We start from the raw sequence: 113,374 nt of genomic DNA on the forward strand, positions 1-113,374 counted from the left end.
AAAGAAGGTCGCAGTCCGGATCAAGTTCAGTCACGCCCCTGGCGTTCACGGTCATCTCTTTCCCGTCTTCAAGAAGGCGGATTCCCTTTTCTTCAATCGCTTCCGCCTGTTCCTTTCTCCGCGCAATCACAGTCACTTCGTGGCCGAACGAAAAATAGTATGCAAAAAGGAGGCCGACCGAGCCTCCTCCGATGACTCCGATTCTCACATTCTCACACCCTGATTTTTTCATATACTGTATATCATAGCAGAAATTTTCGCCGTTGACTTGTAAGTTGTTTCAAATATTCAGAACCATTTCGCTTCATTATATTAGAAAATTTTTATCATTTGGATTTTTTGAAAAAAGCGTTTACAATAGAAGTAGACCACAAACAAGGGGGTAACATAATGGTCAAAGTCGAACGTTTGCTGATCAACTACAAAACGCTTGAAGAATTTAAAAAGTTCAGGGAGTACGGGATTCAAGAGCTTTCCATGCTGGAGGACCTTGAAAGCAACATGATTGAAAACGACAGCAATTCACCTTTTTACGGCATCTATTACGGGGATCGGCTCGTTGCAAGAATGAGCCTGTATAAAGCGGATGGAAAAACCAACCAATACTTTGAAGAAGGCCAAGATTACCTCGAGCTCTGGAAGCTTGAAGTTTTGCCGGGGTATCAGCGCAACGGCTACGGTACGATGCTGGTGGAGTTCGCCAAATCATTCGGACTCCCGATTCGCACAAGCCCGCGCGTCAAATCATCCGATTTTTGGAGCAAGATGGGCTTTACACCGGTTAAATATGATATGGCCCGGGATAAAGGGGAAAATCCGCTCGTTTGGTATCCTGCGAGCGAACCAAATCAAAGTTCTGAATCAGCCTAAATGAAAAAAGCCGGCCGAAAGCGGATGGCCGGTTTTCATTTTTCAAGCGTCTCGAGATTTTCATTCGACTCCGGCTGGAGCTTCACCTTTTTGTTTCGTTCGCCTTCTTGAAGAACGACCATTTTTCGGGCTCTCTCCATGATTTCAATCAAGGCTTTATAATCCTCTTCCGTCAATTCAAGCCGTTTTTTCAGCGATTGATTTTCGCTTCGCAGCTTTTCAACTTCTTGTTTCAGCTCATTGATTTCTTCAGCGAGCTTTTTCTTCTCATCTATAAAGTCTTTTTGAACCGGGGCTTCTTTCAGCTTTTCAAGGTATTGAATAACATCATCGAGCGTCAGATTTTCCGCATTGCTCCCGGAAACCGTTTTGACAGATCCAGGAAGATTCGCGGAATGGACGCCTATTTTTTTGCGCAGCTCTTTGCGCTGCTTTTTTGCCAGTTCAATGCCTGATTGGTATTGCTTTCTGACAAAGGAATTCCAGCGGAATCCGCAGGCAGCGGCCGTTCTGCTTAAAGCCTTGCCCACTTCTTCAAAGGCCGAAAGCTGTGTGCCGCCTTCCCGAATGTGCCTTAAAACAACCTCAGCCAGCAATATATCTTCATCCTGTGTCCATGCATCCTGCCTTGTAATCGTCAAATGTTATCCCCCTCCATGACTTTATGAATTTAACTCATACATATGCGGCTGATAGAGTAGATAGACTATTTTCTTTACAGGAAATAAAAGGATGAAGGGAAAACGGGTATAAAAAAACACAAGACATGAAGTCTTGTGTTTTCATTGTTGACGATTAGTTGCTTTTTACGTCTTTTCCTTTGTATGATCCACATGCTTTGCAGACGCGGTGTGAAAGTTTCATCTCACCGCAGTTTGGGCATTCTACCATACCAGGCACTTGCAATTTAAAGTGTGTACGACGAAGTCTTTTTTTCGTTTTAGAAGTTCTTCTAAAAGGTACAGCCATTATTCCCACCTCCTTAAAGAGCGTTAAGATTCATCATCTTGTTTTAAGAGCTTCTCGAGTCCGGCAAGTCTCGGATCGATCCGGTCTTTCCGGTCATCTTCTGTAATGACCTGCCAATCCTTGCCCTCCTGCGGAGCACCTTCTTCTTTTTGAACAGACTCACAAAAGATTTGCATAGGGATCTCAAGAAGGATTTCTTCTTTCACGACCGGAGTCAAGTCGATAAGGTCATCCTCAACAACATGGACGTCTTCATCTTCCAATTCCTCGGTCTTATGAAATATAAACAGTTCTTTTGTAGAAATACTGAATGGATAACGAACATCAACAAGCGTTCTTGAGCAAGGCAAGATCATCTCGCCTGAAATGGTAAAATCAAATGCAGCCTGCTTTGAGCGGATTTCCGCGCGCCCTTTCACCCGCACCGGTGAAATGCTGCGGATTTCCGAGCTTTGAGAGAGTTCGCTTAAATCAACTGTTTCATCAAATTCAAAGTCCTTCTTCGGCATTTGATTCAGCTGATGTATCGTCCATTTCATTGTATCACCTCTAAGTGAGCAACAAACATGATTATAGCTTTCATCATGTTTTTTGTCAATATTTTTTCTTTACAGATATGCGCCTGCGCCTTTCATTCGTTGACATCGTGAACAACAATTCATACACTTAGGAAAAACGCTGTTTTCGCGAGGCGTCTGGACATTCCATGTGTAAATGTATCATAACTATTTCAAGAGATGCAAGAGAGGTGAAAAAATGAAAGCGGTCGGCCTTGTTGTGGAATACAATCCTTTTCATAACGGACATTTATATCATATAAAGGAAGCAAAATCAGAAACGCGGAGCGAGGTGGCGGTTGCCGTTATGAGCGGCTCCTTTTTGCAGCGCGGCGAACCCGCCATCGTATCAAAGTGGGCGCGTACGAAGATGGCGCTCGCATCTTTTGCCGATGTCGTCGTTGAACTCCCTTACATATTCGCCGTCCAAAAAGCGGAAACGTTTGCTGAAGGCGCCGTCTCGATTTTAAATGAATTAGGGTGTTCTTCTTTGTTTTTCGGAAGCGAGCACGGCGATATTGAGGCATTTCTCAATACAGCCGCACACACGATAGAGCACGAAGACAGGCTCAACGAAGAAGCCAGAAAGCAGATAGCGTTTGGGCTGAGCTACCCGCAAGCGATGGCAAAAGCGTTCCGGTCTGTAACAAGAGAAGGCGGTAACATCGTTGACCTTTCAAAGCCGAACAACATTCTCGGATTCCATTATGTGAAAGCCATCATGCAAAAGCAATTAAGCATGAAGCCCGAAACCGTCAAGCGCCGGTCCTCAGGCTATCACGATTCAACATTCCCTGAAGCGGACCGAATCGCAAGCGCTACGAGCATACGCAAGTCGATTTTTGAAACGGGGAGCCTCGCGGACAGCCGCTTCTACCTTCCAAAGCCATCGATCGACGAGCTTAATGAATACGCCCGGACTTTCGGCATGTGGCACTCGCCCGAAGATTATTTCCCCTTTTTGAAATACAGCCTCCATACAATGGATACAGAAGAGCTGAAAGGGATTTATGAAGTGGAAGAGGGACTTGAGCACCGCGCCAAAAAAGCGATCCGAAAAGCAGGCTCATTTAAGGAATACATGGAGCTTTTGAAAACGAAGCGCTATACGTGGACAAGGCTGCAGCGCATGAACACCCACATCCTCACAAAAACGAAAAAAGCCGACGTCAAGCGCATGTTAAACGAACCGTATCCGGCATACATCAGACTTCTCGGCATGACAAAAAAAGGTCAGGCCTATTTAGCCGAAAAGAAAAAAAGCTTGAGCGTACCCCTTATTACAAAGACGGGATCTTTTTCCCACCCTTCCCTTCAGCTCGACATAAAAGCGGGCCAAGTATACAGCGCCCCGCTCAAAGAGCCGGTGCGGACGATGCTGACAGAGCAGGAATATTCCCTTTCGCCGATCAGGTATGACGAAGACAGCCGGATATTTTTGCGCAAATAAAAACACCTGATGGACATCAGGTGTTTTTCACTTTATCTTCCAAATAATGAATCGCATCATCCATCGTGTCGACAGGGACGATTTTCATATCGGTTTTAATATCTTTTGCCGTTTTTACAGCTTCTTCATAGTTTGATCCTTTTTTTCCGCCTTCGTTCGGGGCAAAAAAGATGTCGGCTCCCGCCTTGTCTGCCGCAACGACTTTCTGGCTGATGCCGCCGATCGGACCGACTTTGCCTTCGTCGTCGATCGTTCCGGTTCCAGCAATATGGTGTCCTTTCGTCTCGTCTTCTTTTGTCAGCTGGTTATAGATCTCCATTGACATCATCAGCCCTGCCGAAGGGCCGCCGATGTTTTCAATATCCATATCGACCTCCGGCTTCACCTTGACATTGCGGTCTGTGATGAGGGAGACGCCGAGCCCGGCTCTCTTTGGATCTTCTTTGAATGTTTTCAGCTTCATCTCATATGTTTTTTCTTCTTTATCCCGTTCAACTACGATTTTCACGCGGTCCCCGGCTTTTTTTGACTCGATGTAGCGGACGAAGCTCTCCGCTGACCGGAACGATTTTCCGTCCGCTTTTTTAATTTTGTCCCCGACTTGTATTTTCCCTTCTGCAGGCATGCCGCTGACGACCGACATGGCATATACGCCGTTAAACGTGTAGCTGACTTCTTTTCCGGCCCGCTTATAAGCGGCGATCATCGCATTTTCCTGGGAATCTCTCATCATTTGCAGCTGGCGCTTCATATATTCCTGATCAGATTCGCCTTCTTGTTTAAAATTTTCTTCCGGAAGAATTTCGTGGTAAGGGCGCATTTTTGCCCATATATATGTAAGCGGATTTGCAGGGCCGACTTTAACTGTCATTAAAGAAAAGCTCCCTTTTTCAGGATAGCCGTTATCGACTTTAATTAAAGGGTTCAGCTCGGTCGCTTCGCCAGGTTCGGTGATGTAATATGGCAGCTTCACAAATGACAGCGCGGCCACGATGATAACGAGCAATAGTGCGATGCGTATAATTCTTTTTTTCAGCATGAAAATGTAACCCTCCATCTTTATTTTCACCGGCTCACATCTTGATCCGGCTTCGAATTTTCAGCCTGCATGAATTCACAGATGTATGAAATGCCTTCTTTTGATGCTCATCAAGGAGAAGGGTTTCCGCGCGTTTAAAGAGCTTCCGGTTCATTTGTTTCATCGCCGATTTGCAATCTGGTGGTCTAAAATAAGGACCAGCCTTCGTATAATGATAAAGAAGTTTCACGGAGAAGGCTACCGCACAAATCGGGCAAGCTTTTCGTTTATTTTATCATGATCCTGTTTCCAATGTGTATTCACAGCCGCAAAGGGGGTTAGAAATGGACATGTCAAAGGTAAAGACACTCATGATTGCCGTTTTGCTGCTTTCATTTACAGCTGCCGTCATTACCCACCCGCAAGAATCATTTGACGCTTCTAAAAGTGGACTTGCCATGTGGTGGGAGGTCGTATTCCCTTCCCTTTTGCCTTTTTTTATTTTATCAGAGCTCTTGATCGGGTTTGGTGTCGTCAGGTTTGTCGGGCTGTTGCTCGAGCCTTTCATGAGACCGGTGTTCCGCGTACCCGGCGTCGGAGGGTTCGTGCTCGCAATGGGAATGGCATCGGGAAACCCGGCCGGCGCAAAACTGACTTCAAGGCTGAGACAGGAACGGCAGATTTCCCGGGTCGAAGCAGAGCGGCTCGCTTCATTCACCAACTCATCTAACCCGCTGTTTATTTTCGGAGCCGTTGCGGTCGGCTTTTTCCATAATCCTTCTCTTGGCGTTGTGCTTGCGGCGGCCCATTATTTGGGCAATTTCGCAGTTGGACTGACGATGCGCACTTACGGAAGAAAAGAAGAAAACCGCACCGCCGTGCGAAAGAAGCTTCCTGTGCCTTCAATTAAAGAAGCCTTAAAAGCGCTCCATCAGGCAAGACTTGAAGAAAAGCGGCCGCTCGGCAAACTTTTGAGCGATGCTGTCATCTCCTCCGTTCAAACGCTGCTAATGGTGGGCGGCTTCATCATTCTTTTTTCGGTTTTTAATAACATTCTTTCTGTGATGCACATCACCGACATTCTTTCGCACGCGACAAGAATGATTTTGACGGCTCTTCAATTGCCCGGTGATTTTGATAAGCCTTTATTATCGGGATTGTTTGAGATTACGCTCGGCAGCAAACTGGTCAGCGCAACGGATGCGGCGCTTCTCCAGCAAGCGGTGATCGTCAGCTTTATTTTGGGTTTCAGCGGCTTCTGCGTCCAAGCGCAGGTTGCAGGCATTCTTGCTGAAACGGATATCCGCTTTAAGCCGTTTTTTATCGCTCGCATCCTCCAGGGAATTTATGCAGCGATCTTTGTTCTTATTCTTTGGAAGCCTCTTTACACATCGTTCTATTCTCCGACGGAGCCGGTCTTCTCCTTTCTGACGGCCGGGAAGACGGAACCTTTCTTTCTGGAGATGTGGAACACTTTAGCAGAGATCGGTCCGCTCCTAACAATCGGCACCCTTCTCATCTATATCATTCTTTATGCCAAATCTTACGCCCCTGTTAAAAAATGAGCAGCCGGTTACGGCCGCTCATTTTTTGCAAACTTTTTTTCAAGTGCAGCCTCGACCGCTTCCGGCACGAGTTCTGCGACTGAACCTTTATATTTTGCCACTTCTTTGACAATGCTTGAACTGAGGAACGAGTATTGGTTATTCGTCATCATAAAAAACGTTTCAATATTTTCATCGAGCACTTTGTTCATCGAGGTTCCCTGCATCTCGTATTCAAAGTCAGATACCGCTCTAAGCCCCCGCAGGATGACGTTTGCCTGCTTGCTCTTTGCATAATCAATCAAAAGCCCCTGAAAAGATTCCACTTGCACATTCGGGATATCCTGCGTCACTTCGCGAAGCAGCCCACAGCGTTCTTCCACTGTAAACAGCGGCTTCTTCGAAGAATTGTTCAAAACGCATACATAAACTTTATCAAACACTTTCGCCCCGCGCCTGATGATATCCAAATGTCCAAAAGTCACCGGATCAAAACTTCCGGGACAAACGGCAATGCTAGCCATCCCCATTCCCTCTCTTTCTGTATATGGTCACGCCTGTTAAGCCGTATATTTCCTGCCGGGCAAGCTGAAGTCCGCCCGCCGCATCCGGCAGCATGACTTCCTTCGCATGCTCAGCCACAATAAACCCTCTTTCAGTCAGCATATCCGCTTCATCAATGATCGATAAAAGCGCTTCCAGCTTTTGCTCTCGATATGGCGGGTCCAAAAAGACGGCATCAAAGCTTGCGCCCCTTTTCACCAGTGCATGCAGAGCCCGTTCTGCGTCATTTCTGTACACTTCGGCGCACTTTTCTAAGCCCAGCGTTTTCAAATTTCCTTTCACGGTTTGAATCGCTTTAAAATCCCGGTCGACAAAAATGAAGCGGTCAAATCCCCGCGACAGCGCTTCAATGCCCAATCCGCCGCTTCCCGCGTACAGATCAAGGCCGGTGCCGCCTTCAAAATACGGGCCGACCATATTAAAGATGGATTCCTTTACTTTATCGGTCGTCGGCCTTGTCGACGTGCCGGGAACCGCCTTTAAGGCACGTCCCTTATACGTCCCAGAAATCACTCTCATACTTCCACCACTTTTTCTTAAAACTCGAAAAAAATCATTCCTATCTTATCATAAAGTGTTTTCTGGCACAAACACCCAAAGTGCAAATTCATATGTATAGCAAAAAGGCTCGGTGGTGATAATAATAGCAACAGCATCGATTGATGTTGTTGCCAACCGCGGAGAAGACTTACGTTTCCCCATAAGTTCTTCCTCCGGTTTCTCCTCTCCCTTTGCCTTCTCCTTAATTTTTTAAGGAATAGAAGGACCCCGCAGAGGTACTTCTGCGGGGATTTTTTTAACATAAACCAAGTTAGAGCCCGGCTTTATAGTCGTATTCTTTCGCTTTATCCTGCTTGGATTCAAACTCCATTTTCAAAAACGGTTTGTATGAAAGATCCACCTGTTTGACAAAAGAGTACGAACGTATTTTTGCGATGATTCTTTCGGCATCTTCCATATTGCAATACACCACTACATATTTCAGCCGCTTTGAAACGTAATGAACATTTCCGAATTTCCTGAGCATTTTCGCCTGCTTCAAGGAGTGCAGCCAAACGATTAAACCTTGACGCCTGATTTCCAAATTGTTCACCTGCCTGTCGCTCTGTGCATGAAGTTCTATAAAAAAACGAGACTCGGGGCGACCGAGCCTCATCAGGAAACTTTACAGCCGCAGCTTCCGCCTGACCCGCAGCCGCCGCCGCAAGATGAAAGATTATCAAAATAAGGGTTTCCAGTCGGTACTTTGATATGTTTTGACACAGCATGACCGATTTCCACGCTGACTTCATCAAGAATGGATTGCAGCTCGGTTTCCGCCTTTTTAAATTCGGCTACTGTATCGTGAAGGTCAAGCTCCCGTTTGATTTCCCTCATTTTCTTGGATATCTCTTTATAATCAGGATGATACTTGCCAAAGCGCTGCACATCCTCGTACTGTTCTTTTATTTTCGTAAACGAAGCGATAATACGTCCGGCCTCTTCATCTTCGCGGAGACGCTTGTAGCATTTTCTGTAATGTTCAGCCGCCTCTGATTGAAGAATCATGTTGGCCAAATCATATGCTTCATTTTGAAGCCGCAACGATTCCATTGTGGCAAACATAGACATGCACCTCCAGCTATAGTGTATCACAAAACAGCCGTTTTCAAAAATGTCTATGCCGCCTCCGAACTATAATTTTCCAAAAACTTCGCTTTCACAAGCGGAATCGCGCCAATCAGATAAGCCTTTGGGCTTTGGTTTATGGGTGGCGCAGCCGGCCAGCAAGAGGCACAGAAAGATTACAAGCCAGCACTTCTTCATCACAGATCAACTCCTTCACACCTAGCTTTACCAGAATGGCGCGATTTATCATCACAAAAAAAGACTCAGGCTTAAATTAATCCTGAGTGCGCATCGCATGAAACATTTGCAGCATCATCTGGGCCATCTGAATGCTGCCCGATAACTGGTTGACCCTGTGAGGAATCGTTTTTTCATAAAAATTCATCATATCGAGATGAAAGGCTGACAGATCATTCGGATTCCGCGAAAGCTTGCGGTACCAGACCGGCTGCTCACGGATGAACCGGCGGCGCTCTTCGTCGGCGAACACATACTCCTGCACTTCTTTACGCATGTCTTTCTCCTTCCCTAATCTTTTCGGAAAGAAAACGGATGCTCGCCGCCGCTTTGTTTCTGCTGTTTTTGGCTTCCGCCCGAAAACTGGCTGAGCAAGCTTTGCAGCGAAGAAATAGACTGGCTCATTTTATTGATCTGCTCATTCATTTGATTGGCATCCATCTTTCGAACGGCCGTCACCATTTTCGAAATGAAATCGTTTTTGCCGCCAGCGTCCGGCTCCTTTTCCGCTGAAGCTTCTTCCCTGTACGGATCCCATATCGAATCGTCTTCCCCGAGCAAAACCCAGTTTTCATAGACTTCCTGCCAGCTTTTTTCTTGTTTCCGGACTTCGGAAATCAACTTAGGATGCCGTTTTATAAATTGCTTAAATTCATTGATGGATGATTGCGCGTTTTGATTTGCCAACGTCTACACCCCCTCCGAAAACATATGCCTGCTATAGTGTAATCCGCCCCGGCAAAATGTGTTCGCCTAAAATTCCTCTTTTTATAGGAACCAGTGCGAAAGAGTGAGCAGCCGACCAAACATTAAAAGTTTCATGGTTTTCTCTAAAAACTAAAAACCCGGGTATGATCCCGGGCTCTAGTGCCATTCTTTAATAAAGTTCTGCGTATAATATTTCTCGTCCACCCCGACTCCGAGATGAGTATAGTCGGCATTTAACAGCGCTTTTCTGTGTCCTTCGCTGTTTAACCAGCCTTCAACCGCCGCAGGCCCGTCGACATAGTTGAGCGCGATATTTTCCCCCGCCTGCTCAAAATTGACTTTTCCTTTTTCAAGCCTGTCTTTGAGGGTGCCTTCCGTTTCTGACACATGGGAGAAGTAATGGTGCTCTTTCATGTCGCTGCTGTGGCCGTAAGCCACTTTTGATACGCCTTCATCCCAAGTGAGCTCAGACAGGCCGTGCCTTGCGCGGATAACGTTTGTTATATCAAAAATCTGCTTCTCATTTGCTTTCTCGATTTTCTTCCAATCCGATTCTGTCAATGCTTTAGGCTCGATCAGGGTGCCTCTGTAGACAACTTCATACGGCCTTTGCTTGATTAAAGTCGGCGCATCAAATGCCCTGATGCTTGAAAGCGTCCCCTCGAATTTATCCATGTACAGCTGAACATAGATGTCTCCGACTTTAACCGTCGGCCTTGTATTCATATCTTCCTCGGAAAACTCAAAACGGTATGAACTGCCTTTATATTGAACATTGACATACGGGGCGATCTGGGTCGTTTTGAAAACTTCCCTTGACGGCCGTCCGATTTTAAACGGAGCGGTGTTCACCCCGTCGCCTGTCGCAAACAATGTCACAGCCTTGCCGCCCAGCAAGCCGATTTGAACGTACTGTTTTTTCCCTTGGTTATAGACCCACCATTCATAATCATACGCTGAAGGATCGACTCTGTCCGGTTTCCCCAGTTTCTTTTCGATCGTCTCGGCCGATTCCCCGATAAAGGAAAGCAGGCCGGAATCGGGAATGTTCAAGGGCTTCTCTTTTTTTGCATCTTCGTTTGAGACTTGCGGCTTGTCTTCCTTCGCAATTTTCTCAGGCGTTGAGCCGTATTGAATAAACAGCGTGTATGAAGCCGCAACGATGAGAAGGATCACGACCGCTCTTAATATATTTTTCAAACTTTCACCTCCGACTGACGGATCAATCTATCCATTAAGCTGCGCACGCATCAAAAACTTGCCTTTAGTGTCATTTAAACAGAACTGACATGAATTTTCAATGTTAATACAGCCTATTAAGATGTGAGACAAAATATGTTTTAATGAAGAAAATCTCCAGGCCGCTCTTCGTTTTCAGATATAAATGTCAGCGCGTCGCCAGCCTGGCGGTTCGATTTATTGTGAGTTGAAACATCGCCGAGCGTAATGATGCCGGCAAGCGTTTTTCCCCGTGTAACCGGGACCCTTCTGATCTGATAATCTCCCATGAGATCGACCGCTTTTTCAATTGAATCGTCTTCACTTACCGTAATGAGATCAGTCGTCATGACATTTGTAATTTTTTGCGAATTCGGTTTTTTAGCTGCGATTCCCCGCAGCACTAAATCCCGGTCAGTGACGATCCCAACCAGTTCCAAGCCGTCATCAAGCACAACCGGAATCGCTCCCACATCCCCGTCTTTCATTTTCACGGCAGCCTCGTATACATTATCAAGAACCGTACAATATAATGTTTCCTTTGTCATGATATCTTTCACACGTGTCAATCAGAAGACCTCCTCTTGTCGTTCGTTTGTTCATATTGTCGTCAAGCCGCGCGCGATTCATACTGTCCACAAAAATATTTATATATCGGCTCAGGCAGGATTGAAAGTTTAACGCTTTCATACTATGATTGTCAGTAAAGGTAATTTTTTTAAGGGGGTTTTACGGGATGAAATTTGAAGAATCCGGAATTGAAGGATTGACTGCCGACCTTAACCGGTTAGACGACATCATGGAAAACGAAGGGTTCGTAAGAGCTGGACAATGGGATTATGAACGCGTCACATATGACCGCAAATTCGATATGGTCGAAGGAAGATTCTACCTTCGCGTGTTCGGATATGCCATCGAAGGTGACGTGGGCGCCCGGCGCGCGGTAATCAAACTGATGACGCCGCTTTTGGGCAAATATTATTATCCGCATGGAGTGGAATACGGCGAAGACGAACATTTTCCGCCGCAGCTCCTCAAAACAAGCAAGACGGTGCTGAATTCGATCAAAGAAAAGGTTTCAGCACTTGAAGTGTAGCAGGCGTACATAAAAAAGGGTGCAGCCCCTCGGTGAGGCTGTACCCTTTTTTGACCTTAATGAACCGTAGACGGAGAATATGATTCTTCTTCCAGGTCCTTTTCGTCTTTGGCTCTTTCCTTCCTCGCCCAGCCGAAAAAGATAATCGCCAAAAATGTCCCGTACACGATTTCCTGTAGGATTTTCATGACAATCGCGCCAAGCTGCTGATCTTCGAGAACAGGCATGCTGCTGAACATTTCCGGACCTGTAAGCGTCATTCCGCTCAGCGTATCGAGAGGAACGCACAGCTTCATTGCCTCCGCCCATGCTGACGGATCCGAATATGTCGAATACAGAGCCGTATCGCTGAACATGATTAACGCGCACGCCGGTGTCAGCAAAATGCCGTCAGCCATAATGTAGCCGAGTTTCAAAAGTCCGCTCATCTGCGGAAGCTCCTCGACCTTGTGAACGAGCGGCCACCACATGAAAAACGCTGCAATAAAGATCAGCACGGTAATGGCGGCATGATAAACGGCATCCGTCTTTATAAAATCAAACACCAATGGAATGTGATACATCGAAAATAGACCGTTAAACACGATTATCGCGATCAATGGTTTGGAAAAAAACCGGAACAGCGGCTTGACGATCGGCAGAAAAATGACCTTTTTCCAAAACCAAGGCGGTATGCCAAGGATGATCAGAGGCGGCACGATCAAATACAGAACCGCCATTTGCGCCATATGCGCGCTGAACATAATATGTCCCAGCAAATCAACCGGACTGCCCTTAGACGCGTATAAAAGAATCATCGCCGTCAGGAATAAACCGATTTCTTTCCTGGACGCCCGCTCTCCTTCTGATCCTAAGCGTTTCATCAGAAAAAAGTAAAGGGCGGTTATGAAAACGACAGCCCCTAGGAAATAGGGGCTCCAAAGGGCGCGAAAACCGAATATTTCAAGGCTGCCCAACATGAGCATCCTCCTTTCTGTATGTCGGTTCGATTACCACCAGATTAGCGTTACAAAAGCCAACACGGTAACAAAAGCGACCAAAACGCCCGAATAAAGGAACAAAGTCGGCGCTTCATGCCCCCGCTGACTCATATGCATAAAGTAATACAGCTGAAACGCAACCTGAATGACGGCGAGCAGCAGAATAAACGGCACCGTAAACCATACGCCGGCATCTGAGGCGACCGTTAAAAAAGCGACAATCGTCAGGCCGATCATCAAACCGAATGAAATAACCTGATATCTCATGTCCTCCGCGTTTTTCTTTTTGCGGTAGGCAAGATCTGTTTTGGGATTCCCTCTGTTTTCGTTATTCACCATTTTTATCCCACCATCCCCATCAAGTATACAACGGTAAAGATAAACACCCAGACAACGTCGATAAAATGCCAGTAGAGGCTTGCGACAAAAAACTTCGGCGCGTTGTAAAGGCTTAATCCGCGGCCCGCATTTCTGATCATCAAAGAAAGAATCCAGAGAAGCCCGAAGGTAACGTGTGCTCCGTGTGTGCCGACAAGCGTATAAAAAGCGGAGCCGAGAGCCGAGCTTTGAATGGTGAACCCATATTCGTGAATGTAATGCGTGAACTCATATATTTCAAGCGCCAGAAAGCCTGCACCGAGCAGAACGGTGATTCCGAGCCAAACCTGCATCTTTTTAAAAGCGAAGTTTTTCATATGATACATCGCATACACGCTCGTCAAACTGCTCGTCAAAAGGAGCATTGTCGCAAGAAAGACCAGCCCCATGTCGAACATCTCGGTCGTTTTCGGCCCCCCTGCATTCGAATTCTTCAGCGCAAGGTATGTTGCGAAGAGAGACGCGAAAAGAACCGTCTCTCCCCCGAGAAATAGCCAAAAGCCGATAAATTTATTTTTTCCTTCTAACGTAGCTTTTTCAGGAGAAGCCGGGAAGGTTTCAGCCGTCAATTTCTCTTCTGTATGCATTATGCCTTCACCCCTTTGTCGTCATCATCCATCAGATCTTCTTTATGAATATGGTACCCGTGGTCATCAATTACAGACCGGAGAAGCATCATAAATAATGTGATCCCTAACCCGATCAGAATGACAGGCAGCCCCCAGGCAAATTCCGTCCGGTACATAAAGCCGAAGGCGGATATAAACAGCCCGAGTGACATGATGAACGGAAGAATCGATCCGTTTGGCATATGGATGTCCTGAAGCGGCTCCGCGGCGGTCATTGACTGCTTGCCGGCTCTTTTTTCGATCCATAAAGCATCAAGGCCTCTGACCAAAGGCAGCTGTTTGAAGTTGTATTCAGGAGGCGGCGAAGAAACGGCCCACTCAAGCGTTCTTCCGTCATGCCAAGGATCGCTGCCGACTTTTTCCCCTTTGGCAGTCGTCACGATAATATTGATCACGAGTATGATGACCGCAGCCGCCATAAACACAGCTCCGATTGAACTGATCAGGTTCGCCATGTCAAATCCCTGATTCGGCAAGTATGTGAACACGCGTCTCGGCATTCCCCACAATCCGAGCCAATGCTGGATGAAGAACGTCAGGTGGAACCCGATGAAAAAGAGTACAAACGTTATTTTGCCCAACGCTTCGCTCAGCATTTTCCCGAACATTTTCGGCCACCAGTAATGAGCTCCGGCGAGGATGGCGAACACCACTCCGCCAATGATGACGTAATGGAAGTGGGCCACGACAAAGTACGTGTCATGGAACTGATAGTCAGCCGGTGCGGCAGCAAGCATGACGCCTGTCACCCCGCCCATAACAAACGTCGGGATAAAGGATATCGCGTAAAGCATCGGCGTTGTAAACTTGATGCTCCCGCCCCACGCCGTGAGCAGCCAGTTGAAGATTTTAATACCAGTCGGGACGGCAATGGCCATCGTCGCCACCGCAAAAATGGCGTTTGCCACAGGCCCGAGTCCCGTTGTAAACATATGGTGAGCCCAAACCATGAAGCCTAAAAAGCCGATCAATACGGTTGCAAATACCATTGAAGAATAGCCGAACAGCCTTTTTCTCGCAAAAACCGGAATGATTTCCGAAAAAATGCCGAACGCCGGGAGTACGAGAATATAAACTTCAGGGTGTCCGAAAATCCAGAACAGATGCTCCCAAATGATCGTATTTCCGCCTAATTCCGGATTGAAAAAGCTCGTTCCGAACAACCGGTCCAGCATCAAGAGCGCAATGCCTACGGTCAGCGGCGGAAACGCGAACAAAATCAAAGCCGAAGCGACGAATGTCGTCCATGTGAAAAGCGGCAGCCTCATGTATGTCATGCCCGGCGCCCTCATGTTGATAATCGTCGCGAGAAAGTTAATCCCGGCAATCAGCGTACCGATCCCGGCAATTTGCAGACCGAGAACATAGAAATCGATCCCGTGCCCTTCGGAATGAAGGGAAAGCGACGCATAAGACGTCCAGCCGGCATCGGGTGCCCCTCCCAAAAACCAGCTTAAATTCAGAAAGATGCCGCCGAAAAGAAACAGCCAGAAGCCGAGCGAGTTCAAGAATGGAAACGCGACATCCCGCGCGCCTATCTGCAGCGGAACGACGGCGTTCATCAATGCGAACAACAGCGGCATCGCCGCCAGGAAAATCATCGTTGTGCCGTGCATCGTCATGATTTCATTGTAGACCCCGCCGCTCATGATGTCATTGTTCGGTATCATCAGCTGAACCCTGATCAGCATCGCTTCGATTCCGCCGAGCACAAAGAAGAACCCGCCGCCCAGCAAATAAAGGATGGCAATCTTTTTATGATCGACAGTCGTTAAATAGTCCCATAATACAGCCCCAAAACCTTGCTTTTTCTTAAGCGTACTCACAATGTAACCTCCCTCATTCTCCCTTTGAAGCGTTAGTCTTCGGTTTTTAACCCCTTTAAATATTCAGTCAGTGCATCAAGTTCCTTGTCGCTCAAATCAGGGTATGTGCCGGTCATTTTGTTGCCCGGTTTTATGCTTTCAGGATCCTTGAGCCACGCTTTCAAGTTTTCATCGTTGAATTCCTTCACGCCGGCGATCGTCGACCTGTCTCCAAAAGTCGCGAGGTTCGGAGCCGTTCTGGCCGCTTCCGCCCTTTGGTCTTTTGAATCGGTCGCATGACAGCTCAGGCAGTTTTTCTCTTTGAACACTTTTTCTCCTTCAACAGCGAGATCGGTTTTCGCCCCCGCTTTATTGTTTTCCATATCGCTCATCCATTTCTTGAACTCATCCTTCGAAACCGCTTTAACTTTAAAGTCCATTAAAGCGTGGGAAGGTCCGCAGAGCTCGGCGCATTTCCCGTAGAAATAGTCTCCGGCTTTTTCCGCCCGTTTTGAATCAATCGTTAAGTAGAACTTGTTTTCATTGTCTGTGTTCGTATCAACCTTGCCCCCGACAGAAGGAATCCAGAATGAATGTTTGACATCGGAAGCTTTCAGCTTGAAGTAAATGCGTTCATCGGTCGGCACGACCAGCTCCTGGCTCGTAATCACGCCGTAGTCAGGATATTCGAATTCCCACCAGTAAAGGTTCGCCCGCACGTTGACGACGAGCGTCTTCTCCGGATCCCTGTTTTTCTTATCCATCGGTTTCGTATCAGCAAGATCAAAGGTCTGTGCGACAACAGGAACAACCAGGATAAGAAGGAGGATAATCGGAATAACAGTCCATAAAATTTCTAAATTGCGGTTTCCTTCAACCTGTTTCGGGATGTGGTCATCACCGAGCTTAGATCTTCTGTACTTGACGATGACAAATACGAAAATGAAACTTACCACTACTACAACAACAACCATGATCAGCGTGCTGAGAATCATTAGGAAATACTGCTGATCAGCCACCTCGCCCGCCGGCTGCAGCGTTGATATAAACGGTTCTCCGCACCCTGCTAAAACAAGCGCCAAAATAGTGAACAGCGACATCAGACGCCATTTCTTTAACATTTCTTCCCAACCCCTTTTCAATCAATCCTTTTGAAACTTTCACTGTTCAAACGTTTATAGGACACCTATTCATTCATCTGACTCCCCACTCCAATTAAAGCACTTACATTTCCTCATTTCGTAAATAATGAGGTTTTTTACTCAAAATACCATCTATGTATGAACGTAAAGCCGCCTTGTTAAACATAATCGAAAAAATCGATAAGGCGGCTTTTACATGATTGTTGTCTGCTTGAAGTGTTAATTGACAGCCTTCAATGTGATGAATTATAGAGTTCTATCCAATTTTAAAAAGTGTAAATACGACCATGGCAACGAAGAAAATGGTCAAGTAATTTAATGAATATACAAACATGAGCGTTGCCCACTTCATGATATTTTTGCTTCTGTAACCGACCAGACCGCAAACGAGCCAGCCGATATTAAGCACCGTCCCCAAAATGACGATCGGCAGTCCGAGTCCGCCCAGGAAAAACGGCAGCGGCATTAAGCAGGCAATCCAAATGATGATCTGCCTTTTCGTCACTTCAAAACCGTGTACAACAGGCAGCATCGGTATATTTGCGGCTCTGTATTCCTCCGTTTTCTTAATCGCAAGCGCCAGAAAGTGGGGAATCTGCCAAATAAACATAATTAAAAACAGCACCCACGCCTCGACTCCGATGGAACCTTGGACAGCGGTCCATCCGATCAAAGGAGGAACAGCCCCTGACACACTTCCGATGATCGTATTAACGGTATAGCGGCGCTTTGACCACATCGTGTATAGAAACACGTACGTAAAGACGCCGACAAATCCTACTCCGGCAGCTGTCAGATTGGTCATCAGCAGCATGATAAAACCGAGCGCAGTCAGCAGAATGCCGAACCACAATGCCTGTGAAGGCTGGATTTTTCCAGTCACCGTCGGCCTTGTTCTCGTCCGCTGCATGAGCTGGTCAATATCACGGTCATAAAAGTTGTTGATGACGCATGAGCCTGCAATAATAAGCGAGGACCCCGCTAAAGTGAACAGCACGATATCAAGGTTTCCTAGAAAGCTCAGATTTGAAAAGTAAAAAGCGAGCCACATGCCCGTAAAAGTTGTTATCAGGTTCGAGTAAACAATCCCGACTTTGATAAGGGCAAGGAAATCTTTCCATGCTGTCGTCTCTTCTATTTGTCCATTCATTGCTGTATCAGCTGTAATTCTTGTTTCAGCCATAATACTAACCCCCCTTACTCAAACCTTCATCACGTCAAGAGAAGCGGTATATTCATAAAAAACCTACAACTCTATCATACAAGATTACCGGATGGAAAAAAACAGCCTATTAAATATTAATCGACAAACCGGTTTATATTTGTGAACTTTTTATGACTTTCTTTACAGATGAAGGAAAAGTTGTGAACAAGAGCGGAAAACCACTGTCATTCTAATATAGTTCTATCAAACGAAGCCACAATTATCAAGTCTTCAAAACCAATAAAAATGTGAACGCCTTCTATTGCATTTTTGTGAACAATAATCATTATGAATTGCAGCAGAACATCAATTCGCTTACACTTGAAGGTGGTAAATATCTTTTTATTAGTCAGTTTGCATTAAAAAGGAGAATTGAATTTATGAATAAAGCATTAAAAGGCTTGGGAATTATCACAACTATCGCCATGCTTTTCGTGCTGATCGGCGGCGCCCTCGTCACAAAGACGGGTTCAGGAATGGGCTGCGGCAGATCTTGGCCGCTTTGCAACGGAAGCATATTCCCGGCTTTAACCCTTGAATCGATTATCGAATGGAGCCACAGGTTTGTCAGCGGCACATCCGGCGTCCTTGTGCTGGCTCTCGCCATTTGGACATGGAAAAAAATCGGCCATATCAGAGAAACGAAATTTCTCGCGGTGATGTCGGTCGTCTTTCTCATTCTTCAGGCGCTTTTGGGCGCTGCAGCGGTCGTCTTCGGGTCATCGGCCCTGATCATGGCTTTGCACTTCGGAATCTCGCTTATTTCCTTTGCTTCTGTGCTGCTTTTGACGCTCCTGGTGTTTGAAGCTGACAGCAAACAGAAATCCGAATCGTTTTATATAGGAAAAACCATGCAGTTTCATATGATAGGAATCATTATATACACATATGTCGTCGTTTATACAGGCGCATATGTCCGGCATACGAGTTCAAGCCTCGCGTGCCTTGACTTTCCGATGTGCAGCACGGAAAACGGCTGGCTTCCCGGGAAGTTTCACGAATGGGTGCAGATGGGACACAGAGCTGCGGCGCTTCTTCTGTTCGCCTGGATCATCGCGGCAGCGGTACATGCAGCAAGACAGTATAAAAATCAAAAACGCATTTATTGGGGCTGGATGATTTCCCTGATCCTGATCATCCTTCAGGCTGCCTCAGGAATTGCGGTTGTCTACAGCAGACTGGATTTGGGTTTTGCACTCGCCCACGCATTCTTTATTTCCTGCCTGTTCGGAATCCTTTGCTACTTCCTGCTGCTTGTTGCGCGCTATCGCAGGCAGGTGCAAAAATAAAAATAAACGGTTGATCCTCCGCCTTTTGCGGGGGATTTTTTCATAAAAAGAGGCCGCCGACAAAAGTCAGCGGCCGTGCTTTTATTTTTTCAGTTCAATGAGAAGGTCGCCGGTTTGAATGGCTTCTCCGTTTGTAACGTGAATGTTTTCAACAGTTCCTGAAAACGGAGCCTGAACGGTCGTTTCCATTTTCATCGCTTCATTGATCATCAAATGATCGCCCTTCTTCACTTGGTCCCCTTTGCTTACAAGAAGCTTGATTACCGTTCCCGGCATAGATGCCGCGATATGATTCGGGTTTGAACGGTCGGCTTTCACCTTTTGATGAACGGACGATTTAATGCTTTCGTCTTTAATGACCACTTCGCGAGGCTGGCCGTTCAGTTCAAAATAAACGACTCTCGTCGCATCCGGACGCGGTTCCCCGATAGAGACAAGTTTGACGATCAGCGTTTTCCCTCTTTCAATCTCGACCTCGATTTCTTCGCCGAGGGTCATGCCGTAGAGGAAGGTTGGTGTATCAAGCACAGAGATATCCCCGTACAGTTCCGCTGTCTTGACATACTCGGTAAACACTTTCGGATAAAGCGCATATGCAACAGCATCCTGGTCGGAAAGCTCCATACCATGCTTTTCCAAGAATTCCGCTTTTATAGCGTCAAATGAAACCGGTTCAAGCAGTTCTCCAGGGCGTACTGTAATCGGCTCCTGCCCTTTTAAAATCAGCTTTTGCAATTTCTCAGGGAATCCGCCGTGAGGCTGACCGATATACCCTTTAAAAAGCTCGACAACCGAGTCAGGAAAATCGAGAGATTCTCCCCTTTCGTAAATATCATCTTCCGTCAGGTTATTTTGCACCATGTAAAGCGCCATATCCCCTACGACTTTAGATGACGGCGTAACCTTTACGATGTCCCCGAACAGGTGGTTGACCCGGCTGTACATTTCTTTCACTTCATTCCAGCGGTCGCCGAGGCCGACTCCCTTAGCCTGCTGCTGAAGGTTGCTGTATTGGCCGCCAGGCATTTCATGCTTGTAAATTTCGGTATGAGGCGCAATCATGCCGCTCTCAAACTCGCTGTAATATTTTCTGACAGACTCCCAATATTGAGACAACGACTCTACCGCATCGACATTGAACTGCGGACGGCGTTTATCTCCTTCAAGCGCATGGTAAAGCGAGCTTGCGCTTGGCTGTGATGTCAGACCCGCCATCGAGCTGACCGCTACGTCGACGATGTCGACGCCTGCTTCTATCGCCTTCGCATACATAAAAATACCGTTGCCGCTCGTGTCGTGTGTATGCAAGTGGATCGGAATGTCGATCGTCTCTTTCAAAGCCGACACCAGTTCGTATGCCGCTTGAGGTCTCAGTAGGCCGGCCATATCTTTAATGCCGAGAATATGCGCCCCCGCAGCTTCAAGCTCTTTTGCCATTGACGTATAATATTCAAGATTATACTTGCTTCTGTTCGGATCGAGAATGTCCCCTGTATAGCAGATCGCCGCTTCGGCAAGCTTGCCTGACTCGCGCACTGCATCAATGGCGAGCGTCATCCCTTTAACCCAGTTCAAGCTGTCAAAAATGCGGAATACATCGATTCCGGCCGCAGCCGATTCGCTGACAAACTTTTTAATCAGGTTGTCAGGGTAGTTTGTATACCCGACGGCATTCGAAGATCTCAACAGCATTTGAAACATCGTATTCGGAATTTCCTTCCGCAGCTTCTCAAGCCTTTTCCAAGGGTCTTCTTTCAAGAAACGGTAAGCGACATCAAAAGTGGCGCCGCCCCACATTTCAAGGCTGAAAAGCTCAGGCCAGAGTGCAGCTGTCGGATTGGCGATTTTTTCCATATCATGCGTTCTGAATCTTGTCGCAAGCAGTGACTGATGGGCATCGCGGAACGTCGTATCAGTGAGGAGCACTTCCTCTTGATCTTTCACCCATTTGACGAGCCCTTCAGCTCCGCGTTCATCAAGAATCTGTTTTGTTCCGCTCGCGATCGGCTGATCGACATCGGTTTTGACGATCTGCGGCTTATCAAACTCAGGCTTCTTCTTTTTATCGATGCCCGGGAAGCCGTTGACCGTTACGTTCCCGATATACGTCAGCATTTTTGTTCCGCGGTCTTTCTGCTTAGGAAAGACAAAGAGTTCCGGCGTTGTATCGATAAAAGACGTGTCGTACTGCCCTGTGAGAAACTTTTCGTGTTTCGCCACGTTTTCAAGGAAAGGAATATTCGTTTTGATTCCCCTGATCCTGAATTCCTGAAGGTTGCGGACCATTTTGGCCGCCGCCTGTTCAAACGTCAGCGCCCAGGTTGAAAGCTTAACAAGCAGCGAGTCGTAATAAGGCGTAATGACAGCGCCCTGAAAACTGTTTCCTGTATCAAGCCTCACCCCGAAACCGCCGCCTGAGCGATATGCCATGATTTTGCCTGTGTCAGGCATGAAATTGTTTGACGGGTCTTCAGTCGTAACCCTTGACTGGATCGCATATCCGTGCAGCGTGATGGCATCCTGGTTCGGAATACTGATTTCGCTGCTGCCAAGACTGAGTCCGGCAGCAATCAGGATTTGCGTCTGAACGATATCGACACCCGTCACCATTTCCGTAATGGTGTGCTCCACCTGAACACGCGGGTTGACTTCAATAAAGAAAAACTCATCGTTCGCAACTAAAAATTCGACCGTACCGGCATTGACATAATCAACATTCTTCGCAAGCTTAACGGCAGCATCGCAAATGTTTTTCCGGAGGGACTCAGAAAGCGAAACGCTCGGCGCCACTTCGATAACCTTTTGATGACGCCTTTGCACAGAGCAGTCGCGGTCGTAAAGGTGAACCACGTTACCTTCTTTGTCCCCGATGACTTGAACTTCAATGTGCTTCGGCTTTTCGATGAGCTTTTCGACATACACTTCATCATTGCCAAAAGCGGCTTTCGCCTCTGATTTCGCCCTGTTATAGGATTCCTCCAGCTCCGATTCATCTCTGACGATCCGCATGCCGCGGCCGCCGCCGCCAAGCGACGCTTTGATGATAAACGGATATCCGAACTCCTCCGCAAATTGTTTGACCTCCGCGATATCAGCCACTGGGCCGTCGCTCCCCGGTATGACGGGAATTCCTGCTTTTTCAGCTTGTTCACGGGCTTTTACTTTGTCTCCAAACATATCGAGGTGCTTGGAGGTCGGTCCGATAAAGATGATGCCTTCCTCTTCACACCGCTTGGCAAACTGAATGTTTTCTGACAGGAAGCCGTAGCCCGGATGGATGGCATCCACATGGTTGCGTTTCGCAATCTCGATGATCCCTTCAATATCAAGATAAGCGTCAATCGGCTTTTTCCCTTCGCCGACCAGGTATGCTTCATCGGCTTTGTATCTGTGGTATGATCCGCTGTCTTCTTTAGAATAGATCGCTACCGTACGGATATTCAGTTCTGTGCAGGCGCGAAATACGCGGATAGCGATTTCCCCTCTGTTTGCAACAAGAACTTTTTGAATAGACTGTTGTGACATGTCGTTCCCCCTCATCCGCTGTTTTAAGTATGTATCTATTCTAAATGAATCGGATGGACATTGTACACGCTTAGTTTTTTAAAAATTTATACTTTTTTTATATTGATTTTCTTTCGTTTTTGTAGTATTGACAGGCTGTTTTCGTTTGAATCTGTCAAAGTATTCATTAAACATACTGATGTTCACCAATATCCCCGCGCTTGCCATCAGCAGAATGAGCGATGACCCTCCATAGCTGATAAACGGAAGCGTCACCCCTGTCAAAGGAATCAAGCCGGATATGCCGCCCAGGTTCACGAAGGACTGGATGGCGATCATGCTTGATATCCCGATCGCAAGCAGGCTTCCAAACGGGTCGTCGCATTTTCTCGCAATATAAAACCCTTTTAAAACGATGAAAGCGAGCAGCAGCACGACAAAAAGGACGCCGAAAATGCCGAGCTCCTCGGCGATGACCGCCATAATGAAATCGGTGTGCGTTTCAGGCAGATATCCATACTTCTGCACGCTCTCGCCGAGACCCAGGCCGAACAGCCCTCCCGAACCGATCGCCAAGTAGGAGTTGACGACTTGAAAGCCCGAATCTCCCGCATCTTTAAACGGGTTTTGGTAGCTTTCAAACCGCTTCATCCGTCCTTCTGTTAAAATGCTGTCCCAGTTGAAATAAATAAGCGGGCTGACGAGCACAAGGACAGCCCCGGCCAAAAGTACGAGCTTTAACAGCGTTTTGCCGCTGAATCCTGAGCACAAAATAATGCACAATGCGATTAAAGCGATGATAAAAGCTGTTCCCACATCCGGCTGAGCAGCGACCAGTGCGCAAATGAAAAGCGTGATGATCGCAGGAGGTGCGATTCCGGCTCCCAAGTTGTCAATATAGCTTTGCTTTTTGGCATAGACGGAAGAAAGATACAAGATGACGGTCAGCTTGACAAACTCCCCCGGCTGGATGCCGTAATTCGAAACCCTGAACCAGCTTTGGGCATTCCCGGCCACATGTCCGACAACAAACAGTGCGAACAAAGCGACGACAGAAATGAGCAGCAAAAACTTTTGGAATTTTTGATTGGCAAAAGCCTTATACGGAAAAAGCGCCGCGCCTAAAAATATGACGGTTCCGAGCGCCAAAAACATCAGCTGCCTGTCAAAAAAGTAGCTGCTGTCTTGTCCGTACCTTGTCACGGCTGTGATCATGCTTGAGCTGTACACCATTACGAGCCCGAACCCGCACAGCAGGAATACAGCGAAGATTAATGAATAATCATAGGATTTGAGCATTCTTTTTATCATATTATTATCCTCTTCCTTACTTGCCTTCAAAATGTGTTTGTGGTAACTCCTTCGTTATTTTACTACACTTTCTTAAAAAGCACGAAAGATACCCTTTTCATAAGACTTCGAATCTCGTCAGAAAGAAAAGTCCGTCTGTTCCAAGACTGCCATTCTATTTTTTTATCGGCATACCATGCGTCTTCGTTTATTCGGCACGAACAGCGGACATTCCTTCATCAACGGACGTTTTCTTACTCATTCCATAACAAAAAAAGCCTGCCGGCAGTTTGTTTCTATCGAAACGTCGTCGACAAGCTGACTCAGACAGAAAAATTGTTCTGAGGTGTTCATTTATTTTTTTGTAAATGCATCATGTAATGCAGACAATTCACGTTCCAGCCTGTAAAGCAGTTCTTTACCCTCTTCTTCATCCACTAATCCAAGGCGGACAGCAAAATCAATTTCCCTAGAGAGTCCGAACATTTGTGTATCTAAAACCTCTTCATAAAGAGGACATTGAGGCATCGTTAAGTTGTCCATTTGCACTTGAATCAGCTTTAAGATTTTATCAGCATCACGTTTTAACAGGGCAAGTGCTTTTTCACGATGGTCGACTACAATCTCAGACGCCAAAAGTATCCCTCCGTTCCCCAGGCGAGTACCTAATTCTTCTATTTATGATAAAGCCTCAGCCGAAAAAAAGCAAGCTATTTCTGTCCTTTCGCCGTATTTCAAAGACTCGCATTTTAAGCTTTTGCTAACGTTTTAAAAAATGCTTAAACTGTAGTTCGCCGATAACAGCTCTAAAAGCCGGATTCCGGCGATGCTGTTTCCCTTTTCATCGAGCGAGGGCCCGAAGATGCCGATGCCGAAACGGTATGGGGACAGCCCCATGATTCCACCAGAAACCCCGCTTTTGGCGGGTATGCCGATTTTGATTGCGAATTCGCCGCTGGCATTATACATCCCGCATGTCACCATAAATGTCTTGCAAATTCTCGCGATATCCTTCGGTATGATTTGCTCTCCCGTTTCGGGATGCTTGCCGTTCAAAGCAAAAACAGAGCCGATTTTCGCCAGGTCTAAGCTGTTCATTTCAATGGCGCACTGTTTTGTATACACATCCATGACATCCTCAACCTCAGCCTGAAAAATGCCGTGCTCTTTCATGTAATAGCACATCGCCCTGTTGACCATCGAGGTTTCAAATTCAGATTCGGCGACCTTCTCACAAACAGTAATGTTCCGGTTATTTGCAAGTTTTTTAATAAAATCAAGCAGCCTGCCGATCTTATCGGCGTTCGTCTCTCCTTTAATCATGCTTGTCACCACCAATGCTCCGGCATTTATCATCGGATTCAGCGGCTTCCCCGGGTTGACGGTTTCAAGTTTGATGATGGAGTTAAACGGATCACCAGTCGGCTCTTGCCCTACATAATGAAACACTGTTTCCGGGCCGTGATCGATCAGAACAAGAGCAAGCGACAATACTTTTGAGATGCTTTGCAGAGTGAAGGCTTTTTCCACGTCCCCCGCTGATACACACGTCCCGTCCGTAAAGTAGACTGCCGCCGATAAATCGTCCTCCGATAATTCAGCCAAAGCCGGTATGTAAGATGCAACCTTTCCTTTGTCCGTCACTTTTTTCGCTTCTGTGACAAAATATTCGAGCTCCTCATTATCCCGGCAATTCAAGTTTTTTCCCTCCATCCGAGCGTCATTGCTGTTTATCTTTCCCGAAGAGGGCTTTTGTTATGAGAAGTGACAATTTGAAAGAAAGCGCTTATAATTTTTGTGAGGGAGTGGTAGAGACATGAGCATTGTAACGATCACAGGAAATGTAAAGTATCCGATTACGCTCGATCCGAGCGTTTGGATTTTTGATGACCGAAAATTCGATCTCGATCAGTTCTTTTCACATTTCGGAGAGGTAAAAGATGAAGATGACGACCTTGTGATTGACCGGGAACGGCAAATCAGGGAAGGTGCTGTATCGCCGCCGACACTGAAATCAGAGAAAAAGTATGAAAAGGAGAAGTTGCTTGACGGCACTTTCGGAATCAAGCTTGAACCTTTTTTGAAAAATGCGGAGGTGTCAGGCTCCGCCGTCAAATGCCTCTTTAAAACGGAAGGTGAAGACGTTTCCGTTCCGATCGAAGAAGCGGGCGGCATGATTCTCTGCTTCAGCAACAATGGCAAGCCGCTTGGCGAAGACGGGCCTGTACACGTTTATTTTCCTGATGGTTCAAACAGGATGGCTCCTGTGAAACGAGTAAAAGAAATTCACATTGTTTAAAGCGTCAACACTGTAACGGGTGCGCCGGAGGCGATGAAAAACTCCGCCCCCTCTTTCCCGGCCGGGCTATCGGCTCTTGCCGGCAACCCGGCCCGCGGGCCATGCAAGTTGAAGCCTGGGCTAAAAGCCCGGGTTTTTTTATTACAGCAGATCTGCTGCAAGCCTGGCGAGCCGGGAACGCTCTCCTTTTAAAAGCTTCACGTTTCCGGAAATTTTTTGATCCTTAAAGCGCTCTACAACATAGGCCAGGCCGTTGTTCATCGCATCTAGATAAGGATGGTCGATCTGTTCGGTGTCTCCCATCAATACGATTTTGCTGCCTTCCCCGACGCGCGTCAGAAGCGTTTTGACTTCATGCTTGGTCAGATTTTGAGCCTCATCAATGATGATGAATTGGTCGGGAATGCTTCTGCCCCTTATATATGTGAGGGCTTCGACTTGAATGGAGCCCATCCCCGCTAAAATATCATCAAGCTCCCCCGGCTTTTTTGCATTGAACAAGTATTCCAGGTTATCAAAAATAGGCTGAACCCACGGACGAAGTTTTTCTTCTTTTTCACCCGGAAGATAGCCGAGATCTTTTCCGACAGGAACGATCGGCCTTGTGACAACAAGTTTTTTAAAATTCCCCAGGTCCTCTGTCTGCAGCAGCCCCGCTGCCAGCGCAAGCAGGGTTTTTCCTGTGCCGGCTTTTCCGATCAGGGTGACAAGCGGAATATCTTGTCTTAAAAGAAGTTCCAACGCCATCGTCTGCTGTACATTTCGCGAACGTATGCCCCAAACCTGTTCCTGATCGAAAACAAGCTTTTTCACGGCTTTGCCGCTTTGATCCACGATCCCTACGGCAGAGGATGATCCGCCGAGCGCGTCCTTCATGACGACAAACTGGTTCGGACGCAGCATCTCACCGCTGATTTCGTGAAGCGGCAAATCGTGATGTTCAAAAAAGGAATTCATCTGATCCGGGCGAATGTACACGTCCGTATAACCGCTGTATATATCATCATTGTCGACAACCCTGTCGTGCAAAAAATCCTCTGACATCAAGCCGATGGCATCGGCTTTGACACGGATCAGCATATCTTTGCTGACAAGGATAACCGGCCTGCCGCCTTCTTTCGTTTCCTCTTCCAGGCTGAGGTTTTTCGCTACGGCTAAAATACGGTTGTCGCCTGTTTTTTCGATAAAAATTTCTTGAAGCTGCTGAAAAGAGCGATGGTTCAGCTCGATTCTCAAGCTTCCTCCGTTTGGGAGGGGAACATTTTCATACAGCCTTCCTTTTAAACGCAAATCATCTATCAATTTAGATACGCGCCTTGCATTCCTCCCAATTTCATCCATGTAGCGTTTCTTTGAGTCGACTTCCTCCAATACGACAGCCGGGATGACAACCTCGTTATCTTCAAAAGAAAAGATTGAATTCGGATCCTGCAATAACACATTCGTATCTAGCACATAAATTTTACTCAATCTTCCGCCTCCTGATCAGGATTTTTAGCCTTTTCTTTTCAATTGGGTTAAAAGCTGATGGAGCGCCCGCTAAAATATATGTTTTTGTGAATAAAGATAGAAGGTTAATTCAACAATAAAAATTAATGAAAGCATTTTTAAGGAGGCAACCTCAAGTGCGAATCTTTTTTTTGATCCTAATTCAAACCGTTATGCTGCTTTCAGCCTGCGGCATTCAAAATAATGCCCGAAATGAAGCGAACGAGCTTCCCGGCAACAAACCGATTCAAGTAAAAAACAGCTCCCAAGAGCCGGTGAACCGTGAAGACGGGCAAGCCATCTCGCGGCGCCTTGTGAAGATCACCGAAAGCGTTCCGGGTGTCAATGATGCGACCGCCGTCGTGCTCGGCAGGCTAGCCGTCGTCGGAATTGATGTGAAAGACAATTTGGAACGCAGCAAAGTCGAATCCATTAAGTATTCCGTGGCTGAAGCGCTGCAGAATGACCCTTACGGAGCAAACGCCGCCGTTGTCGCAGATCCCGACACAGTCAACCGCCTGCGGGCAATGGGCAGAGAAATTCAAGCGGGACGTCCTGTCAAAGGGATTCTCGACGAGCTGGCAGCCATCGTCGGGCGCGTCCTTCCTGAAGTGCCGAACGACGCAACAGACAACCAGCAAACAAATCCTACAAAATCCAACAACGACCAGCTGAATGACAGAAACCAGAAACAGCTTGAAAAGGAGCAGAATAAGCAATCAAACAAGCATATGAAAAATCGGCAGCCATAACTTTTAAAAGCCTGTGCCACTGTTTTCTTGACGGCACAGGCTTTTTCCTTTTTTCTAAAGGAGAAAATTTATTTGTCCGATTGATTAAGGTATAATGAATCGTAAGCGAGGTGAATCAAGTGAGGGTAAAGTGTTCATTGTGTGACAAAATCGAAAAAATCGATGATGACACACTCATTGCCAAACGTCTCCGAAACCGGCCGATACATACTTATATGTGCCATGAATGCAGCGAACGAATTAAAATCAAAACAGAAAACCGGATGAAAACCGGCCGTTTTAAGCTATATCCGCACAGAAAAGATAAAGAGCAGATCAAGTCATAAAAGCATGGACAAGCTCCATGTTTTTTTATCGCCTTTTTTGTTACACAAGTAACAAAATTAAAGATTATAGTTGATAAACATTTTCATTTATAGTATCTTAAAATTGTTTCATGCGTAACAAAAAAGGAGTGATTCATCATGGATTTTGATGTACTGATCGCAGGCGGCGGCCCCGTCGGTCTGCTGACGGCTTCCGAGCTGGCTTTGGCCGGTGTCCGGACCTGTATTGTCGAACGGCTGAAAGAGCCTTCTCCATTCTCAAAAGCGCTCACACTGCATCCGCGCTCAATCGAAATACTTGAAATGAGGGGGCTTGGAGAACGGTTTAAGGAAATTGGCAAGCCGGTCCCTTCGGGGCATTTTGCCAGTCTGAAGACGGGATTGGACTTTTCTGCGCTTGACACGCAAGCCAATTTTACATTGTTTATCCCTCAGTATGAAACTGAGAAGGTGCTTGAGGAACATGCGCGAAATCTCGGTGTCTGCATCCTTCGCGGTCATGAAGTTCTCGCTGTCCGCGAGCATGAGGAAACAACCGAGCTTGTTGTCCAGGGTCCGGATGGCCTGTCCTTACTAACTGCTTCCTATATCGTCGGTGCTGACGGGGCCGGAAGTATCATTCGCAAGCAGGCGCGCATCGCTTTTTCCGGAACTGATGCAAATATCACTGCAATGCTTGGTGATGTGTCGCTTGAAAATCCGCCGGAATCTCATTTTTATACTTGCGAGAACCGTGAAGGCGGCGTTGTGATCGTACCTTTAGACGGCGGCATTTTCCGCGTCATTATAACGTCGCCGCACATGCCTCAAGCTTTGCTTCACGAGCCCGTCACACTGGAAGAATTAAAAAAAGAACTCAACCGCATCTGCGGCACGGACTTTGGAATGGACAGCCCGGTTTGGATGTCCCGCTTCGGAAATGCCAGCAAGTTGGCGGAGCATTACCGTTCCGGCAGAATTTTCTTGGCTGGAGATGCCGCGCATATTCATTTTCCCGCAGGAGGGCAAGGTTTAAATGTCGGGCTTCAGGACGCGATGAACCTTGGCTGGAAGCTGGCAGCAAAGATCAACGGACGGTGTCCCGACTGGCTGCTTGACAGTTACCATAATGAAAGACACCCTGTCGGGGAAGCGCTGCTCGTCAATACACAAATCCAAACAAAGCTGTTTGATTTTACACGTGAAGGCCTGTACCTCCGCGAATTATTATCCGGCATTCTCGGATTTGCAGACGTCAATCGCTATCTGGCCGAACAAATTGCGGCGCTCAGCGTGCAATACGAAGCAGATGAAAAGATGCCTGAACATGAGCTGAACGGAAAACGTCTGCCAGATATCGATCTGACCCTTTCAGATGGTACTGTCAAACGGCTTTACACTTTTCTCCGCGATGGACGCTTTTTATTAGCAGCGTTCGGGATAGAAGCGAAGGAATTTTCCGGCTTTCCTCACGTCCGGCGCATACAAGTGAAAGCAATTGACGGCAGGCCTGAATGGAATGGGGTAAAAGCAGCGCTGATCCGTCCCGACGGCCACGTGGCCTGGGCTGTCGACGAATCCATGGAAAACGTGGAGCAATTGATTGCCGATGGTATCCGCCGCTGGTGCGGGAACTCTCATCTTCAGCCTGTTTAATCATTTTGTTTCATGCGCAACAAAATGATATAATCAAAGCAGAAAAATCGATTAAAGGAGCCGGTTTTCTGCATGGAGCATTTAACACACGCAAAACAAGAAATATTCGATCTGTACATCAGGCTCATTCATCAGCAGGAACAGCAAGAAACCGTCATGAAAGAGCGCATCTCCGCAGAAATGAAAAAGATGGAGCGCGAATTCGGAGCTGAACTGAAACTCAACATGTCTGACGTCCATACGATCAGCTGCATTGGCGACCACGAACCGATCAACGTCACCTCGATTTCCGAGAAGATGGCATTTTCAAAAGCGACGGTCTCAAGGATCACCGCAAAGCTGACCGAAAAAGGCCTCGTCAGCAAAACACAGCTCAGCGACAATAAAAAAGAAATCTACTTCCGTTTAAGCCAGAAAGGGAGAAGCATCTATCACCTTCACCAGCGGGAACACGAAAAAATCGAACAAAGCTTTAAACGATTTTTAAGCAGGTATTCATCTGATGAGATCCTTTTTGCCAGGGCTTTGTTTCGGGACTTATTAACGGCGGATTTTCTGGCGCATACAGAAAAGACATAGCCTTCTTTGGCTATGTCTTTTCTACGTATTCGCCCCCGTCTGCTCTTTTTTCGAACGGTGCAGACGGATTTTGTAAATCGAAAGGATTAAAACGGCTACGATCAGCCCTTCTCCAACCGGCAGAAAAACGCCGAAAAAAGTTAAAAACGTACAGCCTAGCGCCAGAAAAAAGTAAATGATCGCCGTTTTCAACAGCGGCAGCCGTTTGGCGAAACCCAGTTTAAAGACGACCGCAGACAGGACGAAGATGGTGGCATAAAGCCACCACATTCCCGCCTCAGGATTCTGGTCCACTTTATAAAGAGCGGCAAAAAACGACAGCCGTTCACTTACATCAGTCAAAAAGATTCCCCTCCCCTTTGCTTAGTTGGGTTGCTCTTTTTTTAGGTTCTGCAAATGTTACGACAATCCTGCCAGCTTTTTCTTTTTCGCTGCTTTTTCGCGTTCGTTTTTGTCGAGAATTTTCTTTCTCAATCTGATGGATTCAGGCGTGACTTCGCAGTACTCATCCTCGTTCAAGTATTCAAGCGATTCTTCAAGCGACATGATACGCGGTTTTTTCATGCTGACCGTCTGATCTTTCGTCGCTGAGCGTACGTTTGTCTGCTGCTTCATTTTGTTGATGTTGACGACAAGGTCGTTTTCACGGTTGTGCTCGCCGACGATCATGCCTTCATATACTTCTGTGCCCGGCTCGACAAAAATCACGCCGCGTTCTTCAACGCCTTGAATGCCGTAGGCTGAAGCTTTCCCGGTATCCATTGAGACAAGCACACCTTGACGGCGCCCGCCGACTTGCCCTGGCTCAACAGGCTGATAGCTGTCAAACGTATGATTTAAAATCCCGAAACCGCGTGTAAGGGAAAGGAATTCGGTTGAGTAGCCGATTAATCCGCGTGAAGGGACGTTGAAAATCAGGCGGACTTGCCCGTTTCCGTTATTGATCATGTCGATCATTTCACCTTTGCGCGCGCCCATTGATTCCATTACAGATCCGGTATGCTCTTCAGGCACATCGATTTGCACGCGTTCAACAGGCTCACAGCGAACGCCGTCGATTTCTTTAATGATGACTTCCGGCTTCGATACTTGCAGTTCAAAGCCTTCACGGCGCATGTTTTCGATTAAAATCGACAAATGCAGCTCACCGCGTCCGGATACGATCCAGGCGTCAGGAGATGGCGTCGGATCGACTCGAAGGCTGACATCTGTCTGAAGCTGCTGTTCAAGGCGCTCTTCAATCTTCCTAGCCGTGACATATTTTCCTTCGCGACCGGCAAAAGGACTGTTGTTAACCGCGAACGTCATTTGAAGCGTCGGCTCGTCAATGCGCAGAACCGGAAGCGCCTCTTGATGCTCAATCGGGCAGACGGTCTCTCCGACATTGATGTCTTCCATTCCTGATACCGCGACAAGGTCGCCGGCTTTCGCTTCTTCAATCTCGACTCTTTTCAAGCCCTGGAAACCGAAGATTTTCGTTACGCGGAACGGCTTGATAGAACCGTCAAGCTTCATTAAAGCAACTTGCTGTCCGACCTTCATCGTTCCTCTGAACACGCGTCCGATTCCGATACGGCCGACATAATCATTGTAGTCAAGCAGAGCCACTTGGAACTGTAAAGGCTCCTCATGGTTATCGACAGGACAAGGAATATGGTTGACAATCGCTTCGAATAAAGCTTCCATATTTTCATCCTGCTGCTTCGGATCTGCTGAAGCGGTGCCGTTGATCGCAGAAGCGTAAACAACCGGGAATTCAAGCTGTTCTTCATTGGCATCAAGCTCGATAAACAAATCGAGCACTTCGTCAACGACCTCTTCAGGCCGGGCAAAATCGCGGTCGATCTTATTGACAACAACGATCGGCGTCAAGTTTTGCTCAAGTGCTTTTTTCAGCACAAAGCGGGTTTGCGGCATGCAACCTTCATAAGCGTCAACAACAAGCAGAACGCCGTCGACCATTTTCATGATCCGCTCAACTTCCCCGCCGAAATCTGCGTGTCCCGGAGTATCCAAAATATTAATGCGTGTATCTTTATAATTAATCGCTGTATTTTTCGCTAAAATCGTAATGCCGCGCTCTCTTTCCAAGTCATTGGAATCCATGGCGCGCTCTGCCACGTTTTCATTTGCACGGAATGTGCCAGCCTGATGGAGGAGCTGATCCACAAGCGTCGTTTTCCCATGGTCAACGTGGGCGATAATAGCGATATTGCGAAGATCTTCTCGAAGTTTCACATTTTCATCTCCTAAAAAATTTAGATAATCTTTCATATTATAACTGACGAACGAAGTTATTTCAATTTGTTTCAAATTTCCAGCTTCGGTTGACCCTTTCTATTCAGTGCGATTTTCTGTAAACTAACAGTAGACTTCATACTAAGGGGATGGGAAAACAGTGAAACAAATCAAATGGATATTCTTATTATTCGCACTTGCTGCAGTGATCAGCATCATGATGATCGGCGTTGCAGTCGCCGAAAAAAGCGCTGCCGGCGTCGCAATCGCCGTCGCGATTCTGATCGTCATCATGGGGAGCGGTTTTACACTCAAAAAAAGAATGCGCGAAAAAGGCCTGCTTTAATAAGAAAGGAGCCCCTTCCGGCTGAAGGGGCTTTTGATTGTCAAACACGCAACCCTGCGTTCGCTCTTTTTATAAAGTTCTTGCACCATGTTCATCCCTCTGCGGTCTGAAATGAACCTGAAAAAAATGAGACCTGTTGTCAAACAAGTCTCATTGAAGCATCAAACAAGGGGCAACACCATAATCAAATATCGTTTTCCCTCTTTATCTTTTTCGATTTTTAGCTGTTCAAATCCCGAGCGGGCAAGCATGTTCAGCCACTCGTCCTTTTCATAAGGCACCGCCGCAAACAACGCTTTATGCCCCTTTTCTCTCAAGCGTTTTCCGATCGTTTCAATCACTTCTTTTGCCCGGCCTTTTTTGCGGAAATCGGGATGGACAAGAAGCGTTCCGAGCCAAGGCTTGCCATTAGAAGGCGCCCATTCGAGATGAAAGCTGAGAGCCGCCGGCAGGCCCCTGTCTTCCCACACGAGCCATTCACCGTTATACATCGCATAAGCACTCATATAGCGTTCCAGGCTGTTTCCGTCAAGCTCTTCCTTCGCCCACCCGTGGCTCGCTTCGGCCAGCTCCTCAAAAAAGGCGAAATCAGAAGAAGAGAAAGCCCTGCTATTCATGCGGCAAATATTCGTTGAAAATCGCCCGGTGAGCTGCCGGATTGCCGGCTACGATGCTGTGGTTTTCAAGAAAATTGAGCGGTTTCCCGTCAATGGTCGTATATGTTCCGCCGACTTCATCAAGCAGGATGCAGCCGGCGGCGTAATCCCAAGGAGCAAGCCTCATCGTCACATACACATCCATTCTGCCGGCCGCTACATAAGCGAGTTCCAAAGCCGCTGAACCGTATGAACGGGTCCCTCTGACGCGCTTGACAAGCGGGGATAATACGCTTGGATCAATCCGTCTGTTCTCGGTTATCCATGTCGCATTGATGGCCAGAATCGATTCTTCAAGCGGCACTTCTTTCATCTTGCCGAGCTTTGTATCATTCATGTAAGCACCTTCGCCTTGAAAAGCATGATAAAGCTCGTCGTGAGTCACATCATAAATCAAACCGATTTTGCCTTTTCCGTTTTCAAAAATGCCGATTGAAATCGCAAAATTGCGTTTTTGATGAATAAAGTTCATCGTACCATCGATCGGATCGATGATCCAAACGATGCCGTCCAAAGATGTAAGCTTGTCCCCCTGGCCTTCTTCGCCAAGAATATGATGATCCGGAAAAACCGATTGGATTTTTTCAATGAAAAAACGCTCTGTTTCCTTGTCAATGTTTGTGACAAGGTCATTTGGATTCGATTTCGTTTCAATTGTCATCTTTTCTTTCATTGACTGCTGAATTCTCTGACCAGCTTCTTTCACCCAGCTTTTCGCCAGGCGGTCGATTTCCTTCCAGTTTGTCATCACACTACCTCTTTTCTATGTATACCTGTTGATTTATTCATAGCATACTGATATTAGCCGGGAAAAATCAAGAAAAATGACAAATGATCAGGCGGCCCAGATAAAAACGAACCTCTCAAACGGTTCGTTTTTATTATGGTTTCAACCATGTAATCTAATCCATTCTTTTCTGAGTCGTTCCAGTTTGCGCTTGCTCAACTCGATTTGGGTTTCATCCTTTTTTTCCATGGCTTCAAAAAGCGTTGCAAGTTCATAGTCGACCTCAAGCCTCCAAACAGCGGCCCGATTGTCTTTTTCCTCTTTCAATCCTTGTTTCACAATTGGTTTCATGTGCCCTACGCCCCCTCCAGAGAAAATTGATGTCAAAGAGAATCCTTCTGGTTTTAGTCCTAAGCGTGATTTATATTAATTTCTTATTCATATCGTATGAAGTGCTCAAACATTCGCAACGTTATTCTAAAAATTGTGTGTTTACCTAACGATTCCCCAAAATCCGCGAAGCGAAACGTAATTTTTTGTTTGAAAAGCCGACTGTGATACAATATCTTTACTGATTGGACAAGGAGGAACACAATGAGCAGTCTGCGTTTTACTGAAGAGGATTTTCGTACATTTACAATAGAAGGTTTAGATGCGCGGATGAACGTTCTGATAGAAACAGTGCGCCCGAAACTTGAAGGGCTCGGCGATCATTTTGCGCCTGTTCTGTCCGCATTGACAGGAGACGAAATGTTTGTCCACGTCGCAAAGCACGCGCGTCGCTCGGTCAATCCGCCGGACGACAGCTGGGTTGCTTTCGCAAACAATAAGCGCGGCTATAAAAAGCTGCCCCATTTCCAAATTGGTTTATGGGAAACCCACGTGTTCGTATGGTTTGCATTGATCTATGAGTCTCCTCTCAAGCAGGAATACGGCCAGCTGTTTAAAAAGCATCTGCCGGACATTGAAAGCAACATTCCAAACCGTTTTGTCTGGTCGGCCGATCATACGAAACCGGGCGTCATAAGACAGTCTGAGATGGGCGATAAAGAGCTGGAGAACCTGTTTGAACGGCTCGTCAACGTGAAGAAAGCAGAAGCGCTTTGCGGTATTCAGCTTGCAAAGGACGAAGTGCTGCAAATGAGCGAAGAGGCGTTTCTATCCGAAATCGAAGCGGCTTTTGAAAAGCTCGCCTTCCTTTACCGCCTGACGCAGAAAGTATCGGTTTGAACAAAAAGGGATGGCCTGTTGTGCCCATCCCTTTTTGTTTTGGATTTTCTCATTACATTTTAATTTTCGTATCTTCCGTTTGTTCCTTTGCTTTTTTGACTGCCTGATACGGAGAGAAATCGCTCGCTTCTTCAAACTGGCTGCAGAGCTTTTTTTCCTCCGCTTTTCCCGGAACGATTTCTTTAAAGCGGCGGTAAGCACTCATTAATACATCGCGCTCTACGCCTTTTTCATAAGCAAGCTCAATCGTCTGAAAAAACGATATGACGTCTATCGCTTCCTCTGTGCTCCAGTCTTCATTCATCGGATATTGGTATCCTTCTTCCATTTGGTTCATCTCCTTGTGCAGTTCGCCCTGACGGCTTGTTTGGCTTTAGTATTGGTTTTCTTTTTTGCGACTATCCAAAGGGACAGAGAAGCCTTAAAGATGATAAAATGTTCTTTACATTCTTTCAAGAACATAATATAATTCATTTGTTTTATGCCATCAAGCAAAAACGCAAAATAACTCAACGATTTTTGATAAAGAATAGTCTTTAAGGATATAGCAGGTTTATCATGAAGGTGGGAAAACAATTGTTGCAGCACGAAACACCCCTATATACCGGATTAAAAAAACACGCCGGCAAAAACCCGATCCAGTTCCATATACCCGGGCACAAAAAAGGCTCCGGGATGGACCCTGAATTCAGGGCGTTTATCGGAGAAAACGCATTAAGCATAGATTTAATCAATATCGAGCCTCTCGACGATCTGCACGCACCGAAAGGAATCATCAAACAGGCGCAGGATCTGGCGGCTGAAGCATTCGGAGCCGACTACACGTTTTTTTCCGTTCAAGGAACGAGCGGCGCCATCATGACGATGGTCATGGCCGTATGCGGCCCCGGAGACAAAATCATCGTGCCGAGAAATGTTCATAAATCGGTCATGTCAGCAATCGTCTTCTCAGGCGCAGTACCGATTTTCATCCATCCGGAAATTGACGATGAGCTGGGAATTTCACACGGAATCACCCCTGAATCAGCGAAAAAAGCGCTGCTTGAGCATCCTGACGCAAAGGGGCTTCTCGTTATCAATCCGACTTATTTCGGCATAGCTGCAGACTTAAGAAGCATCGTGGAGCTGGCTCATTCATTTCATGTCCCTGTGCTTGTTGACGAAGCACACGGCGTTCACATCCATTTCCACGAAGATCTGCCTCTTTCGGCCATGCAGGCCGGAGCGGATATGGCGGCGACGAGCGTTCATAAGCTCGGAGGATCCCTTACACAGAGCTCGATTCTCAATATGAAAGAAGGTCTTGTTTCAAAAGAAAGAGTTCAATCGATTTTAAGCATGCTGACGACGACATCGACCTCCTATTTATTGCTCGCTTCACTTGATGTCGCAAGAAAACGCTTAGCCACAGAGGGACACGAACTGATCGAACAAACGATTAAGCTCGCTGATGAAACAAGGGATCGCATCAATGATATCAACGGTATTTCATGCGTCGGAAGGGAAATCCTCGGCTCCAAAGCGGCTTTTAATTATGATCCGACCAAATTGATCATATCTGTGAAAGATCTCGGCCTGACCGGGCATGATGTGGAAAAATGGCTGCGCGAGTCATGTCAAATCGAAGTGGAGCTTTCTGACTTATACAACATCCTGTGCATTTTTACACCGGGAGACCGGAAAGAGGATGCGGATGCGCTGATCAAAGGTTTAACCGACATCGCTCAGCAGGCCGCCTCTGCTGCGGAAAACAGACGCAAGCCTGAAGTGCTTCTGCCAAACATTCCGGCGCTTGCAATGACACCGCGTGACGCTTTTTATGCAAATACGGAAATCATTCCGTTTAAAAAAGCCGCTGGCAGAATCATTGCCGAATTTGTGATGGTTTATCCGCCAGGGATACCGATCTTCATTCCAGGCGAGATCATTACCGAGGATAATATCAACTACATCGAAAAGAACCTGGAAGCAGGGCTGCCTGTTCAGGGACCTGAAGATGACACCCTCCATATGATCCGCGTCATTAAAGAACAGCAAGCAATCCTTTAAAAAATATAAAAGCATGCGGCACTGTAAATGGCCGCATGCTTTTTTCTATTCTTCCTCTCTAAGATGGCAGTTGCACTGTCCGCACGTTCCGTAAAGAATCGTCACTTTCTCATCTTCAAAATGCTGAATGGTTTCATTGCAGTCTTGACAAACGATCGTGCCCATCTTTCATTCCCCTTTTCTTTTCAAAATGGAAGCGTTTAAATTTGTTACCCTTATAATATTATGTCACATTAATATTGTCAACGGTTAATTGTATAACACATTTAAATCAATTTTGCTCTTTTTTCAAAAAAGGGCCATTCATGTTATATATGTATTCCTGCTTAAAGCTTATGCAGAACGCTTCCCTGCTGATCCCGACTATGTACCCATCAAATCCGTTCAATCTACAACGTCTCATAAATAAAACAGCAGTTATCAATTGTGTAACAAATGGGTAACAACGAAAGATTATTTCAATTATCATGATAAAATAGGAATTGTTTACTAATCGAACAGAAAAATCGGCTTCATTATATAGAGAGGTGAGGAGACGTCATGTGGTTTCGAGCGATATTCACCGCCGCAATTTGTTTCCTTTTTTTTACGAGTGGATGTTCTTTATCTCACATCATGCCTGACCATGAGCAGCAGCAAAGCGCCAACCAACGCCACCTCAAGCTCATCTTTTTTTCCGATGACGAGCATATGGGGCAGGAAGTGGCTTACTATGATGCGCTTTTGGATTTAAAAAAAGAATTTCCCGAACAGGTTTCAAATATGGAAATTTCACATGAGAAAGGCCCGTGGAAAAAAGAGGTTAAAATCTTTCCCAGCTTGCTGCTTGTTCATGATAAAAAAGTACTGGTTAAAATTGAAGGAAAAATAAAAGATAAAGATAAAATTGTAAAGCTTCTTCAAAAAGAATTGAAGCATTAAAAATCCCCTGTGTATGTGCAAGGGGATTTTCTGTCTTGAGCTATTGCTAGAATACATAAAAAAACCCCCTGCTGGGGGTTTTTCTTTTAATTATTTTACAACGTGAATCGGCATGCCAATGGCAACTTCTGCAGCTTCCATTGTGATTTCTCCCAATGTAGGGTGAGCATGGATTGTCATGGCGATATCTTCAGCAGTCATGCCTGCTTCGATTGCCAAGCTCAGCTCAGAAATCATGTCAGAAGCGCTTGCTCCGGCAATTTGTGCACCGATGACTAAGCCGTCTTCTTTGCGTGTTACAAGTTTAAGGAAACCATCAGTTTCGTTTAATGACAGCGCACGTCCGTTTGCAGCAAACGGGAATTTGGCTGCAGTCACTGCAAGACCTTCTTCTTTAGCCTGTGCTTCAGTGTAACCCACAGATGCAAGTTCAGGCTCAGAGAAGACGACCGCAGGAATTCCGAGATAATCGATTTCCGCTGCTTCTCCGGCAATCGCTTCAGCAGCGATTTTACCTTCATAAGAAGCTTTATGTGCAAGCGGAGGACCTTCGATGATGTCACCGATCGCATAGATGTTCGGAATGTTTGTACGGCATTGTTTGTCCGTTTTGATGATGCCGCGGTCCGTCATTTCAACGCCTACTTGTTCAAGTCCGAGCTCGTCCGTGTTTGCAACGCGGCCGACAGTGACAAGTACGTAGTCCGCATCGATCGTTTGCTCTTCGCCTTTCACTTCGAACGTAACGGTTATGCCGTCAGCTTTTTCTTCTACGCCTTTAGCCATAGCTTTTGTATGGATTTCAACGTTGCCTTTTTTCTTCAGGTTGCGTTTGACAAGAGAGCTCATTTGCTTCTCAAAGCCTGGAAGGATTTCTTCTCCGCCTTCAAGAATGACAACTTCAGTGCCGAAGTTTGCATATGCAGTACCGAGCTCAGTTCCGATGTAGCCGCCGCCGATGACAACGAGCTTCTTAGGAATTTCTTTCAGTGCAAGCGCGCCTGTTGAATTCAGTACGCGGTCGCTATATTTGAAGTTTGGCAATTCGATAGGGCGAGAACCTGTTGCAATGATCGCATTTTTGAACGTGTAAGTCTGAGCTGAATTCTCATCCATCACGCGTACAGAATTGCTGTCTACAAAGTACGCTTCGCCTTTTACGATGTCGACTTTGTTACCTTTCAGAAGGCCTTCAACACCGCCGGTAAGCTTATTAACGACAGAGGCTTTCCATTCTTGAACTTTTGTAAAGTCAACTTTTACGTTTTCAGCAGTGATCCCCATCTCTTCAGAATGCTTTGCATTCTCATAGCGGTGGCCTGCATTGATCAGCGCTTTTGAAGGGATACATCCGACATTCAGACATACGCCTCCAAGATTGCCTTTTTCAACGATTGTTACTTTTTGTCCAAGCTGAGCAGCGCGGATGGCAGCTACATAGCCGCCAGGTCCCGCACCAATGACAAGAGTATCTGTTTCAATAGGGAAATCTCCTACTACCATTACATTACGCCTCCATTAAAATTAATTGTGGATCGTTCAGCAAACGCTTGATGTGATTTAATGCGTTTTGTGCAGTTGCGCCGTCGATCATACGGTGGTCGAAGCTTAGAGAAAGAGCCAGAACAGGTGCAGCGACGATTTCGCCGTCACGAACGACAGCTTTCTCAGCGATGCGGCCGATTCCAAGGATCGCAACTTCCGGATGGTTGATAACCGGTGTGAACCATTGACCGCCGGCAGAGCCGATATTCGTAATTGTGCAAGAAGCGCCTTTCATTTCAGCAGGAGCAAGTTTGCCTTCGCGTGCTTTTGTCGCAAGTTCGTTGATTTCGTTTGAAATCTCAAAAACAGCTTTGCGGTCCGCATTTTTAACGACCGGCACAAGCAGGCCTTTGTCAGTGTCTGCCGCAATACCGATGTTGTAGTAATGCTTCTGAATCACTTCATCTGTATTGTCGTCAATTGATGTATTCAGGACTGGATATTTTTTCAGAGCTGATGTTAAAGCTTTTACCACGTAAGGCAGGTAAGTCAGCTTAATTCCTTGATCAGCCGCAACTTGTTTAAACTGCTTGCGGTGAGCGACAAGGTTTGTCACATCGACTTCGTCCATAAGTGTAACGTGTGGAGCGGTATGTTTTGAGTTGACCATAGCTTTTGCGATGGCTTTGCGGATTCCGCTCATTTTCTCGCGTGTTTCAGGGAATTCGCCTTCAGGCACTTGAACCGCCGCTGCAGGTTTTTGTGCAGCAGGCTCTGCTTTTTCTTCAGCTTGAGCAGCCTGAGCGTTTCCGGCAGTTCCTCCGTTTAAGAAGCTGTCGATATCTTCTTTCAGAACGCGGCCGTTTTTGCCGGAACCTGAAACATTCACGATATCAACGCCTTTTTCGCGGGCATACTTGCGTACAGATGGCATTGCAATAACGCGCTTATTCGGATCTGCATCCGCTTGCTCGTTTGCTTCCGCTGCTTCTGCTGGTGCATCAGTTTCTTGTTTGTCAGCTTCTTCCGCTTTCGCTTCGCCTGATTCGTCGCCTTTGAATTGAAGATATTCGTAACCTGGTGCATCAAATGTGATGATTGTCTGCCCAACGGTTGCGACTGTTCCCTCTTCAACTTTTAATTCTAATACTTTTCCTTTAACAGGTGAAGGAATTTCTACAACTGCTTTATCGTTTTGGACCTCTGCCAAAACGTCGTCTTCGTTTACCTCGTCGTTTGGCTTGACGAACCATTTCACGATTTCGCCTTCGTGGATTCCTTCCCCGATATCCGGAAGTTTAAATTCAAATGCCACAGTTTTCGACCTCCTAAGATTATTACGTAGTTGATATAGTGGTCAGCCTGTTTGTTTAGGCTGACTGTCAGTAGACGGCTACAGTTTCTCCGACTGACTGTGGAAATGCATGAAGGGAAAAAGGCTGATATCAGCTTTTCCCTTATTGTTCAGTTCTAATTAAAATTCCAAAACTTTTTTCGCGGTTTCAAGCACGTCTTTATGGTTCGGAAGCCATACGCTTTCAGCTTGAGAGAATGCGAATACAGTATCAGGAGCAGTGACGCGAAGCACCGGAGCTTCGAGGCTCAAAATCGCGCGGTCGTTGATTTCGGCAACAACGTTTGCAGCCACTCCAGCCTGTTTTTGCGCCTCTTGAACGACGATCGCGCGGCCTGTTTTTTCCACAGATGCGATGATCGTGTCGATGTCAAGCGGGCTGACTGTGCGAAGGTCGACAACCTCAGCAGATACGCCTTCTTTTTCAAGCTCTTCCGCAGCTTTTAATGACTCGTGAACCATCGCTCCGTATGTGATGATGGAAAGGTCTGTTCCTTCGCGTTTTACATCGGCTTTGCCGATTTCAATTGTGTATTCCTCTTCAGGAACTTCCTGACGGAATGAACGGTAAAGTTTCATGTGCTCAAGGAAGACAACCGGATCATTATCGCGGATCGCGGAGATTAAAAGTCCTTTAGCATCGTACGGAGTTGAAGGAATGACGACTTTAAGTCCAGGCTGCTGTGCAACGAGTCCTTCCAAGCTGTCCGCGTGAAGTTCAGGCGTATGAACACCGCCGCCGAACGGAGAGCGGATTGTCACTGGTGAAGTCCAGCGGCCGCCGGAACGGTAGCGCATCCGTGCCATTTGTCCGGAAACTGAGTCCATCACTTCGTACACAAAGCCGAAAAATTGAATTTCCATTACAGGACGGAAGCCTTGTAAGCCTAAGCCGAGTGCAAGGCCGCCGATACCAGATTCAGCAAGAGGAGTGTCAAATACGCGATCCTCACCAAACTCTTTTTGCAATCCTTCAGTCGCACGGAACACGCCGCCGTTAACACCGACGTCTTCTCCGAAAACTAAGACATTTTCGTCATTTTTCAGTTCTGTGCGTAACGCATCAGTGATTGCTTGAATCATTGTCATTTGCGCCATGGCTTACTTCGACTCCTTCTCTTTATAAATTTCCTTTTGTTCTGCAAGGTTGTAAGGAAGCTCTTCATACATGATGTCGATCAGGTCGGTCACTTTTTGCTTCGGCTCTTCGTCAGCTTTTTTGATCGCCTGCTTGATTTCTTCTTTCGCTTCTTCAATTACCTTGTTTTCTTCTTCTTCAGACCAAAGTCCTTTGTTTTCCAAGAATTTGCGGAAACGGACAAGCGGATCTTTCTGCTCCCACTCATTCTCGATTTCTTTCGTACGGTATTTCGTCGGGTCGTCACCGGCCATAGTATGAGGACCGTAACGGAAGCAAAGCGTTTCGATCAGGGTAGGGCCTTCGCCGTTTACAGCGCGCTCGCGTGCTTCGCGTGTCGCAGCGTATACAGCAAGTGCATCCATGCCGTCTACTTGAACGCCGACGATACCTGCAGCCGCAGCTTTTTGTGCGATTGTTTGAGCTGCTGATTGCTTCTCAACAGGTGTAGAAATCGCATAGCGGTTGTTTTGAACAACGAAAATAGCTGGAGCTTTATACGCACCGGCAAAGTTGATTCCTTCGTAGAAGTCACCTTGGGAAGCACCGCCGTCTCCAGTATAAGTGATCGCCACAGCCTGTTTGCCGCGTTTTTTCAAGCCGAGTGCAACGCCAGCCGTCTGGATGTATTGCGCACCGATAATAATTTGCGGTGACAGCGCATTGACATCATCCGGCATTTGGTTGCCGCGGAAATGTCCGCGAGAGAACAAGAATGCTTGATAAAGCGGAAGTCCGTGCCAGATCAGCTGCGGAACATCACGGTAGCCTGGAAGAACGAAGTCTTCTTTTTCAAGCGCGAAATGCGTGGCAATTTGAGACGCTTCCTGACCGGCAGTCGGCGCGTAGAAGCCAAGGCGGCCTTGTCTGTTCAAAGAAATAGAACGCTGATCCAAAATGCGTGTATACACCATGCGGCGCATTAATTCTTTTAATTGATCATCAGATAGATCAGGCATTGCCGCTTCATTAACGACTTCGCCTTCTTCATTCAAAATTTGAAACGTTTCGAACTGCTTTTTAATGGCATCGAATTGCTTTTTGCTATCAACGATTGCTTTTTTCGTTTTTGCAGCCATATAAAGTCACCTCTTCCTTTCTTTTGACAGTCATAGACGTGTATCCCTTATACATACAGAATTAGGGTGTCCTAAATTGACGGGCGCAACTCATATTTATTTCTTATTAGCCGCTTTGATGGTTGTCGAAACTTTTATGTAAGGACAGCACAACGCGTTCTAAAACTGTATCATTTATAGTTTATGACAAACTAATACAACAAGTTCCACCAAGGCTAAGTTTACACCAGTCGATCATGCTCGTCAATCGATTTCATTCCTGAAATTCAATAAATGTATTCGCTTTACTGAATTTCTGTTTCAGCGTTGTCCAGACTGTTTCAAACTGTTCTAGTATAGATAGTATTCTGTATTACAATAGCAATACAGATTTTGTCGAAAAAAGAGGGCTGAATATTCAGCCCTCTTTCATCTCAAACCCCGCAGCCTTGTAAAAATCTTTTCTGGCTTTGTTGTAATCCTTTGTATACTCATTGAAATGTTTGCTTTCTTTCAGCACTTTGTCATACGATTGATTGATTTTTTTCAGCTGCGCCTCAAGGTCATCCAGTTCAAGACCTTTGTTTTTGAGCAGCTTGTACAGCTCTTTGTCAAGGCCGATTGCGTTCTGATAGGCGTCATAAAGCGAGTCGTAGGCTTTGTAGCGCTTTTCCATAAAAGAAGCAGCGTTCTCAGCTTTTTTCCTGACCTTCTGATCATCGATTTTTTCCGCCGACGCTTTGTTCGCTTCAAACTCCTGTTTTGCTTCGTCTATGCTTTCTTTCTCAGAATTCAAGTGCTTCTCACGGTTTCCGGCTGTCTTCAGCGCTTTGTCGGAGAGCGCAGCGATCCGGTCAAAATCATCCATATTGAGCCTGATCATCTCCTCGTAAAGCTTAGATTCGGCTTTTTCCAGACTTTTAAGGGAACCCTGCTCTCGTTTAAAAGGCTCTTCCAATTCCACGATCTTCTCCAGCGAGCCGTGAAAAGACTCGACAGGATCTTTCCAGAGACAGCCCGATAATACAAATGCTGCCGTGAAAAGAACAACGATGCCTGCCGGCACCCGCATGTTTGAAAATTTCACTCTGAACTTCCCCCAATCTCGACAAATTCCACTATAAAATGAATTCGTTTGTTTGACAACAGAAGTCTAAAGCGTATGGACAAGCCGATATCAGATCGGTATGCCGCCGCCTTCGCTTTTAGACCAAAACATTTAGGGAAAATTCCTTAAAGTTGGGCATTCGACTATACAACCGTTGGACTTTTACATAATTTATATTAGACGCCATGCCTACCAAAAAGAAAAGGCTGTGCGTAAAATAACGGAGGAGGTCTTCATATGTACGGTTATTGCTGCCCTGGATACGGGTACGGCGGCGGTTATGGCTACGGCCGCACATTCGCTTTGATCGTCGTTCTCTTTATTTTGCTGATTATTGTAGGGGCCGCTTATTTAGGCTGCTAGCCCCTGATGAATCCGTCATGACCAGCCTCCTTTGGCTGGTCATTTTTATCATGCACAGAGATTGCGCGAAAAGAGCAAGATCCGCTATACTTTACATAATGAATCGTTGGGAGTGAAGATGTTGATCACAATGGAAAACATTGTCCGCGACGGACACCCCGCTTTAAGAACCGTCGCCGAAGAAGTTCAATTGCCGGCTAGCGAAGAAGAAATCAAACAGCTGAGCGACATGATCGAGTTTGTCAAAAACAGCCAGGACCCTGAAATCGCTCAAAAGTACAACCTTCGTCCTGGTGTCGGCCTAGCCGCTCCGCAAATTAATATCAATAAACGAATGATCGCTGTTCATGCCGAAAATGAAGACGGGACACTTTACAGCTATGCGCTTTTCAATCCGAAGATCGTCAGCCACTCTGTTCAAAAATGCTATTTGACAAGCGGCGAGGGCTGCCTGTCCGTCGACGAACCGATTCCCGGATATGTTCCGCGCTATGAACGGATCCGTGTCAAAGGAACGACACTTGATGGCGAAAACGTCGACATCCGCTTAAAAGGATTCCCGGCAATCGTATTCCAGCATGAAATCGATCATTTAAACGGCGTTATGTTTTACGATCATATCGACAAAGAAAACCCGCTGAAACAACCCGAAAACGCAACGCCTGTCGGCAGATAATGCCACAAAAAAACGGATCAGACATGATCCGTTTTTTTATGGTTTCAAAAGCCCGAGGGCTTCTACCGCGTATTGAATGCCGTCTTCATCGACGGGCTTTGTGACAAAGTCGGCTATTTTTTTCAGCTCGGGCACAGCGTTGCCCATCGCCACTCCGGTTCCCGCAAACTCGATCATCTCGAGGTCGTTCAGACCGTCTCCGAACGCGTAAGTATCCTCTCTGTCGAACGGAAGCTTTTCAATGACTTTTTTGATTCCTTCCGCTTTCGAACCGCCAGAAGGCAGCACATCTGTAGAGCGCTCGTGCCAGCGGACGAGATCAAACTCCTGAAACCGGCTGTACCGCTCTTCCTCGTCTTGCGTACAGAACAAGAGGACCTGAAAAATGTCCCTGCCTTTAAAATAGGCGCGATCCTCTTCCGGCGGATTGACTTTTAAGCTGCCGATCCCTTCATGGACGAACGGATGGCCGGCAGTTGTAGAGCGCATTCCCTCTTCTCCCATGAAGACGAGGGGGTGGCCGCAGCTGTCCGAATGGGCAAGCAGCGCTTCCAGTGACTGTTCGGCAATGGGGTTTTTATAAATGACCTCTCCTTCAAAAACGACATATTGTCCGTTATAAGAGACAAAAGAATCGATGTCCAGTTCTTCAAGCACAGGCCTGACCATAAACGGCGCCCGGCCTGATGCGATGAAAACATGATGGCCGTGCGCTTTCAAATCGGAGACAGCCTGTTTCGCGGTGTCTGGAATACGTTTATCATGATCATAAATCGTTCCGTCGATATCAAAGAAAATCAGCTTTTTATCCATGGCAGTGAATCCTTCTCCCTTAGCTAGTATGATTGATGGTTCTCCTGTACCATCATACAAAAACTGCGTACGCGAGAAAACCTTTTCACTCCAAAATCAAAACAAAATCAACATGCCAATAATATCCATGTAACAATAGACGGATTCATCATATAATAGAACTAAAGAGATACGGTAGTGACCGGACAAGTCAGAGAAAGGAGGAATCCGTATGCTACGCCGACTGCGGAAAAAATTAAAAAAACAGCTGAATGGCATGATGCGCAGAAAGTCGATTGCCTAAAAGGACCTCACTCGTGTGGAAGGGTCCTTTTTTTCTCAAGCGCTTTTCTTATGAGGCAATTTCGAATATAATAGAAAGATGAGTCTAACAATCGGCAGTTAAGGAGAGATTTGGATGATCTATAAGGTATTTTATCAAGCAAGCAATGACGAAGTACCTGTTCGTGAAAAAACAGATTCAATTTTTGTGGAAGCTCAATCTGAACGTGAAGTCAGATCTAAATTAAAACAATACAACTACAATATTGAGTTTATACAGCAAGTTGAAGACGCTTTTTTAGAATATGAAAAGCAAAGCGAAAATTTTAAAGTATTGGAGTTATGAATGCATGAAATTTGTTAAAAATGATCAAACGGCTGTATTTGCCCTTGGAGGACTTGGGGAAATCGGCAAAAACACGTACGGGGTCCAGTTCCAGGACGAGATCGTGCTCATTGATGCGGGGATTAAGTTTCCGGAAGACGAGCTTCTCGGAATCGACTATGTCATCCCCGACTACACTTATTTAGTCAAAAACGAAGAAAAAATCAAAGGTCTTTTTATTACGCACGGCCACGAAGACCATATCGGCGGAATACCGTACCTGCTCAAACAGGTGAACATTCCCGTTTACGGCGGGCAGCTCGCCATCGGCCTTCTCAGAAAGAAGCTTGAAGAGCACGGTCTGCTGCGTCAAACAAAACTTCATATCATTGAAGAAGACGATATCGTCAAATTCAGAAAAACGTCGGTTTCTTTTTTCAGGACGACCCACAGCATTCCGGACTCATACGGGATTGTCGTAAAAACACCGCAAGGAAACATCGTACATACCGGTGACTTTAAATTCGATTTTACACCGGTAGGCGAACCCGCCAACTTGACCAAGATGGCCGAAATCGGAAAAGAAGGCGTGCTTTGCCTGCTTTCTGACAGCACCAACAGTGAAATCCCTGATTTCACGATGTCAGAGCGCAAAGTCGGAGAAAGCATTGATGATATTTTCCGAAAAGTCGAAGGACGGATCATCTTCGCAACCTTCGCGTCAAACATCCACCGCCTGCAGCAGGTGATCGAAGCAGCTGTTGCAAACGGGCGGAAGGTTGCCGTATTTGGACGAAGCATGGAGTCGGCGATTGAAATCGGCCAAACGCTCGGGTATATTAAGTGTCCGAAAAATACGTTTGTTGAAGCGAATGAAATCAACAGGCTTCCTGCCGGCAAAGTGACGATTCTCTGTACCGGAAGCCAAGGTGAACCGATGGCTGCGCTATCTCGAATTGCTAACGGCACACATCGGCAAATCTCCATCAATCCCGGGGATACGGTCGTATTTTCATCATCTCCGATCCCGGGCAATACAATCAGCGTCAGTCGCACAATTAACCAGCTTTACCGGGCGGGTGCCGATGTCATCCACGGTGCTGTGACTAACATTCATACATCAGGACATGGCGGCCAGGAAGAGCAGAAGCTGATGCTCCGCCTCATCAAGCCAAAGTTTTTCATGCCGATTCACGGTGAATACAGAATGCAGAAAATGCACGTCAAACTGGCGACAGACTGCGGAATTCCTGAGGAAAACTGCTTTATTATGGACAACGGCGAAGTACTTGCTTTGACTAGCGAAGAAGCCTCAGTCGCAGGTAAAATCCCGTCAGGCAATGTCTATATTGACGGAAGCGGCATCGGCGACATCGGGAACATCGTGCTTCGCGACCGCCGGATTCTTTCTGAAGAAGGGCTTGTCATTGTCGTTGTCAGCATCAACATGAAAGAGTTCAAAGTGTCCGCAGGACCTGACTTAATTTCCAGAGGGTTTGTTTACATGAGAGAGTCCGGTGATTTAATCAACGACGCCCAGGATCTGATCGCAGGACACCTTAAAAAAGTGATGGAGCGCAAAACGACGCAGTGGTCTGAAATTAAGAACGAGATCACAGACACGCTTGCTCCGTTCCTCTATGAAAAAACAAAACGCCGGCCGATGATCCTTCCGATTATTATGGAAGTCTAATCGCGGCTTTAGCAAAAAACGGATGCACAGGTGTGCATCCGTTTTAGATTGTTGACAAAATCCCAAAACGACTTCTAGTTTTGGGATTTTGTTATCCTTTAAGCTCAGCGTGATTGAAAACCCTTGCAGTCTAGGAAGGCCGAGCATCGGAGCGGAGCGAATGTTGGAATTCGTGAGCACCGACGCGCAGGCCTGACAACGAATGCGAGGGTTTCTCGACACGCTGAAACGGATGCACCGGTGTGCATCCGTTTTTTTATGGTTGAATCGGGATATGCCTGAACGCTTTAACATCAAACAAGCCTTCCGTCGTCATTTTAATGTCGGGAATAACAGGAAGCGCTAAAAAAGAAAGCGTCAGAAAAGGATTAAACGCTCCTGAAAATCCCGTCTCCGTTAATGCTGCATGAAGAGATTTTAAGCTTTCATTTACCGTCTCAAGCGGTTTGTCCGACAAGAGGCCGGCAATCGGCAGAGCGACGGATTGAAGCTCCTTCCCTCCTTTTACAATGGTGAGGCCGCCCCCGATTTCTCCGAGACGTTCAACCGCTTTTAAGATGTCTTGATCATTTGTACCGACAGCGATTAAATTGTGGGAATCATGAGAAATCGTTGTCGCGATGGCGCCTTCTTTTAAACCGAATCCCCTGACAACGCCGAGTCCGATTCCTTTAACGCCGCGATGGCGCTCAATCACTGCAATTTTCAACAGATCGCTTTCCAGATCCGGCTGAAAAGCGCCGCTTTTCGGCTTGGTCAGGGACAGCTTTGTTGCAAGCTGATTGGGGATAATGTCAATGACCCTGATTTCATTCCCTTGAACGATCGGAATTTCCAGGTCATTCGCATGTAAATCAGGGAGATGGACAGATTGGAGCAGAGCGGCTGCCGCTTTGCCGCCCGTCCATTCGCTTTGTTCTGCCCCGCTCCAGATCACGCCGTTGATCATCGTCTTTGAAATGCTGACGTTCTCAAAATCGCTGATGAAAAGGAGGTCTGCGTCATAACCCGGGGCGACCGCTCCCTTCGTCTTTAACCCGAAGCATTCCGCTGCATTGAGACTGCCCATTTGATATGCGAGAAACGGGTCAAGTCCCTCTTGAATGGCAAGCTTGACCTGATGGTTAATGCTTCCTTCATCGACCAGTTCATCCAAATGCTTATCATCCGTACAGAAAAAGAAGCGTCTCGCATTTTTCTCATTAACCGCAGGCAGAACATGACGTGTATTCTTTGCCGCAGAGCCTTCTCTCAGCATGACGTACATTCCTCTTCTGACCCGTTCAAGCGCCTCTTCAGGTGTTGTGACCTCATGGTCTGTCAGCACGCCCGCCGCTCTGTAGACATTGACGAACCCGGCTGACAAGCCGGCCAGATGTCCGTCGATCCGCTTGTCCGCTTTATGGGCATCCATGAGTTTTTGCACCATATCCGGCTCTCCCGCTTCAACCGCCACATAGTCCATCACTTCCGCAAGCCCGAGCACCTCTTCGCGGCTGTAAAAAGGATGTAAATCCGCAGCGTTCAAAACCGCACCCGATTTTTCAAATGGTGCCGCAGGCACACAAGAAGGGAGCATAAAACGAATATTCAGCCTGGTCATCTTAGCCTGCTCCAACATGAACTCAAGCCCTCTCACTCCTGAGACATTCGCGATTTCATGGGGATCGGTGACAACGGTTGTCACACCGTGGGGAATCACCGCTTTGGCAAATTCGGGCGGCGTCACCATTGAAGACTCAATGTGGACATGACCGTCGATAAAGCCAGGAACGATCATTTGTCCTTCTGCGTCAATGGTATTCTCCCCCTCATAATCGCCCAAACCGACGATGGCCCCGTCTGTGATAGCTATGTCTGTCTTCAACCATTCCTGATTAAAAACATCCATGATCTTTCCGTTTTTAATTACAGTATCCGCTTTTTTGCGATGACTGGCGGCGCCAAGCCGGTGAATGAACATCTCTTTGTCCAAAGATATATGTCCCCTCTCTTTTTTATATGGATATGGTTCAATATCGTAGCCGAATCGTTTGAAACAGTCAATGAAAAGATCAAAAAAACCGCGGGCTGTGGGGTTCCCGCGGCTGATCGATGGCATTTTAATGTTGAAAGACTTTTTTTTCAAATCTCTCGATGTCAGGATTTGAGCCGATGACGATTAAAATATCGTCTTTTTGAATCTCTTCGGTGGCAAGCGGAGATACGATGACTTCTTTCCCCCGCTTGATCGCGACAATATTAATTCCGTATCTGGCCCGGATATCAAGGTCAAGCAGCGTATTTCCGGCCAGTTTTCCGTTCGCTGCGATTTCGACAAGGCTGTGTTCATCAGAAAGTTCAAGATAATCAAGCACATTGTTGGAGACGATGTTGTGGGCGATTCTTTTTCCCATTTCACGCTCCGGATGAACGATCCGGTCCGCTCCGATTTTGGATAATACTTTTTCGTGATAATCGTTTTGAGCTTTGACAGTAATCATTTTCACACCAAGCTCTTTCAAAATCAGCGTTGTCAAAATGCTCGCTTGGATGTTCTCCCCGATCGCTACAATGACGTGGTCAAAATTGCGCAGCCCAAGGTTTTTCAGCACTGATTCGTCTGTAGTGTCTCCTATTACAGCATGTGATGCAATTTTTGCGTATTCGTTTACGCGATCTTCATCTCTGTCGATCGCCATTACCTCAAGCCCTTCTTCACTCAATGCTTTACAAATGCTGCCGCCGAACCGGCCGAGTCCAATTACTGCAAATTCTTTTTTCATCGGTAATTCCTCCATGGGTCAATCTGAACAAATTCTATCATATGAAGTGGAATTTTTCCTCTTTTATTTTATCGTTGCGCAGCTGCAGCATCCTTGCTGAATATCGTTCTCTTCGGATGCCGCCCCTTTGTCGATCGGAAGCAGGATGTGGAATGTGCTTCCCTCGCCCAATTCGCTGTCGATTTTCATTTCTCCGTTGTGGGCGCCGATAATATTCAGGCAAATCGTCAGCCCAAGCCCCGTCCCTTCTTCTTTCGTTGAAAAGAAAGGCTCCCCGAGCTTTGCCAAATCGGCTTGGGAAATGCCGCCGCCTTCGTCTTTGATGCTGATTTTCACATAGTCACCTTCAACCTCCGAGGAGATCGTGATTTTTCCGCCGTCAGGCATCGCTTCTATCCCGTTTTTTATTAAATTGATGAATACCTGTTTGATTTGATTTTCATCACCGTTTATTTCCCACTCCTCCCCGTGCTGAAACGCTTTTTCGATCTTAATGTGGGAAAGCACGGCGTTGGTCTCAAGAAGCGTTGCAACCTGCTGAAGAACCGAATTGATGTTGATCTTTTTAAATTGAACCTGGTGCGGTTTGGCCAGAACAAGCAGTTCGCCGAGCACAGAATCGATTCGTTTAATCTCTGAGAAAATAATGTCAAAGTAATCTTTCCGGTCGGGATATTCCGCTTTCATTAGCTGCAAAAATCCGTTTACCGATGTCAGCGGATTCCTGACTTCGTGAGCGATCCCCGCGGCGAGCTGCCCGGCCATCGCCAGCTTCTGAGACTGCATGGCGAGCCGCTGATTCGACTTGAACAGTTCCATCTCCGCTTTTTTCCGTTCTGTCACATCAGTCAGCGTCCCCAAGCTGCCCGTAAATTGACCGTTTTTATAATAAAGTTTATAGTGAACTTCGCCCCAGAACTTGCTCCCGTCTTTGCGATGGTAGAGCACCTCGATCCTGCCTTCAGGCTCCTTGTTCTTCAGCTGGGCGATCAGGTGATTCGAGATCCGTTCTTCATGGTCAAAATAATCGTTGTACATCGTTCCAAGGCTCTCTTCGACACTGTATCCGGTCAACGTTGTCCACGCCTGATTCAAAAATGTAATGTATCCTATCCGGTCCGTCTGAAAGACGATTTCCTGAAGGTTATCCATGATGCGGTTGGTTTCTGAGGAAAGCTCTTTATATTTCTTTTCGCTTTCCTTCAGTTTATAGACAAGCTGATTTGACTCATCGATATAAAGCGTGAGCCACCAAACGCTGATTAATGTCACCAGCGTAAACAGCAGATCAACCGTCCAATTGATTTTATTTCCCAACACCCCATAGAATAAAAAATTCCAAAACATGATAAAAGTCATTGCCAGCACGGTTGCAATGATTCGTCCTTGATATCTTCTCATACCCCCACCTGCCACTTGTATTTCTCAGTCAATTGTAACATTCTTTACACCACATTTGAGAGGATTGTTCGAAGTATTTATCGTCTCTATGGCTGAATTTTTCAGTGACGGCGGTTTTATCTTCTGCCGGTGCAAGAAAAAGCCCTTCTGATAAAGGGCTTCAAATCTTATGCTTTCACTTCGTTTAAGGCGGCTTTAATTTCTTCCAAAAGCAATTCAGCCCCCTCAGGACTCAGCGTAATTTTCCCGTTTCCATACTCGCGGTTTTCAGAAGTGATTTCACCGGTCATCAGGCACACACCGTGCGGTTTATATTTTTTCAGGACAATTTTATCTTGGTCGACAAAGAATTCGATGCTGTCCTTGATCGAAATATCCAAAGCTCTTCTCAATTCAATCGGCATCACGATTCGGCCGAGTTCGTCTACTTTTCTCACAACTCCAATTGCTTTCAAAACTTTCGCCTACTTCCTCTTTTGTTTCTATTTTTCTAAGATATTGTCTTAGCATAACGATAGACGAACGAAGACTGAAAAAGGTTTCCCTTATTGAACGTTTCTTTGACAAAAATTCGGTCATAAAAATGAAATAATTTCTCATCATGTCAATATGAGGACAGCATTTTACAGATTGGTTTCAAACTCGTCACAAACCCCCAAAAACCGCCGATCATTTGAGAAAATTTAAATGAAATTCATTTTTTCAGCACGAAGAAAATTTCGTTTTTCGGAAAAATTTTAAATAGAGATTGGGTGAAAACATGTTTCAAACAACCGAGATCGGAATTGATCTAGGCACAGCTAACATATTGGTTTACAGCAAAAACAAAGGAATCATTTTAAATGAGCCTTCCGTTGTCGCCGTGGATACGGAAACAAAGAGCGTATTGGCGGTCGGCACAGAAGCCAAAAACATGATCGGAAAGACGCCGGGAAAAATCGTCGCGGTCAGGCCGATGAAAGACGGAGTCATCGCTGATTATGACATGACGACAGACCTCTTGAAGCAGATTATGAAAAAAGCCGGAAAGAACATCGGCTTTACGTTCAGAAAGCCGAGCGTCGTCGTCTGCACGCCGTCCGGTTCAACCGCGGTTGAAAGGCGCGCGATCAGCGATGCTGTCAAAAACTGCGGAGCCAAGCAAGTTCATTTGATAGAGGAGCCTGTCGCTGCCGCCATCGGCGCAGATCTGCCTGTCGATGAACCTGTCGCAAACGTTGTCGTCGATATCGGTGGCGGCACGACAGAAGTGGCGATCATTTCATTCGGAGGCGTAGTCTCATGCCACTCGATCCGGATCGGCGGCGATCAGCTTGATGAAGACATCGTGTCATTCGTCAGAAAAAAATACAACCTGCTGATCGGTGAACGGACGGCCGAAGAAGTCAAGATCGAGATCGGCTACGCATTGATTGACCATGAGACGAAAACGATGGAAGTCAGAGGGCGCGACCTTGTCACAGGCCTGCCGAAAACGATTACCCTGGAATCAAAAGAGATTCAGAAGGCGATGCGCGAATCGCTCCTTCATATTATCGAAGCCATCAGAGCGACGCTTGAAGACTGTCCTCCCGAGCTGAGCGGAGACATTGTCGACCGGGGCGTGATTTTAACCGGCGGAGGCGCGCTATTGAACGGCATCAAAGAATGGCTGTCACAGGAAATCGTTGTGCCCGTGCATGTGGCTGCAAATCCGCTCGAGTCTGTCGCCATCGGAACGGGCCGCTCTCTTGAAGTGATCGATAAATTGCAAAAAGCGGCTAAATAATTTTTGTTTTTGCGTCTTTTTTCCCTGCTTCTTTCATATCGTGAGGAATGGAGAAACGATAAGGAGGAAGAACATGCTTAGAGATATGGGAAGACGCCTGGCCATCACCGTTATTTTAAGCGGTATTATTCTCGGGGGGATGAGCATCTCCCTTGCAAACATGCCAAGCTCGCCCCCCGGCCAAACGGCCAAAATCAACCGTTAAAAAAGATGCAGCCTTACCGGGCTGCGTCTTTTTTTCTTTTCAATCAAATATTTGATATGATGTTATGGACAATAAAGGAGGTTTTGCCAATGAATTCGTTTACTGATAAACTGAGCAAATATGCGAAGCTTGTAGCCGAAGTCGGTGTAAACGTTCAAAAAGGACAGAAAGTCGTCATCAACGCATCAACAGAAGTACGCGATTTTGCACGGCTCCTCGTCAAAAGCGCCTATCAAAGAGGGGCAAAAAACGTGACGGTCCGCTGGCAGGATGATGAGGTGACAAGGCTGAAATATGAGCTGGCCCCAGCGGAAGCCTTTGAAGAATTCCCTGAGTGGGAAGCGAAAGGTCTGGAGACGCTCGCCAAGGAAGGCGCCGCTTTTATTTCCATTGTCTCTTCAAGCCCTGATCTTTTGAAAGGCATCGATTCCAAAAAAATCGCGGCCCAGCAAAAAGCCGCCGGTAAGGCGATGCATACATACAGGCAAATGATTCAATCGGATAAAGTCAGCTGGACTGTCGTCGCAGCACCTTCACCGGCCTGGGCAAAAAAAGTTTTCCCTGACGCAGATGAAGAGACAGCGGTGCAAAAGCTGTGGAATGAGATCTTCAAAACGACCCGCGTCGACCGTGAAGATCCTGTCCAGGCGTGGAAAGACCACGATCAAACTTTGCGCGATAAAGTAAGCGTCTTAAACGACAAGCATTACCAAGCCCTTCATTACCAAGCAAAAGGAACAGATTTGACGATCGAGCTTCCTGAGAAGCACCTGTGGGTCGGCGCCGGAAGCACAAACGAAAACGGCATCGAGTTCATGGCCAATATGCCGACAGAAGAAGTATTCACCGCTCCGAAAAAAGACGGAGTAAACGGCACTGTTTCAAGCACGAAGCCGTTAAGCTACGGCGGCAATCTGATCGACGGCTTTCAGCTGACATTTGAAAACGGACGGATCACCGATGTCAAAGCTGAACAAGGTGAAGAGATTTTAAAAGAGCTGATCGAAACGGATGAGGGTTCACACTACTTAGGCGAAATTGCGCTCGTTGCCCACGATTCGCCGATTTCCAAGTCCAATATTCTGTTTTACAACACGCTGTTTGATGAAAACGCATCAAACCACCTCGCGATCGGCAGTGCGTACGCATTCAACATCGAAGGCGGAAAGCAGATGTCGCGCGAGGAGCTGGCGAAAGAAGGATTAAACGAAAGCATCACACATGTTGACTTCATGATCGGTTCAGGAGAAATGAATATAGACGGAATCACAGCAGATGGAAAAAGAGAGCCGATTTTCAGAAACGGCAACTGGGCGATCTAAAGCATTCCGCACAAAAGGACCTCAGAAGTTTTCTGAGGTCCTTTTATATTGTGTCCGCATGCTCTGCCATCCTTCCTAAGTTCCGTACATAGATGGAGCTATAAAGCCGTCCAATGCCCCGCCTCCTCATGATTTAGGCAAACTGCTTAAATGTTCATGCTTCAGCTTCCAGCTTCCTGACTCGTCCTTTACAAATACGTTTGTCGCACGGCCTGCCCCTTGAACCGGTTCGCCCCTATAAAACCCTGTCCATTCGTATGTATAAAGACAGACGGCCTGTTCGTCCGTTTCCGTAATCCAACTGATATGACTGGCGCTGTATACTTCATTTTCGATTTGCTTCCAGGCGTTTTCAAAATAACGCTGAATTTCCTCAACGCCCGAGCACGTTTGATCCGAGAACCAGTACACAGCGTCGGGATGAAGGAGCTTTTTGACATTCCCAAACTCATGTGTGTTTGTTGCTTGAATATATTGCTCAAAAGCCTTTCGGCATGACACGGCAACCATCTCCCTTTTTTATAAAAAAACCCGCTTTTTAAGGCGGGTTTTCTATCATTACGCGTAAAGTTCAGCAAGCTTGTCCTGAACCGCTTTGTCTTCCAAAAATTCGTCATAGCTCATCTGTTTATCGACGATTCCGTTTGGCGTGATTTCGATGATGCGGTTGGCGATTGTTTGGACAAACTGATGGTCATGAGATGTAAACAGCATAGCGCCTTTAAAGCTGATTAAACCGTTATTCAGCGCTGTAATGGATTCGAGATCCAAATGGTTTGTCGGCTCATCAAGCATCAGCACATTGGCGCCGGACAGCATCATTTTGGACAGCATGCAGCGGACTTTCTCTCCCCCTGACAAAACGCTTGCTTTTTTCAGCACTTCTTCCCCAGAGAACAGCATCCGGCCCAAAAAGCCGCGCAGGAAGCTTTCGCTTTGGTCATGCGGCGAAAATTGGCGGAGCCAGTCGACAAGGTTTAAATCGCTGTTCTCAAAATACTCGCTGTTGTCTTTCGGGAAAAACGCCTGTGATGTTGTGACGCCCCATTTAAACGATCCGCTTTCAGGCTCCATTTCCCCGGCAAGGATTTTAAAGAGCGTTGAAGCAGCAAGCTCATTCCGGCCTGTAAAGGCGATTTTATCCTCTTTATTCATCATAAAGCTGACCGAGTCAAGCACCTTGACACCGTCAATCGTTTTCGACAGATCTTTGACGACAAGCACATCGTTTCCAATTTCGCGTTCAGGCGCGAAATGCACGTACGGATACTTGCGCGATGACGGCTTAATATCGTCAAGCGTAATTTTTTCAAGCAGTTTTTTTCTCGATGTCGCCTGCTTCGATTTGGAGGCGTTGGCGCTGAATCTGGCGACGAACTCCTGGAGCTGTTTGATCTGCTCTTCTTTTTTCTTATTGGCTTCCTGGGCCATTTTAAGCGCAAGCTGGCTTGATTCATACCAGAAATCATAGTTTCCGACATAAATTTGAATTTTGTTAAAATCCAGGTCGGCAATATGCGTACATACTTTATTTAAAAAGTGGCGGTCATGCGATACGACGATAACCGTATTCTCAAAATTGATTAAAAACTCTTCAAGCCACTGGATCGCCTGAATATCCAAGTGGTTGGTCGGCTCATCGAGAAGAAGGACGTCAGGTTTTCCGAACAGGGCCTGCGCAAGGAGAACCTTCACCTTTTCGGAACCGCCCAGATCGGCCATTTTCTTCGTATGGAGCTCTTCAGGAATGCCGAGGCCTTTTAACAAAATCGCCGCTTCCCCTTCGGCTTCCCAGCCGTTCAGCTCGGCGAATTCGCCCTCAAGTTCTGCGGCGCGGATTCCGTCTTCATCTGAAAAATCGGGTTTCATGTAAATCGCGTCTTTTTCCTGCATGACTTCATAAAGGCGTTTATGCCCCATGATCACGACTTTCAGCACTTCATGCTCTTCATACTCAAAGTGGTTCTGCTTCAGGACGGCAAGGCGTTCGCCCGGGCTCATATGAACCTCGCCCGTCTGAGGCTCGATTTCGCCTGATAATATTTTCAAAAAAGTGGACTTTCCGGCGCCGTTTGCTCCGATCAATCCGTAGCAGTTACCCGGCGTAAACTTAATATTTACATCTTCAAACAGCTTCCGGTCCGCAAACCGCAAGCTGACATTTTGAACAGCTATCATTTAAAATCCTCCATCTATACTTCATTAAAAAGAGTATAACACGAAAATTCCGCAAGAGAAATGCTTTGCTTTTTTACGATAAAGTTTTAAAGAAAAATATATCAAAAAAACTCTAGTTCACACTTTCTTGGTGACAATATGTTACAATTATTGAAGAATGGGGGAAGGAATAATGAAATTAAAAGATGACCCTGATATCATCAGGTGGATCAATTCGAGGCCGCGCCAAGCGCTTTTCGTGTCAGTGGCCATGGTGATTTCTACGATGTCTATCGGGCTTTTCAAAGGGTTTGATATGTGGACCTCTGACTTTTTTATATTTTCCTGTCTGCTGATCGGCTTCGGCCTCCTTGTGGGATGGCTGCAAAAGATATATTATAAAAAGGTGATATTTGAAGAAAACTCGGATCGTTAGACGGAGGAAGACATGAAGCTCATCACTTTGACGGAATACTGCATGTTTATTTTTTTCGCAGGGGTTTATCTTGCCATAACCGGCTTTACAGCACGGGATGTGGGTCTTTACATCGGGATTGCCATGATTTATGTGTTCGTTCATATCGCGGCGAAACGAATGCTGTCAAAACGGGGAAAAGAAGCCGCGGAAATCAGAATCTTGTACAGCGTTCTTCTGATTATGGCCTCTGTGTTCGTTACCGTACTGTTTATTGCAGTGCTGGCATCACTATCCGCATAAATCAAGCAAAAATGCCTGATTGTCCAAATGGACATCAGGCATTTTTCAGTCTGTTTTTCGGATTTCGTTGAACGGGAAAAACACAAATTGTGAAGTCCCGGCCACTCGTTTTTTATCGATCAGTCCGAGTCCGTTCCGGCTGTCCATCGATCTCTGGCGATTGTCTCCCATCACGAAATACTTGCCTTCCGGAACCTTCACAGGGCCAAAGTCGCCCGTCAGCTTGACGCCGACTGCTTCCGCCTCTTTTCTGTTTTCCGAAAGATACGGCTCAGACACCTTTTTCCCGTTTATGTACAGCGTGTCATCTTTCATTTGCACGGTATCTCCCGGCAGGCCGATCAAGCGCTTTACATAATGGACATTTTTTTCATCGCCGTCGATAATGACGATATCTCCCCGCTTAAATTCGCCTACGTATTTAACCGTTTTATAGACGAACAGCCGCTCTCCGTCGTGCAGCGTCGGATCCATCGATGTACCTTCGACTAAATACGGTTCGAATAAAAATGCCCTGATCAATAACGCCAGAACGACTGCGATAATAATGGCTTTTACCCATTCAAAGAGAGAGTTTTTATTTTTGGTGGATTTTTCTTCAGTCAAAACGCTTCCTCCTAAAAACAGTCTGTCACAGCATACATGCAAAATAAAGCTTTCCTATACTTTATCACAAGTTCCTGCCGAATACATAATCCCCGCGTTCACTTCCGGCAAAAACGGTAAAAAAGAAAGTGCCACGAGAGGGAATACTGTGGCACTTTCAGCACTTATTTTTCAGTTGGAACCGGCTTTTTCAAGAAGCCGAGAATGAGAGCCGTCACAACCGCACCGATCAAGATACTGAGGAGATACAGCAGCGCATGGTTCGTCGTAAAGAAGAGAACGAATATTCCGCCATGCGGCGCTTGCAGTGTGACATGGAAAAATTGAGACAAACCGCCGGCAACTGCGGATCCGATCATACAAGCAGGAATGACGCGCGCCGGATCTGCTGCCGCAAAAGGAATCGCACCTTCAGTAATAAATGACAAGCCCATCACGTAGTTGGTAATTCCGGCTTCGCGATCCCGTTTTGAGAATTTATTTTTAAAGAAAGTCGTTGCAAGAGCAATTCCAAGCGGAGGCACCATACCGCCTGCCATGATCGCTGCGTGAGGTCCAAAGTTCCCAGCTTCAATCATCGCGATACCGAATGTAAAGGCCGCTTTGTTGATCGGACCGCCCATATCAATCGCCATCATACCGCCTAAAACAATACCCATTACAACAAGGTTTCCTGTTCCAAGACCTTCAAGCCAATGTGTCATGCCATCCATAATGAACTTGACAGGCGTATTGACAACATAATGCATGATGACTCCGGTCAAGAATATTCCAAACAGCGGATAAAGAAGGACAGGTTTTAATCCGTCAAGCACTTGCGGCAGACCAGCGAACACTTTTTTCAACAGGACAACAATATAACCAGCTAAGAAACCGGCAATCAGGCCGCCTAAGAACCCGGCGCCAGCTTGTGTCGCCATGAAACCGCCGACCATACCAGGCGCAAATCCAGGACGATCTGCAATGCTCATCGCGATAAATCCGGCCAATACAGCGACAATTAATCCAAGTGCATTCGTTCCGCCAATATTATTTAATACAGCAGCGAACTCATTATAAGTCGGATCTCCCGGCTTGGTCGCGTTTATTCCCCAGAAGAACGAAACCGCAACTAAGATCCCGCCCCCGACGACGAATGGCAGCATGTTGCTGACACCGCTCATCAAGTGTTTGTAGAAACCGCCGCCTTTTCCTTTGGCAGCTCCGTCTTCAGAAGCGGATGCACCGCCGCCTTTTCCTTGATAGATAGGCGCGTCTTGTTTCAGCGCCTGCTCAATCAGCTCTTTCGGACGTCTGATTCCTGCTGTTACAGGTACTTCAATGACATGCTTGCCTTGAAAGCGATCCATTTCAACCTGCTTGTCTGCGGCGACGATGATCGCAACCGCATCTTCGATTTCCTGCGCTGTCAGACCATTTTTAATACCGCTTGAACCGTTCGTTTCAACTTTGATATCAACGCCGAGCTCTTTCGCTTTTTCCTTCAAAGCATCGGCAGCCATGAACGTGTGGGCAATCCCTGTCGGACATGCTGTAACCGCAAGGATTTTTCCTTTTGCTGATGGTGCAGGCGCTTCTTCTGCCTGTTCTTCTTCATCATCATCTTTATCATGCTGGTTGATGATGTCGATGATTTCGTCTTCGGATGAAGCTTCAAGCAGCTGTTTGCGAATCTCTTCCCTCATTAGCAAAGTCGACAGTCTTGACAATGCTTCCAAGTGAGTATTATTCGCGCCGTCTGTAGCGGCGATCATGAAAACAAGATGGCTTGGCTGGCCGTCAAGGGATTCATAATCGACGCCGCCTTTTGAACGGCCGAACGCGATCGCAGGCTCTTTAACGCTTGCCGTTTTCGCATGCGGGATGGCGATGCCTTCGCCGATACCGGTGGAACTTTGTTTCTCGCGGTTGATCACAGCTTCTTTGTAGCCTTCTTTATCATTCAACTTGCCAGCCTGATCCAAAACGCTGACGAGTTCTTCGATAACGTTTTCTTTCTGGCTGCTCTCAAGGTTTAACTTGATCGTATGCTTTGTTAGTAGCTCAGTTATTTTCATAACCTTTCCTCCTTTAAATCGCTTTGACTTGAACTTCCGGAAGCAGCTTGTGAACGAGCTCTTCCGTTCCCAGCTCCTCTGAAAAGGCGGTTGCGCTTCCTGACGCGACACCTAAGCGAAAAGCTTCTTTGATGTCGAGCTGTTTTTCAATGCCTGCGAGAAAGCCTGCAACCACTGAGTCTCCTGCGCCGACTGAGTTCACGAGCTTTCCTTTAGGTACGTTGGCATGGTAGACGCCGTCTTTTGTAAATAAAAGTGCGCCTTCCCCAGCCATGGAAACGATCGCGTTTTCGGCCCCGCGTTCAACGAGTTTCTTACCGTAAGGCACCGCTTCTTCCGCTGAAGTGATGGTTGTCCCAAACATTTCACCGAGCTCGTGATGGTTCGGTTTCATTAAAAGCGGCTTCATTTCTGCTGCTTTTAAAAGCGCCTCACCCGAAATATCAACGACAACCCGGACATTTTGCTCTTTGCATTTTTCCGCAATCTTTTCATATGTGTCCTGCGGCAATGATGAAGGAATGCTGCCCGCTAGTACAACAATGTCCCCTTCTTTCATCGCTGAAAACTGGTCTAAAAAGGCCGCGAAATCTTCTTCGCTGATGACCGGCCCCTGCCCGTTGATTTCCGTCTCATCCCCGGTCTTCAATTTGACATTGATGCGCGTGTCGCCATTCACCTCATGAAAAGCCGTTTCAAGCTTCTCTTCTTCGAGAAATGATTTGATATATCCCCCGGTAAAACCGCCGATAAAACCGAGAACTTTAGAAGGTACATGGTGTCTGTTCAGTACGCGCGAGACATTGATTCCTTTGCCTCCGGGATATTTCGTGTCATAGACTGAACGATTCAGCCCGCCTACGGAAAATTCTTCAACGTGAACAATATAGTCGACCGATGGGTTGAGAGTTACAGTGTATATCATGTTTTCACTACCTTTACGACAGTTTTTTCTTGATAGTTATCAAATGAATGTTTTGCAGATCCTGCTGTAATGATAGTTGCTTCGTCTAAACCGGCAAAGGCAGAAAATGAAATTTCCCCAAACTTGGAAACGTCAGCTAAAATAAATGCTTTTTTCGCCTGGTTGACAGCTTTTGTTTTCAAAAGCGCTTCTTCAGGATCCGGAGTCGTAAACCCCGCTTCTTTATGAATGCCGTTGACGCCGATGAAGCTTTTGTCAAACCGGTATTGGCTGATGGCTGATAAAGCCGAACCGCCTACGATCGCTCCGGTTTTATACTTCACATACCCGCCTAATAAATAAAAAGTAATACCTTTTTTACCTAATGCCTCAATGTGCATGACTCCATTTGTGACCACGATAATATCCATCTCCGGATCGATAAAATCGATCATTTGCAATGTGGTCGTTCCGGCATCAAGGTAAATACAATCGCCTTCTTCAAGAAGTGAGGCCGCTTCTTGAGCGATTTTTCGCTTTTCATGAAGGTTTTTGGATGATTTCTCTAGCATGTCAGGCTCCGTACGAATATCGGAAAGCCTTGATGCCCCTCCATGAACACGCTTTAAATATCCGCGGGCTTCCAGCGTCGACAAATCTCTTCTGATCGTTGACTCAGATGCGTTCGTTAAATTCATTAAGTACTGGATTTTCACGACATCATGCTTTTCAATCTCGTCAATAATCAGCTGATGCCGTTCGGGAGTCAACACATTATCACCCCTTTTGGAAACGCCTTCATTAAGCTTACAATTTCATTGTAAACGCTTTTTCGACATAACTCAACAAAAATCTTTCAAATTCATTCAATAACCATCAAAATCTTTCACATTTTAACATGTTATCGTGATATGTACCGTTTGTAAACTGTAAAAACTATAAAAATCCGCAAAAATATGTGACATTATTATTATCTATTCCTTCAAACATCATTCAGATCACAACGATAAAAACCTCATGCTCGCCGCATGAGGTTTTACAATAATGCATCAGCCTAATGAACGTTCTAAAAATACTTGCCATAAGCCTAATAAATAAGACAACATCAGCATCATAATAAATATGACGGAAACGCCGATCCACGCCGCCCGTTTTGAAGCGCCCGCTGCTTTTTGCAGTCCTACCGCCGCCAGCACATACGCCCAGATTGTAAAAACATCAAACATCTCCAGGACGCTCAGAAGAGGCTCCTCGGCCGGAATATATCCATCAAGCGATGAGAACGAAAACGCGATCTCAGAATTCGAAGCATAATACACCAAACCGATAATGACGTCTCTGATAACAGGTACAAATGTGGCAAAGACAGACAGAGACACCATGCAGGCAAAATTGGTGTTTCCGCCGCCTATTTTAGCAATCAGCCACAATACTAAAGCGCTGAGCACGAAGAATATGACAGACTGAAAAACATTACGGGCAGCCTCTAGTCCAGGATCTATATCCAAACCAAGAAACTCACTTAGTTCCCAACAAACAAGATAAACGGAAAAGGCGGATAACGCCAGCACGATGATCATCGGCAGCCAAATTGCGGGCCTTTCTCTCATTCTTTCAAACTGACGGACAGGGCTCGTGATGATACCGAACAGTGATGGTTTTTTTACTTGAGTTGCTGTTTCTATATTGGCTTCCACTCTAAAATTCCTCCTGTAATACCTCTTTCATAAAATAATGATCAATTTCACAGCACTTTTAAGTCTATCATTAATGTAAGAAAAGTATTTTTAAATTCAGTTTAATTTTCGCATACAAAAAAACCGCCTCTAAAGGCGGTTTCAGCGTGTCGACAAACTCTCGCATTTGTTGTCAGGCCTGCTAAGTCGGTGCTCACGAGTAGGAGCGGGTGTTTCAAAGTGACGACTATCGGCAGACGGGCTATATGCCGCTTTACTCATACCTCAATGCATCAATCGGATGAAGGCGGGCCGCTTTATTGGCCGGGATGAGGCCAAAGATAACCCCGATCGCCATGCTGAACAGGACGCCTCCGAGGACCACCTGCCAGGAAACGAGCGGCGGCCAACCGGCAAAAAACGATACAAGGGCTGCTCCGCCGTATCCGAGGCCGATGCCAAACACCCCGCCAATCAGCGTGATCAAAGACGATTCTATTAAAAATTGCATCAAAATCTGGCCTCTTGTTGCACCAAGCGATTTTCGAATCCCGATTTCCCTCGTCCGTTCCGTGACCGACACCAGCATAATATTCATGACACCGATCCCGCCAACGAGTAAAGAAATGCCTGCAATTGAGCCGATGAACATCGTCATAATTGTTGTAATCTGGCTGATTCCGGCCGCTATGGCCTCCATGTTCATCACTTCGTACGAGTCCGTAGTGCCGTGATTGTTGTTGACAGCCGCGGCAGCCTGCTTTCCGACGGCTTGCAGATGGTCTGCAGATTCAGCTTGAACGGAGACAGAGTCATAGTCGCTGATGCCGAAGGACGATTTTAACATTGAAAACGGAACATACATCTCATTCATCCCCAACGCAAGCAGCCCGGTTTCTTCTTTTAATACGCCGATGATTTCAACGGGCTGGCCATTTATCCATACGACGCGGCCGAGAGGCGACTGCTGAGAAAAAAGTTCTTCCGCAAGTTTTTGCGAGACGACGGCGACCCTGCTTCCGGCATTGTAATCCTCTTCTGAAAACTCTCTTCCCTTTTCGACTTCCATCGAGTTGATGCTGATATATCCGTCATTAATGCCGTTTACAGCGGCATCCGTTTTTTCATCCCGGAAGCGGACATTCATAGACTCGGTAGTTTTTGCAACGACATGCTTCACGCCTTCGAGTGACTTTAAACCTCTGATGTCTTCTTCGGTGAAGCCGGCGTCTAAATAGGCGTTGGGATTGGCCGTTAATTCTTCATTGCTGGGCTGATAATAGATTTCGACCGTGTTGCCGGGTCCGCTGATCGTCTGCTTGAGCATCTGCTCTCCTCCTTGCCCCGCTGCAACAACGACAATAACGGAGCCTACACCAATAATGATTCCAAGCATTGTTAAAATCGATCGCAGTTTATGGGAAAGGATGGAACTTAAAGCCATTCTCAAGTTTTCGATGAGATTCATTGCACCGTCCCCCTCCGCTCTGTTTCCGGCGAGACGATCACACCGTCCCTCACCATGATGGTCCGGCTTGTATAGTCCGCAATTTCAGGTTCGTGGGTGACGAGCACCACCGTCGTTCCTTCCTCATTCAATTCGGTGAATTGCTCCATGATGTCCCGGCTTGTTTTCGTATCGAGCGCTCCGGTCGGTTCATCAGCCAATATCAGTTTAGGTTCATTGACGATCGCTCTAGCGATGGCTACACGCTGTTTTTGCCCGCCGGAAAGCTCGTTCGGCATATGGCGCATTCTGTCCTTGAGCCCGACTTTTTCGAGCGCCCGTTCAGCCCGCTCCCGCCGCTCCTTTCTTGGAACGCCGCCGTAAATCATCGGAAGCTCCACATTTTTTATGGCATTCAAGCGCGGCAGAAGCTGAAACTGCTGAAAAACAAAACCGATTAAACGGTTTCTGACACCGGCAAGCTCCCTTTCGCCGTATGATGAAATATCCTCGCCGTCCAGCCTGTAAATACCCGATGTCGGGCGGTCAAGGCAGCCGATAATGTTCATGATCGTCGATTTTCCCGAACCGGACGGCCCCATGATGGACAGATATTCTCCCGGCTCGATTTTCATATCGATCTCCCTGAGAACATCAATGGTTTCTCCTCCGATTTGGTAGCTTTTTTTCACTTTGGAAAGCTCAATCATTGAAGCTTCACTTCCGTTCCGCTTTTCATATCCTCGGCCGGGTTTGCGATAACCGGGTCCTTGTTTGTCAGACCGCCGGTAATTTCAACGAGGCCGTCTGCTTTCTCACCGGTTTTGACATTGATCCGTTTTGCCTTGCCGTCTCTTACGGCAAACACGTATGATTGATCACCATCCTGCTTGACGGCATCTTCAGGAAGAGCCTGAACGATTCTTTTGTCCGTCTGGATTTTGAGAATCATGTTAAAGCCGGACTTTGCTTTAGGACGCTCCCCTTTTATTTTGACTTCAAACGGATATTGAACAGCTTGCTCCTTTGTTCCCGCAGCACCTGCAGACGCCTCTTCTTTGGGAACCAATCCGACTTGTGATACCCTTCCACGCCACTCTTTATTTTGGATGACATCCGACGTGATGGTCACGTTCTGTCCCTTTTTCACTTTCAATGTGTCATACTCTGAGAGCACGCCTTTAACGACAAGCTTGTCCTTGTTACCTATATGTATAACCGGCTTTTGAATATCCGATTGCTTTGCAGCGGCTTGTTTGTCAACGGTAATAACCGTCCCGTCAATGCCGCTTTTCACTTGCAGCGCTGCCGATTTCTTCTCGAGCGTTTCCTTTTGCAGGTCGGCTTGTTTCAGTTCAAGCTGGAGCGATTTTTCTTCCATTTCAAGCTGTGACCGTTCTTCATCAATTTGCCTCTTGGCTTTTTCCGCTCCGAGCTCAGCCTTCAGCTCGTCTTCCTTGCTTTTTAGGCTGCTGATTTTTCGCTTAACCTGTTCAAGCTGGAGATCCTTCGATTGAATGGATAAAGCGTTTTGCTCCTTTTCCAGGCGAATTTCTTCATTTGTATAGGTGAAAAGCACATCTCCTTTTTTCACCTTATCGCCTTCTTTTACTTTGATGTCGGCAATTTCTCCTTTTTCAGGTTCAAAATATTCGTATTGTTCGTTTGCAAACTGAAGGGTCCCCGGAACCATGACTTCAGAAGAAATCTCTTTTTCTTCCAATTTCACGGTTTGAACCGCTTCTTCAGCCCCTCCGCTCGTTTGAACCGAGCGGTAGAGGTTGAGTCCGATAAAAAGCGCAGCAGCCCCAACAATGACGATGCCGATCCATATTTTTTTCATTTACATTGCTCCTTCAAATGAATCGAAGAAATTGATCGCCATACCGCCTATTAAAGCGAGCAGAATGGAGATCACAAATAAAATGATCACACCGGTCCAAGCCGCTTTTTTGGAGATGCCCCCAACCTTTTGGAGACCCAGGGCAACCAATGAGAGCGACCAGATCGTGAAAATATCAAATACACCCAATACCGATTTGAGCGGCTCGTCTGCCGGGATGATGCCGTTTAAAGACGTGACGACGATCGTGGGATCGATATTTGAATAATAGATCACTAGTCCGCCTATGAATTGTCCGATAGCCGCAATAAAATATGTAAAAACAGACAGCGAAAACATGTGAACAAAATTGGTTGTTCCTCTTCCGATTTTGACAATCAGCCAATAAATTAAAGCGCTGATCAGCAAGGCAATCACAAAGCCGAAGATCCCGCCGATGATGCCGATTCCCTTCATAGCAGCTTGAAATGCTTCAGCATCCGGCATTTCCGACAAATCGGTAGACAACGCCGTTTTTTCGCTGAGCATATACGCTCCCGCAACCGACAAGATTAAAACAATGACAAGCGGAAACCAGAAAGCCGGCTTTTCTCTCATTCTCTCGAACTGTTCTCCGGGCCGGGTAATCAATCCGAGCAATGATGGATTCCTTACTTTTTCAGTTTCTAAATTCGTTTCCATATGTATCCCCCTTAAAAAATGAATTACCAGTTTATACGCAGAATGTCCTAAAATGTTTCACAACTGTTCTCAAAAAAACGCCCCGGCCGCATTCTTAGAAGGTGCGGCCGCGGACGGTTTTAGTTTCGCTGAAACATTTGATACTGCGCTTTTACCAGCTCATAATACATTCCACGTTTCCCGATCAATTCCTGGTGATTTCCTTCTTCTATTTTCCGGCCGTGGTCAAGAACCAGGATTTTATCCGCATCCCTTATCGTTGAAAGCCTGTGAGCGATCATAATAGCCGTTCTGCCATGGAGCAGTGTTTTCAAGGCAGCCTGGATTTTGACTTCCGTTTCTGTGTCAATGCTTGCGGTTGCTTCATCAAGGATTAGAATACGAGGATCTGCCAGAAGCGCCCTCGCAAATGAAATGAGCTGCCGCTCACCTGCCGATAATACATTGCCGCGTTCTTCCACTTCTGTGGCGTATCCATTCGGAAGCGCTGAAATAAACGAATCGGCTCCGACAGCTTTTGCTGCTTCGATCACTTCTTCATCGGCGGCGTTCGGACGGCCAAAACGAATATTTTCCATAATCGTTCCGGAAAAAATAAACGTGTCCTGCAGCACGATGCTGATTTGCGAACGAAGATCGGAAAGCGAGATATCGGTAATCGGTATACCGTCCACTTTGACAGCCCCGCCTGTTGCATCGTAAAACCTGCTGATCAGATTTGCGATCGTCGTCTTCCCTGATCCTGTATGTCCGACAAGCGCAAGCGATGATCCCGCAGGTATCTCAAATGAAATGCTGTGCAGCGCCTTGCGGTTCCCGTCATAAGAAAATTCCACCTGTTCAAATTCGATCCGGCCTTTTAATTCTTTTATTTTGACCGCATCTTCCTTGTCTGCAACGCTCGGCTTTTCATCCAGAAATTCAAAGATCCGCTCTGACGAAGCCATCCCCATCAACAGCTGGTTGTAGACTTGGCCGAGCCTTGAAATCGGCTCCCAGAACATTCCGAGATAGAAGGCGAACGATACAAATACACCGATCGTGATCGTTTCATTGATGATCAAGCTTGAGCCGTACCAGATTAAAATGGCCGTCCCGACAGCGTTTGTCATTTCTACAAGCGGACGGAAAGTCGCATTTTTTTTCGTCGCTTCCCGCCAGGCTTCAAAGTTCTCACTGTTGACGCCTTCAAAATACATCATATTCTCTTTTTCCTGAGTAAATGCCTGAGTGACCCGGATGCCTTGAATGCTTTCGTTCAAATGGGAATTCAGCTTGGACTGCTTTAAGCGCACCTTTTGCCAGGATCGCCGGATTTTCCTTCTGAGATTAGTAGAAATGAAGAACATCACAGGCAGCGTCACCATAATGGCGATGGTCAGCTCAGGACTGAGCGAGAACAGAATGACGACAATTCCAAAAAGAAGCAAAATATCCATCAATAAATTGATGACTCCGCTCGTAAACAGTTCCTGCAAAGAATTGATGTCATTCATGATCCGGACAAGGATTGAACCTGCCGAACGCTCGTCGAAAAAGCGGTGCGACAGCCGCTGAACATGCGTAAACAAATGCTGTCTGAGATCATATATGACATGCTGGCCAAGCTTGTTCATCCAGCGGATTCTCAGCACATTGCTAACATAATTGACAAGATACAACCCACTGATGACGGAGATCAGAATCACAAGAAGATTCATATCCCGGCCTGCGATCGCTTGGTCGAGCGCATAGACGCCGATCAAAATCGGCACCGCCAGCCGGATCGCCGCCGAGATCATGACCGTTAAAAACGACAGCGGCAGCAAATTTTTTCGGTAGGGCTTTAAATATTTAAGCAGCCTCCACATCTGCGCCCAGTTAAAAGGCTTTTCAATGATTTGGTCTGAAGTATAAAAAAACCGGTTCATCAACGTTTGTTTTTTCGCCTGGTTTTCCATAGCAAGAGCCTCCTATCCTGCAAAATGCGGCTCATTCAACACATTTTGATCTTTATACTGCAAATCAAAAATCCGTTTGTATAAACCGTTTGCTTCCATTAATTGTTCGTGTGTCCCCCTTTCCTTGACTACGCCTTTATCGAGAACAAGGATTTCGTCGGCATGCTTTAAGGATGAGATTCTGTGAGCGATGATGAAAGTCGTCCGATCCCGCATCACTTCCCGCAATGCAAGTTGAATGCGGTGCTCCGTTTCCATGTCAACGGCACTCGTCGAATCATCCAGGATGAGAATGCCCGGGTTCATACAAATCGCTCTCGCAATCGCAATCCGCTGTTTTTGGCCACCGGACAGCCCGAGCCCCCTCTCGCCGAGCATCGTATCATATTGATTCGGAAGCTCCATGATAAAATCGTGAGCCTGGGCTCTTTTCGCGCTTTCGATAATCTCATCCATCGATGCATCAGGCTTTCCATACGATATATTTGACCTGATCGTTGAGGAAAATAAAAACGATTCCTGCGGAACGACGCCGATATTGGAGCGCAGCATCTTTAATGAGTAGTGTTCAAGCGGTTTGCCGTCGATCGTGATCCGGCCGGATGTCGGTTCATAAAAGCGGCTCAGCAGTTGAATGATGCTGCTCTTGCCTGACCCCGTCGCGCCGATTAACCCAATTGTTTTGCCGCGCTCAGCCTGAAAAGACACCCCATGCAATGCTTCCGCATTTTCTTTTGTATATTGAAGGGAAACATCGCTGAATGCGACATCGCCGTTCAGTCTGCCGCTTTTCACCGCCTGTTCGGTATCGGTGATTTCCTCCTCGGCATCAAGAATTTCCAGCAGCCGCTCTCCCGATGCTTTCGCTTGTGAAAACAGGTTGATGACATAACCGAGGTTCATGATCGGCCACATCAAGTAATTGACGAGACTGAAAAAAGCGACAAGCTCACCCGGTTTTAAGCTGTTCTGCATCACGAGCCAGCCGCCGAACGACAGCAGAGCCACGAGGCAGATATTGCCGATAAACTCCATCAGCGGAAAGAACTTCGACATGATAAACGAAGCGTTTAAATTTTTAGTTCGAAAATGGTCATTTGAATGAGTAAAGTTTTGAATCTCAAAATCTTCTTTTGATAAAGATTTAACGGTGTTCATGCCGCTGATATTTTCCTGAACCTTCGTATTTAAACGGGCGAATGATTTTCTTATGTTCCGAAAAGCGGGATGCACTTTTTTATCAAACCGGTAGACGGCCGCTCCTAAAAACGGCAGAGAAGCAATCGTAACCAGAGTCAGCGGCACAGAATAAGAAAACATGACAGACAGACTGAAAGTGACAAGCAGGATAAATCGAATCGCCTCAGCAAAGCCGAAAGATAAAAAGAATCTGATGCCTTCGACGTCCGCCGTAAGCCTTGACATTAAATCTCCCGTTTTAGCGCTGTCGTAATATTTGAACGGCAGACGCTGCAATTTCGCATACAGCTCTTTTCTTAACCGGTAGACAGAGCGAATTCCGAACATATCTCCGAGATACTGATGAAAAAAAGTGGCTGCGCCCTTCGCCGCCATGACAGCGATGAACCCGAGGCTGATCCATATGACCAAACCGTATTTTCCGCCGAGAATTACTTCATCAATTGTCATTTGCAGAATAATCGGATAAACAACGGTAATCGCCGTCATTAGAAGCATCGACGCAATCGACCATAAAAACATTTTTTTATAAGGCCAATAAAAATCTTTTAGTTTTTTAAGGGACTCCATTAGCACCAGCACCTTTCCAATTCATGTAAAACAAGGACACATCATCTAATATATCGGTTTACGAAATAAAATTCCACCGTTTTTAAAAAATTCAGTCTTATTATGGAGTTTTCCCCCTTCTTCGGTTTGAAATAAAGCCTGTTTAAAATGTGACAGCCGATAAAAAATAGTTTCTCGATGTCAAAGGAAATTTTTTGATGAATGAAGGAAGATGATGTAAAATAATAGAAAAAGTTATCAAACTATGAATGACGGAGTTGATTGCAATGTCGAAAAGAGAGGCTTTAAAAAAACGGCTTCTCCTCTTAGGTGAATTGGAACAAAAAATCTGGAAGGACTTCCGGAAAGAACGCGAAGGGATTTATGCAAGGTTGGGAGAACTTGACAGACAAATCCAGCGACATAGACGTTCCAATAAAGAGTATTATGCAGCACATTGCGTAGACATTATTAAACAGCAAAAAGGAGAAATTGTAACGACAAAAGAACTGAAAATGAAACTGAAGGAAAGAACCAATTTTAACGTTCACCGTATTAGTGAGCTTTATGACTTGATTCAAAAATTAGAACCAAACATTTCGAAAGAACGGCGCGGCTGTTTTCTTTATATAGAGAACGGTTCTAAAAAAAACGTCGGTCGGTGACAGGCTTATGCCTGAACCGACCGACGTTCTCATCCTCCGCTGACCGGGGGAATAAAAGCAACCGTATCTCCCGACTCGACCTCACTGTTTCCTCTTCTGTACACTTCGTTCACAGCGATCATCGCCCGGTCCGTCCCCTGAAGATTGTACGTTTCTTTTAAAAACTGTCTAATCTCGTCTGTTGTCGTCTTTTCTTCATCTATATCGATACTCTGCGCACCCGCTTGTTCCGCAAGCTGGGCAAACAGCAAAATTTTAATCAATGGTCAGCACCTCTTTCTCTGCCGGAAGCCGCCTCTTCAATATCCGGTTTCCCTTCCGGGTATTCAGTTGTCTCAAGCTGGTCGCCGATCCAAGTCTCGCCGTCCTCCCAATGTTCTTTTTTCCAAATCGGGACGATTTGCTTTATTCTTTCGATCGCATATTCATTCGCTTCATACGCCGCTTTCCGGTGAGGCGACGACACGGCGATGACAACGGCCGCGTCAGAGATGTCCAGCCTGCCGATGCGATGGGTAATTGCTGCAGCTGTACCAGGCCATTTTTCATTGATTTCTTTCCCGATCTGAGCAAGCATGCTGACCGCCATTGGAACATATGCTTCATATTCGAGATAGAGAGTCTTTTTTCCGTTGGTCCATTCTCTCACTGTTCCGATAAACGTCGTGATAGCGCCAGCTTCCCTTCTTTCAACTTTTTTGACGATATCTTCGATGACAATCGGCTCTTTTGTTATAACAAATCGTTCAGACAAACGCCTTCCTCCTTTAGATGATTCAGAATAAAAGCCACGGCGCTCGGGTCTTCAATATGAAAGGCTGGAACATCCGTTTTCGGCTCGCTCTTTTGATAAATGACGGCGATGATGCCGTCCAATTCCTCCAAGAGCTGACAGTCCGCTTCGTTTCTGACGATGACAACTTTTTGATATGGCGCATGTTTAAATCCTTCGATGAGCAGACACTCAACCGCTAAAACCCCGTAAGCAGCAATCAGTTGATCAAGCGTCCACTCGCCGCGCGCCGTCAGCTGAAAAACGCCTGCTCCTTCGACGCCGGACGCAGCCGCTCCGGCCCGAAAAAAGCGGTCGGAATCCTTTCCCTCGGCGAAAACATCCGGTTCTCCTCCATGTCCGTGGTGTTTCAGGCAGCCGATCTTGACTCCGAGCTGATCGAGCTTTTCCGCCAGTTTTTCAACGAACGTCGTTTTGCCGCTGTTTTGGTACCCTACGATCTGGAGGATTGGAAAATGTGCGGCCACAGCTCTTCACTTCCGTTCTCATCCCGGTATAAAAGAACATGCACTCTTGCCCCTGCCTCATAGCCTCTCGTTCCGCCCGGCAAAACCATCAGCGCATTGGCATCTGCCAGCGACGTGACGGCGCTCGATTTATCCAGGCCGACAGGCTCCGCATGAAGCGCGCCGTCTTTAATGGATACAAACGAGCGGACAAATCTTGTAAACGGATTAGGCTTTGGAAAATCCTTGCTTAAAACCGCTTCTGCACATAAAGAGTACGGCTTTTGGTGATGCAGCCAGGTGCGCAGGGACGGTTTGACAAACAGCTCAAATCCAACGAAGCAGGCTGACGGGTTCCCGGAAAGCCCAAACAGCAATTTGCCGTTTAATTGAGCAACAGTCGTTACACTTCCCGGACGCATCGCCACTTTATTAAACAGGACCTCGGCACCGAGCTTTTCGTAAATTGCCGGCAGAAAATCAAAGTCCCCTACGGACACCCCTCCGGTCGTAATCAGAAAATCCACCTTGTCCAAAGCTTTTTCAACAGCTGCAAAGCTTTCGTCAAATCGATCAGAAATCTTCCCTAAATAAAGGGGGGTTCCGCCTGCTTCTTCAACCTGGGCTGCCGCCATACCTGCATTGCTGTTGCGGATTTTTCCGGGAACGAGGGGATCGCTGACATTCAGGAGCTCCGTTCCGGTGGCAATGATGCCCACCACAGGCTTTTTGACTGCAGGTACCGCTGCATATCCGAATGTTGCAAGCAAAGCGACGACACCCGGCGTGATCCGGGTTCCTTTCTTCACAAGAACTGATCCTTTTCTCGCATCTTCTCCGGTTTTTGAAATATTTTCTCCCGGCTCTAATGAGCGCTTTAACACCATATAGTTTTTACCGTCTTCTGAGAAGGTTTTTGTCAGCTCAAGCATGACTACCGCATCAGCACTCTCCGGAATCTGCGCACCGGTCATAATTCTGACAGCTTGAAAAGGACCGAGCGTTTTACCTGACACGGCTCCGGCTCCAATGTGATCAACCACCTCGAATTGCAGCGGATTTTCCCGCGAAGCACCGGCGGTATCGCAAGCTCGGACAGCAAAGCCATCGTACGGCGAACGGTCAAAAGCGGGTACGTCGTGATCAGCCTTTACATCTTCGGCTAAAAATCTATGAAGACTCTCCTCAAGGTGGATCCACTCTGTATCTCCCTGCTTCCAGTGCCGAGAGACACGCGCAGCGGCTTCAAAAACTGGAATGGGCGTTCTTTTTTCAATCATTAAAAAAACCTCCTGTTGTTACATTCCGATGACTCTCGCCAATATGGAGTTGGCTTCTTTTATATCATTTGTGCCGTGAACAAGGGCTCTTCCATCGTTAAATATGACGATTCTGAATGTCTCGTATTGTACATGCAGCAAATAATCATTCGCATCCACTTTTCCGATGCCCGAAAGTTTTTTCATGAGTTCCTCTTTAGGCAGCCGTTTTAACATATCGCTGCGAATTTGGACGGTCTCTCTTCCGCACAGCACGTCGGCTTTTTTTTGGCTCATGTTGCTGAGAAAAGGATAAACCGGCGTTTCTCCGCACGAAGGACATGTCTCATTGCGGCCGATCTCCATTCGGAAGTGGGTGTTCGCCCATAAATCAAACGTGACAAAAGCGGTTTCAAGCGCATCTTGGTTGTCCGTTAAGATTTTTAAAATTTCAGCTTGCTGATAAGCCGACACCATTTGAACGGCCGGCGAAATAATCCCCGACGTGTCGCATGTAGCCCCGCCAATCGGAACATCTTCAAACAGGCAGGCAAGGCATGGCGTTTTTTTAGGAATAATCGTCATATACATGCCCTGACTGCTGACACAAGCGCCGTAAACCCACGGAGTGCCCGTCTCTTGCGCAAGGTCATTGATGATCATGCGGGTCTCAAAGTTATCCGTTGCATCGATGACAGCATCCGCTTCTTTGATCAGCGGTCTGAGTGTTTCCACGGTGCCGTCTGCAACATATGTACGAAGCTCAACACCGCTGTTGATCTCGGAAAGACGTTCTTTGGCGGCTGCCGCTTTCGGAAGCCTTTTCTCCGCGTCTTTCTCTGTGTAGAGCTGCTGCCTTTGCAGGTTGCTCCATTCCACATAATCGCGGTCTATAATAGACAGTGTGCCGATGCCTGCGCGCACAAGCCCTTCAGCGGCTGACGTGCCAAGCGCCCCGGCCCCGACGATCAAAACATGGCTCTGCCTGATTCTGTCCTGACCCGCCTGTCCGATGTTTTGATATCTGATTTGTCTTGAATACCGTTCATGCATCAGGATGATCCCCTTTACTTCCTTTTCTATATCATACCATTTTTCCGTCTGCTGTTCTTTGAAAAACACCTTCCGAAAAACCCTTGCAATCTATGATAAAATATTTCATCCCGGAAAGAACGGCTCTATTTCTTCTAAATCCGACTTTTTATTGACATTTATAAATTCCCACGGCTCTGCACCAACCGCATCTGCTTCAATGTACTTGACGCGAATGCGGTCGAGAAAACTGCTGATCTTCAGTTCGTTCTGCTGAAGCTGTTCATGGAGGACGGATTTTACCCTTCTGTGGTAGACGGCAACAAGCGGCTGCGCCCTTCCGTCTGCGACAGGCACGACGGCGTCATCCGCCGGGGTCAACTGCCGTTTTAAAGCCGAGATTGTCTCCTGCCGGACAAGCGGGGTGTCACAGGCCGAAAAAATATAGCATTCCCCTTCCGCCCGCTCCATGGCTGTGTACATACCGGCAAGCGGCCCTTTCCCTCTGTACGGTTCGATATCTTCCAGCACCGCTTTTTCCCCGAGTTCTATAAACCGCTCCGTCAAGCCCGGACGGCTCAATATCAGGACGTCGTCTCCCAGCGCCTGTTTGCACCATTGATAAAGCGGCTTGCCTTTCCAGCGGGCAAACGCCTTCGGTTCCCCAAAACGGCGCGAAAGCCCCCCTGATAATATGACATGTATTTCTTTCATACGGCTCAACCTTCCTTCGCGTGTTCCTGCCTGCGAACATCATAGCAAAACTTTAGAAATCCGAACAAGTCTGTAAAATCTCTTTTTCAAAAGGCATGGCGGGTTTCATTTATGCATATTGTAGTTGTAACATTTATAGGGGGCTGGTCACCATGAAAAAAACATCGGGTTCGCTGCCTTATTTTCAAGATTTATCACAGGAAAACCTTTTTTTAAAAGCTGAGCTGGCAAGATCACATCAATTGATACACGAGCTTGAAGCAAGCTATTTTCACCAGAAAAATCATAAGCTCAGCCGGGAAAACGCAGCAATGAAACAGCAGCTTCAGCAGCTGTCATTCGAACTGGAGCGGATTTCGGCAAACAAGGAAGACAAGTCGGCCGAAACGCTCAACCGGATAAAAAGCGAACTGCTGGGTAAAATCGTTGTTCTTCAGGAGCTCCTTCAAAAAGAAACCTATGCAAGAAAACAAGAGATAGAAGAAAAGCACCGCCTTCATTTAACAAATGTAAAAGCCGAAGAAGAGAAAAAAAGCTTACATAGCCAAATAGAATATGAAAAGCTTCATGCGGAAAAAGAAAAAACGCTGAGGGAAAAAAAGGAGCAGGAGCTCAAAAACGCTGCACACGAAAATGCCCGCCTGAAAGACGAACTTCATACTAAAAGTCTTCAGCTCAAACAAATCGAAACAGATGTTGCGGTATTAAAAGAGCGGGTGACAGAAACGAAAAACCGCCTTTTGAAGGCTGAAAAAACAAAAGAAGCGCTGTTTTACGAAACGATTCTATCCTATAAAAGGCAGCTCGATGAAAGTGATAAGTGGATCGCTTCTCATTTTGCCGATATTGATACATCTCAGCAGACGGAGAAAGCGCTTGAACAAAACGAAGAGCTTTTTGAACGGTCAGAACAGATCGAGGCGGTACTTCAAACAGTTACGGAGCAAGTTGATCAGCTCCAACAGCAATTGAGCGTCATCAAACAAAATGATGCGAAAATGGATCAGAAAATAACTGAATGGAAAAAACAGACGAAAGAAGAAACACCCCCGCAAAAATGGGTCTATCAAATTAAACGCAAAGACAAAGAAACAAAACCTTTAAATTAAATACCACTTTAAGGAATAATTTGGTTTTTACAAAAAAACCGCTTGAGTAGATTGTCTCAAGCAGTTGATTGGGCGGCGGCGTATAAAGCGGCCGCCTTTATGTTCCCTTAAAATGGAAACGCTATCTGAAAAAGCAAGGGTTTGACCTATTGCTGCTCTGTCTCAGTAGAAATCTCACCCTCTAATATATATTGACCGCGGTATGGTTTTTTGACTTCCGGGTACATTTTAATCAGGCTTTGCATAAAGGTTGTCATATTAGGGATCTCAAGTCCGCTCTCTTTTTCGATTTCTTTTTGAAGTTCGGAGCTTTTGATGGCCGCATTATGGCGTTTTAATGTTTTAATCGCCGCTTCACGCAATTTTGCAGCTTTTGAGCCTGGACGTGCTGTACCCCTTCTGCGCCTTGTCGTTCCATCTGGAATTCCGGCAGGCAGTGAGGAGGTTTGCGGAGAAGTCTGCTGCTGGTTCTTTTGAGATGCTTGCGGCTGCTGTTGCTGCTGTTGCTGGTAGCTCTTCATCTCCTGTGCAGCCAATTCAGCTAAAACAGGGAGAGATTCAGTTTTACGCTCCGGGCGAAAATCTTTTTTTGTATCATTAAAGCTGGATGGACGATCCAATTCACGCAGCTTTGCATATATGTTATCCCGCTCAATTTGATACTCCCTAATCACCTTAACTTCAGCCTCGTTCAGCTGCTCTAATCTTAAACGCAATGCTTCCCTCTCGTTAAACATACCGTTTATACCCTCCTATCAGAATAAATAAACCTTCCAATAAAAATATTAGATTACCAAACTAATTTTATCAACTATTTTTTCGTTTTTCTACTGTTGCTCTCCGTTAAGAAAATAGAACTAAATTTCCGAAAAACTTGAAGCCTGAGGAGTTTTTGAAGCATTTCGGCCTATTCTAAGCTCATTGTCGAAAAATGGTAAATAATGAAGGAACCTAGAAAATTACTTTTCAATGAAACATAATTTAGGAATAGAATCCACTGTTTAATTATGATGGAAAGTGTGAGATATCAATGATTATTCCGCCTTATAAATCCAGAATATTTAAAATTTCCAGATTTCACTTGTCGAATCCACAGTCTTTTATGCACGGGGTAAGTAAGAAATGCTCCCGAACCAAAAACAGGCCACCAGACTCATCAAATGAAATAAACAGTGTCAAATGGCCTATTTGTCGAAAGGGGAGGCTAGAGGAAATTTTTTTTGTTTTTTTGTAATTGGGGAGCCAAATAAATAAAAAACCCCATGAAAACGGGGTTTTTCATCTTTATTCAGCAGACTGTTCTGTTTCGGCAAGAACGCGGTTCACACGTTTTTCGAGCATTTTCATTCCGCTGCCTCCAGCTTGAAAATGGCGAAGCTGGCCTGTTTTGTCAAACACGTAATAAGCAGGGACATATTCATTCTCAAAAGCGTCAGTCAGCTTATGGTCGCTGTCAACAAAAATAGGCTGAGTGATATCATGTTCAGCGGCAACTTCTTTGATTTTATTCAAGTCTAAATCGTCTTCTGAACGCGGCATATGCACGGCCACCACGTTTAGTTTATCGCTGTAGCGGTCGCGGAATTCATTGACCTGGGGCATCGCCTCTTTGCACAAGTGGCAGCTGATGGACCAAAAATGAATTAATGTCGGCTTTTCTCCTATAAGCTGCTCTTTTGTCACTTCTCCGTTTAACCACTCTTTTGCGCCGGTCAGTTCCGGCATCGGCTGACGTAATTTCATGATTTTTCCTCCAATGTCATTTTTGTCGTTTAAAAAGGTCTAACAAATGTTAGACCTTTCCAATCAGATTTCTTATCGAAATTAAAGAGTTGCTTGTCCCGGTTTCCAGTTTGCAGGGCAAAGACCGCCTGTTTGCAGCGCTTGAAGCACGCGCAATGTTTCGTCTACATCACGGCCGATATTGTTATGGAACACTGTTTGATATTGAAGTTCGCCTTCTGGATTAATGATGAACAATCCGCGAAGCGCTACACCTTCTTCTTCAATCAGTACGCCGTATTCACGAGATACTTCATGGTTTGTGTCGGCAGCAAGCGGATATTTCAGCTGGCCGAGACCGTTATCTTTGCGGTCCGTGTTAATCCATGCCAAGTGAGTGTGGATGGTGTCAGTTGATACGCCGATAACTTCTGCATCAAGGTCTTCAAACTCGTCATAGCGGTCAGACATTGCTGTAATTTCTGTCGGACACACGAAAGTGAAGTCCATTGGATAGAAGAATAGAACCGTCCACTTATCATTTTTCATGTTTTCTTCAAGGCTTACTTTTCCGAATTCTTTGTTTGCAAGAACCGCTTCCATTTCAAAGCGCGGCGCTTGTTTACCTACCATGCGTTCTGCCATTTTATGTATCCCTCCAATTGTGATTTTTGGGTTATGCTACCCGTATCTAAATGAGAATTCAAATATTAAATTCTCATTTAGTTAATAATATCACATACATAGTTCATTATAATGCTTACCATATTTTAAGTCAATATTAATTGATAATAAATTTAAATTAGCGGTTGTTCTATTTAAATCCTTTAAAAAAATTGTAACATGCCGCCGGATGAGGAAACAACCGTTTAACACGCAGCAGCTGTTTTTTTTTGGAAAACAAGTTAAAACCGAAGCTGGAACTTCGGTTTTATGTCTATTACTGAAGTTTTTGCTCAACCTGCTGACAGATTTCATCGGCAGTTAAACCAGTCGCCTGTATGACAGATGCTCCGGTCATCGTATCTGAAATCCCGAGCATATCAGTGTCCAGACCAGTGACGACGCAGCAGTCGCAGCCTTTTGCATCGTCTTCGGTTTTCATCGTTACAACCTCATACCCTTTTTCCTTCAAAGCAGCCTCGACATCAGAAAGAGATTGTTCGATTCCGATTTTTTTCGACATGAAGAAACACCTCCACCAATTAAGATGCCACGTTTGCCGATTTTTTATACCAGCCGCTTTATCTAATTGGCTTTGGAAGAGAAATAAGCCGTCATGACGCGGACTGCCGTTTCAAGCGCTTCCTCTTTCGGCTGCAGCTTGGCGTGGTGAAGCCCGTAAGGTGAATCGACGCCGAGCCAAAACATGAAGCCCGGATACTTTTTCAGCATATAGCCGAAGTCCTCCCCTGTCATCGCTTCTTTTGAACGGACGACCTCTGCAAGGCCGTTTTCAGAAACGAACTGCATAAAGTCTTCGACTAAATCGCTTGAATTGCAGACCTGATAATATGCTGCAGGATAGCTGACTTTACCGCTGCATTGATAAGCCGTTTCCAGGCCCCGAACCATGGCCTCGATCCTTTTCTTCACCTGTTCCATTGACGCTGGGGACAGCGTCCTGATCGTCCCTTCAAGCCTTGCTTCCTGAGCGATGATGTTTTGTGCCGATCCGCCTGTAATCGTCCCGATGGTAATGACAGCACTGTCCAGCGGATCGACATTCCTGGCTACGATCGACTGCATTTGCGTAACGAGCGAACTGGCCGCGACCACCATATCTTCTGCAAGGTGGGGATATGCGGCATGCCCGCCCTTTCCTTCAAGTTCGATTACGAGCTCTGATGTATTGGCAAAGAGCAGCCCGCCTTTCGTTCCGATCGTTCCGACCGGGAGCTCAGGCGCGATGTGCAGCGCTGTGATCATGCTCGGCTCCCACTTTTTAAACAAGTCGCTTTCAAGCATCGGCTCAGCGCCGCCCGGTCCTTCTTCAGCCGGCTGGAACAAAAACAGCAGATCTTGTTTAACCGGGTGGCTGACGAAATGATCGATGATGCCGAGGGCAATCGTCATGTGGAAATCATGCCCGCACGCATGCATCCTGTCCTGATGAACGGAAGAAAAAGGGTATCCGGTATCTTCCCGAATCGAGAGCCCGTCCATATCCGCCCTGTACGCCAAAATTTTTTCAGGGGCTGTCCCTTTAACCTTTACAAACAGTCCGGTTCTCCACTTTTCGATTTCAATCCGGTCTTCCGGATGCTTTGCTAAGTGGTTCAAAAGATAAGCCTGTGTCTTATATTCCTGAAAACCGAGTTCAGGAATTTGGTGCAGCTCTCTGCGAATCGCTGCTAATTCGTCCAATTTCATCTTTCTAACCTCCCCGGCGATATGAAAATGCGTGGATTGTTCATCCACGCACTTTTCGCTGCCGCTTCTTAAAGCTGGCGCAATTCCTGTTTGATTTCTGTTTTGCCTTTTGTTTTTTCATCGATGTCTTTGATTTTTTTCGCAGGCGTCCCCGCGACTACTGTGTAAGGTGCCACATCTTCCACAACGATCGCGCCGGCAGCAACAACGGCTCCTTTTCCGACAGTCACGCCTTCAAGTACGACGGCGTTTGCACCGATGACGACATCGTCTTCAATAACGACAGGTTTTGCTGAAGGAGGCTCAATGACACCGGCAAGCACGGAGCCGGCTCCGATGTGGCAGTTTTTGCCGACGGTAGCTCGTCCGCCCAGCACGACATTCATATCGATCATCGTTCCTTCGCCGATCACAGAGCCGATGTTGATGGAAGCTCCCATCATGATGACGGCGTTGTCGCCGATTTCCACTTGATCGCGGATGATCGCACCCGGCTCGATGCGCGCTTTAATATTTTTCAAATCGAGCGTTGGGATCGCCGAATTGCGGCGGTCGTTTTCGACAACATAGTCTTCAATTTTGCCTTTGTTTGCTTCGAGCGCAGCTTGAATCTCCGCCCATTCACCGAATACTACCCCAGTATGCCCTGTAATAAAAGGCTTGGCTGAAGCACCGAAGTCAATTCCTTCAAGGTCGCCTTTCACATACACTTTAACAGGTGTTGATTTCTTACTATTTTGAATAAATGAGATAATCTCATTTGCATCCATCATTTTCATTATGTAAGTCCTCCTTCTCTTTTTCTCCTCATTACTGTATCAAAGGAAAGATTTAAAAACAAGAAAAAAAGGAAAGGGGCGTCCCGTTTCCTTTTTTATCAAATGTCATGTCGGCACTTCACATTTCTTTGCAAAATCCTTGCCGAATTGAAGCAGCATATCTTCTTCTTCATCCTCCGGATTCATTTCGATTTTGACGGACGGAAGCACCGTGTCTCCGCCAAGCTCTTTGATTTTGTCCTCAAGAATGTCAACGGCACCGCAAAAATGCTCGTAAGAAGTGTCTCCGGATCCGAAAACAGCAAACGTCTTGCCTGTGAAATCCATCCCTTCCATATCATCGTAAATATCTAAAAACTCATCTGGAAGTTCCCCGTCGCCCCATGTATAGGCGCCAAATATCATGTGCTGATAATCGTTAAAGAGCGCCGCATCTACATCCATCGCTTCATGGCGGTCAACTTCGGCCCCGCCCTCAAGAAGGCCTTTCTCGATTAAATCGGCCATCGCTTCTGTATTTCCAGACATGCTTGCATAAACCAGCAAAACTTTCCCCATCGTTATTCCTCCTGTAAAACGCTATAAAATCAGTGGGCTGCAGCAGGCTGTTCATAAGGCCTGACAAATTTGCATTCATAAAGACCCGCGCAAAAGAAGTTCTCCTTTTGATTGGCCACTCTGAATCCATGCCCTTTAATCGTGTCAAACCATTTCAGCTCTCTTTCAAAGAAATCAAGCCGGTAGATTCTTGAAAAGCCATCTCGGTCTTGAGCCGATGTGACATAGATGATTCCGTTGTCTTCGGACACATCCAGGAATGATTCTTCATTCTCAACAAGGCCCTGCCTGATTTGGATTTCATCATTCGTGTGGATGTTGACCAAATTGACGGCACCGTGATTTCCTTTTTTGGATCCCATCGCACAAACCAACCATTCGCCTTCAAATGCGATCATCGAGGCGGTCATGTGGCCGGTTTCTTTTTTGATCAAAAAAGCCGATTCTGCTGCCAAATCGTATGCCCAAACACCGCCGTGCACTTCATGAATCTGCGTTCCGATGTAAAGGCGCTCCTCATGGAGGCACAGAGAACGGATCACGGGCGGATGACTCAAACCGGAAAACGGCTTGACGATTTTCCATGAGACGCCGAAATCCTCTGATATGTAAATGCAATGCTTCCCATGGGCACAAACAAAGCCGTCCGTTCTCCCTGTGATCGACCAAATCGTAGCGTTTGTCGGAAAGCTTGAGATTGACCAGGTTGCTCCTTGGTCAGACGATCTGATAATCGTTCCCCTCTCCCCTGCGCCGAATAAATAATCGCCGATATACGTGATGGAACATATTTTGCTTTTTAATTGAAAGAGCTTTGTCCAGCCTTGCTCAAGTGAATAGTGAAAAATCCCTTCCCGCTTGATGGCGACAAAGTAACCGGAATGCTTTGCCGATGCGACGGCCGTCGCACCTTTATGAAACATGGGTCTCAGCCTGCTGCTTTTCGTGTTCTGCCCATCTTATAAAACCTTCGGCAAATTCCTTACAACACTCGGCATCTTCATCCGTTTCGGGGGCAAGTTCTATTTTCAAGGTCTCTCGATAAAGGTCGGCGCCGGTTCGTTCAAGCATGCTGTAAAACGTGTTGACCGCTTCGCAAAAGCGGGGGTATGCATAGTCGCCGGACCCAAAGCATGCCGCTTTCTTTCCTTTAAGGTCAAGCGTAGAGACCTCGTCGTAAAACGATTCCGCTTCATAAGGAAGATCCCCGTCTCCCCATGTGTAGGTGCCGATTAAAAGAAGGTCGTATTCAGCCAATGAGTCGGGATCGACATCATCCATTTCCTGAATTGCGACATCAAAACCGTTCTCCTTCAATGTATCTTTGATGATCATCGCGATATCCTCCGTGTTGCCGGACATGCTGGCATATGCAATCAATGCTTTAGACAACAGAATCACCTCTGAAATTGATAATGATTTTCATTATTATATAGATACACTTTAAATGATAATGATTATCAATGTCAATAACTCGCGCAAAAAAAGCAGCCCTCTTTTTGGAGTCCTGCCTTTCTGGTGTTTATTCAATTGCCGTACATTCTTTCACAACCTCTACAAACGCCTGTACTTGCTTCAGCTGGAAAGCCGGCTCATAACCGAGCAGCCACGTATCTCTGCCGATTGCTTTTCCTTTAGCATCAAGCAGAGGGATTTGATGAACATGGCTTGCGCTTCCGTGAAGTGTCACAGATGGAAGGATCGCATAACCGATTCCGTGGAAAGCCATCTGTTTGCATGTTTCAATTTGGTCGACAATAATGGTCTGTTTCGGCGATGTTTTGAACTTTTGGTGCCACCAGTGCTGAATTTCCTGATAGTATGTGCTGTCGCTTTTGAACTGGATGAACGGCCGTTCCGTGTTGGCAATGTCCTCAATGTTACGGATCTCTGTATCGACAAGGTACAATTCGTCCCGCATCAAGTAGTGCTTCGGCCCTTTCCATTCCGGGTTTCCTCTGATAATGCCGATATGAACATGGTCTTCGTAGAGGCTTTTCAGCATTTCGCTGCTCCATCCGGTGACGAGTGAAATTTTCACGTTTGGATATTGTTTGACGTAGGTTTTCAGAACGTTGGGAAGCCAATGCTGCCCGATGATCGAAGCGGCCGCCAATTTGAGCGTACCGTGAATCTCGCCCTCCAGCTCATCGATATTCTCTCTCACTTTTTCCTGTTCCAATGTCACATCTTTTGCAAACTGGATGATTTTTTCTCCGGCAGACGTAACCGTCAGCCCTTTTTGCGATCTTAAAAAAATTTTCGTTCCCCATGATTTCTCAATGGTCTGCAGGCGCTGGGACAAAGCCGGCTGGGAAACAAACAGGCGTTCAGCCGCTTTCCGCATATTTAATTCTTCCGCCAGAACGACAAGCATGTGGAGCTCTTGAAGCTGCATGGACATTCCTCATTCCAATAAGTTTTTCTTATCATACATTTAATCAAACGGCTGTTTTTTAATCAAGCGGGAAGTCTGGCTTCGGAGAATGTGCGGAGGGTTTAGTGGAGCGCTGCAAATAAAAAATAGGCCGCTGCCGCGCCTATTTATTCAACGTTCTCAAATGCTTATTCAGCTGTTTTAACACGACTCGCCTTGTAAATATGCCTTCGAAAACCTGCTCTTCATTTTCGACACATACAAACGCGTTGTTGATGACCAGTCCGAATCCTTTTAAGATCGGGTCGTCAATTTTCAAGCGTGGGATGTCTGTCAGCATGACTTCTTCAACATGAATCTTGTCAAGCTTCTCAAATTCGATTCGTTCCAAGCCGAAGATTTTATCCATGATCATATTCGTTCCGATTAATCCGTGCAAACGGAAAGAAGCATCAAGTACAGGGATCGCGGTATATCCGGTTTTCGTCAATACGAGAAGGGCATGTTCCAGATTATTTCCGACTTGAACATGGGCTACTTTATCAGCATCGATCATAAACTGACCTACTGTCGTTTCAAGAAGTTCATCTGATTGCAAACTAATCATGATTTTTCGACTCCTTTTCAGCTTTAATCCATCAACGCATATTTTCCCTATACTACAATAATATAAACGATATCAATATTTGTCGAAAACTTTCCTTTCTTCCAAGGTCAGTTTATCATTCCATATCCTTTTAGGAAACAAAAAAGATACTCTAATGAGTATCAATTGATATAATCTGACCTAATTTTCAGACCGGACACGGTCGTATAAGGTAACCAGTTTTTTATATGTCAGGCTATCCACATTTTTTGTACCCGTTTCTATATCATTGATCTCACTGCTTAGTAGCTCTACGGCATACTCATGGTCCAAAAGTACGTTCAGCAACAGTTTTCTCTCTTCTTCTGAAAAGCGTTCCATTCTTAACCAGCCCCCTAATTGATTTAGCTAGAGTCAGAAACGATATGTTCTCTCTAGTTTCTATAGGGCTAGAATATGAAATTGCAATTCAAACGTCAACCGCACATTTCGACATCTGTTCGATTTTCTTTCAAACAATTATTTTGTGTAACGGTTTGCATAGCTTGAAGCTGTGTAGGAGTCAGGTTTAATTTTGGCACAGATCCCCATCGAGGTGATCCGGCCCGTCATTTCCTGGATTAAATCCTTTGTCATTCCTTTTTTTCCGATATCCAAATGAACTTCAAGGGTTAAATCTGCTCCCTCGTCTGTAAACGGAAGAAGCAGATCCATAATTTCATTAAAGTAATCATTTAAAAGATATGCGGCAATCTCTTGGCTGTAAGCTGTTTCAAGCGATATTTTCTCCCTGAGGCTATGTATCGGTCTGTTGACAACCGTGTTTTTCAGACAGCCCCACGCTCCTTTGCCTTTGCGGTGCAAATGGATAGCCGTGATAAACTTTGTGCAGTTCTGATGGATTTGCGAGTCTGTTCCGACGGACAGCAGATAGCTTGCCCGCGGATCTTGGCGTATGAACGCCTTCAGTCTCCCGATCACTTCAGGAAATGTCATTTGATCTTCAGAAAGATTATAAAAAAGAAAAGAATCAGCCATTGGAATGCCCCTTTTCATTTTTGATCTGCACCGAAGATGGAACGATTCGTCTGTCTGCTATCCTTTTTTGGTCGGTATATTTTTCAAGCTGAACCCGCAGCTGTCACATCTGTAAATCACATTCTGATTGGACTGGGCTGTCAGAACTTGATCCATATGCTCGATTGTTTTGCAATGCGGACAAATAACGCTTGGAAAAGCTTTCATGCCATATCCTCCTATTGCTGAAGCAGTTCAAAGATTTCGATTGAAATCATATCGATGTTGTCAAACGGAAATGTGGTAGGCTTATCGCCTTTTTGATAAACTGTCAGCTCAAATGTTTGGTTTTTTTCAAAATATTTTACGCTGCAAATTTTTTCTCCGTTCACTTCAAAATTGCGCTGCGTCGGTTCTCCGGCAGCCTCCGCAGTCTCCTGCAGGCTCTGCAGTCTCGTGATGATACCCATTAATTGTGACATTCTAAAAAAGACTCCTTTCAAAAAAACAACTTCAGGATCAACAAGTATTAATTATAATACAAGTTCTACAAAGCATCATACCACAAAGTATCAGCCGATGACATTTTTCCTTTTTGATCATGAAAAAGAAAACCGCTTTTTCATAGTTTGAGTTTTCTTTTTTCATGTCATACATGAAAAATATTTTTTTGACTGCAGAGGAGCCTATTCTAACCACCAATTTAGAGGAGCCTATTCTAACCACCAATTTAGATTTATGGAGCAACAGGATTGTCTTATTCCTGTGTGCGCGTCTAATGCCAAAAAATCCCGCGGCTATTTGAAGTGCGGGATTCCATGCAAATAAAAAACTTGGCGGGGGCAGCGCCAAGTTTTTTAAATCTTGATCTGATAGAGGGGTTGGGGAACAGAGAGGTTCATCTCTCTATAATTAAATGATAATGATTATCAGTATCATTGTCAATGAATTTTTTAAAAATTCTTTTTCTAGCTGAAAAGTTCGGACAATGTCCAGTTAATATCGATGGCAAACAGCGGGAATACAGCGTGGTCTGCTTCCTTGTTATCCGCAAAATTCGATCTTATTTCTTTTTCATCCGGCTGTTCGGACATCATTTCTTCTCCAGCAGGTTTTGTATCAGATTGACCGATATCTGTTACTTTGAAGCTGCCGCCGATATTCTTCAGCGTCACCGTCTGATAATTTTTTTGATATGAAACAGGACCGCCGCCTTGATCTCCAACACATTCATATACGGTATAGCTTCCGTCTTTCACCGCCACTTTTGTGTTTTCATCATAGCTGAAGAAAGGGATTGCAACTTCAGGCGCGTCTGTCCCGTAAAAAATCCACCCCGCTTGTTCGGGAAAGGCGTTCGCCTCTACGTACTTCGCTGCCATGGAGTGTTCCATATAAGGTTCCAAGAGGAATAACATGTCTTTTTTCGTTCTTTCCTTTTCGGTCAGCTGAAAATGGACGTCGGATACGGATTGGAGGGTCTCAAATAACGACGCTCTTGTCGGTTTTTCTCCGGCTTCGGCAAAATCCGCACAGAGGAATACAAAAGCCGCAGTCAAAAGCGCGCACAGTAAGGATGACCAAACGTTCTTCATATGATCCGCCCCTTTTTTAGCATATATATATTCACATTTTCCTTTATATACGCAAAACAAACCTCTCGGGATTCATTTTTTTGAAAAGAAAAAGCGGCGAAAGGCCGCCGCTTAAATTAATCCGTCTTGTTCGTATAAATATGAGTAGGACAGGTCAATGAACAGATACAATTCTTCATCCATCGGATAGGAAAACGTTCTGATCATTTCCCCCGTTTCGATATCGCTGTACAAATCGCTGAAAAACCCTTTTCTCATCGTTCTCATCCTCATGATATTCTCGAGAAAATAAGGGCGCCAGCTCCAGTTTTTCCCGATATACTCAGGCTGAAATATCCATGCTCCGTCATGTTTAAACACGTTTTTCGTCAGCTGAATCCCGTCTTCATCGCACATGTAAATTCTAAAGCTGCAATCGGTCAGTTCTTTTCCGAGATTGAAGAGAAACTCATCGTCTGACTGAGCCGTTTTCTTTAGCGATGTGACAAGCTGATGAATCCGTTTGTAAAACTGCTCAGAGTGGTCGTACAAAATGGTTAGCTTCTTCTTCTCATGTGTGATAAATTGGTGAAACTCGGCATGCAGCCGGTCCTTTAATACATCCCGTTCGATAAATTCATCCTTCGGCAGTTCAAGATACTGCCCCTGAAAATACCGGCCTCCGTTTCTCCATGCGTATTGCAGCTGAAAGCTCGCCTCAATATCCTCGTAAAGCAATGCGGCGCCGATTTTTCTGGCAAGAAGCGATATGCTGTAAAGCACATATTCATAGGATGGCGAAGGAGAAGACAGCTTGAGCGGCTGAAGGTCGATCTTTAACAGATCCGGGGAAAGAAGAGCGATTCTGTCGAGGTTGCTGCTTTCCTTTCCGATATTATCAACAGCGACTTTAATTCCGTATGTACGGTAATAGGTCAGCAAATGATGGAGCTGTTCAATATCCCCTTCAAACTTTTGCTCCGTGATTTCGATAACGAAACGGCTGAGCTCGAGCCCTTTATCCTGATATTCCATCAACAGGTCGAGGAACGATTCACCGTGATCCATCATCAGCACATTTGCATCTTGATTGACGAAGATGAGCAGGTCGCGCCCGCTCTCCAAAAAATAATCAAGCGCCTGGCGGATCACCTTGAGATCAACCTCTTTCTTGTATTCTTCCGGAATTGTCGGATCAGAAAAAAACGGCCCGAGACTCTTCACTTCAGATTCTACCTTGATACGCCCCAGCACTTCGTAGCCGATCACCTTTTGTTCTTCAGCACTGAAGATCGGCTGATAGTATGGAATGATATCTTCAATGTTCGTTAAAATATCGAGTGGATCCAACATGGCATATCACCTGCTTCTAATCTTTGTCTGATTATACCATACCGGCCAGCACCTTTGAATTTGAAATCTTAAAACGGACGGGGATTCAGCCATTGACCGCCGTCCATCGTCACACACTCCCCGTTGACATATCCCGCCTGTTCAGAAAGCAAAAATGCGGCGAGTCCCGCGATTTCTTCAGGGGTGCCCAGCCTGTTGAGCGGAACGCTTTTGATTGTCGCGCGCGCGGCTTCTTCCGATTCAAACAATTTTTCGGCACCGCCCGTCCGCTCGATCGGACCGGGCGCGATGGCATTGCACCTGATCCCGTATGCACTTCCCCACTCGACTGCAAGCGTCCTCGTCAGCGACAGCACACCTGCTTTTGCCGCCGCGGAATGAACGACACCGGCACCGGCGCCCCATGCATATGTCGCGACCATATTTAAAATCTGGCCGCGTTTTTTTTCCTTAATCCAGTAGCGGCCGGCTGCCTGACTGCAATAAAATGTGCCGTTCAATACGATATCGATGACCGCCTTCCAGCCGTTGACCGACAGTTTTTCAGCAGGGCAGATAAAGTTCCCTGCGGCATTGTTAACCAAAGCGTCGATCGTGCCAAAGCGTCCTGCCGTCTCTGTGATCATCTGTTCCACATCTTCAACAGACCTGACATCCATCCGGCATACAGCCACCTGCCCCGCAAATGTTTCAATTTCTTCTTTGGCCGCTTCAAGCGTTTCTTGTGTTCTGCCTGTAATCATCACATTCCAGCCTTCTTCAGCCTGCTTTTTGGCGATCGCTTTTCCCATTCCGCTCGACCCGCCGGTCACGATTACAACTTTTCTGTCCATATCCATCCCCCTTATTATGAATGAGTATTCATTCAATTCATAGTTTATCATATTAGTTAAAAAAAATTAACAAAACACGCGGACTGTCCTAAAACGGCTTTTCTGGATGATATAATGTAGAGATTCTATTAAAGGTTGGTTGCTTATGAAAAATCCGTCCAGAAGACAATTTTTAAAAGGCTTCTTAGGCCTTGCTGCAGCAGGGCTCTTTACCGCTGCCGGCGGCTTGGGCTATGCGCGCTATCTCGAACCGCACATGCTTGAAACGAACTTGATTCCCATTCGGCATCGGCTCATCCCTAAAGGGTTTGATCAGTTTCGGATCGTTCAGTTCAGCGACACCCACTTAAGCGAATACTTTACAGCAGACGAGCTTTCAAATGTTGTCAGCCAAGTAAACGCCCTCTCCCCGGACCTTATCGTATTCAGCGGGGATTTAATAGATAAACCGCATCGCTACCAGGAACACGAGCGTGCTGTCAACGCCTTAAAAAAGCTTGCGGCCCCCTATGGAAAGCTTGCCATATTCGGAAACCATGATCACGGTGGTTATGGAACAAAAGTCTACCAGACGCTCATGGCATCGGCCGGTTTTCGGGTGCTGCGAAACGACTTCATGAAGCTTGAATTGATAGACGGAAGCGTCATTGAGATCGCTTCACTCGATGATTTGATGCTCGGCAGGCCTGACTATGAAGGCATCCTGTCAAAGCTGAGCGAAAAAGCCTTCTCGATTTTGCTCGTCCATGAGCCTGATGCCGCTTTAACGGCAAAACAATACCCCGTCAATTTGCAAATATCCGGACACACCCACGGCGGACAAATTCAGATTCCCGTATTCGGTCCTTTGATTACGCCTCCGTACGGAGAAATTTATACGGAAGGAATGTATGAAACAGCCGGAATGAAAATCTATGTCAATCGAGGAATCGGCACGACCAGGCTGCCGCTCCGCTTTCTGTCAAAGCCTGAAATCACCGTGTTCCAGCTTGAATCCATTTAAATCTTGCCCGGTCTTTTGGCTCAAAACAAAAGGCATCTGCATACATTAAGTAAAAACATTCCCGCTCCATTTCATCCAATCCCCATCAAAAAAACGAAACTTCCTCAGCCTCTTTCCGTCTATATATTAGCAGCGGAAAAGGCTCTCTTTTCGTTTTTGAAAAGGAGATGTGCTGATTATTGCTGATGTACCAAGTCAAACCCGGAGAAACCCTTGAAAGCATCGCCGCCGATTTCAGAACGACCCGGCAGGCGTTGCTGCAGGCGAATCCTGGCTTAAACGGCGGCCAAGTGTCCGCGGGCCAGTCGATTATCATTCCCGGCATCAGAAATCCGGACACAATTCCATACCGGATTGCCGTGTCTCTCAACGGAAGAACGCTCAGATTGTATGAGCGAGACAGACTTGTAAAAACATATCCGATTGCCGTCGGAAAAATCCTCACACAGACGCCGAGAGGCGAATTTGTCATCGTCAACCGGCAGCCAAATCCGGGCGGCCCGTTCGGCGCCTACTGGCTGAGCCTGTCAAAACAGCACTACGGCATCCATGGAACGAATAACCCTTCGTCAATTGGCAAAGCTGTTTCAAGGGGATGTATCCGCATGCACAATCGGGATGTTCTGGAACTTGCTTCTATCGTACCCAACGGAACCCGAGTGTCCATTACACCTTAGACGAGTACATTTCCAGACAAATGCAATTTGAACAATACAACATCTTGTATTAAGATATAATGGGACCTTTAGGGTAAGGAGCGTATATATGGATCTTTTTAAAAATCGTAATTTCGTCCGACTTTTTTTCGCAGCTTTCGCTTCTCAAATGGGAACGACAGTCGGAAATATGGCTTTCGCCTTTTTCTTGCTCGACCGGTTCAGCAGCCAGCCGGCCTATACGACAATCGCCGAGCTGATGTATTCCTTGCCGACGGTTTTCGTATTCTTTATCGTCGGGGTGGTCGCTGACCGTTTTGACCGCAAGAAAGTCGCGGAAAACTGTGATTGGATCAGAGCGGGACTGACTGTCGTTCTTTTCTTTGTATTGTATCTTCAAATTATACCGCTTGTGTTTTTAGTCCTATTTATCAGAAGCGCGGTTACAAAATTTTTCTACCCGGCCGAAGCAAGTTTGGTCCAGGCCATTTTAAGAAAGGATCAGTATGCAAAGGCTGCAGGACTGAACCAGATGCTTTTCAGCCTGTTTCTATTGTTCGGCGTAGGAATTGGAGCATTTATGTACAAGACGATCGGCTTGCATGGAGCAATCGCTCTTGATTTTGTGAGCTTTATCGTCTCCGGCTTTTTAATCCGTTCCTGCGATATACCGCTTGCAGCGCGGAAGCCGAACGGAAATAAAGGCTGGAAAAACATGACCGTCAAAGATTCGATGCGCGATTTTAAGGAAGGCATCGTTTATATATTAAAAAATAAATTGCTTGCCTCTCTTGTATTCGGATATTTTATTTTCGGGCTTGTAAGCGGCGGACTTTCGGTTCTGCCGATGTTTAAAATGAAGTATGAGCTGTCCCCTGACAGTTATGAGTGGCATACTTCCCTCTTCACAATCGTACTGGGCATCGGACTTTTGACTGGGATTGCCGTCGCCGCCCTGCTCGAAAAAAAAGTGAAGCCGGCATACATGATGTCAGTCCCGATTTTTATCGCGGGTGCCTTTATCATCCTGCTTGGCTTTACAGATCAATTGCCCGTATACTACTCGGCTGCATTTCTTGCCGGGATATGCATCGGGCCGATCAACACAGCTCTTGGCGGCTGGATTCCCAAAATCGTCCATCCAAGGCTGATGGGAAGGGTCAGCGGGTGGACCGATCCGCTGACAATGCTGGCGCAATCCTCAGCGCTTGGCATGATCGCTGTCCTATTCCCGGGAATCATCGCCGATGTGGATTATATATATTACGGCTTGGCGGGAATTATTCTGCTGGCGGCGCTGTACTACTTTATCGCCCTGCCTAAATTAAGCGCCGAGAGTGCGGAAATCGACGTTCAAGCGGCGCTGAAGAGACAAAAAAATACAAAAGCGAAAATGAACTCTGTTTTATAAAGATGAAAACGCGCGATTCCATAAAAAATCGCGCGTTTTTTCTATGGGATATTTGCATTTTCTGTTCTATTTCGTATAATTTAGACATAAGCCTTGCATCTTTAGGAGGTGATCTAGAAACGAATGGATAGGAGAGAAAAAATGGACGACCATAATCATACGAAAGAATTAAAACCGACAGTTGAAAACCTTTCAAAAGCGATTTATACAGTTAACCGCCATGCGAAAACCGCGACTAATCCCAAATACCTGTATCTTCTGAAAAAGAAAGCTTTGCAAAAGCTGCTTAATGAAGGAAAAGGTAAAAAGGTAGGCCTGCATTTTTCGAAAAATCCAAGATTCAGCCAGCAGCAGTCAGATGTGCTGATATCTCTCGGAGACTACTTTTTTCACATGCCTCCAACAAAAGAAGACTTCGCAAACCTTCCACACTTAGGTACATTAAATCATTCGTATCGGAACCCTAAAGCTCATATGTCCTTGAATATAGCGAAACAGCTTCTTCAAAACTACACGGGAATCAAAGAAAAACCGCTCGTCACAAACCGGAAGCGTCCAGCCTCAAAACCCGTCTTCAAGAAGCTTGGCGAAAGCTATTTTTAATAAAAAAAAAAGCCTCCTTTCGAGGCTTTTTTTAGTTCTTGAAAATATATTTATCAAGCTTTTCGATCAGTTCATTGAGCTCTGGCTTGCTGATTTGTTCATCGGCTCCGACTTGTTCCCCTTTATGGCGAAGATCGTCTGTAATCAAAGAAGAGAAAATCAAGATCGGCAGCTCCGTACTCAGCGGGTTATCTTTTAGCAGCTTTGTGAGCCGGTGTCCATCCATCTGCGGCATTTCAATATCCGTGATCATCAGATCGACTTTTTCGTGAAGAGCTGTGCCGTCTTCCATCAATTGAAGCGCGTGCTCGTAAGCGTCTTTTCCGTTTTCAAAAGACACGATGTTGTTGTATCCCGCTTCATTCAGCTTTTCCACCAATAGCCGCAAGAGGAGCGGAGAGTCCTCGACAATGATCAGCTTTTTGTCAGTCCGTCTCTGATCGAATTTTTCATTTTTCATTTGATAAGGATCCATACCTGACTCAGACTCAAGATCAAAAATGATTTTTTCGTAATCTGGCAGGAAAATCATGGTGCCGTCGAGCTTAATGATGCCGGTAAGGTGACGGTCCATCCCTTGATTCAAAGCAGTCGGCTTCTCAATTTCTTCCCATGACACCCGGTGAATCTGTGAAACCGCTCCAGTGTGAAAGACGATTTTCCGCTTGTTAAATTCCGTCACAATGTATTTTTCTTGATGCTCGTCATCACCGTGCTCAACGCCAAAGAAAGAGAATAAATCAATGACGGGAAGAATTTCCCCGCGCAATGTAATCATGCCCTCCATATGCTTATGCGAATGAGGCACTTTCGTAATTTCAACCGGCTGAATGATTTCTCTGACTTTCATGACATTTATGCCGAAAATGTTGAGACCAACCTCGAACTTCACGATTTCTAATTCATTGGTTCCCGAACTTAATAAAATTTCCTGTTGGTTTGAAGACACTGATATCCCTCTCTATCCTACTTTGTGTTTACTTTTTATATCGGCGTCTTTTGTTAAAAGTTGATGCTCCGGCTCAAGCTTTTGCCTTAACATTTTGATGAATGATCAGGCCGATCGCCGCCAATAACACTAAAGATCCGAAAGCCATTCGGCTGGCCATGTTCCCGAGATCCCTGAACAGCAAAGTAATCGATCCGTAGAGGACCGGACCGAAAATGGAAGAGATTTTCCCCGACAAAGCAAACAATCCGAAAAATTCGCCTCTTTTATGTTCTGGCGTCAGCTCGATAATCAGTGTCCTTGATGCGACCCATGTGCCTCCAAGCGAAATGCCGAACAAGCTCCCCGCAATCCAAAACAAGAGCGTTGACGTCGTGCATGCTCCAATCGTCAAAGCGGTGATCATAATGGCGGCGACAAGGCTGACCGCGTGCTTGGCGCCGATTCTTTTCGTCACAAAGCCGAGCAGAAATGAACCGATGATGCTTGATACAGTAGAAACAAGGTAAAGCAAAACGAATTGTCCGGTCGTAAAACCGATGACCGTTTTTGAATAAACCGCCATCATGGCTATTGCTGTAGCAAGCGCGTCATTCAGGAAAAAGTAGGCGATCATGAATAAGAAGACCGGCTTATATAGACGAATGTCTTTGAATGTCTGCACAATTTCCCAGTATCCGCTGAAAAACGATTTCTTTTCTTTCGGTTCCGGTTTTCTTTTCTCTTTCGTGAAGAGCAGATACGGAAGTGAAAAAAACAGAAACAAGAGAGCCGACGGGATGAATGCGCGGTGAAAATCCTGGTTGCCGACAAGAAGGTATACCGTTAACCCGGCTAAAGTGCCGATATACCCGATTGCAATTCCGAAACCTGATAAGAGCGGGATTTCTTCTTTTGTCCCCAAGTCAGCCAAAATCGTATCATAGAACACCAAGCTTGAATGATAGAAAAACTTTGCGGTCACAAACATGATGACGACAAGGATCAAGGATAGCGGAAGCCCGTATATGTCCTTCTGAAACGAAGCCCCGGCAAAAACCCCCATTAAAATGGTGCATGAAAGACAAATCATCGTAAACAGGCCGATGTATTTTTTCTTTCTGCCCGTTCGGTCGATCAGCACTCCGAATAAAGGCGTGAAAATGACAAGCAGAAAGCTTGCGGCTGCGTTCGAATAGGAGATAAAAGTGCTTGCCACCTGATTCATGCTGGCATTTTCGCCGACTGCCTCCTGCAAATAAAAAGGAAAAAAGATCGTCACAATATTTGATGAAAAAATGGTATTTGCAAAATCGTATAACGCCCAAGAAAGAATCGGCAGCGTCAAAAAGAGCTTGATTCCCGTTCTTTGCGCCCGCTTTACAGCTTGTTCACGTTCCGGCTGAGTATCCATCTGGATTGATGCCTCCTTATTTTTATTCCTGCCGTGAAACATTTTCCTGAACAAGACAGCACGCATTCAAGCTGAAAGCGTGCTGTCTTTTGCCCGTTATTTTTTTACGACAATGGTTCCTGCCAACATATCATGAAGCGCCTGGCGCCTTTCTGTAAAAAAGGCCATAATGTAGCCGATCATCAAAATCGGAGATAGAAAGCTTTTGGCCAGAAACCTTCCGGCTGCACGGCCGAATGAGATTCTTCCGCCTTCTGCCTTCGCCACCTGAACGTTCATGATTTTCTTGCCTAGCGTCCCTTGCCATTTGGATGATTCCATCAGCGTGTAATAAAGAAAATACACAATAAAAGTAATACTTCCAACGATCGCTACGGTTTTGAACATACTGATGATAAACGTAAAGACTTCCTGATCGCTCAAATACTCGGGATCAGTCTCCATCATGAGCATGATATCCGAATTTCCCAACATCAACGTCGCTGTTAAAACGTACGTGAAAATATATGCGGGAATCCCGAGAATCAATCCGTCGAGCAGGGAAGCTACAAAACGCGCGCCGATTCCGGCATACTCGCTCCTTTCAGGAGCAGTTTCGTGTTTGTCTAATTCCAATTCCAATGTGCTTTTCCTCCTAACATCTTGACTTCTATATACTACTAAGACTGGCTGAACATTATCAATACGTATCGCATTTTTTTAAAGTTAAATTAATGTACGGATCACAAGTTTTTCATTGACTTTGACATTTATCGTGTTACAATGGTCAAGGATTTTTCAGGAAAGGTGTTTATGATGGGAACAATTGTAGCGATTAAAAATCATGAAATGACCATTTTAGAAGAGGTCAGCCGGGCCGTTTACACAGAAATGCTCAAGGAAGCTTCAGACAGTGAAGAACAAATATATATTTCGTGGAAAGAAGATTTTGACTCCGATTACGGCTACTAAACGGAACATAACGTAAGGCAATCGTTTGATTGTCTTATTTTTCTATCTGCCGCCGTCCGCATGTCCGCATACCTTGCATCGTTTCGCATATACTTGTTACGAGTTTTTATAAAATTGATTGATTAAAAGATGACAATTGGTCTGATGATGGTAAAATAAGATAAACCATAACATTTTTAAGGTGATGCTAAATGGAACATTTGCTTAATCCAAATGTAAAAGAAATCGAAATCTCAGGGATCCGCAAGTTCTCAAACCTTGTATCCCAGTACGAAAACGTAATCTCTTTAACAATCGGCCAGCCTGATTTCTTCACCCCCCACCATGTCAAACAGGCCGCCAAAAAAGCGATAGATGAGAATCAAACATCCTACACTCACAACGCCGGATATCCTGAGCTGAGGCAGGCTGTACAGCTTTATATGAAGAAAAAAGCCGATTTAAATTATGAAGCGGAAAGCGAGATTATTGTGACAACAGGCGCCAGCCAGGCTATCGATTCGGCATTCCGCACGATTTTATCTCCGGGCGATGAAGTCATTCTTCCGGGGCCGGTATACCCCGGCTATGAGCCGATCATCAAAATGTGCGGAGCGTCTCCATTGATCATTGACACCACGTCCCACGGCTTTAAGCTGACAGCAAAATTGATCGAGGAAGCGCTGACGCCGAAGACAAAATGTGTTGTTCTTCCATATCCGTCGAATCCGACGGGAATGACGCTGTCCGAAGAAGAGCTGAAGGACATCGCCTCCCTTTTAAAAGGCCGAAACGTCTTTGTGCTCTCAGATGAAATATACAGCGAACTCACTTTTGACAGACCGCACCACTCGATCGCAACTGTGCTAAGGGACCAGACGATCGTCATCGGCGGGCTTTCCAAATCCCACAGCATGACGGGCTGGAGAATCGGGTTTTTGTTCGCACCGAAGGAAATCGCAAAGCATATTTTAAAAGTCCATCAATACAACGTATCTTGCGCTTCATCGATTTCTCAAAAAGCTGCTCTGGAAGCCGTCACCAACGGGTTTGATGACGCTCTGATCATGCGCGAGCAGTATAAAAAACGGCTGGACTACGTGTACGACAGACTTGTGACGATGGGCCTCGATGTGATTAAACCGTCGGGAGCATTCTACATTTTCCCGTCCATCAAATCGTTTGGAATGTCTTCCTTTGACTTCTGCATGTCGCTTCTTGAAGAAGAGGGGCTTGCGATCGTGCCGGGCAGCTCGTTTTCTGAATACGGGGAAGGCTATGTGAGGATCTCTTACGCATATTCTCCTGATACGCTAAGGGAAGGTCTTGACCGGCTGGAGTCCTTTGTTTTCAATAAGAGGCAATCGATACAGACTACGTAAACAACGGCTTTTACGCCGTTGTTTTTTTATTTTATTTTGGAAATAGAATCTTAAATGTCGTGCCTTTTTCTGCTTTGCTGTCGACTTCGATGGTTCCGTTGTGATTTTCGATGATATTGAAGGTGACCATCAAACCGAGGCCTGTTCCTTTTTCCTTCGTCGTCAAAAACGGCTCGCCGATCCGCTTCAGGACATGTTCAGGTATCCCTTCTCCTTCGTCCTCCACCTCGACGACGACCGAATCGTCGGTTTCTCTGACCGTCAAATGAACCGTCCCGCCGTTTGGCATGGATTCGACGGCGTTTTTGATTAGGTTGATAAACACTTGCTTTAATTGATTTTGATCCCCTTTAATGTAAATTTTGTCGTCTGTGAGGATCGTATTGATCAAAATGCCGTTTAAGTTGGCCTGCGTTTCTAAAAGCGCCGTCACTTCGCGGATCAGCCTGATCAGATCAAGCTTTTCTTTCAATGCGTTTTGCTGCGGCTTTGCCAGCATGAGAAGCTCGCTCAAGATCAATTCGATTCTGCTTAACTCGGAAAAGATAATATTAAAATAATGTTCATTTTCTTCCATTGTCGGCTTCATCAGCTGCAAAAACCCTTTGATCGCGGTGAGCGGATTGCGGATTTCATGGGCGATCCCGGCTGCAAGCTGTCCGGCAATCGACAGCTTTTCCGAACGGACCATCAGCTCTTCGGTCTGCTTGCGTTCAGAAATGTCCCTTAAAATCACCTGAACGGCCGTTTCCCCGAAAAATGTCGTAGGGATGCAAACCATTTCTGTATAGATGAGCCTTTTTTCAAATGTATACCACGTCTGTTTTATGATTTCAGATTCGGATTGGCGGTCTGTGATCCGTTTCAGCCTCGCTTTGACATCTTCGTGATCGCATGGGTGCAGGTGTTCGTAAATATCTTTGCCGATTAAATCCTCATACGTCTTTGCTTCAAACAGACGAATGCCCGATTCATTCATAAAGACCCATCTTCCTTTATGAATCACGGCTATCGTATCGATTGAGTTTTGAATCAAGAGCTGATATCGCTCCCTGCTTTTTTGCAAAATGGTCTGAAATTTTTTTCTCGATGAAATGTCAATGAGAAGAAGCAGCTCCGCTTTCTGGTTTTGATAAATGGTCGGCGCCGCCTTGACTTCGAGGTGAATCTGCGTGCCGTCGAGCTTATGCCACGTTTGCTCGATCATTCCGACATCAAGTCCCTGCTGCATCCGCTTAATGCGGTTTTTGACGATGTCATGGTACTCTTTCTCGATAAAATCGTAGGAATACTTTCCGATAATTTGCCGTTTATGCTCGGCTCCGAGCAGGTTGACCATGGCGTCATTTACGTAGACTATTTCCCCTTGAACGCTGATGCACAGAGGGTTTGGCAAGCCTTCGATCATGGCTTCGAATTCCTCTTTTGCCGGCAGCCTGGAGGCTTCTTCCGGAGCGTCTTCCTCTTTTATGGAGCTGCTTTTCTTAGAGGGACGGTCTTCAAACACTTTCATTTTGAGTACAATTTCGCGTTCTTTTTCTCCAACATGGGTCGTCACGAAATCGATCGATGCTTCGATCCAGATCATCGTGTAGTCTTTTTTCACAAATCTGAAGGTGCAGGGCAGCAAATGATGCTCATTGTAAAAATAGCTTTCTACCAGAAAAAGATCGTCTTCGTGTAAATAGTCCTTCAAATACGTACCGATCAGTTCATTCTGCTCGTAGCTTAAGAGCTCTTTGCAATTTGCAGATATGTATATAAAACGGCCGTTAGCTGACAGGACTGCCTGTAAATTCATATGAGGCTTATATTGCTCAAAACGTTTTGTTTTTTGTTCCATCATATCCCTCCTTTATACCCTATTCATGACCAGCATTCATTAAAACTATTTTGCTTAAAAGGATTCGCTAAAATGCGAGAAATCTCCTTCAAAACTTCTAGCATTCGTCAAATTTTGATAACAAAAAAAGAACCCGGAAAAAATCCGTGTTCTTTTTTGTCTAATCCTTGCTGTATTTTTTTTGCAGATCGACATAGGCTTTGACGATTTTGGCGGCGATGTTTTTGTTCATCTTCGTTTTGTCGTCGACATTCGGGACGACAACGCTGAAGGCGACCTGCGGATTTTCCGACGGGTAATAGCCGGCAAAGGTGATATTGTAAGTCCTAGTCCCCCACCAGTTTCGGTTTGTGCCGTAGTATTGCGTCTGCGCCGTTCCGGTTTTGCCTGATACGTCAAGCGAACCGAATGCGCCGGCTGCAGTTCCCGTCTGGGTTACTCGTTTAAATCCTTGCTTGACGATGGCGATGTCGCTTTGAGAATTGTTGATACGATTCAGCACATTGGCAGAGCGCTCTTCAATGACCGGACCGAGTTTTTCGCTTTCTGGCTGGTGAATGCTTTTCACGACTCTCGGCTGCAACCTGTATCCGCCGTTGGCGATCGTTGAAACATATTGGGCGAGCTGCAAAGGCGTGTACGTGTCAAACTGGCCGATCGCTTCATCGAGGAGGAGACCCCCGACTATTTTTGGGTTTGTCTGCATCCCGGCCGACTCCTGCGGCAAGTCGATGCCTGTTTTTACCCCAAGGCCAAATTGATTGAAGTAATACCTCATTTTCTTTAAGTCCTCTAGGTTCGCCGGAAGCGGGCCGTTCGGTACATACGTAATTCCTGCCATTCTCATTGCCACATAAAACATATAAACGTTTGAACTTTTTTCCAGCGCTCTAACTTCATTAGCCCAACCGATAGTGTTTCCTCTGTAGGAACCTTTTTTAACTCCCCCTGCGAAGCTCAGCTCTTGGTCTAAATAACTCTGCCCATGCGGCATGCCGTCCTGATAGCCGGCAAGCACGGTCGCGCCTTTGACCGCCGATCCCATTTCGTACTGGGTTGTAAACGCGCCGATTGCATAGTCGGTGATTTTGCCGTCGACGATCCGCTTTCCGGCCATGGACAGAATGTCTCCGTTATTCGGGTCCATCATGACGACGAACGCTCTGTCCAGCATGTAGTTTGAGCCGCGGAATTTATTAAGCTCCTCTTCGATAGCCTCTTCGACTTTCTTTTGGAGCTCCATGTCGAACGTCAGCTGCAGATCGTAGCCGCGTCTTCCTTCATCAACCGTTTCCTGGCTGATAACCTTTCCTGAACGGTTTTCGGTATATTGGACTTTCGCTTTTTTCGGATTTAAATATTCTTCATATTGATACTCGAGATAGCTTTTTCCCACTCTGTCATTCCGGGCATATCCCCTTGTCAGGTAAAAGTCTTCCCGGTCCTTGATAAGCCCTTGTTCAGGCGTTGTGACGCCTCCGAAAATGGAGTAGAGCGTTTTTTCATAAGGATATTTCCTGGTCCAGTCCATGATGACGTCGACGCCGGGCAGTTCCTCAAGATGCTCGGAAACGCGTGAGACTTCCTCATACGTCAAATCGTTGGCCGGCATCTGTTTAGAAGCCTTCTCATCAAGGAGCTGCGCATCGTTTTTCCCCGCGGTTTTCGGGCTCATCGCCTTGACGATTTGCGGCTCATACGCATAGCCGCCAGAAAATCTTCTGAAAATCGCTGCGACTTTAAGCTCATCTTTGTCCTTTTCCAGCGCTTTGATCTCTTCCGCCGGAACGCGGTCCACCTGAAGCTTGTATGTTTGATCAGACTTGAGGGTTTTCTCGCTGTCTTTCAGAAGTGCAGCAGCTTTTTTCGTGTGTCTGGCAAGCCAGTAATCTTTCAGATCTCTCTCTTTCAGAAACGAAGTATCGATATCGATCAATTCTGCGAGTTTTTTGGCTGTGCTGATTTTTTCCTCCGTTTTTGTGCTAGTCATCATCGTATATGTGATCGCGGGAACGCTTTGGTTGTCGACAACCACCCGCCCGTATCTGTCATACATTTTACCCCGCGGTGCCGGGTATGACGCAATTTTCGCCTCGGTTTTCGAAGCTTCCTGCTCATACGCCTCTCCATTGACGATTTGCACGAGGCCCAGCTTGACAATCAGCGCAGCGAACAAAGTGAACACCGCAAAGAAGTACAGGTTGATCCGCCATAAACGCGAACGCCTGCTCTTTTTGATTTCAGCCGGATCATGTTGAGATTCTGTCACTGAAACTCTCTCTCCTCTCACAATATTCAATTTTACATTAATTAACTGAGATATATTGTAACACTTTTGTAATGGTTGTTACAATCTAAAGTTTTCAAAAAAGCTGTCAATCTCTTTTTATATTAAAATTTAACTAACAAATTTAAATTTTACCACGTTTATGACAAGACGTGTAAAAGAACGATCTGGTTGCATATTGGCAGCAAAGGGTTTTTCTTTTTTTATGTCAAAATTAACAATAATACCTTGTCAAAGGGAATATATGGATCTATTATTTCAAAAAAGCCATGTTATGATTTTACTGTACGAAACAACAACTACAACATTTAGGAGGATTACTGTTTATGAAAAAAGCTTTTCTTTTATCAGCAGCAGCTGCAGCAACGCTCTTCACATTCAGCGGCGTTCAACACGCTGACGCTAAAGAGCAGCAGCAAGTACAAGTCAAAACCGTTCATTCCATAAATGTAACTGATCTCGCAGGCAAACTGAATATCCAAAACATGAACCAGCTTTCTAAAGCTGACCAAGAAAAAATTCAGTCCCTGCTTCATTCTTATATGAAACAAGCCACTCAACAGCCTAAAGCTTCTGCACCGAAGACTTCTGCACCTAAAGCTTCGAAGCCTGAAAGCACGCAGACTCAAAAACAGGAAGCTTCAAAAGAGCAGACTTCACAGCAAAAGCAAAATACAGCGCCTTCATCTTCTTCTGTAAGCGCGTATGAAAAAGAAGTTGTTGAGCTGACAAATGCGGAAAGAAAGAAACAAGGGCTAAAACCTCTTACTTTGGATGAGAAACTGAGCAAGGTTGCCCGCACGAAATCTCAAGATATGAAAGATAACAATTATTTTGATCACAACAGCCCGACTTACGGTTCTCCATTTGACATGATGAAGAAATTCGGCATCACATACCGCACTGCCGGAGAAAACATCGCGAAAGGCCAAAAAACGCCTCAGGAAGTTGTCAAAGCTTGGATGAACAGTGAAGGCCACAGAAAAAACATTATGAACCCTAACTTCACACATATCGGTGTTGGATATGTGAAAGACGGCAACTACTGGACTCAGCAGTTCATCGGAAAATAAGAACCAGCAAAAAACCACTTGCATTGAGCAAGTGGTTTTTTTCGTTATTTGTATTCTGTCCAAAGCTTGTACAGACTTTGGGTGCCGCTGTTTTCTTCGCCTTTTTCCACAAGGGTGTCGTAAAGGCTTTTAGCAAGCTCGAGCCCCGGCATTTTCTCGTCCATCAACTCCGCTTCTTCAAGCGCGATGCCCATGTCTTTAACAAAGTGTTTGACGTAAAAGCCCGGTTCAAAGTCGCCTTTCAGCATTCTAGGCGCGAGATTTGAGAGGGACCAGCTTCCCGCAGCGCCGGTCGTAATGCTTTTTAACACATTGTCGGGATCGAGTCCGGATTTTTTGGCGTAGGCCATCGCTTCCGCGACGCCGATCATACCTGCAGCAATCGCAATCTGGTTGCACATTTTCGTATGCTGGCCGCTTCCGGCCGGTCCCTGATATTGGATGTTTTCACCCATGATCGAAAAGATCGGGTAACATTCATCAAAGGCTTTCCGTTCTCCTCCGACCATGATGGCGAGCGTGCCGTTTTTCGCGCCGACGTCCCCGCCTGAAACCGGAGCATCTAAAGCGTAAAGTCCTCTCTCTTTTGCAGCAGCCTCGATTTGTTTGGCGAGAGAAGGCTTGGAAGTCGTCATATCGATGAGGTAAGAACCTGTTTTGGCATTTTCAATAATGCCTTCGCTTCCAAAGTAAACTTCTTCAACGTCTTTTGGGTAGCCGACCATTGTGATGATCACATCAGACGACTGCGCCAGTGCTTTGACGGATGATTTCCATTCCGCCCCTTTTTCCACGAGGCTGTCCGCTTTCTGTTTTGTTCTCGTATAGGCGCTGACGGGATAGCCTGCAGCCAAAATATGCGAGGCCATGCTGTTTCCCATTACACCGAGTCCGATAAATCCGATCGTTTTTTTCATGATGTCATCCCCCTTAAATTGCTTTTACCATTCCGCCGTCTATCAGCAGTGTCTGTCCAGTCATATATGTATTGCATTCTGATAAAAGAAAGCTTGCATACTGTGCAAAGTCGTCAGGTTTTCCGTAGGAGCCGAGCGGAATCTCTTTCTCATAGCTTTCCTTCACCTGCTGCTCGGAAAGGCCTGTTTTCTCGGCTTTGAGCCGGTCAAGCTCTGCCACGCGATCTGTCGCGATTCTCCCAGGTGCGAGCGTGTTGATCAAAATGCGGTGATCGGCCAACTCTTCAGCAATGGATTTTGTCAGACCGACGATTCCCATTCGAAACGTGTTGGAAAGCAGCAGCCCCGGAATCGGTTGCTTGACTGATGAAGAAGCGATATTAACAATGCGGCCTCCATCCTTTTTTAGATATGGAAAAGCTTCGCGGATTAAACGGACATAGCTGAGCAGATGTAATTCAAATGACGAAGTCCAGTCAGCGTCTGTCAAATCCAGCAGGATGCCTCCCTTCGGTCCTCCGACATTGTTGACGAGCATATCGATCGTTCCAAATGTGTCAGCGGTCTTTTGAACGAGCGCTTTGATCCCGTCGGCGTCTGCAAGATCGCATACTTGATATGAGATAGATCCGCTTCCGAGTCCGCCCAGCTCTTCCGCAGCTTTTTTCAAGTCTGCTTCGTGTCTCCCGGACAACATGACATTTGCACCTTCATTCGCAAGGGCTTTTGCGATCGCATTGCCGAGTCCTTTGCTGCTTGCTGCCACAAGCGCTGTTTTGCCATTCATCTTTAAGTCCACACTCATCACTCCCTTCATACTTATAGTGTAACACGTATATTCTGAAAATTGGGATTGTGAGCGTTGAAAAAGGGGAAGTCCCTCTTTCAACAAGAGGGACTTCCAGATTGTTGACAAAATCCCAAAACAGCTCTTAGTTTTGGGATTTTGTCATCCTTTCAGCGTGATTGAAAACCCTTGCAGTCTAGGAAGGCCGAGCATCGGAGCGGACTTTCACAGGATGTGATGACGGCGGCGTTCAGGCAGGACGCCTGGACGGTTAGCCGCCGATCCTTCTCCTATTCGTGAGCACCGACGCGCAGGCCTGACAACGAATGCGAGGGTTTGTCGACACGCTGAAAGTCCCTCTTTCAACAAGAGGGACTTCTTTATTACACATTAAACTTATTGATCGCATTTAATAATTCTTGGTTGGCCTCACTCAGCGCTTCAGCCGATTTGGCGATGCTTTCCAGCGCTGTCAGCTGCTCGTTTGTCGAAGCACTGACCTCTTCCGCAGCCGCTGCTGACTGCTGGGAAATAGCTGAAATGCTTTGGATCGAATCGGACATTTTTTGCTGTTCTCCGCTCATATCAGAGATTTCAGAGTAAATGTGGTCAATTGAGTTGACGAGCGCCTGCATTTCTGCAGTAATTTTGCTGAGCGCTTCTCCTGTCTCGTGAATCATACCATTTTGCTCTTCATTCATCTTGCTTGCTTCCGTCATCGCTGAAACAGCTTCTTTCGTTTCCAGCTGAATCTGCTTGACCGTTTCGCTGATATGCTGTGAAGAAACCGCTGATTGTTCGGCCAGCTTTCTCACCTCTTCTGCAACTACCGCAAAACCGCGTCCGCTTTCGCCGGCACGGGCTGCTTCAATGCTGGCGTTCAGAGCAAGAAGGTTTGTTTGATCAGAGATCGCCGAGATGGCTGTAACAACGTCTTCGATGTTTTTCGTTTTTTCTTCAAGCTGTAAAAGCATATGTTCCACTTTCTTCGTCTCCGAGTTGGCTTCATTTGATTTTGCAAGCAGCTGCCCGAGGGCATCGATTCCTGTATAGCTTGCATCTTCTGATGTTCTCGAAAGCTTCTTGATGCTGTCGGCATGATGTTCAATTTCTTTAATTTTGACAGACAGCCGTTCGGATTGTTCATTTACATTTTCGACCTCTGCCGCTTGTTCTGTCGCGCCTGTCGCCACTTCTTCGATCGCTTTGGCGATCTCATCGCTCGCAGAAACTGTTTCTTCTGAAACAGCGCTTAATTGATCGGTCGTTTTCGATACTTTTCCGGACGAGGTTCCGACTTGCACAATCATTTCTTTCATGTTTTCGACCATCTTGTTGAAGTCTTTTGTTAATATGCCGATTTCGTCTTTTGAGGCAGCGGTTGTCTGGACAGTCAAATCACCGCCCGCGACTGCCTTTGTTTTGGCAATCAGCTGCTTAATCGGGCCTGTGATCGTTTTGGCAAGGAAATAGCTTAAAATGATCGCCGCTGCCAAAGCAATGATTGAAACGATGATGACCATTTTGTTCATTTCCTGTGCGACCCACATCAGCTTCGCCGTGTCGAATTGCGTACCGACTTTCCAGCCCGTACCGCCAACGGTTTGATAAGCGATCACCGTATCTTTGCCTACTTTGATTCCGTCTTTGGATGACGGGATGTCCCGATATATTTTGTCTTTCGATATATCGTCACCTTGTTTTGACGGGTGGGCGAGCATTGTCCCGTTTTGGTCCATAATAAATGCGTAGCCGTCATATGGCATCTTTTGATTGTCGATGATTTTGTTTAATGAATTCAGTGAAATATCAAAGCTGATGACGCCTAATACTTTATTGTCGACAACGACTGCTTTAGCCGCCGCGACCATCATCTCTCCAGACACGACATCTTGATACGGCTCTGTCCAAATCACTTGATCAGGCGTTTTGGCAGCCGATGTGTACCATGGCCGTGTCGTCGGGTCAAAACCTTTATCAAATTCGGCTTTCGGGTATATCCATATATCTTTTTTTGAGGTCGCTATATACGCATTGGTGACAAACTCGTTTTTATCCTTGATTTGCTTTAATTCGTCGTTGATCAGTCTGCCCAATGATTTATTTTGATCATCTTCTAAAAATGACTGCGCCATTTGGCTGTCGCTCATACGATTTAAAGCGATTTCATAGTTTTCTAATTGAAGCTCGATATTACCTTTGATCGAGTTAAGCAGACTTGAAGTCGATTCTTTTGCTTCATCTTCAAGCATCGATTTCAACAAATGTGTTGTGGAAAACTGTAGGACGATAACCGTCAAAATCAGCAGGATGGCAACAAATCCGGCAATTTTGACATGCAGTTTTTTAAACAAATGAAACCCTCCTTTACATGCACCTTCATATTCTTTTTATCGGCCAAAATTTCGCAAAATTAAGATAGCCTGCTAAAATAACGGTATAATGAAGGAAATATCAAAAGGAGTGATGGGCGATCTATAAACAGTTTTACGTCGATAACGGCACTTCTTATCAGCAGGTGGACATCCGCAATTACAGCAACAAAGATATTCCCGATTTGATTGCACTCCAAAGAGAATGCTTTCCGCCTCCGTTTCCGGAAGACCTTTTGTGGAATGAAAAGCAGCTCTATTCCCATATTGAACGATTTGCCGATGGTGCGCTTTGCGCGGTTTCCGAAGGCCGAATCATCGGTTCGATGACGGCGCTCATGACTAATTTTGATCCGCATCATCCTCACCACAGCTGGGACGAAGTGACGGACAACGGGTATATCGGCACACATCAAAACGATGGAAACTCCCTTTATGTCGTCGATATTTCCGTGTCCCCGCACTATCGAAAACTCGGCATCGGAAAGCGGCTGATGCAGTCCATGTATGAACTGACGGTCTTTAAAGGGCTCAAGCGGCTCATTGGCGGCGGACGGATTCCCCATTATCACAAGTCGGCTGAAGAAATGACGCCCGAACAGTATGTTCAAGCTGTATTGGACGGGGAAAAGCGCGATCCCGTACTCTCATTCCTGCTTCAGTGCGGCCGATCGCCGGTTTGCGTGATTCCCGGCTACATTGAAGATGAGGAATCGCTTCATTATGCGGTCTTAATGGAGTGGAAAAACCCTTTTCTAACATCTCAAAACAAAAAACAGAGCTTTTCCAACTAAAGCTCTGTTATGTGAAATATTCGATTTTTGCTTCGGGAAAATAGTTATCAATATACGTTTCAAGGGCGCTGCGAAGCTCTGCTTCTTCATCTTTCTGGTATATATATTTGCCAATTCCGTATCTGCCCCATTTATAGCGCCGTTTTTCTTCATCCAGTTCGAGCTTTGTCTTTGGATAGTTTTTTTCAATGACTCTTTTTGCCGGTTTCGTGAATCTATGCTGGATCATTTCAAAGGTAATGTCGCGCCTCGTATGCTGCGGCAGCGCACGATCGAGCTTTTCGAGGAGCACTCTGTAGCCATCCTGCCAGCCGTCATGAATATAAATCGGAGCGATGATAAAACCGAGCGGATAGCCTGCTTCCGCGACTTTCACGGCGGCTTCGATCCGTTTATCCAAAGGGGATGTGCCGGGTTCAAAACTTTTGATGACATAATCGGCATTCACGCTGAAGCGGAAACGCGTTTTTCCGTTGTGCTTGGCATCAAGCAAATGGTCGACATGATGGAATTTTGTCACGAAACGCAGTTTACCGTGCTCGGATTGACCGAAATGCTCAATTGCACGTTTTAATGTGTGTGTCAAATGGTCAATCCCGACAATATCAGATGTGCAAGAAGCTTCAAACCGCGTATCCTCGGGAGCGCGTTCTTTCATATACTGATCCGCCTGTTCAAGTATTTCCTCCACATTGACGTACGTTCTGATATACGGCTTGCTGCCCATTGTCGTCTGCAGGTAGCAGTAATGGCAGTGACCCATACACCCTGTTGCAAACGGAATCGCGTATTCTGCGGACGGTTTTGACGAATCGAATTTCAATGTTTTTCTGACGCCGATGACCAAAGTGGATTTCGCATTTCTGTATTTTTGCAGGTGGCCTTCCCCCGGGATATTCCTTACCTGGTTGTGTGAAGTCGTTTCCCTGATCTCAAGCCCCATGTTTGAAAATTTATCCCTCAGCTCTTTCCCCAGCGGATATTCCAGCGCTCTCGGTTCAATATAGACGAGCTGGGGAACAAACGGTTTTACCATTGGAAACAGACACATCCTTTGCTTATTTCCGTTACTTTTTGCAATTAGAGGATGCGGTATACCGGTAAGATCTTCATATCCCGTCAAATAATTCACGGTAAAGCCGTTCCGCCTCTTCATATGAAGAACAAACGGCATCATCTTCGGCAAAGGCGTGATATGTATCATACATAAACAATGCCAGTTCACCTTCGTGAAGCGGGTGATCAACGACTTCAGCTTCCTTTATATGCGCGACATTGGCGGCATGCGGGTTCCGGTAAATAACATAGACCTCATCACCCGGTTTGAATGGCTGCCTGGGCATATCAAGATCCCCCTTTCTAACAATTGGTCACATGTATTATTTCCGCCGCAGCCGAGATCATTCAGGTCAACAAAAAAACCCGGACGGGCATTGGTTATGCCGGTCCGGATTTTCAATCGCTTATGCCATATTGAAGGTTTCTTTTACGAATTGTACAACCTCTTCTGTTGTGCTCATAGACAGAATTTGCTCTTTGAACGATTCTGTCTCTTTTTTAGAAAGCTTGCTGATTTGCGTTCTTGCCGGCAGGATTGACGTCGCACTCATTGAGAACTCGTCCAATCCAAGACCCAGCAGGATCGGGATCGCAATTTCATCTCCCGCCATTTCGCCGCACATGCCGACCCATTTTCCTTCTTTATGAGCCGCTTCAATGACAAGCGTGATCAGGCGGAGAATCGCAGGATTGTACGGCTGGTAAAGATAAGATACCCGCTCATTCATCCGGTCAGCAGCCATCGTGTATTGAATCAGGTCATTCGTTCCGATGCTGAAGAAATCGACTTCTTTAGCAAATTGATCAGCGATGACCGCTGTTGAAGGGATTTCAACCATCATACCGACTTCAATGTCGTCGGAAACTTGTTGGCCTTCAGCTTTCAGCTTTTCTTTTTCTTCTAAAAGAATCGCTTTCGCTGCTTTAAATTCGTTTACAGTCGCGATCATAGGGAACATAATTTTTAAGTTTCCATATGTACTTGCCCGAAGCAGCGCACGAAGCTGCGTTCTGAAAATCTCTTGCTCATCAAGGCAAAGACGGATCGCTCTGTATCCTAAGAAAGGATTCATTTCTTTTGGCAGTTCTAAATATGGAAGCTCTTTGTCTCCGCCGATATCAAGAGTACGAACGACAACGGATTTGCCTTCCATACGCTCAAGAACGGTTTTATAGGCATCAAATTGCTCCTCTTCTGTCGGAAGCTGGTCTCTGCCCATGTAAAGGAACTCAGTTCGGTAAAGGCCGACTGCTTCTCCTCCATTTTCCAAAACGCCTTTTACATCATCAGGTGTACCGATATTAGCGGCAAGTTCCACGTGATGGCCGTCGCTCGTTACAGTCGGTTCGTTGACAAGCTTTGCCCATTCGGCTTTTTGCGCCAGGAAGGCTTGATGCTTTTCTTCGTATTCGCTGATTGTTTCCTGGGAAGGATCAACGATGACATCGCCATTGATGCCGTCAACGATAACTGTTACGCCGTTTTGGATGCCTTTCGTTGCCGCTTTTGTGCCGACAACGGCCGGAATTTCAAGCGAGCGCGCCATGATGGCAGAGTGGGACGTCCGTCCGCCGATATCTGTTGTAAACCCTTTTACAAAGTTGCGGTTTAATTGCGCTGTATCAGACGGTGTCAAGTCTTCGGCCACGATGATGACTTCTTCGGAAATCAGGCTCGGATTCGGAATCTCAACGCCGAGAAGATGCCCTGTGACACGCTTGGTGACATCGCGGATGTCCGCGGCGCGTTCTTTCATATATTCATTGTCCATCGACTCGAACATGGTGACGAACATGTCGGCCGTTTCTTTTAAAGCGAATTCCGCATTGACAGAATCAGATTTGATTTTGTCTTTAATCGGGTTTAACAGTTCAGGATCGCTTAATACTAACAAATGTGCAGAAA

122 protein-coding genes and 2 pseudogenes (2 of these 124 running past the window's edge) are annotated in these 113,374 nt (G+C 46.1%); 33 read left to right on the forward strand and 91 right to left on the reverse strand.

Annotation, left to right across the window (positions count from 1 at the left end; all coding sequences use genetic code 11):
• Positions 1-208: the 5' end (the start) of a 2-dehydropantoate 2-reductase gene (locus ACVC9U_RS10885; protein WP_441390839.1), read on the reverse strand. Its footprint begins 674 nt before the window's first position; the window shows 208 of its 882 coding nt (coding positions 1-208); it begins with the start codon at positions 206-208; its stop codon lies beyond the left edge, outside the window.
• Between the two features lie 182 nt (positions 209-390).
• Here ACVC9U_RS10885 and ACVC9U_RS10890 point away from each other — a divergent pair, with 182 nt between their 5' ends.
• The gene (locus ACVC9U_RS10890) at positions 391-870 is read left to right on the forward strand and encodes an N-acetyltransferase (protein ID WP_075752972.1); all 480 of its coding nucleotides are present in this window, start codon (positions 391-393) and stop codon (positions 868-870) included.
• Between the two features lie 35 nt (positions 871-905).
• On the opposite strand, the gene gerR is transcribed toward ACVC9U_RS10890, so the two are convergent.
• The 3 genes from gerR to ACVC9U_RS10905 form a co-directional block, all read right to left on the reverse strand.
• Positions 906-1,511, reverse strand: a complete 606-nt coding sequence (gene gerR / locus ACVC9U_RS10895; protein WP_075752974.1) for a sporulation-specific transcriptional regulator GerR — start codon at positions 1,509-1,511, stop codon at positions 906-908.
• Between the two features lie 154 nt (positions 1,512-1,665).
• On the reverse strand, positions 1,666-1,839 hold the full coding sequence (gene rpmF / locus ACVC9U_RS10900) for a 50S ribosomal protein L32 (protein ID WP_003181522.1): 174 nt from the start codon (positions 1,837-1,839) through the stop codon (positions 1,666-1,668).
• A 23-nt stretch (positions 1,840-1,862) separates the two neighbouring features.
• On the reverse strand, positions 1,863-2,378 hold the full coding sequence (locus ACVC9U_RS10905; RefSeq protein WP_075752976.1) for a YceD family protein: 516 nt from the start codon (positions 2,376-2,378) through the stop codon (positions 1,863-1,865).
• 217 nt (positions 2,379-2,595) lie between these two features.
• Here ACVC9U_RS10905 and ACVC9U_RS10910 point away from each other — a divergent pair, with 217 nt between their 5' ends.
• Positions 2,596-3,846: a nucleotidyltransferase gene (locus ACVC9U_RS10910; RefSeq protein WP_441390842.1), complete on the forward strand. Its 1,251-nt coding sequence runs from the start codon at positions 2,596-2,598 to the stop codon at positions 3,844-3,846.
• A 16-nt stretch (positions 3,847-3,862) separates the two neighbouring features.
• On the opposite strand, the gene ACVC9U_RS10915 is transcribed toward ACVC9U_RS10910, so the two are convergent.
• Entirely contained in the window at positions 3,863-4,885 is a 1,023-nt protein-coding gene (locus tag ACVC9U_RS10915) for a SepM family pheromone-processing serine protease (RefSeq protein ID WP_009328558.1), read from the reverse strand.
• Between the two features lie 323 nt (positions 4,886-5,208).
• Here ACVC9U_RS10915 and ylbJ point away from each other — a divergent pair, with 323 nt between their 5' ends.
• Positions 5,209-6,429: a sporulation integral membrane protein YlbJ gene (ylbJ, locus tag ACVC9U_RS10920; RefSeq protein ID WP_003181511.1), complete on the forward strand. Its 1,221-nt coding sequence runs from the start codon at positions 5,209-5,211 to the stop codon at positions 6,427-6,429.
• Between the two features lie 8 nt (positions 6,430-6,437).
• On the opposite strand, the gene coaD is transcribed toward ylbJ, so the two are convergent.
• From coaD to ACVC9U_RS10965, 9 genes are all read right to left on the reverse strand, one after another.
• On the reverse strand, positions 6,438-6,932 hold the full coding sequence (gene coaD / locus ACVC9U_RS10925) for a pantetheine-phosphate adenylyltransferase (protein WP_003181508.1): 495 nt from the start codon (positions 6,930-6,932) through the stop codon (positions 6,438-6,440).
• Positions 6,925-7,491, reverse strand: coding sequence for a 16S rRNA (guanine(966)-N(2))-methyltransferase RsmD (gene rsmD / locus ACVC9U_RS10930; RefSeq protein ID WP_003181507.1), 567 nt, complete (start codon positions 7,489-7,491; stop codon positions 6,925-6,927). Before rsmD ends, coaD begins: the two co-directional genes overlap by 8 nt.
• A 48-nt stretch (positions 7,492-7,539) precedes the next feature.
• Positions 7,540-7,674 (reverse strand): hypothetical protein, encoded by a 135-nt coding sequence (locus tag ACVC9U_RS10935; protein ID WP_254926361.1) that lies wholly within the window; start codon positions 7,672-7,674, stop codon positions 7,540-7,542.
• Between the two features lie 109 nt (positions 7,675-7,783).
• The gene (locus ACVC9U_RS10940) at positions 7,784-8,056 is read right to left on the reverse strand and encodes a YlbG family protein (RefSeq protein WP_009328559.1); all 273 of its coding nucleotides are present in this window, start codon (positions 8,054-8,056) and stop codon (positions 7,784-7,786) included.
• Positions 8,057-8,127: 71 nt separating this feature from the next.
• A complete protein-coding gene (ricF, locus tag ACVC9U_RS10945; protein ID WP_003181503.1) occupies positions 8,128-8,577 on the reverse strand; it encodes a regulatory iron-sulfur-containing complex subunit RicF in 450 nt (149 codons plus the stop codon).
• 277 nt (positions 8,578-8,854) lie between these two features.
• The gene (locus ACVC9U_RS10950) at positions 8,855-9,094 is read right to left on the reverse strand and encodes a YlbE-like family protein (protein ID WP_003181501.1); all 240 of its coding nucleotides are present in this window, start codon (positions 9,092-9,094) and stop codon (positions 8,855-8,857) included.
• A 14-nt stretch (positions 9,095-9,108) separates the two neighbouring features.
• Positions 9,109-9,504, reverse strand: coding sequence for a YlbD family protein (locus ACVC9U_RS10955; protein ID WP_003181499.1), 396 nt, complete (start codon positions 9,502-9,504; stop codon positions 9,109-9,111).
• A 177-nt stretch (positions 9,505-9,681) separates the two neighbouring features.
• Positions 9,682-10,725, reverse strand: coding sequence for a CAP domain-containing protein (locus ACVC9U_RS10960; RefSeq protein WP_441390847.1), 1,044 nt, complete (start codon positions 10,723-10,725; stop codon positions 9,682-9,684).
• A 140-nt stretch (positions 10,726-10,865) separates the two neighbouring features.
• Positions 10,866-11,312 (reverse strand): CBS domain-containing protein, encoded by a 447-nt coding sequence (locus tag ACVC9U_RS10965; RefSeq protein ID WP_003181494.1) that lies wholly within the window; start codon positions 11,310-11,312, stop codon positions 10,866-10,868.
• A 167-nt stretch (positions 11,313-11,479) separates the two neighbouring features.
• Between ACVC9U_RS10965 and ACVC9U_RS10970 the strand changes: the two genes are divergently transcribed.
• Positions 11,480-11,839, forward strand: coding sequence for a YugN family protein (locus ACVC9U_RS10970; protein WP_003181492.1), 360 nt, complete (start codon positions 11,480-11,482; stop codon positions 11,837-11,839).
• A 56-nt stretch (positions 11,840-11,895) separates the two neighbouring features.
• Here ACVC9U_RS10970 and ctaG read toward each other — a convergent pair whose 3' ends face one another.
• From ctaG to cyoE, 6 genes are all read right to left on the reverse strand, one after another.
• On the reverse strand, positions 11,896-12,795 hold the full coding sequence (ctaG, locus tag ACVC9U_RS10975; RefSeq protein WP_011197954.1) for a cytochrome c oxidase assembly factor CtaG: 900 nt from the start codon (positions 12,793-12,795) through the stop codon (positions 11,896-11,898).
• A 33-nt stretch (positions 12,796-12,828) separates the two neighbouring features.
• Positions 12,829-13,158 (reverse strand): cytochrome c oxidase subunit IVB, encoded by a 330-nt coding sequence (ctaF, locus tag ACVC9U_RS10980; protein WP_003181487.1) that lies wholly within the window; start codon positions 13,156-13,158, stop codon positions 12,829-12,831.
• Between the two features lie 2 nt (positions 13,159-13,160).
• A complete protein-coding gene (ctaE, locus tag ACVC9U_RS10985) occupies positions 13,161-13,784 on the reverse strand; it encodes a cytochrome c oxidase subunit III (protein WP_003181484.1) in 624 nt (207 codons plus the stop codon).
• A complete protein-coding gene (gene ctaD, locus ACVC9U_RS10990; RefSeq protein WP_009328562.1) occupies positions 13,784-15,652 on the reverse strand; it encodes a cytochrome c oxidase subunit I in 1,869 nt (622 codons plus the stop codon). The genes ctaE and ctaD overlap by 1 nt, the downstream gene beginning before the upstream one ends.
• Positions 15,653-15,684: 32 nt before the next feature.
• A complete protein-coding gene (coxB, locus tag ACVC9U_RS10995; RefSeq protein WP_441390851.1) occupies positions 15,685-16,752 on the reverse strand; it encodes a cytochrome c oxidase subunit II in 1,068 nt (355 codons plus the stop codon).
• A gap of 277 nt (positions 16,753-17,029) precedes the next feature.
• Positions 17,030-17,956, reverse strand: a complete 927-nt coding sequence (gene cyoE / locus ACVC9U_RS11000) for a heme o synthase (protein WP_009328563.1) — start codon at positions 17,954-17,956, stop codon at positions 17,030-17,032.
• Between the two features lie 401 nt (positions 17,957-18,357).
• On the opposite strand from cyoE, the gene ACVC9U_RS11005 reads away from it, so the two are divergent.
• Entirely contained in the window at positions 18,358-19,266 is a 909-nt protein-coding gene (locus ACVC9U_RS11005) for a COX15/CtaA family protein (RefSeq protein WP_003181473.1), read from the forward strand.
• 81 nt (positions 19,267-19,347) lie between these two features.
• Here ACVC9U_RS11005 and pyc read toward each other — a convergent pair whose 3' ends face one another.
• The 4 genes from pyc to glsA form a co-directional block, all read right to left on the reverse strand.
• A complete protein-coding gene (gene pyc, locus ACVC9U_RS11010; RefSeq protein WP_441390854.1) occupies positions 19,348-22,791 on the reverse strand; it encodes a pyruvate carboxylase in 3,444 nt (1,147 codons plus the stop codon).
• 78 nt (positions 22,792-22,869) lie between these two features.
• The gene (gene ftsW, locus ACVC9U_RS11015) at positions 22,870-24,081 is read right to left on the reverse strand and encodes a putative lipid II flippase FtsW (RefSeq protein ID WP_075753004.1); all 1,212 of its coding nucleotides are present in this window, start codon (positions 24,079-24,081) and stop codon (positions 22,870-22,872) included.
• A gap of 333 nt (positions 24,082-24,414) precedes the next feature.
• Positions 24,415-24,696, reverse strand: a complete 282-nt coding sequence (locus tag ACVC9U_RS11020) for an Fpa/YlaN family protein (protein ID WP_003181465.1) — start codon at positions 24,694-24,696, stop codon at positions 24,415-24,417.
• 132 nt (positions 24,697-24,828) lie between these two features.
• On the reverse strand, positions 24,829-25,773 hold the full coding sequence (gene glsA, locus ACVC9U_RS11025; RefSeq protein WP_370510554.1) for a glutaminase A: 945 nt from the start codon (positions 25,771-25,773) through the stop codon (positions 24,829-24,831).
• A gap of 103 nt (positions 25,774-25,876) precedes the next feature.
• On the opposite strand from glsA, the gene ACVC9U_RS11030 reads away from it, so the two are divergent.
• Positions 25,877-26,359: a hypothetical protein gene (locus tag ACVC9U_RS11030; RefSeq protein ID WP_075753008.1), complete on the forward strand. Its 483-nt coding sequence runs from the start codon at positions 25,877-25,879 to the stop codon at positions 26,357-26,359.
• A gap of 141 nt (positions 26,360-26,500) precedes the next feature.
• On the opposite strand, the gene ACVC9U_RS11035 is transcribed toward ACVC9U_RS11030, so the two are convergent.
• Positions 26,501-27,829 (reverse strand): PhoH family protein, encoded by a 1,329-nt coding sequence (locus ACVC9U_RS11035; RefSeq protein ID WP_075753010.1) that lies wholly within the window; start codon positions 27,827-27,829, stop codon positions 26,501-26,503.
• A 155-nt stretch (positions 27,830-27,984) separates the two neighbouring features.
• Between ACVC9U_RS11035 and ACVC9U_RS11040 the strand changes: the two genes are divergently transcribed.
• From ACVC9U_RS11040 to ACVC9U_RS11055, 4 genes are all read left to right on the forward strand, one after another.
• Entirely contained in the window at positions 27,985-28,599 is a 615-nt protein-coding gene (locus tag ACVC9U_RS11040; protein ID WP_075753012.1) for a YhcN/YlaJ family sporulation lipoprotein, read from the forward strand.
• A gap of 119 nt (positions 28,600-28,718) precedes the next feature.
• Positions 28,719-28,925 (forward strand): YlaI family protein, encoded by a 207-nt coding sequence (locus tag ACVC9U_RS11045; protein ID WP_003181456.1) that lies wholly within the window; start codon positions 28,719-28,721, stop codon positions 28,923-28,925.
• Positions 28,926-29,063: 138 nt separating this feature from the next.
• Positions 29,064-30,560: a monooxygenase gene (locus ACVC9U_RS11050; RefSeq protein WP_075753013.1), complete on the forward strand. Its 1,497-nt coding sequence runs from the start codon at positions 29,064-29,066 to the stop codon at positions 30,558-30,560.
• 72 nt (positions 30,561-30,632) lie between these two features.
• Positions 30,633-31,139: a MarR family transcriptional regulator gene (locus tag ACVC9U_RS11055; RefSeq protein ID WP_075753014.1), complete on the forward strand. Its 507-nt coding sequence runs from the start codon at positions 30,633-30,635 to the stop codon at positions 31,137-31,139.
• Positions 31,140-31,160: 21 nt separating this feature from the next.
• Here ACVC9U_RS11055 and ACVC9U_RS11060 read toward each other — a convergent pair whose 3' ends face one another.
• Together ACVC9U_RS11060 and typA are read right to left on the reverse strand one after the other, a co-directional pair.
• Entirely contained in the window at positions 31,161-31,481 is a 321-nt protein-coding gene (locus tag ACVC9U_RS11060; RefSeq protein WP_003181448.1) for a YlaH-like family protein, read from the reverse strand.
• A gap of 57 nt (positions 31,482-31,538) precedes the next feature.
• Complete coding sequence (gene typA / locus ACVC9U_RS11065) at positions 31,539-33,377, reverse strand: translational GTPase TypA (RefSeq protein WP_075753015.1); 1,839 nt, start codon at positions 33,375-33,377, stop codon at positions 31,539-31,541.
• A 160-nt stretch (positions 33,378-33,537) separates the two neighbouring features.
• Between typA and ACVC9U_RS11070 the strand changes: the two genes are divergently transcribed.
• On the forward strand, positions 33,538-33,723 hold the full coding sequence (locus ACVC9U_RS11070) for a YlaF family protein (protein WP_075753016.1): 186 nt from the start codon (positions 33,538-33,540) through the stop codon (positions 33,721-33,723).
• A gap of 161 nt (positions 33,724-33,884) precedes the next feature.
• Here the strand turns inward: ACVC9U_RS11070 and ACVC9U_RS11075 are convergent, their stop codons facing one another.
• The 3 genes from ACVC9U_RS11075 to ACVC9U_RS11085 all read right to left on the reverse strand — a co-directional run bounded on the left by ACVC9U_RS11075 (position 33,885) and on the right by ACVC9U_RS11085 (position 35,457).
• On the reverse strand, positions 33,885-34,340 hold the full coding sequence (locus tag ACVC9U_RS11075) for a GNAT family N-acetyltransferase (protein WP_075753017.1): 456 nt from the start codon (positions 34,338-34,340) through the stop codon (positions 33,885-33,887).
• The gene (locus ACVC9U_RS11080) at positions 34,333-35,127 is read right to left on the reverse strand and encodes an inositol monophosphatase family protein (protein ID WP_020451254.1); all 795 of its coding nucleotides are present in this window, start codon (positions 35,125-35,127) and stop codon (positions 34,333-34,335) included. Before ACVC9U_RS11080 ends, ACVC9U_RS11075 begins: the two co-directional genes overlap by 8 nt.
• 141 nt (positions 35,128-35,268) lie before the next feature.
• On the reverse strand, positions 35,269-35,457 hold the full coding sequence (locus ACVC9U_RS11085) for a hypothetical protein (RefSeq protein ID WP_003181425.1): 189 nt from the start codon (positions 35,455-35,457) through the stop codon (positions 35,269-35,271).
• Positions 35,458-35,700: 243 nt separating this feature from the next.
• Here ACVC9U_RS11085 and ACVC9U_RS11090 point away from each other — a divergent pair, with 243 nt between their 5' ends.
• Positions 35,701-36,336, forward strand: coding sequence for a YktB family protein (locus ACVC9U_RS11090; RefSeq protein WP_075753018.1), 636 nt, complete (start codon positions 35,701-35,703; stop codon positions 36,334-36,336).
• A gap of 52 nt (positions 36,337-36,388) precedes the next feature.
• Here ACVC9U_RS11090 and ACVC9U_RS11095 read toward each other — a convergent pair whose 3' ends face one another.
• The gene (locus ACVC9U_RS11095; RefSeq protein ID WP_441390865.1) at positions 36,389-36,664 is read right to left on the reverse strand and encodes a UPF0223 family protein; all 276 of its coding nucleotides are present in this window, start codon (positions 36,662-36,664) and stop codon (positions 36,389-36,391) included.
• A gap of 248 nt (positions 36,665-36,912) precedes the next feature.
• On the opposite strand from ACVC9U_RS11095, the gene ACVC9U_RS11100 reads away from it, so the two are divergent.
• Positions 36,913-38,385 carry an aminotransferase class I/II-fold pyridoxal phosphate-dependent enzyme gene (locus tag ACVC9U_RS11100; RefSeq protein ID WP_142238609.1) on the forward strand — a complete coding sequence of 491 codons (1,473 nt, stop codon included), beginning with the start codon at positions 36,913-36,915 and terminating at the stop codon, positions 38,383-38,385.
• A 45-nt stretch (positions 38,386-38,430) separates the two neighbouring features.
• On the opposite strand, the gene ACVC9U_RS11105 is transcribed toward ACVC9U_RS11100, so the two are convergent.
• Positions 38,431-38,550, reverse strand: a complete 120-nt coding sequence (locus ACVC9U_RS11105; RefSeq protein ID WP_020451249.1) for a GapA-binding peptide SR1P — start codon at positions 38,548-38,550, stop codon at positions 38,431-38,433.
• A 375-nt stretch (positions 38,551-38,925) separates the two neighbouring features.
• Between ACVC9U_RS11105 and ACVC9U_RS11110 the strand changes: the two genes are divergently transcribed.
• A complete protein-coding gene (locus ACVC9U_RS11110; protein WP_075753022.1) occupies positions 38,926-39,306 on the forward strand; it encodes a hypothetical protein in 381 nt (126 codons plus the stop codon).
• A gap of 90 nt (positions 39,307-39,396) precedes the next feature.
• Here the strand turns inward: ACVC9U_RS11110 and lpdA are convergent, their stop codons facing one another.
• The 5 genes from lpdA to ACVC9U_RS11135 form a co-directional block, all read right to left on the reverse strand.
• The gene (gene lpdA, locus ACVC9U_RS11115; protein ID WP_441390867.1) at positions 39,397-40,809 is read right to left on the reverse strand and encodes a dihydrolipoyl dehydrogenase; all 1,413 of its coding nucleotides are present in this window, start codon (positions 40,807-40,809) and stop codon (positions 39,397-39,399) included.
• 4 nt (positions 40,810-40,813) lie between these two features.
• On the reverse strand, positions 40,814-42,106 hold the full coding sequence (locus ACVC9U_RS11120; RefSeq protein ID WP_075753023.1) for a dihydrolipoamide acetyltransferase family protein: 1,293 nt from the start codon (positions 42,104-42,106) through the stop codon (positions 40,814-40,816).
• 159 nt (positions 42,107-42,265) lie between these two features.
• Complete coding sequence (gene pdhB / locus ACVC9U_RS11125) at positions 42,266-43,243, reverse strand: pyruvate dehydrogenase complex E1 component subunit beta (protein ID WP_020451245.1); 978 nt, start codon at positions 43,241-43,243, stop codon at positions 42,266-42,268.
• A gap of 3 nt (positions 43,244-43,246) precedes the next feature.
• Entirely contained in the window at positions 43,247-44,362 is a 1,116-nt protein-coding gene (pdhA, locus tag ACVC9U_RS11130) for a pyruvate dehydrogenase (acetyl-transferring) E1 component subunit alpha (RefSeq protein ID WP_075753024.1), read from the reverse strand.
• Between the two features lie 397 nt (positions 44,363-44,759).
• Positions 44,760-45,428 (reverse strand): YkyA family protein, encoded by a 669-nt coding sequence (locus ACVC9U_RS11135; protein ID WP_075753025.1) that lies wholly within the window; start codon positions 45,426-45,428, stop codon positions 44,760-44,762.
• A gap of 258 nt (positions 45,429-45,686) precedes the next feature.
• Between ACVC9U_RS11135 and ACVC9U_RS11140 the strand changes: the two genes are divergently transcribed.
• Entirely contained in the window at positions 45,687-45,812 is a 126-nt protein-coding gene (locus ACVC9U_RS11140) for a YjcZ family sporulation protein (RefSeq protein ID WP_075753027.1), read from the forward strand.
• Positions 45,813-45,933: 121 nt separating this feature from the next.
• Positions 45,934-46,488 carry a peptide deformylase gene (def, locus tag ACVC9U_RS11145; protein WP_075753456.1) on the forward strand — a complete coding sequence of 185 codons (555 nt, stop codon included), beginning with the start codon at positions 45,934-45,936 and terminating at the stop codon, positions 46,486-46,488.
• A 36-nt stretch (positions 46,489-46,524) separates the two neighbouring features.
• Here the strand turns inward: def and ACVC9U_RS11150 are convergent, their stop codons facing one another.
• Positions 46,525-47,301, reverse strand: coding sequence for a Cof-type HAD-IIB family hydrolase (locus tag ACVC9U_RS11150; protein WP_075753029.1), 777 nt, complete (start codon positions 47,299-47,301; stop codon positions 46,525-46,527).
• 397 nt (positions 47,302-47,698) lie between these two features.
• Here ACVC9U_RS11150 and ACVC9U_RS11155 point away from each other — a divergent pair, with 397 nt between their 5' ends.
• On the forward strand, positions 47,699-47,908 hold the full coding sequence (locus ACVC9U_RS11155) for a DNA-dependent RNA polymerase subunit epsilon (RefSeq protein WP_020451240.1): 210 nt from the start codon (positions 47,699-47,701) through the stop codon (positions 47,906-47,908).
• Between the two features lie 4 nt (positions 47,909-47,912).
• Positions 47,913-49,580 (forward strand): ribonuclease J1, encoded by a 1,668-nt coding sequence (gene rnjA, locus ACVC9U_RS11160; protein WP_065644050.1) that lies wholly within the window; start codon positions 47,913-47,915, stop codon positions 49,578-49,580.
• A 256-nt stretch (positions 49,581-49,836) separates the two neighbouring features.
• On the opposite strand, the gene ade is transcribed toward rnjA, so the two are convergent.
• The 4 genes from ade to ACVC9U_RS11180 all read right to left on the reverse strand — a co-directional run bounded on the left by ade (position 49,837) and on the right by ACVC9U_RS11180 (position 54,201).
• Positions 49,837-51,555: an adenine deaminase gene (gene ade / locus ACVC9U_RS11165; RefSeq protein WP_075753458.1), complete on the reverse strand. Its 1,719-nt coding sequence runs from the start codon at positions 51,553-51,555 to the stop codon at positions 49,837-49,839.
• A 127-nt stretch (positions 51,556-51,682) separates the two neighbouring features.
• Positions 51,683-52,345 carry a potassium channel family protein gene (locus ACVC9U_RS11170; protein WP_020451237.1) on the reverse strand — a complete coding sequence of 221 codons (663 nt, stop codon included), beginning with the start codon at positions 52,343-52,345 and terminating at the stop codon, positions 51,683-51,685.
• Positions 52,346-52,408: 63 nt separating this feature from the next.
• A complete protein-coding gene (locus ACVC9U_RS11175) occupies positions 52,409-53,746 on the reverse strand; it encodes an ATP-binding protein (RefSeq protein WP_075753031.1) in 1,338 nt (445 codons plus the stop codon).
• A 167-nt stretch (positions 53,747-53,913) separates the two neighbouring features.
• On the reverse strand, positions 53,914-54,201 hold the full coding sequence (locus ACVC9U_RS11180; protein WP_020451235.1) for an AbrB/MazE/SpoVT family DNA-binding domain-containing protein: 288 nt from the start codon (positions 54,199-54,201) through the stop codon (positions 53,914-53,916).
• A 305-nt stretch (positions 54,202-54,506) separates the two neighbouring features.
• Here ACVC9U_RS11180 and mreBH point away from each other — a divergent pair, with 305 nt between their 5' ends.
• The 3 genes from mreBH to ACVC9U_RS11195 all read left to right on the forward strand — a co-directional run bounded on the left by mreBH (position 54,507) and on the right by ACVC9U_RS11195 (position 57,041).
• Positions 54,507-55,514, forward strand: a complete 1,008-nt coding sequence (mreBH, locus tag ACVC9U_RS11185) for a rod-share determining protein MreBH (RefSeq protein ID WP_003181381.1) — start codon at positions 54,507-54,509, stop codon at positions 55,512-55,514.
• A gap of 73 nt (positions 55,515-55,587) precedes the next feature.
• On the forward strand, positions 55,588-55,719 hold the full coding sequence (locus tag ACVC9U_RS11190; RefSeq protein WP_003181378.1) for a protein YkpC: 132 nt from the start codon (positions 55,588-55,590) through the stop codon (positions 55,717-55,719).
• 89 nt (positions 55,720-55,808) lie between these two features.
• Complete coding sequence (locus ACVC9U_RS11195) at positions 55,809-57,041, forward strand: aminopeptidase (RefSeq protein ID WP_075753033.1); 1,233 nt, start codon at positions 55,809-55,811, stop codon at positions 57,039-57,041.
• Between the two features lie 126 nt (positions 57,042-57,167).
• On the opposite strand, the gene ACVC9U_RS11200 is transcribed toward ACVC9U_RS11195, so the two are convergent.
• Positions 57,168-57,542, reverse strand: coding sequence for a YybH family protein (locus ACVC9U_RS11200; RefSeq protein WP_081379902.1), 375 nt, complete (start codon positions 57,540-57,542; stop codon positions 57,168-57,170).
• A 57-nt stretch (positions 57,543-57,599) separates the two neighbouring features.
• Positions 57,600-59,219 (reverse strand): ABC-F family ATP-binding cassette domain-containing protein, encoded by a 1,620-nt coding sequence (locus ACVC9U_RS11205; RefSeq protein WP_075753036.1) that lies wholly within the window; start codon positions 59,217-59,219, stop codon positions 57,600-57,602.
• A 172-nt stretch (positions 59,220-59,391) separates the two neighbouring features.
• On the opposite strand from ACVC9U_RS11205, the gene ACVC9U_RS11210 reads away from it, so the two are divergent.
• Positions 59,392-59,634, forward strand: coding sequence for a hypothetical protein (locus ACVC9U_RS11210; protein ID WP_075753038.1), 243 nt, complete (start codon positions 59,392-59,394; stop codon positions 59,632-59,634).
• 12 nt (positions 59,635-59,646) lie between these two features.
• Positions 59,647-59,916: a hypothetical protein gene (locus ACVC9U_RS11215; RefSeq protein ID WP_075753040.1), complete on the forward strand. Its 270-nt coding sequence runs from the start codon at positions 59,647-59,649 to the stop codon at positions 59,914-59,916.
• Between the two features lie 45 nt (positions 59,917-59,961).
• Here the strand turns inward: ACVC9U_RS11215 and lepB are convergent, their stop codons facing one another.
• The 11 genes from lepB to ACVC9U_RS11270 form a co-directional block, all read right to left on the reverse strand.
• On the reverse strand, positions 59,962-60,522 hold the full coding sequence (gene lepB / locus ACVC9U_RS11220) for a signal peptidase I (RefSeq protein ID WP_043928613.1): 561 nt from the start codon (positions 60,520-60,522) through the stop codon (positions 59,962-59,964).
• Between the two features lie 164 nt (positions 60,523-60,686).
• Complete coding sequence (locus ACVC9U_RS11225) at positions 60,687-62,579, reverse strand: PTS fructose transporter subunit IIABC (protein ID WP_441390878.1); 1,893 nt, start codon at positions 62,577-62,579, stop codon at positions 60,687-60,689.
• Between the two features lie 13 nt (positions 62,580-62,592).
• Entirely contained in the window at positions 62,593-63,504 is a 912-nt protein-coding gene (gene pfkB, locus ACVC9U_RS11230; protein ID WP_075753044.1) for a 1-phosphofructokinase, read from the reverse strand.
• Complete coding sequence (locus ACVC9U_RS11235) at positions 63,501-64,256, reverse strand: DeoR/GlpR family DNA-binding transcription regulator (protein ID WP_020451225.1); 756 nt, start codon at positions 64,254-64,256, stop codon at positions 63,501-63,503. Before ACVC9U_RS11235 ends, pfkB begins: the two co-directional genes overlap by 4 nt.
• Positions 64,257-64,532: 276 nt before the next feature.
• Positions 64,533-65,180: a YknW family membrane protein gene (gene yknW, locus ACVC9U_RS11240; protein WP_075753046.1), complete on the reverse strand. Its 648-nt coding sequence runs from the start codon at positions 65,178-65,180 to the stop codon at positions 64,533-64,535.
• A 253-nt stretch (positions 65,181-65,433) separates the two neighbouring features.
• The gene (locus ACVC9U_RS11245) at positions 65,434-66,627 is read right to left on the reverse strand and encodes an ABC transporter permease (protein ID WP_075753048.1); all 1,194 of its coding nucleotides are present in this window, start codon (positions 66,625-66,627) and stop codon (positions 65,434-65,436) included.
• A complete protein-coding gene (locus ACVC9U_RS11250; protein ID WP_003181352.1) occupies positions 66,624-67,316 on the reverse strand; it encodes an ABC transporter ATP-binding protein in 693 nt (230 codons plus the stop codon). The genes ACVC9U_RS11245 and ACVC9U_RS11250 overlap by 4 nt, the downstream gene beginning before the upstream one ends.
• Positions 67,313-68,449, reverse strand: a complete 1,137-nt coding sequence (locus tag ACVC9U_RS11255; protein ID WP_441390882.1) for an efflux RND transporter periplasmic adaptor subunit — start codon at positions 68,447-68,449, stop codon at positions 67,313-67,315. The genes ACVC9U_RS11250 and ACVC9U_RS11255 overlap by 4 nt, the downstream gene beginning before the upstream one ends.
• Positions 68,450-69,130 carry a YknW family membrane protein gene (gene yknW / locus ACVC9U_RS11260; RefSeq protein ID WP_441390884.1) on the reverse strand — a complete coding sequence of 227 codons (681 nt, stop codon included), beginning with the start codon at positions 69,128-69,130 and terminating at the stop codon, positions 68,450-68,452. It lies immediately after the preceding gene.
• Positions 69,131-69,249: 119 nt separating this feature from the next.
• Positions 69,250-71,070: an ABC transporter ATP-binding protein gene (locus ACVC9U_RS11265; RefSeq protein ID WP_009328580.1), complete on the reverse strand. Its 1,821-nt coding sequence runs from the start codon at positions 71,068-71,070 to the stop codon at positions 69,250-69,252.
• A 12-nt stretch (positions 71,071-71,082) separates the two neighbouring features.
• Complete coding sequence (locus tag ACVC9U_RS11270) at positions 71,083-72,840, reverse strand: ABC transporter ATP-binding protein (RefSeq protein ID WP_009328581.1); 1,758 nt, start codon at positions 72,838-72,840, stop codon at positions 71,083-71,085.
• Between the two features lie 266 nt (positions 72,841-73,106).
• On the opposite strand from ACVC9U_RS11270, the gene ACVC9U_RS11275 reads away from it, so the two are divergent.
• A complete protein-coding gene (locus ACVC9U_RS11275) occupies positions 73,107-73,484 on the forward strand; it encodes a Rok-like winged helix domain-containing protein (RefSeq protein WP_003181342.1) in 378 nt (125 codons plus the stop codon).
• A gap of 29 nt (positions 73,485-73,513) precedes the next feature.
• On the opposite strand, the gene moaD is transcribed toward ACVC9U_RS11275, so the two are convergent.
• The 6 genes from moaD to mobA all read right to left on the reverse strand — a co-directional run bounded on the left by moaD (position 73,514) and on the right by mobA (position 77,728).
• Positions 73,514-73,747 (reverse strand): molybdopterin converting factor subunit 1, encoded by a 234-nt coding sequence (moaD, locus tag ACVC9U_RS11280; RefSeq protein ID WP_003181340.1) that lies wholly within the window; start codon positions 73,745-73,747, stop codon positions 73,514-73,516.
• Positions 73,744-74,238 carry a molybdenum cofactor biosynthesis protein MoaE gene (locus ACVC9U_RS11285; protein ID WP_441390888.1) on the reverse strand — a complete coding sequence of 165 codons (495 nt, stop codon included), beginning with the start codon at positions 74,236-74,238 and terminating at the stop codon, positions 73,744-73,746. The genes moaD and ACVC9U_RS11285 overlap by 4 nt, the downstream gene beginning before the upstream one ends.
• Entirely contained in the window at positions 74,217-74,744 is a 528-nt protein-coding gene (mobB, locus tag ACVC9U_RS11290) for a molybdopterin-guanine dinucleotide biosynthesis protein B (RefSeq protein ID WP_075753061.1), read from the reverse strand. The genes ACVC9U_RS11285 and mobB overlap by 22 nt, the downstream gene beginning before the upstream one ends.
• Entirely contained in the window at positions 74,711-76,003 is a 1,293-nt protein-coding gene (locus ACVC9U_RS11295) for a molybdopterin molybdotransferase MoeA (protein WP_075753062.1), read from the reverse strand. The genes mobB and ACVC9U_RS11295 overlap by 34 nt, the downstream gene beginning before the upstream one ends.
• Before the next feature lie 18 nt (positions 76,004-76,021).
• On the reverse strand, positions 76,022-77,035 hold the full coding sequence (locus tag ACVC9U_RS11300) for a molybdopterin-synthase adenylyltransferase MoeB (protein WP_441391220.1): 1,014 nt from the start codon (positions 77,033-77,035) through the stop codon (positions 76,022-76,024).
• Positions 77,036-77,140: 105 nt separating this feature from the next.
• Positions 77,141-77,728 carry a molybdenum cofactor guanylyltransferase gene (gene mobA / locus ACVC9U_RS11305; RefSeq protein WP_003181331.1) on the reverse strand — a complete coding sequence of 196 codons (588 nt, stop codon included), beginning with the start codon at positions 77,726-77,728 and terminating at the stop codon, positions 77,141-77,143.
• Positions 77,729-77,880: 152 nt separating this feature from the next.
• On the opposite strand from mobA, the gene ACVC9U_RS11310 reads away from it, so the two are divergent.
• The gene (locus tag ACVC9U_RS11310; protein ID WP_441390892.1) at positions 77,881-78,837 is read left to right on the forward strand and encodes a coiled-coil domain-containing protein; all 957 of its coding nucleotides are present in this window, start codon (positions 77,881-77,883) and stop codon (positions 78,835-78,837) included.
• Positions 78,838-78,983: 146 nt separating this feature from the next.
• Here ACVC9U_RS11310 and rok read toward each other — a convergent pair whose 3' ends face one another.
• The 18 genes from rok to fadH form a co-directional block, all read right to left on the reverse strand.
• Positions 78,984-79,574 carry a transcriptional regulator Rok gene (rok, locus tag ACVC9U_RS11315; RefSeq protein ID WP_003181328.1) on the reverse strand — a complete coding sequence of 197 codons (591 nt, stop codon included), beginning with the start codon at positions 79,572-79,574 and terminating at the stop codon, positions 78,984-78,986.
• Positions 79,575-80,121: 547 nt separating this feature from the next.
• Positions 80,122-80,580, reverse strand: coding sequence for a TlpA family protein disulfide reductase (locus ACVC9U_RS11320; protein WP_003181327.1), 459 nt, complete (start codon positions 80,578-80,580; stop codon positions 80,122-80,124).
• Between the two features lie 81 nt (positions 80,581-80,661).
• Positions 80,662-81,204 (reverse strand): biofilm-specific peroxidase AhpA, encoded by a 543-nt coding sequence (gene ahpA / locus ACVC9U_RS11325; RefSeq protein ID WP_003181325.1) that lies wholly within the window; start codon positions 81,202-81,204, stop codon positions 80,662-80,664.
• A 295-nt stretch (positions 81,205-81,499) separates the two neighbouring features.
• Entirely contained in the window at positions 81,500-81,745 is a 246-nt protein-coding gene (locus ACVC9U_RS11330) for a YkuS family protein (protein WP_003181323.1), read from the reverse strand.
• A 62-nt stretch (positions 81,746-81,807) separates the two neighbouring features.
• The gene (locus ACVC9U_RS11335; RefSeq protein WP_441390896.1) at positions 81,808-82,932 is read right to left on the reverse strand and encodes an N-acetyldiaminopimelate deacetylase; all 1,125 of its coding nucleotides are present in this window, start codon (positions 82,930-82,932) and stop codon (positions 81,808-81,810) included.
• Positions 82,933-83,000: 68 nt separating this feature from the next.
• Positions 83,001-83,711 (reverse strand): 2,3,4,5-tetrahydropyridine-2,6-dicarboxylate N-acetyltransferase, encoded by a 711-nt coding sequence (dapD, locus tag ACVC9U_RS11340; protein WP_065644039.1) that lies wholly within the window; start codon positions 83,709-83,711, stop codon positions 83,001-83,003.
• Between the two features lie 105 nt (positions 83,712-83,816).
• Positions 83,817-84,269 carry a flavodoxin gene (locus tag ACVC9U_RS11345; protein WP_441390898.1) on the reverse strand — a complete coding sequence of 151 codons (453 nt, stop codon included), beginning with the start codon at positions 84,267-84,269 and terminating at the stop codon, positions 83,817-83,819.
• Between the two features lie 29 nt (positions 84,270-84,298).
• Entirely contained in the window at positions 84,299-85,192 is an 894-nt protein-coding gene (locus tag ACVC9U_RS11350) for a WD40/YVTN/BNR-like repeat-containing protein (protein ID WP_441390900.1), read from the reverse strand.
• Positions 85,182-85,661 (reverse strand): flavodoxin, encoded by a 480-nt coding sequence (locus ACVC9U_RS11355; RefSeq protein WP_145651784.1) that lies wholly within the window; start codon positions 85,659-85,661, stop codon positions 85,182-85,184. The genes ACVC9U_RS11350 and ACVC9U_RS11355 overlap by 11 nt, the downstream gene beginning before the upstream one ends.
• Before the next feature lie 130 nt (positions 85,662-85,791).
• A complete protein-coding gene (locus ACVC9U_RS11360; RefSeq protein WP_145651786.1) occupies positions 85,792-86,667 on the reverse strand; it encodes a LysR family transcriptional regulator in 876 nt (291 codons plus the stop codon).
• Between the two features lie 142 nt (positions 86,668-86,809).
• Positions 86,810-87,253 (reverse strand): cyclic-di-AMP-binding protein CbpB, encoded by a 444-nt coding sequence (cbpB, locus tag ACVC9U_RS11365; protein ID WP_003181307.1) that lies wholly within the window; start codon positions 87,251-87,253, stop codon positions 86,810-86,812.
• A gap of 180 nt (positions 87,254-87,433) precedes the next feature.
• The gene (abbA, locus tag ACVC9U_RS11370; RefSeq protein ID WP_003181305.1) at positions 87,434-87,613 is read right to left on the reverse strand and encodes an antirepressor AbbA; all 180 of its coding nucleotides are present in this window, start codon (positions 87,611-87,613) and stop codon (positions 87,434-87,436) included.
• Between the two features lie 138 nt (positions 87,614-87,751).
• On the reverse strand, positions 87,752-88,270 hold the full coding sequence (locus tag ACVC9U_RS11375) for a ribonuclease H-like YkuK family protein (protein ID WP_020451199.1): 519 nt from the start codon (positions 88,268-88,270) through the stop codon (positions 87,752-87,754).
• A 57-nt stretch (positions 88,271-88,327) separates the two neighbouring features.
• Complete coding sequence (locus ACVC9U_RS11380; protein ID WP_167564569.1) at positions 88,328-88,477, reverse strand: hypothetical protein; 150 nt, start codon at positions 88,475-88,477, stop codon at positions 88,328-88,330.
• Positions 88,478-88,488: 11 nt separating this feature from the next.
• Positions 88,489-88,731, reverse strand: coding sequence for a YkuJ family protein (locus ACVC9U_RS11385; protein WP_003181299.1), 243 nt, complete (start codon positions 88,729-88,731; stop codon positions 88,489-88,491).
• Positions 88,732-89,217: 486 nt separating this feature from the next.
• Positions 89,218-89,844 carry a DUF3993 domain-containing protein gene (locus tag ACVC9U_RS11390; RefSeq protein WP_441390905.1) on the reverse strand — a complete coding sequence of 209 codons (627 nt, stop codon included), beginning with the start codon at positions 89,842-89,844 and terminating at the stop codon, positions 89,218-89,220.
• 111 nt (positions 89,845-89,955) lie between these two features.
• Positions 89,956-91,176, reverse strand: coding sequence for an EAL domain-containing protein (locus ACVC9U_RS11395; protein WP_441390907.1), 1,221 nt, complete (start codon positions 91,174-91,176; stop codon positions 89,956-89,958).
• A gap of 68 nt (positions 91,177-91,244) precedes the next feature.
• Positions 91,245-92,009: a 2,4-dienoyl-CoA reductase gene (gene fadH, locus ACVC9U_RS11400; protein ID WP_065644033.1), complete on the reverse strand. Its 765-nt coding sequence runs from the start codon at positions 92,007-92,009 to the stop codon at positions 91,245-91,247.
• A 145-nt stretch (positions 92,010-92,154) separates the two neighbouring features.
• Between fadH and ACVC9U_RS11405 the strand changes: the two genes are divergently transcribed.
• The 4 genes from ACVC9U_RS11405 to ACVC9U_RS11420 all read left to right on the forward strand — a co-directional run bounded on the left by ACVC9U_RS11405 (position 92,155) and on the right by ACVC9U_RS11420 (position 95,682).
• A complete protein-coding gene (locus tag ACVC9U_RS11405) occupies positions 92,155-93,012 on the forward strand; it encodes a metallophosphoesterase (RefSeq protein ID WP_441390910.1) in 858 nt (285 codons plus the stop codon).
• A gap of 179 nt (positions 93,013-93,191) precedes the next feature.
• A complete protein-coding gene (locus tag ACVC9U_RS11410; RefSeq protein ID WP_003181289.1) occupies positions 93,192-93,689 on the forward strand; it encodes a L,D-transpeptidase family protein in 498 nt (165 codons plus the stop codon).
• An 88-nt stretch (positions 93,690-93,777) separates the two neighbouring features.
• A complete protein-coding gene (locus ACVC9U_RS11415; RefSeq protein ID WP_003181287.1) occupies positions 93,778-95,079 on the forward strand; it encodes an MFS transporter in 1,302 nt (433 codons plus the stop codon).
• A gap of 141 nt (positions 95,080-95,220) precedes the next feature.
• Positions 95,221-95,682: a YkyB family protein gene (locus ACVC9U_RS11420; protein ID WP_003181285.1), complete on the forward strand. Its 462-nt coding sequence runs from the start codon at positions 95,221-95,223 to the stop codon at positions 95,680-95,682.
• A gap of 31 nt (positions 95,683-95,713) precedes the next feature.
• Here the strand turns inward: ACVC9U_RS11420 and ACVC9U_RS11425 are convergent, their stop codons facing one another.
• The 3 genes from ACVC9U_RS11425 to ACVC9U_RS11435 form a co-directional block, all read right to left on the reverse strand.
• Complete coding sequence (locus tag ACVC9U_RS11425; protein WP_003181284.1) at positions 95,714-96,631, reverse strand: chemotaxis protein; 918 nt, start codon at positions 96,629-96,631, stop codon at positions 95,714-95,716.
• 73 nt (positions 96,632-96,704) lie between these two features.
• Positions 96,705-98,024: an MFS transporter gene (locus tag ACVC9U_RS11430; protein WP_441390913.1), complete on the reverse strand. Its 1,320-nt coding sequence runs from the start codon at positions 98,022-98,024 to the stop codon at positions 96,705-96,707.
• A gap of 96 nt (positions 98,025-98,120) precedes the next feature.
• On the reverse strand, positions 98,121-98,645 hold the full coding sequence (locus ACVC9U_RS11435; RefSeq protein ID WP_003181280.1) for an RDD family protein: 525 nt from the start codon (positions 98,643-98,645) through the stop codon (positions 98,121-98,123).
• Between the two features lie 174 nt (positions 98,646-98,819).
• Here ACVC9U_RS11435 and ACVC9U_RS11440 point away from each other — a divergent pair, with 174 nt between their 5' ends.
• Together ACVC9U_RS11440 and ACVC9U_RS11445 are read left to right on the forward strand one after the other, a co-directional pair.
• Complete coding sequence (locus ACVC9U_RS11440) at positions 98,820-98,975, forward strand: hypothetical protein (RefSeq protein WP_011197938.1); 156 nt, start codon at positions 98,820-98,822, stop codon at positions 98,973-98,975.
• A 191-nt stretch (positions 98,976-99,166) separates the two neighbouring features.
• Positions 99,167-100,347, forward strand: a pseudogene (locus ACVC9U_RS11445) (aminotransferase A); the annotation flags it as partial.
• A gap of 20 nt (positions 100,348-100,367) precedes the next feature.
• On the opposite strand, the gene ACVC9U_RS11450 reads toward ACVC9U_RS11445, so the two are convergent.
• Positions 100,368-102,179 (reverse strand): PAS domain-containing protein, encoded by a 1,812-nt coding sequence (locus ACVC9U_RS11450; RefSeq protein WP_003181274.1) that lies wholly within the window; start codon positions 102,177-102,179, stop codon positions 100,368-100,370.
• A gap of 160 nt (positions 102,180-102,339) precedes the next feature.
• Positions 102,340-104,448: a peptidoglycan D,D-transpeptidase FtsI family protein gene (locus tag ACVC9U_RS11455; RefSeq protein WP_441390916.1), complete on the reverse strand. Its 2,109-nt coding sequence runs from the start codon at positions 104,446-104,448 to the stop codon at positions 102,340-102,342.
• A 344-nt stretch (positions 104,449-104,792) separates the two neighbouring features.
• On the opposite strand from ACVC9U_RS11455, the gene ACVC9U_RS11460 reads away from it, so the two are divergent.
• A complete protein-coding gene (locus ACVC9U_RS11460; RefSeq protein ID WP_075753097.1) occupies positions 104,793-105,539 on the forward strand; it encodes a CAP domain-containing protein in 747 nt (248 codons plus the stop codon).
• 44 nt (positions 105,540-105,583) lie between these two features.
• Here ACVC9U_RS11460 and ACVC9U_RS11465 read toward each other — a convergent pair whose 3' ends face one another.
• The 4 genes and pseudogenes from ACVC9U_RS11465 to ACVC9U_RS11480 form a co-directional block, all read right to left on the reverse strand.
• Positions 105,584-106,456, reverse strand: coding sequence for an NAD(P)-dependent oxidoreductase (locus tag ACVC9U_RS11465; RefSeq protein ID WP_142238610.1), 873 nt, complete (start codon positions 106,454-106,456; stop codon positions 105,584-105,586).
• A 13-nt stretch (positions 106,457-106,469) separates the two neighbouring features.
• Entirely contained in the window at positions 106,470-107,255 is a 786-nt protein-coding gene (locus ACVC9U_RS11470; protein WP_441390919.1) for an SDR family oxidoreductase, read from the reverse strand.
• 371 nt (positions 107,256-107,626) lie between these two features.
• Positions 107,627-108,574 (reverse strand): methyl-accepting chemotaxis protein, encoded by a 948-nt coding sequence (locus ACVC9U_RS11475; protein ID WP_370510558.1) that lies wholly within the window; start codon positions 108,572-108,574, stop codon positions 107,627-107,629.
• A pseudogene (locus tag ACVC9U_RS11480) lies at positions 108,569-109,495 on the reverse strand (HAMP domain-containing protein); the annotation flags it as partial. The gene ACVC9U_RS11475 and the pseudogene ACVC9U_RS11480, both read right to left, overlap by 6 nt.
• A 221-nt stretch (positions 109,496-109,716) precedes the next feature.
• On the opposite strand from ACVC9U_RS11480, the gene ACVC9U_RS11485 reads away from it, so the two are divergent.
• Positions 109,717-110,409, forward strand: a complete 693-nt coding sequence (locus ACVC9U_RS11485) for a GNAT family N-acetyltransferase (protein WP_075753102.1) — start codon at positions 109,717-109,719, stop codon at positions 110,407-110,409.
• A 7-nt stretch (positions 110,410-110,416) separates the two neighbouring features.
• Here the strand turns inward: ACVC9U_RS11485 and splB are convergent, their stop codons facing one another.
• The 3 genes from splB to ptsP all read right to left on the reverse strand — a co-directional run.
• The gene (gene splB, locus ACVC9U_RS11490) at positions 110,417-111,445 is read right to left on the reverse strand and encodes a spore photoproduct lyase (protein ID WP_075753103.1); all 1,029 of its coding nucleotides are present in this window, start codon (positions 111,443-111,445) and stop codon (positions 110,417-110,419) included.
• A 73-nt stretch (positions 111,446-111,518) separates the two neighbouring features.
• Complete coding sequence (locus ACVC9U_RS11495) at positions 111,519-111,752, reverse strand: transcriptional regulator SplA domain-containing protein (RefSeq protein WP_075753104.1); 234 nt, start codon at positions 111,750-111,752, stop codon at positions 111,519-111,521.
• A gap of 120 nt (positions 111,753-111,872) precedes the next feature.
• Positions 111,873-113,374 carry the 3' portion of a phosphoenolpyruvate--protein phosphotransferase gene (gene ptsP, locus ACVC9U_RS11500; RefSeq protein ID WP_441390921.1) on the reverse strand. 217 nt of this gene lie beyond the right edge of the window, so 1,502 of the gene's 1,719 nt are visible here — the last part of the coding sequence; its start codon lies beyond the right edge, outside the window — the gene reads right to left on this strand; it ends in the stop codon at positions 111,873-111,875.

It is taken from the genome of Bacillus sp. GM2 (genome assembly GCF_056155945.1).

Excerpts from the sequence above, each read along its gene's own strand:
- ACVC9U_RS10890 (WP_075752972.1), top strand. The coding sequence starts at position 391 with ATGGTCAAAGTCGAACGTTTGCTGATCAACTACAAAACGCTTGAAGAA.
- rpmF (WP_003181522.1), bottom strand. The coding sequence starts at position 1,839 with ATGGCTGTACCTTTTAGAAGAACTTCTAAAACGAAAAAAAGACTTCGT.
- ACVC9U_RS10905 (WP_075752976.1), bottom strand. The coding sequence starts at position 2,378 with ATGAAATGGACGATACATCAGCTGAATCAAATGCCGAAGAAGGACTTT.
- ACVC9U_RS10910 (WP_441390842.1), top strand. The coding sequence starts at position 2,596 with ATGAAAGCGGTCGGCCTTGTTGTGGAATACAATCCTTTTCATAACGGA.
- ACVC9U_RS10915 (WP_009328558.1), bottom strand. The coding sequence starts at position 4,885 with ATGCTGAAAAAAAGAATTATACGCATCGCACTATTGCTCGTTATCATC.
- ylbJ (WP_003181511.1), top strand. The coding sequence starts at position 5,209 with ATGGACATGTCAAAGGTAAAGACACTCATGATTGCCGTTTTGCTGCTT.
- coaD (WP_003181508.1), bottom strand. The coding sequence starts at position 6,932 with ATGGCTAGCATTGCCGTTTGTCCCGGAAGTTTTGATCCGGTGACTTTT.
- rsmD (WP_003181507.1), bottom strand. The coding sequence starts at position 7,491 with ATGAGAGTGATTTCTGGGACGTATAAGGGACGTGCCTTAAAGGCGGTT.
- ACVC9U_RS10935 (WP_254926361.1), bottom strand. The coding sequence starts at position 7,674 with ATGGGGAAACGTAAGTCTTCTCCGCGGTTGGCAACAACATCAATCGAT.
- ricF (WP_003181503.1), bottom strand. The coding sequence starts at position 8,577 with ATGTTTGCCACAATGGAATCGTTGCGGCTTCAAAATGAAGCATATGAT.
- ACVC9U_RS10950 (WP_003181501.1), bottom strand. The coding sequence starts at position 9,094 with ATGCGTAAAGAAGTGCAGGAGTATGTGTTCGCCGACGAAGAGCGCCGC.
- ACVC9U_RS10970 (WP_003181492.1), top strand. The coding sequence starts at position 11,480 with ATGAAATTTGAAGAATCCGGAATTGAAGGATTGACTGCCGACCTTAAC.
- ctaF (WP_003181487.1), bottom strand. The coding sequence starts at position 13,158 with ATGGTGAATAACGAAAACAGAGGGAATCCCAAAACAGATCTTGCCTAC.
- ctaE (WP_003181484.1), bottom strand. The coding sequence starts at position 13,784 with ATGCATACAGAAGAGAAATTGACGGCTGAAACCTTCCCGGCTTCTCCT.
- coxB (WP_441390851.1), bottom strand. The coding sequence starts at position 16,752 with ATGTTAAAGAAATGGCGTCTGATGTCGCTGTTCACTATTTTGGCGCTT.
- cyoE (WP_009328563.1), bottom strand. The coding sequence starts at position 17,956 with ATGGCTGAAACAAGAATTACAGCTGATACAGCAATGAATGGACAAATA.
- ACVC9U_RS11005 (WP_003181473.1), top strand. The coding sequence starts at position 18,358 with ATGAATAAAGCATTAAAAGGCTTGGGAATTATCACAACTATCGCCATG.
- pyc (WP_441390854.1), bottom strand. The coding sequence starts at position 22,791 with ATGTCACAACAGTCTATTCAAAAAGTTCTTGTTGCAAACAGAGGGGAA.
- ftsW (WP_075753004.1), bottom strand. The coding sequence starts at position 24,081 with ATGATAAAAAGAATGCTCAAATCCTATGATTATTCATTAATCTTCGCT.
- glsA (WP_370510554.1), bottom strand. The coding sequence starts at position 25,773 with ATGGAGGGAAAAAACTTGAATTGCCGGGATAATGAGGAGCTCGAATAT.
- ACVC9U_RS11030 (WP_075753008.1), top strand. The coding sequence starts at position 25,877 with ATGAGCATTGTAACGATCACAGGAAATGTAAAGTATCCGATTACGCTC.
- ACVC9U_RS11050 (WP_075753013.1), top strand. The coding sequence starts at position 29,064 with ATGGATTTTGATGTACTGATCGCAGGCGGCGGCCCCGTCGGTCTGCTG.
- ACVC9U_RS11055 (WP_075753014.1), top strand. The coding sequence starts at position 30,633 with ATGGAGCATTTAACACACGCAAAACAAGAAATATTCGATCTGTACATC.
- ACVC9U_RS11075 (WP_075753017.1), bottom strand. The coding sequence starts at position 34,340 with ATGAATAGCAGGGCTTTCTCTTCTTCTGATTTCGCCTTTTTTGAGGAG.
- ACVC9U_RS11080 (WP_020451254.1), bottom strand. The coding sequence starts at position 35,127 with ATGACAAACTGGAAGGAAATCGACCGCCTGGCGAAAAGCTGGGTGAAA.
- ACVC9U_RS11085 (WP_003181425.1), bottom strand. The coding sequence starts at position 35,457 with ATGAAACCAATTGTGAAACAAGGATTGAAAGAGGAAAAAGACAATCGG.
- ACVC9U_RS11090 (WP_075753018.1), top strand. The coding sequence starts at position 35,701 with ATGAGCAGTCTGCGTTTTACTGAAGAGGATTTTCGTACATTTACAATA.
- ACVC9U_RS11095 (WP_441390865.1), bottom strand. The coding sequence starts at position 36,664 with ATGGAAGAAGGATACCAATATCCGATGAATGAAGACTGGAGCACAGAG.
- ACVC9U_RS11105 (WP_020451249.1), bottom strand. The coding sequence starts at position 38,550 with ATGGGCACGATCGTTTGTCAAGACTGCAATGAAACCATTCAGCATTTT.
- ACVC9U_RS11110 (WP_075753022.1), top strand. The coding sequence starts at position 38,926 with ATGTGGTTTCGAGCGATATTCACCGCCGCAATTTGTTTCCTTTTTTTT.
- lpdA (WP_441390867.1), bottom strand. The coding sequence starts at position 40,809 with ATGGTAGTAGGAGATTTCCCTATTGAAACAGATACTCTTGTCATTGGT.
- pdhB (WP_020451245.1), bottom strand. The coding sequence starts at position 43,243 with ATGGCGCAAATGACAATGATTCAAGCAATCACTGATGCGTTACGCACA.
- pdhA (WP_075753024.1), bottom strand. The coding sequence starts at position 44,362 with ATGGCTGCAAAAACGAAAAAAGCAATCGTTGATAGCAAAAAGCAATTC.
- ACVC9U_RS11140 (WP_075753027.1), top strand. The coding sequence starts at position 45,687 with ATGTACGGTTATTGCTGCCCTGGATACGGGTACGGCGGCGGTTATGGC.
- ACVC9U_RS11150 (WP_075753029.1), bottom strand. The coding sequence starts at position 47,301 with ATGGATAAAAAGCTGATTTTCTTTGATATCGACGGAACGATTTATGAT.
- ACVC9U_RS11155 (WP_020451240.1), top strand. The coding sequence starts at position 47,699 with ATGATCTATAAGGTATTTTATCAAGCAAGCAATGACGAAGTACCTGTT.
- rnjA (WP_065644050.1), top strand. The coding sequence starts at position 47,913 with ATGAAATTTGTTAAAAATGATCAAACGGCTGTATTTGCCCTTGGAGGA.
- ACVC9U_RS11170 (WP_020451237.1), bottom strand. The coding sequence starts at position 52,345 with ATGAAAAAAGAATTTGCAGTAATTGGACTCGGCCGGTTCGGCGGCAGC.
- ACVC9U_RS11175 (WP_075753031.1), bottom strand. The coding sequence starts at position 53,746 with ATGAGAAGATATCAAGGACGAATCATTGCAACCGTGCTGGCAATGACT.
- mreBH (WP_003181381.1), top strand. The coding sequence starts at position 54,507 with ATGTTTCAAACAACCGAGATCGGAATTGATCTAGGCACAGCTAACATA.
- ACVC9U_RS11190 (WP_003181378.1), top strand. The coding sequence starts at position 55,588 with ATGCTTAGAGATATGGGAAGACGCCTGGCCATCACCGTTATTTTAAGC.
- ACVC9U_RS11195 (WP_075753033.1), top strand. The coding sequence starts at position 55,809 with ATGAATTCGTTTACTGATAAACTGAGCAAATATGCGAAGCTTGTAGCC.
- ACVC9U_RS11205 (WP_075753036.1), bottom strand. The coding sequence starts at position 59,219 with ATGATAGCTGTTCAAAATGTCAGCTTGCGGTTTGCGGACCGGAAGCTG.
- ACVC9U_RS11210 (WP_075753038.1), top strand. The coding sequence starts at position 59,392 with ATGAAATTAAAAGATGACCCTGATATCATCAGGTGGATCAATTCGAGG.
- ACVC9U_RS11215 (WP_075753040.1), top strand. The coding sequence starts at position 59,647 with ATGAAGCTCATCACTTTGACGGAATACTGCATGTTTATTTTTTTCGCA.
- ACVC9U_RS11225 (WP_441390878.1), bottom strand. The coding sequence starts at position 62,579 with ATGAAAATAACTGAGCTACTAACAAAGCATACGATCAAGTTAAACCTT.
- pfkB (WP_075753044.1), bottom strand. The coding sequence starts at position 63,504 with ATGATATACACTGTAACTCTCAACCCATCGGTCGACTATATTGTTCAC.
- ACVC9U_RS11245 (WP_075753048.1), bottom strand. The coding sequence starts at position 66,627 with ATGAATCTCATCGAAAACTTGAGAATGGCTTTAAGTTCCATCCTTTCC.
- ACVC9U_RS11250 (WP_003181352.1), bottom strand. The coding sequence starts at position 67,316 with ATGATTGAGCTTTCCAAAGTGAAAAAAAGCTACCAAATCGGAGGAGAA.
- ACVC9U_RS11255 (WP_441390882.1), bottom strand. The coding sequence starts at position 68,449 with ATGAAAAAAATATGGATCGGCATCGTCATTGTTGGGGCTGCTGCGCTT.
- yknW (WP_441390884.1), bottom strand. The coding sequence starts at position 69,130 with ATGGAAACGAATTTAGAAACTGAAAAAGTAAGGAATCCATCATTGCTC.
- ACVC9U_RS11265 (WP_009328580.1), bottom strand. The coding sequence starts at position 71,070 with ATGGAAAACCAGGCGAAAAAACAAACGTTGATGAACCGGTTTTTTTAT.
- ACVC9U_RS11270 (WP_009328581.1), bottom strand. The coding sequence starts at position 72,840 with ATGGAGTCCCTTAAAAAACTAAAAGATTTTTATTGGCCTTATAAAAAA.
- ACVC9U_RS11275 (WP_003181342.1), top strand. The coding sequence starts at position 73,107 with ATGTCGAAAAGAGAGGCTTTAAAAAAACGGCTTCTCCTCTTAGGTGAA.
- ACVC9U_RS11295 (WP_075753062.1), bottom strand. The coding sequence starts at position 76,003 with ATGATTGAAAAAAGAACGCCCATTCCAGTTTTTGAAGCCGCTGCGCGT.
- ACVC9U_RS11300 (WP_441391220.1), bottom strand. The coding sequence starts at position 77,035 with ATGCATGAACGGTATTCAAGACAAATCAGATATCAAAACATCGGACAG.
- mobA (WP_003181331.1), bottom strand. The coding sequence starts at position 77,728 with ATGAAAGAAATACATGTCATATTATCAGGGGGGCTTTCGCGCCGTTTT.
- ACVC9U_RS11310 (WP_441390892.1), top strand. The coding sequence starts at position 77,881 with ATGAAAAAAACATCGGGTTCGCTGCCTTATTTTCAAGATTTATCACAG.
- rok (WP_003181328.1), bottom strand. The coding sequence starts at position 79,574 with ATGTTTAACGAGAGGGAAGCATTGCGTTTAAGATTAGAGCAGCTGAAC.
- ACVC9U_RS11320 (WP_003181327.1), bottom strand. The coding sequence starts at position 80,580 with ATGAAATTACGTCAGCCGATGCCGGAACTGACCGGCGCAAAAGAGTGG.
- ahpA (WP_003181325.1), bottom strand. The coding sequence starts at position 81,204 with ATGGCAGAACGCATGGTAGGTAAACAAGCGCCGCGCTTTGAAATGGAA.
- ACVC9U_RS11330 (WP_003181323.1), bottom strand. The coding sequence starts at position 81,745 with ATGTCGAAAAAAATCGGAATCGAACAATCTCTTTCTGATGTCGAGGCT.
- ACVC9U_RS11335 (WP_441390896.1), bottom strand. The coding sequence starts at position 82,932 with ATGAAATTGGACGAATTAGCAGCGATTCGCAGAGAGCTGCACCAAATT.
- dapD (WP_065644039.1), bottom strand. The coding sequence starts at position 83,711 with ATGAAAATGATGGATGCAAATGAGATTATCTCATTTATTCAAAATAGT.
- ACVC9U_RS11345 (WP_441390898.1), bottom strand. The coding sequence starts at position 84,269 with ATGGGGAAAGTTTTGCTGGTTTATGCAAGCATGTCTGGAAATACAGAA.
- ACVC9U_RS11350 (WP_441390900.1), bottom strand. The coding sequence starts at position 85,192 with ATGTTTCATAAAGGTGCGACGGCCGTCGCATCGGCAAAGCATTCCGGT.
- ACVC9U_RS11360 (WP_145651786.1), bottom strand. The coding sequence starts at position 86,667 with ATGCAGCTTCAAGAGCTCCACATGCTTGTCGTTCTGGCGGAAGAATTA.
- cbpB (WP_003181307.1), bottom strand. The coding sequence starts at position 87,253 with ATGATTAGTTTGCAATCAGATGAACTTCTTGAAACGACAGTAGGTCAG.
- abbA (WP_003181305.1), bottom strand. The coding sequence starts at position 87,613 with ATGGAACGCTTTTCAGAAGAAGAGAGAAAACTGTTGCTGAACGTACTT.
- ACVC9U_RS11375 (WP_020451199.1), bottom strand. The coding sequence starts at position 88,270 with ATGGCTGATTCTTTTCTTTTTTATAATCTTTCTGAAGATCAAATGACA.
- ACVC9U_RS11380 (WP_167564569.1), bottom strand. The coding sequence starts at position 88,477 with ATGAAAGCTTTTCCAAGCGTTATTTGTCCGCATTGCAAAACAATCGAG.
- ACVC9U_RS11385 (WP_003181299.1), bottom strand. The coding sequence starts at position 88,731 with ATGTCACAATTAATGGGTATCATCACGAGACTGCAGAGCCTGCAGGAG.
- ACVC9U_RS11390 (WP_441390905.1), bottom strand. The coding sequence starts at position 89,844 with ATGAAGAACGTTTGGTCATCCTTACTGTGCGCGCTTTTGACTGCGGCT.
- ACVC9U_RS11395 (WP_441390907.1), bottom strand. The coding sequence starts at position 91,176 with ATGTTGGATCCACTCGATATTTTAACGAACATTGAAGATATCATTCCA.
- fadH (WP_065644033.1), bottom strand. The coding sequence starts at position 92,009 with ATGGACAGAAAAGTTGTAATCGTGACCGGCGGGTCGAGCGGAATGGGA.
- ACVC9U_RS11405 (WP_441390910.1), top strand. The coding sequence starts at position 92,155 with ATGAAAAATCCGTCCAGAAGACAATTTTTAAAAGGCTTCTTAGGCCTT.
- ACVC9U_RS11415 (WP_003181287.1), top strand. The coding sequence starts at position 93,778 with ATGGATCTTTTTAAAAATCGTAATTTCGTCCGACTTTTTTTCGCAGCT.
- ACVC9U_RS11420 (WP_003181285.1), top strand. The coding sequence starts at position 95,221 with ATGGACGACCATAATCATACGAAAGAATTAAAACCGACAGTTGAAAAC.
- ACVC9U_RS11430 (WP_441390913.1), bottom strand. The coding sequence starts at position 98,024 with ATGGATACTCAGCCGGAACGTGAACAAGCTGTAAAGCGGGCGCAAAGA.
- ACVC9U_RS11440 (WP_011197938.1), top strand. The coding sequence starts at position 98,820 with ATGGGAACAATTGTAGCGATTAAAAATCATGAAATGACCATTTTAGAA.
- ACVC9U_RS11450 (WP_003181274.1), bottom strand. The coding sequence starts at position 102,179 with ATGGAACAAAAAACAAAACGTTTTGAGCAATATAAGCCTCATATGAAT.
- ACVC9U_RS11460 (WP_075753097.1), top strand. The coding sequence starts at position 104,793 with ATGAAAAAAGCTTTTCTTTTATCAGCAGCAGCTGCAGCAACGCTCTTC.
- ACVC9U_RS11465 (WP_142238610.1), bottom strand. The coding sequence starts at position 106,456 with ATGAAAAAAACGATCGGATTTATCGGACTCGGTGTAATGGGAAACAGC.
- ACVC9U_RS11475 (WP_370510558.1), bottom strand. The coding sequence starts at position 108,574 with ATGGTCGAAAACATGAAAGAAATGATTGTGCAAGTCGGAACCTCGTCC.
- splB (WP_075753103.1), bottom strand. The coding sequence starts at position 111,445 with ATGGTAAAACCGTTTGTTCCCCAGCTCGTCTATATTGAACCGAGAGCG.
- ACVC9U_RS11495 (WP_075753104.1), bottom strand. The coding sequence starts at position 111,752 with ATGCCCAGGCAGCCATTCAAACCGGGTGATGAGGTCTATGTTATTTAC.